Here is a 111,809-nt window from a genome sequence, read left to right as displayed (position 1 = left end):
CGGCTGCTGACCCGCATCCGCCGTCAGTGGTTCGCCAAGCGCAAGAGCATCGCGGCGATTCTGAAAGAGGTGATGACCAACGAGCAATCCGCGCTCGTGGACACCGACGCCGCCAACAAGGCGCTCGACGCCGACATGGCGTTGCAGGAACTCGGCGCGGACGTGGCGGGCATGGCCTACGTCACGGCCACCGTCACCGTTTGGGATACCGACCCGCGCATTGCCGACGAGAAGCTGCGCCTGGTCGAGAAGATCGTTCAGGGCCGCGACTTCACCGCCATGGCCGAGACGGTCAACGCGGTTGACGCATGGCTCGGCAGCCTTCCCGGACACGCTTACGCCAATGTCCGGCAGCCGCCCATCAGCACTTTGAATCTCGCCCACATGATCCCGCTATCGGCGGTGTGGGCGGGGCCGGAACGGGACGAGCATTTCGGCGACGCTCCATTGCTCTACGCCAGGACCGAAGGCTCAACCCCGTTCCGGTTTTCTTTGCATGTCGGCGACGTGGGCCACACCCTCGTCGTCGGCCCGACTGGCGCGGGCAAGTCCGTGCTGCTCGCGCTCATGACCTTGCAGTTCCGCCGCTACGCAGATGCCCAGGTCTTTGCCTTCGATTTCGGCGGCTCGATCCGGGCGGCCGCGCTCGCCATGGGCGGTGACTGGCACGACCTCGGCGGCGGACTGACCGAAGGGTCCGACGCTTCCGTCTCGCTCCAGCCGCTCGCTCGCATCCACGACACCTATGAACGCGCCTGGGCCGGCGACTGGATCGCCGCAATCCTCATGCGCGAAGGCGTCGCGATCACGCCCGAGGTGAAGGAACACATCTGGACGGCGCTGACTTCGCTTGCGTCCGCGCCAGTCGAGGAACGCACCATCACCGGCCTTGCGGTCCTGCTGCAATCCAACGATCTGAAACAGGCGCTCCGCCCGTTCTGCGTCGGCGGAGCCTATGGCCGCTTGCTCGACGCCGAGGCCGAACATCTCGGCTCAGCGGACGTTCAAGCCTTCGAGATCGAAGGGCTGGTCGGAACCGGCGCGGCCCCCGCCGTGCTGGCCTATCTGTTCCATCGCATCGGCGACCGGCTCGACGGGCGGCCGACCCTGCTCATCATCGACGAGGGCTGGCTTGCGCTCGACGACGAGGGTTTCGCCGGTCAGCTCCGCGAATGGCTGAAGACGCTCAGGAAGAAGAACGCCAGCGTCGTCTTCGCCACGCAGAGCCTGTCCGACATCGACGGCAGCAACATCGCACCCGCCATAATCGAGAGCTGCCCGACGCGGCTCTTGTTGCCGAACGAACGCGCCATCGAGCCGCAGATCACGGCCATCTATCGCCGCTTCGGCCTGAATGATCGCCAGATCGAAATCCTCGCGCGGGCGACGCCCAAGCGGGACTACTACTGCCAGTCGCGGCGCGGCAATCGCCTGTTCGAGCTGGGCCTGTCCGAAGTCGGCCTCGCGCTCTGCGCCGCATCCGCCAAATCCGACCAGACCCGCATCGCCGAACTCGTCGCCGAGCATGGCCGCGAGGGCTTCCTCGCCGCCTGGCTGCGCGAACGCGGCGTCGATTGGGCGGCCGACCTGATCCCCAACCTCACCAATCTCGCCGACCGGCCGGAATCCGCCGCGCCGGCCGTGCCGGATAGCCTCCAAACCAAGGAAACCCTTCCATGACCTACTGCAAGATCATTGGAGCTTCGGCCGTTGCGCTGACGCTCGCCGTTCCAGTCGCGCTTTCGCCCATGCTGGCGAGCCCAGCCCATGCGCAATGGGTCGTCTATGACCCGTCCAACTTCGCTCAGAACGTGCTCACGGCGGCGCGCACGCTGGAGCAGATCAATAACCAGATCACGTCGCTTCAGAATGAAGCGCAGATGCTCATCAATCAGGCCCGCAATCTTGCGAGCCTGCCGTATAGCTCGCTCCAGCAGATTCAACAGAGCGTCCAGCGCACGCAGCAGCTTCTCGGCCAGGCGCAGAACATCGCCTTCGACGTGCAGCGCATCGACCAGGCGTTCCAGCAGCAATATGGCAACGTGTCGCTTACGGCCACCGAACAGCAGCTAGTCGCCGATGCGCGCTCGCGCTGGGAGAACACGGTCGGCGGCTTGCAAGACGCCATGCGCGTGCAGGCGGGCGTCGTCGGCAACATCGACACCAACCGCGCCGAAATGTCCGCGCTCGTCGGCCAGAGCCAGGGCGCGACTGGCGCGCTGCAAGCCACGCAGGCCGGCAACCAGCTTCTCGCCCTCCAGTCGCAGCAGCTTTCCGACCTGATCGCGCTCATCTCGGCGAACGGCCGCGCGGAGGCGCTGACCGAGGCCGAGCGCGCCACGGCCGCAGAGCAAGGCCGCATCCAGCGCCAGCGGTTCCTGACGCCCGGCACCGGCTATCAGCCGGGCAACCCACAGATGTTCAACAGCGGCAACAACTGACGGGAGGGTCGCCATGGACGGCAAGATGCTGGCCCGGCTCGGGGCCGTGGTGTTCGTCGCCATCGCCGTCACGGCGACCGCAATCGACATGGCGCGGAAGGACGAACCTTCCGCGCCGCCCGCCGCGCCGGCCCTCCAGCCGCCGGCCGATCCGCTCCGCGAAAGCCTGCGCCGCTGCCAGCAGCTCGGCGAGACGGCGGCGAGCGACGCCGCCTGCCTCGCCGCCTGGGCTGAATCCCGCGACCGTTTCCTTGGCCGCACGCCTTCGTCCGCCGCGCCGCAATCCAGCGAAAGGCGGTGAGCGCATGGGAAACACGGGCGTCATCGACAATTTCCTCGGGGTCTTCACCTCCTACATCGACAGCGGGTTCGGCCTGCTTAGCGGCGAGGTGGCCTTTATCGCCACCACGCTGATCGTCATCGACGTGACGCTCGCCGCGCTGTTTTGGGCCTGGGGCGCGGATGACGACATCATCGCCCGGCTGGTGAAGAAGACCCTGTTCGTCGGCGTCTTCGCCTACATCATCTCCAACTGGAACAACCTCGCGCGCATCGTCTTCGAGAGTTTCGCAGGTCTCGGCCTCATGGCCTCGGGCACCAGCTTTTCCGTCGCCGATCTGTTGCGGCCGGGCCGCGTGGCGCAGACCGGCCTCGACGCCGGCCGTCCGCTGCTCGAATCCATTTCCGACCTCATGGGCTGGATCGCCTTCTTCGAGAATTTCATCCAGATCGCGTGCCTGTTGTTCGCATGGGCGCTGGTGGTGCTGGCTTTCTTCATCCTCGCCATCCAGCTTTTCGTGACGCTGATCGAGTTCAAGCTGACCACGCTCGCCGGCTTCGTGCTGATCCCCTTCGGCCTGTTCGGCAAGACCGCCTTCATGGCCGAGAAGGTCTTGGGCAACGTGGTGTCGTCCGGCGTCAAGGTCTTGGTGCTCGCCGTCATCATCGGCATCGGCAGCACCTTGTTTTCGCAATTCACGGCCGGCTTCGGCGGCCAGACACCCAGCATCGACGACGCCATGGCCATCGTGCTGGCCGCGCTCTCGCTGCTCGGCCTCGGCATCTTCGGCCCCGGCATCGCCAACGGCATCGTCTCCGGTGGTCCGCAACTCGGCGCGGGCGCGGCCGTTGGAACTGGCCTCGCGGTCGGCGGCGCGGCCGTCGCCGCTGGCGGCGCGACCATGCTCGCCGCGAAGGGCGGAGCCGCCGCGCTCTCCGGTGGAGCCGCGGCCGTTCGTGGAGGCGCAGCCACCGCGGGCGCAGCCACAGCCGCCTATAGCGTTGGCTCGCTCGGCCAGACCGGGGCGGCCGGTATTGCCTCCGGCCTCGGCGGCGTTGCACGCGCCGCAGGCTCCGCCGCCATCTCGCCCCTCAAACGCGCCGCCGCGCGTGCCAGCGAATCCGTCAAGTCCAGCTTCACTGATGGCGCACGCGCGAGCTTCGGCGCGACGGGCGGCACGTCCTCCATGGGCACGGTCGGCGGCGCAAGTCCCGACCCGGCAGCCGCAGCGTCGGTTTCCTCCGCCGGCCCCCCCGCCTGGGCGCAGCGGATGCGGCGTTCGCAGGCAATGAACCATGGCACCACCATGGCCGCCCATGCGGTGCGCTCCGGCGACAGCTACGGCTCCGGTTCCTCCGTCAACCTTTCCGAAAGAGACCGCTCATGACCATCTTCAAACGACCATCGACCCATTACGGCAAATCGCCGGAACCCGAGACGCCCTATCGGAAGGCCGCGCAGGCATGGGACGAGCGCATCGGCTCGGCCCGCGTGCAGGCGAAGAACTGGCGCTATATGGCGTTCGGCTCGCTGATCCTGTCGGCCGGCTTCGCGTCCGCGCTGGTCTGGCAGTCGGCACGCGGGACCGTAGTGCCCTGGGTGGTGCAGGTCGATAGTCTCGGCCAGGCGCAAACCGTCGCGCCGGCCGTCGCCGATTACCGCCCAACCGATCCGCAGATCGCATGGCATCTCGGCCGCTTCATCGAACAGGTCCGCGCGATCCCGGCCGACGCCATCATCGTCCGCCAGAACTGGCTTCGCGCCTATGAGTTCACGACCGACCGGGGCGCGGCTGCCTTGAACGATTACGCCCGCGCCAATGACCCGTTCACCCGCGTCGGCCGTCAGCAGATCGCCGTCGAGGTCTCGAGCGTCATCCGGGCCTCCCCCGACAGCTTTCGCGTGGCGTGGACCGAGCGGCACTATGAGAACGGCCAGCTTTCCACGACTGAGCGATGGACCGCGATCCTGACCATCGTGATCCAGACACCGCGCGACGCCGAGCGCCTGCGAGCCAATCCGCTCGGCATCTACGTCAACGCGATTTCCTGGTCGCGGGAGATGAGCCAATGAGGAAGATCACTCACACACCCGCCGTTGCGGCCGTGCTGCTTTCGGCCACCATGCTGGCCGGCTGCGCCACCAATCGCACTCAGCAATGGAGCTACGACGCCGAGGTGCCGCCGCTGCCAGTGGTGCAGGCGGCCACCACCGACGACACGCCCCGGCCGCTGCACACGCCACCGGCATGGACCGTGGCGCGCGGCGGCGAGTCAGCCGCAACCCCGACCGGCCGCGTCGAGAACGCCAATGCCGCCGCCCGCGTCGAGCCACGCCGCGAAGGCTACTACAACGCCATCCAGATATATCCGTGGAGCGAAGGCGCGCTCTATCAGGTCTATGCCGCAGTCGGGCAGATCACCACCATTGCGCTGGAGTCGGGCGAGAGCCTGACCGGCGCGGGGCCGATCGCGGCCGGGGACACCGCCCGCTGGATCATCGGCGACACCGAAAGCGGCAGCGGTGCGAACCGCCGCGTCCATATCCTCGTGAAGCCGACACGCGCGGACATTTCCACCAACCTTGTCGTCACCACCGACCGGCGCACCTACATGATCGAGCTGCGCGCGCGGGAATCGCTCTACATGCCCGCCGTGGCTTGGGCCTATCCCGCGCCGCCGGCAGGCCAGCGCCAGACCGTTCCGGCCGCGCCCGTCATCCCGGCCGAGGCCGCGCGCAACTATCGCTACGGCCTGACCGGAGACAGTCCGCCCTGGCGGCCCATCTCCGTCTTCGACGACGGCCGCCGCGTCTATGTCGTCTTCCCGCACGGCATAGTGCAGGGCGAGATGCCGCCGATCTTCGTGCTCGGCTCGAACGGCGAGCCGCAGATCGTCAACAGCCGCATCCACCAGAACATCCTGATCGTGGACCGCCTGTTCGGCGCGGCCGAGCTGCGCCTTGGCAGCGGCAATCGCCAGCAGACGGTCAGGATCGTCCGCACCAACCCCACGCAGGCCGCCGCCGCGCAGCCCGCCAGCGCGACCGGAGATTCCCCGTCATGACAGACGACACCATCACCGACACCGCCGCGCCGATGAGGCTTCGCGCCGAACCGCCCCGCGTCACCCGCCTGTCCCGCAGGATGCTGGCTGGCGTCGGCGCTGTCGCCTTGCTCGGCATCGGCGGGGCGCTGGTCTATGCCCTTCAGACCCGCGACGGCGGCGCGGGCGGCGAAGAACTCTATTCGACCGAGAACCGCCCCACGGCGGACGGCCTGTCGGGCCTGCCGAGCGATTATAGCGGGCCGGTGCTTGGCCCCGCGCTGCCGGGCGACCTCGGCCGCCCGATCCTCGACGCGCAGACAAGGGGACAGCCGGTCGCGCCCCCTGTCATGACGACGCCCGCCGTCGATCCCGAGGAAGAACGCCGCAGGGCCGAAGAAGAAGCCGCACGCTTGAGCAACGTCTTTTTCCAGTCCGGCCCACGCATGGGAGCGCCGGCAGGAACGGCCATGCCCAGCCTTGCCGGGCTTGGCCTCGGCGGGCAGTCCGCGACACAGGACCGCCACGCGGCGTTTCTCAACGGGCCGGTGGACCGGCAAACAGTCGCGCCGGATCGCGTCGCGCCGCCGGCATCGCCCTATATCCTTCAGGCCGGGGCCGTGATCCCGGCCGCGCTCATCACCGGCATCCGTTCCGATCTGCCCGGCCAGATCACCGCGCAGGTGACGGAGAACGTCTATGACAGCCCAACCGGCTCGCTGCTCCTGATCCCGCAGGGAACGCGCATCATCGGTCAATACGATGATGGCGTGACCTTCGGCCAGCGCCGCGTGTTGCTGGTGTGGAATCGCCTGATCCTGCCGGGCGGCCGTTCCATTGTTCTGGAGCGCCTGCCGGGCGCGGATGCCAGCGGCTATGCCGGGCTTGAGGATGGTGTCGATTATCATTGGTGGGATCTGATGAAGGCCGCAGGGCTATCCACGCTGCTCGCAGTCGGCACGGAACTGGCGACGAGCGACGAGGACCGGCTTGTTCGAGCTATCCGCGACGGGGCGCAGGATACCGTCAATCAGGCGGGCCAGCAGATCGTGCAACGCCAGTTGCAGGTTGCGCCGACGCTCACCATCCGGCCCGGCTTCCCGGTCAGGATCATCGTCACCCGCGACCTTGTATTCGAGCCGGCAGGAGGTTGACCATGACCAAGCTGAAACTCGGCCCGCTGCCCGACGACAAGCCCGTGAAGGTGACGGTGGAGCTACCCGCGCCGCTTCACCGTGATCTAACCGCCTATGCCGAGGTGCTGGCCCGTGAAACCGGCAAGCCCGTCACCGATCCCGTCAGGCTGATCGTGCCCATGCTGGAGCGGTTCATCGCCACGGATCGCGGTTTCGCCAAGGCGCGGCGAGCCGCAAGCTAGGTCCATCTTGGCGGTAGGGGTGCCGCCAGCGCACAGGCGCGAATGCGGCACGCTACAGACCGCCGATCCCCCTCCATGGTTCGCTTAATTCCGGGGCCTTGAGCGCCCCGGAATCCATCAGAACCAAGGAGGATTCCATGAGCGCGAAGCGCCGCCGTGCCCGCAAAGGACGACCGCGACAGCCGGTCCCCGAAGCACTTCCCGACGATTTGTTCGACTATGCCGACGAACCCACGCCAGACGGCCGGGAACGCCGCCGTTCGCCGCTTCGCATCGTCGATGTGGAAACGCTGCCGGTCTTCGACGACTGGCCCGAGAAGGTGCCGATCACCGAGGAAGAACTGCAAATCTTCGAGCGGTATTTCGGCGACGTGCTCGACCGCCTGTTCGGCCCCATAGAGGCCGATCCCGACAATCAGGGCTTGCCGCCGTTAACACCAGATGGTAATAGTAAGCCATGAGCGAGGATCGTGACCCGAGCCTCGACACGCTTCTGGACCTCGACGGACAGGTGCTCGTTGTCGATCCCGAGGGCGGCCATTGGGTGAAGTTCATCGTCACCCGCGTTCCGGTCTCGCCGGAAAAGCCGCACGGTCTCGATTACTCGCTCACGCTTCACGGGCCTTCGGGCGAACGGCTGGTCGGCTTCGATAACGCCCATCCGGTCGGCCGAGGCAGGAGGGGCGAGCCGATGGACCATCGGCACCGCCTCCAGACCGTGAAGCCATACGCCTACGAGGACGCGGCCACGCTGCTGGCCGACTTCTGGCAGGCGGTGGACGCGGTGTTGAAGGAGCGAGGCGTAACATGACCACCTTGAAAGTCGGGATTGCCGACTACGAAGAAATGAAGGCCCGCACCATGCGGATTGCCAAGGGCGAGGAAAAGCCCGCGCCCGGTGATCCGAAGGTGTGGTTCACATCCACCGAATCCTTCGCGCAAATCCTCTCCAGCGGAAACCGCGAGTTGCTGCGCGTCATCGACGAGCAGTCGCCCGGTTCGCTGGAGGAACTGTCGCGGATCACGGGACGGACCAAGCCGAGCCTGTCCCGAACCCTCAAGACGATGGCGAGCTACGGCCTGATCCGCATGGACCCCGGCGAGGGCCAGAAGCTCGTGCCGAAGGTGCTGCATGATCGCGTGGCGCTGGAATTGCCACTGATCGAGCGCCGCGCGGCGAAAGGAGACCGGCCATGAATATGCAAAGCCCCCATGTCGCCCTGCGCGCCGCCCTTTATCTGCGCGTCTCGACCGCCCGGCAGGCAGAGCATGACGTGTCGATCCCCGACCAGAAACGGCAGGGCGAAGCGTATTGCCAGGAACGCGGCTACCAGCTCGCAGAGACGTTCATCGAGCCGGGCGCGTCCGCCACCAACGACAAGCGCCCCGAGTTCCAGCGTATGATCGAGGCTGCCACGGCCAAGCCCGCACCATTCGATGTTGTCGTGGTGCATAGCTTCTCGCGCTTCTTCCGCGACGAGTTCGAGATGGAATTTTATTACCGGAAGCTGGCGAAGAACGGCGTGAAGCTGGTTTCGATCACGCAGGAGCTTGGTGACGATCCCATCCACGACATGATGCGGCGGATCATGTCGCTGTTCGACGAATACCAGTCGAAGGAGAACGCCAAGCACGTCCTGCGCGCCTTGAAGGAGAATGCCCGGCAAGGCTTCTGGAACGGCTCGCTTCCGCCCATCGGCTACCGCGTCATCGACGCCGAGCAGCGCGGCGCAAAGATGAAGAAGAAGCTGGAGATCGACCCGCTCCATGCCGACACCGTGCGGCTGATCTTCCGGCTTGCGCTGGAGGGCGACGGCACGTCCGGCCCCATGGGCGTCAAGAACATTGTCAGCCACCTCAACAGGAACCGCATGTTCACCCGCAGCGGCGGGCGTTGGGGCATCGGCCAGCTTCACCGTATCCTGACCCGCCGCACCTACATCGGCGAACATCGGTTCAATCGCCGCTCCAAAAAGGGCGAGGTGAAGCCGGAGGAAGAAGTCGTCACCGTCGCGGTGCCGCCGCTGATCGACCTTGAGATATTCGAGGCAGTGCAGAGGCGCTTGCAGGTCAACAATCCGAAGGTGACGCCGCCGCGCGTCGTCAGCGGTCCGAACCTGCTGACCGGCATTTGCCATTGCGGCAATTGCGGAGGCGCGATGACGCTGCGCACCGGCAAGAACGGCCGTTACCGCTACTATGCCTGCTCGATCCGGGCACGGCAGGGCGACACCGGCTGCAAGGGCCGTGCGATCCCAATGGACAAGCTCGACCGCATGGTGGTCAGCCATATCGAGGAAAGGCTGCTGGACCCCGAGCGGATCGAAGACGTGCTTGCCTCGCTGCTGGACCGCCGGCAGGAGAGCGTCGAGCGGCGCGGCCAACACATCGCCGAGTTGAACCACCGCGCGGCCGAGGCCGACATGCGCCTAAAGCGCCTCTACGATGCTATCGAGGCCGGCTCGCTCGACCCTGCCGAATCCGCCCTTGGCGAGCGCATCGCGGGCCTCACCGCGCTTCGGGACCAGGCGCGGGCCGACGCCGCAAGGATCGAGGCTATGTTGAAAAGCTCCGCCCACCAGGGCCTCACAGGCGCGGCCGTGCGGGAACTGGCGACCGAGGCCCGCACCCGGCTTCGGCTTGAAAAGGGCGGCTATCGGCGGGAACACGTCCGGGCCTTCGCACAGCGCGTCGAGGTTGCGGACGACGCGATCTACATCAAAGGGAGCAAAAGCACCCTGTTGAGGACGCTGGTGGCCGCAAAAGGAGGGAAATCGGCGGGAATCGGCGTTCCCGGTTTTATACCGAAGTGGCGGAGAGAGAGGGATTCGAACCCTCGAGACGGTTTCCCGCCTACACACTTTCCAGGCGTGCGCCTTCGACCACTCGGCCACCTCTCCGAAGGTGTCGCGGCGTTGATGGCCGGACACGGACGCCCATCTAGTCGATACGAGCCGGCTTGTGAAGTCCTTGCCGCCGCGAAAGAGCACCTCATCCGGATTCATTTTTGCGTGTGGCGATTGCGCCGGTCTCCGCCTTCACGTACCCAGTAGGATATCGACGCCGAATGGCCTCATAAACGCCGGCTGGACAATGGCTTTCCTGTTTCGCCTTTTCGCATCCATCTTCCTCGCTGTCGCCGTTATCGGCGCCGTCGTCGATGCGGCGCGTTCCATCGCCACCGGAGGCAGCGTGGTGTTGACGCCGCTCGCCGATGTCCTGCTTGCGCTCGGCGGCGACCCCTATGCGAGTCTCGTCGTCTTCGGGGCGGAAAGAGGCATCGACGGATTTTTCACGCCGTTGGTCGAAGCGACGTTGTCGGCACCCGCCATCCTGGTATTCGTCGGCCTCGCCCTCATATTCTATGCTCTGGGTTATCGGCGCAGGCGCGATCCGCACCACGCCCTTCATATTTGAGCGCAACGGATCGGCTCCCGTTCGGCTGCGACCCGATCGCGTTCATCACGCTGTCGGAAAGTCCAAAATTCCGCGTGAATTTTGCTCAGGCGCATGCCAGAGTGAAATGAGAGCGGGGGAACACCCCGCCGGGTCCGAGGCTGGCTGTTCAGCGCCATGCCCGGATATGCGAGACAACCGACAGGGTGTGGATCAAGATGAAGCGTATGGTTCTTGGCCTTTTGGCCGCAACAGCATTGACCGTTCCGGCCTTTGCACAGGAAGAGATAACTCCGGGTCTGCTTTTCGACCTCGGCGGCAAGTTCGACAAGTCGTTCAACGAAGCGTCCTATATGGGCGCCGAGGAGTTCAAGACCGAAACCGGCGTCGAATATGTCGAGTTCGAGGTCTCGAACGAGGCTCAGCGTGAACAGGCCCTGCGCCGCTTCGCGGAAGATGGTCGCAATCCGATCGTCATGGCCGGCTTCAACTGGGCGTCCGCCCTTGAAACAGTCGCCGACGAATATCCGGAAACCGATTTCGCGATCATCGACATGGTGGTCGAGAAGCCGAATGTTCGCTCGATCGTGTTCAAGGAGCAGGAAGGCTCCTATCTGGTCGGCATTCTGGCTGGCATGGCGAGCGAATCGAACACGGTCGGCTTCGTCGGTGGTATGCAGGTTCCGCTCATCGGCAAGTTCGAATGCGGCTATGTCGGCGGCGTCAAGGCGGCCAGCCCCGAGGCAACCGTCATCCGCAACTATACAGGCGATACGCCGGCCGCCTGGAACGATCCGACACGCGGCGGCGAAATCACCCGCAACCAGATCGATCAGGGCGCGGATGTCGTCTACCACGCGGCGGGCGGCACGGGTGTCGGCGTTCTCCAGGCTGCGGCTGATGCCGACATCCTCGGCATCGGCGTCGATTCCAACCAGAACGCGATGCATCCGGGCCATGTGCTCACCTCGATGGTCAAGCGCGTGGACGTCGCCGTCTACAACGCGTTCATGGATGCGCGGAACGGCAACTTCGAGTACGGCATCCAGAATCTCGGCCTCGCCGAAGACGGCGTCGGCTACGCGGTCGACGAGAACAACGAGGCTCTTTTGACAGAGGAAATGGTGGCCGCAGCCGAGCAGGCGAAGGCGGATATCATCTCCGGCGCGGTGGAAGTCCACGACTTCATGACAGACAATGCCTGCCCATACTGATCCTTGATCGTTCTTGATCGAACCGCCGGGCCTTGCCCGGCGGTTTCGTTTTGACTGGTGCCGTTTTGAAAACGACGTCCGACAGAGCGCTGCGCCTGACAACGATCGTGCTTCTGCTCGTGACAGGCGTCTTCACGGGCGCGCAACTCGCCAAGACCGCGCCGCTCATCGGCTGGTATGTCGACGAGATCGGGATGACGCTGGTGGAAGCCGGGTGGGTCACGGCGCTGATCGGCATCTTCGTCGCGCTGGCAGCCCTTCCGGTCGGGGTCGCAATCGCCCGGATGGGTCCGCATCGTTCCTTCGTCGTCGCGTCGGGGCTGATCGTGCCGGGCGGCTTCCTACTGGCGGCAGCAAGCGAACCGGGCATGATCTTCGGCGCACGGCTTCTGGAAGGGGCCGGCTACGTTCTCCTGTGCATTGGCCTGCCGTCGCTTCTGACAGTGATCTCGCCGCTTAATTGGCGTGGTCCGGTGCTTGCCATATGGAGCGGCTTCGTCCCGCTCGGCTATGCTGTCTCAGATGTTCTGGCCACATTCGTCGTGCCCGCCTTCGGCGCGCATGTCTATCTTCTGACGGTGACGCTGCTGTTCGCCGTGCTGGCGCTGGGGTCCAACCTCGCGCTACGCCGACTGTCGGGCGTTCCGGAGGAAACCGCCGTCCCGGCCGGCGTTGCATCCGGCGTCTTCAGTCTCGCCGTAATCGTCGTCGCAATCGCCTTCGGCATCTTCGTCCTTCAGTCGGTCGCGCTCTTCACCTTCATGCCAACCTTTGCCGCCGTGCCGGGAACCTTGTTGTTTGCGCCCGCTTTTGTCGCGCTGGCGACACCACTTGGAAACGCCATCGCCGGCATTCTCGTCGCGGGACGCGGGGTTGCGTTCATGATCGCGCTGGCGCTCGTCGCCTTCACCGTCACGGCGCTTGCCGCCTTCGTGGCGTTCGTGTCCGGCGGACCCTGGCCCGCAAGCATTGGTGCGGTTTTCGTTGCGATCGCAAGCGGTGTCGTCGCGTCCGTGCTTTTCGCCGTCATCCCGTTTCTGGTGACGCGCGCCGAGGCAGTCCCGGCCGCGATCGGACTTGTCAGTCAGGCGGGCGGCCTTGCAACTCTGGCCAGCCCGCCGCTTGCCGCTTTCATCATCGAGCGCAGCGGCTGGACCGGCTATGGCTGGTTCCTGACGCTTGCCGGGCTGGCCGGCGCGGCGGTTTTGGTTCCGCTTATCGCGGCGGCGAAACGGCGAGCCCCTTGACGAGGATCGGCCCGAGCGGCCGCCCTGCCGAAGAGCGCGGGGCGTCCTCCAGCGTGATTTCGTAAAGCTGCTGCGGCTGTGGTTCCGGAAGGTCCGGGCCGGTCAGCATCGCCTCGCGGGCGGACGCCATGGTGCCGAGCGAAACGGGACCGACGGCCTCGTCGTAGAGTGTCCACACTTCCAGCACCTTGCCGTCCGGCACGTCGAAATCCGTGAGCGGCACGATTCGCACGCGGTCATTGGCATAGGCCTCGACGAGTGCGCCGGGCACATCGTCCTCGCCCAACAGCACGACGACGACCTCCGGGTCGCGTGCGGTCACGGATGCCTGCCCGACGACATAACCGAACCCGCAGGCGGCGAGGATGCTGGCGGCGAGCGCCGTTCCGCGCGCACCGGTGAAAAGACGTGCCATCGGGCGTTTGAGCCCGAGATGGCCGTGACGGTCGGGTTGCCGGATTGGAACGCCGGCCGCAGCCAGATCGTCCTGTACCGCCTGTGTCCGCGTCATCTGTTCTATGCCGGAGATTTCGTCCGAGACCTTTTGCCAAAGGGCATCGCCCGGCGCTTCGACGGTCGCGTTGCCATCGAGGCTTTCCATCCGACCGGCAAACGACCAGACCGCATCGCGAAACTCGGGGTCGATGATCAGGTCGCGTTCGGCGCGGGTGCGGTCCGCGTCGTCCATCAGGCCGAGCACATAGTCGCCCGCGCGCATCTCGCGTTCCTCGCGGCTCATGACAGGCACTCCTTGAGCGACACCACGCCGCGCCTGATCCACGCTTTCACCGTACCGACAGGTGCGCCCAGATGCGCGGCGATCTCGCCATGCGAAAAGCCGACGACATAGGCCATCACGATCGAGCGTCGGCGTTCAGGATCGAGCTGGCTGAGGCAGCGCTTCAAATCCTCGCTCTCCGGCAGCGCGTCATAGGCGCTGTCGGCGTCGGCCGCACGATCACCGATCGCGGTAAGCTCGTCGGCGGCATGAAAGTCGAGGCGGCTGCCATCGCGGATCATGTTGAGCGCACGATGCCGCACGATCGTCGTCATCCACGCGCGCGCCGCGCCGCGCTCGTGATCGTAAACGGGCGCTTTTTTCCAGACCGTCACGAACGCTTCCTGCACGACTTCCTCGGCAAGCTCGCGCCGGCGCACGATCCGGTTGGCGATACCGATCAGCCGTCCTGCTTCGAGGTCGAACATCGTTGCGAATGCCTTTCGGTCCCCGCCGGCGACACGGCGCATCAGCCCGTCGCAATCATCCGTTCGTGCATCCAAGCTGAACTCTCCCAAGGTATTTCGATCACTTTACACGCCGGTAAGCCGTTCCGATGCGGGGGCGACAAAAAAACTTTCCGTGCCTGCATCCAAACGCTCACCTGCCGGGTAACGCCTTTGAGGACCTGCGTGGAACCGAACGGTCTGCGCCTCCCTCCAACGCTTTTTGAAACGTCATGAGGAGAAACTCAATGTCCATTCGTCTTACCAAGATTGCCCTTGCCGCAAGCGTCGCGACGCTCGGCTTCGCGTCGGCCGCTGCTGCCGCGCCCGTCGTCGGTCTCGTCGGCGACAAGACGCTCGTCTGGTTCGATACGGACGCGCCGGAAGTCACCAACACGGCAGAAGTCGAAGGCGTCGATCGCCTGCTCGGCATCGACGTGCGCCCGGCCGACAACATGCTCTACGGCGTCGCCGCCGATGGCACCATCGTCACGATCGACCTTGAATCGGGTGCAGCGACCGCTGGCGAGACGATGAGCGAGATGCTGCCGGACGGCGTCGATTCCATGGTCGACTTCAACCCGGTCGCCGACCGCATCCGCGTCATGGGCTCGGACGGCACCAATCTGCGCGTTCACCCCGACACGGGCGAGACGACCGTCGACGGTTCGCTGAACTTCGAAGCCGGTGACGCGAACGCTGATGCCACGCCGAATGTGGTCGCGACCGCCTACACCAACTCCGTCGGTACGCCCGAAGCCACGGCGATGTACGACATCGACGCCGACCTTGGTGCGCTCCTGCGCCAGACCGCGCCGAACGACGGCACGCTGGCGACGCTGGGCGAACTGGGCATCGACGGCGCGACGACCTACGCCTTTGACATCCAGGCGACCGAAGGTGGTGAGAACACCGCATGGCTCGTCGCAGCCGGCGGCCTTTACACGGTTGATCTGGAAACGGGCGCTACCGAGATGGTCGGTGAGATCACCGGCGCGGACGGCGACATCCGCGACATCTCCGTTCTGCCGGCGATGTAATCGCCCACGCGATGCGAAAGGAAAAGGCCGGGTTCGCCCGGCCTTTTTGCGTTCAGTAATGCGGCGGCTTGGTGATCGGCACGTCGGGAGCGGATTGCTCTTCGAGCGCGAGAAACCGATGCGTCAGAACGTCGAGCTTCTTTTGCATCTTCTCGATCACCTGCCATTGTCGTGCGACTTCCGCGGAAAGCTCCTCGATGGTGCGCTCCTGATTGGCGGCGAGCACTTCGAGCTGGACGAGCCGGGGATCGATCATGATGCGATGCTTTCAAGTTTCGCGCGCAGCGCGGCATTGAGCGGGGCAGGGCGGCGGGTTGCCGCATCGACATAGACGTGGACGAAGAAGCCTTCCGCCGCGGCTTGCGCGTCTTCGTTACGAAACAGCCCCACCTCGTAGCGGACCGAGGAGTTGCCGAGCTTCGCCACGCGGATACCCGCATGGACGGTGTCGGGAAAGGCCATTTCGGCGAAATATCGGCATCCCGTCTCGACCACGAGGCCGATCTGTTCGCCGTTGCGGATATCGAGCACGCCGTTTTCGATCAGCCAGCCATTCACGGCGGTGTCGAACAGGGAATAGTGGACCACATTGTTCATGTGCCCGTAGATGTCATTGTCCATCCAGCGCGTGGTGATGGTGTAAAAGGTGCGATAATCGGTGCGTGGGGAGCCTGTCATGGCGCGAGAGTGGCAAGACGCCCGCGCCTTGTCGAGGGTGGATGCGCGTTTGCAGGTGCGAAGCGCACATGCTAATTCCGACTTTTGACCACGCGTCCTGACGGAAATCCTGCATGGCCGAATCGGCGATCGAACTTGTCGGCATCAACAAGAGCTTCGGCTCCGTTCGTGCCAACAAGGATATCGACCTCAACATCAAGTCCGGCACCATCCACGGCATCGTTGGCGAGAACGGCGCGGGCAAATCCACCTTGATGTCGATCCTCTACGGCTTCTATCAGGCCGATTCCGGTGAAATCCGCGTCGGCGGCAAGAAGGTCGCGATCACCTCATCGAACGACGCGATCGCGCTCGGCATCGGCATGGTTCATCAGCATTTCATGCTGGTTCAGAATTTCACGGTTCTGGAAAACATCATCCTCGGCGCCGAAGGCGAGGCGCTTTTGAAGTCTTCGATTTCAAAAGCGCGCTCCGAATTGCGTCGCCTGGAAGCCGAATACGGCCTCAATGTCGATCCCGACGCCGTGGTAGAGGATCTGCCGGTCGGCCTCCAGCAGCGTGTGGAAATCCTGAAGGCGCTCTATCGCGGCGCGGATGTGCTGATCCTCGACGAACCGACGGGCGTCCTGACGCCGGCCGAGGCCGATCATCTCTTCCGTATCCTCGATCAGCTTCGCTCCGAGGGAAAGACCATCGTTCTGATCACGCACAAGCTGCGAGAGATCAAGGCGATCACAGACAATGTCTCGGTCATGCGACAGGGCACGATCGTCGACACCCGCAGGACCGACGAGGTGAGCGTCGAGGAACTGGCCGAACTGATGGTCGGTCGCCGTGTCCTGCTGCGCGTCGACAAGGGCGATATGCAGCCCGGCGAGGTGAAGCTGTCGGTGCGCAATCTGACGGTGGTGGATTCGCGCGGCGTGAAGGTCGTCGACGACGTTTCGTTCGACGTACGCGGCGGCGAGATCGTCGGCATCGCGGGCGTTGCGGGCAACGGCCAGTCGCAGCTTCTGGAGACCATTTCCGGTATCAGGCAGGCCATGTCCGGCACTGTCACGCTCGATGGAAAGCCGATCGACGTGACCGGCCTCGCCGATCCGGGCGATCTGCGCGACCGCGGCCTCGCCCATGTGCCGGAAGACCGTCACTATGTCGGTTTGGTCCTGCCGTTCGAGGAATATGAAAACTCGATCCTCGGCTATCACGACCGGCCCGAATATCTGAATGGTCCGTTCCTGAACATCGACGCGATACGGACCGATGCGAAAAAGAAGATCGAGCAATACGACGTTCGCCCGCGCAACGAACGCCTGAAGACCGCGAACTTTTCCGGCGGCAATCAGCAGAAGATCGTTCTGGCGCGCGAACTGGAGAAGGACCCGGGCGTCCTCGTCATCGGCCAGCCGACGCGCGGCGTCGATGTCGGCGCGATCGAATTCATCCACCGCCGTCTGATCGACATGCGCGATCAGGGCAGGGCGGTGCTGCTCGTCTCGGTCGAACTCGACGAAATCCGCTCGCTTTCGGACCGCATCCTCGTGATGTTCGACGGCAAGGTCGTCGGCGAACGCTCAGGCGAAGCGAGCGAAGGCGAACTCGGCCTCCTGATGGCCGGCATCGACGGCAAGGAGGCCGCCGAATGAGCGTACCTTATGCGAAATTGCCCGGCTGGGCCGATTACGGGCTGATCCCGCTGATCAACGTCATCGTCGCCTTCGCGGTGGCGGGGCTGGTTGTGATGATCGCAGGCGAAAGCCCGGTCGAGGCGTTCGAATATCTGATCGAGGGCGCGTTCGGGCGGGGGCAAAATATCGCCTATACGCTTTATTACGCGACGAGCTTCATCTTTACCGGCCTCGCAGTCGCGGTCGCCTTCCATGGCGGGCTTTTCAACATCGGCGGCGAGGGGCAGGCCTATGTCGGCGGGCTCGGCGTCGCGCTGGTCGTCCTGTCGCTCGACAGTGTTTTCCCGTGGTGGGTGAATTTCCCGCTCGCCATTTTGGGCGCGGCCTTGATGGGCGCGTTTTGGGCCTTCATTCCGGCTTATCTTCAGGCAAAACGTGGCAGCCATGTCGTCATCACGACGATCATGTTCAATTTCATTGCCGCCAGCCTGATGGTCTATCTCCTGACCACGGTGCTGAAGCCGCCGCAATCCATGTCGCCGCAGACGCGCAACTTCGCCGAGGGCGGGCAATTGCCCAAGCTCAATTTCGTCTTCGACTGGTTCGGCGCGACGGTGCGTTCCTCGCCGCTCAACATTTCTTTCCTGCTGGCGCTCGTTGCCGCCTTCCTCGTCTGGGTGCTGATCTGGCGCACGAAGCTCGGCTATGAAATCCGCACGCAGGGCTTCAGCCCGAAGGCCGCGCGCTATGCCGGCATCGGCGAGACGCGCATCATCCTTGTCACCATGATGATTTCCGGCGCGCTTGCCGGCATGATGGCGCTCAACCCGGTGATGGGCGATTCAGGCCGGCTCCAGCTCGATTTCGTGACCGGTGCGGGCTTCGTCGGCATCGCGGTCGCGCTGATGGGCCGCTCGCACCCGGCCGGCATCATTCCCGCCGCGATCCTCTTCGGCGTGCTCTATCAGGGCGGGGCGGAAATCGCCTTCATGATGCCGTCGATCAGCCGCGACATGATCATCATCATCCAGGGTCTGGTGATCCTTTTCGCCGGCGCTCTGGAACACATGTTCCGCCCGTCGCTTCAAGCCTTGTTCGCGTCGATTTCGCCGCGCGCGGGCGCTGGCGAGGCCGCCGGCCAGAAGGGAGCCTGAGATGGAGCATTCCTTCGTCGTCGCCGTCCAGATCCTCGATTCGACCATTCGCCTGTCGATCCCGCTGATGTTCGCCTGCCTCGCCGGCCTTTACTCGGAGCGGGCGGGCGTGTTCGACATCGGTCTTGAAGGCAAGATGCTCGCCGCCGCCTTTGCGGGCGCTGCGGGTGCTGCCGTCTACGGCTCGGCCTGGGTGGGCCTGTCCTTCGCTATCCTGGTCTCGGTCGTCCTCGCGCTTGTCCACGGGTTTGCCTCGATCACCAATCGCGGCAACCAGATCGTCTCCGGCGTGGCGATCAACTTCATTGCGGCGGGCACGACCGTGATCCTCGGACAGGCATGGTTCGCACAGGGTGGGCGCACGCCCTCTCTCGGCGGCGAACAGCGCTTTACCGGCGTCGTGCTGCCGTTTGCGGAAGCTGCCCGCGACATCCCGGTGGTCGGCTACATCTATGCCGAACTGATCTCGGGTCACTCGATCCTCGTCTATCTCGCCTTCGCCACCGTCGCCTTCACATGGTGGGTCCTGTTCCGCACGCGTTTCGGCCTGCGCCTGCGTGCGGTCGGCGAAAATCCGGCAGCGGTCGATACGGCCGGCATATCGGTGACGTGGCTTCGCTACCGTGCGGTGATCTGCACCGGCATATTGTGCGGCTTAGCGGGTGCGTATCTGTCGATGGCGATCGGTGCGGGCTTCGTGAAGGACATGACGGCGGGGCGCGGCTTCATCGCGCTTGCGGCGCTCATCTTCGCCAAGTGGAAGCCGGTGCCGGCGATGTTCGCGTGTCTGCTGTTCGGCTTCCTCGATGCGGTGTCGATCCGCCTTCAGGGCTCGCCCCTTCCAGTCATCGGTCCTGTGCCTACGCAGCTCATGCAGGCGCTGCCTTATGTGATGACGGTGATCCTGCTCGCAGGCTTCATCGGCAAGGCGATCCCGCCGCGCGCCGGCGGCGTGCCTTATGTGAAGGAACGGTGATGTCGAAGGATTTGTTCAGCGCCGCGCGCGAGGCGATGGCGCATGCTTATGCACCCTATTCGAAATTTCCGGTCGGCGCGGCGCTTCTGACGGAAGACGGGCGCGTCTTTTCGGGCGCAAATATCGAGGTCGCGTCCTATCCGGAAGGCTGGTGCGCCGAGACGACAGCGCTCGGCCATTACGTCATGGCCGGCGGCGGGCGGATCATGGAAATCTGCGTGGTCGCCGAGAAGATGGATCGCATCACGCCCTGCGGCGGCTGCCGCCAGCGTCTTGCTGAATTTACTGCGCCCGAAACGAAGCTGCATATGTGCGACCAGAACGGCTTCGTGGAAACGGTGACGATGGGCGACATCCTTCCCTTCGGATTCAAGGGAGACACGCTGAAATGAGCGATGCGACGGTTCGCCTGATCGAGCGCCTCGAAGGGCGCATGCCCAAGGTCGCGCTCGTTCTCGGCTCCGGTTTGGGCGGTCTTGTCGACGAGGTCGAGAACGCCGTACGCATCCCCTATGGCGATCTGCCGGGCTTTCCGCAAAGCGGCGTCACCGGCCATGCAGGGCAGATCGTGGCGGGCGATTTCGCCGGACGGCCCGTGCTGATGCTCGCCGGTCGCGCGCATTATTACGAGCACGGCAACGCCGCAGCGATGCGCCCTGCGCTTGAAGCGCTCGCCGGCATCGGCATCGAGAAACTTCTGCTCACCAATGCCGCCGGTTCGTTGCGCTCCGAGATGGGGCCAGGATCGGTGATGCTGATTACCGACCACATCAATTTCTCCGGCACCAATCCGCTGTTCGGAGAAGAGACGGATCGCCGTTTCGTCGGACTGACGGAAGCCTATGATGCCGGATTGCGCGCAGCGATCGAGCGCGCCGCCGATGAAAGCGGAACCGAACTCCACAAGGGTGTCTATATGTGGTTTTCAGGCCCGTCTTTCGAAACGCCCGCCGAAATCCGTATGGCGCGTACCTTCGGCGCGGACGCCGTCGGCATGTCGACCGTGCCGGAAGTCATTCTCGCTCGCTTTCTCGGGCTGCGCGTCGCCGCGTGTTCGGTCGTCACCAATCTCGCCGCCGGCATGACGGGCGACGAACTTTCCCATCAGGAGACCAAGGACATGGCTCCGCTCGGCGGCAAGCGTTTGGCCGCGATCTTCCGCGCGATGTTCGCGGGCGAGGCTTTGAACGGCTGATGCTCCCACAGGAGATCATTGCGAGAAAGCGCGACGGGGCGGCGCTTGACGCGAAAGAAATCGGCGCCTTCGTTGCCGGGCTGGTGGACGGTACGTTCTCCGAAGGCCAGGTCGCCGCGCTCGCCATGGCTGTCTTCCTCAACGGCATGAGCCGCGACGAGACGGTGGCGCTGACACGCGCAATGCGCGATTCGGGCCGCGTGCTCGACTGGTCGGACCTGCCCGGTCCCGTCACCGACAAGCACTCGACCGGCGGCGTCGGCGACAATGTCTCGCTGGTGCTGGCTCCGATCGTCGCGGCTTGCGGGGCCTATGTGCCGATGATTTCCGGCCGGGGGCTTGGCCATACCGGCGGCACGCTCGACAAGATGGATGCAATCCCCGGCTACCGGACCCAGCCGGACGAAGCGCGTTTTCGCCAGGCGGTGCGCGAGGCAGGCTGTGCGATCATCGGCCAGACGGCCGATCTGGCCCCCGCCGACAAACGCTTTTACGCGGTTCGCGATGTGACGGCCACGGTCGAGGCGCCCGCCCTCATCACCGCCTCGATCCTGTCGAAGAAGCTGGCCGCCGGGCTCGGTTCGCTGGTGCTCGACGTCAAGAGCGGCAATGGCGCCTTCATGGACGATCCCGAAAAGGCGCGCGAACTGGCGCAAGGGCTCGTCGAGGTCGCCAACGGCGCGGGCCTGCCGACCACGGCGCTGATCACTGACATGAACGAGCCGCTTGCCGCCTGCGCGGGAAACGCGGTCGAAATCGCGGAGGCGGTACATTTCCTGACGCGTAACGGGCGCGACACGCGCAACACGCGACTTGAGGAGGTGACGCTGGCGCTTGCCGCGGAGATGCTGATGTCGTCGTGCGTCGCGGCGACGACGCAGGAAGCGACCTCGCTCGCGCTGGACGCGCTGGGCAGCGGACAGGCGGCGGACCGCTTCGCAAGAATGGTCGCCGCACTCGGCGGGCCGACCGATTTTCTGGAAAAGATGGAAATGCACCTGCCGCCCGCGCGGCTGGTCCGGCCAGTCCTCGCCGGGACGGAAGGCTATATCGACAGGATCGACACCCGCGCGATCGGTCTTGCCGTTGTGGAACTGGGCGGCGGGCGACGCCATGCCGATGACCGGATCGATCATTCGGTCGGCATCACGCGCATCGTTCCGCTGGGCCTGAAAGTGGACAGGGATCAGCCGCTGGCCTTCGTTCATGGCCGCACCGAATTCGGGGCCGAGACGGCTGCCAACGCCTTGCGCGCGGCGATCCGCATTTCGGATCGAAAGCCGGCTGTCCCTGAAACGGTCTCGGAACGCATCGCGCTGAAGCGCTAATCACTGCTGCAGAAGCAGACGTCCGTTCTCGACCTGATAGCGCCGAAGTTTATTCAGGAAGCTCATGCCGATGAGCGTTCCCGACAACGCCGCGTCGTCGAGGACGACCGCTTGAACGTCGCGCGCGACGATGCCGCCGATTTCGAGCCGGTCGATACGGGCCGGTGCGGCATGCACGGTTCCGTTCGCCGTGTTGACGGGATGAACGAATTCGGAATTCGCGGGCGAGATGCCGATGCGCCGCGCCGTGGAGCGGTTGATCGCAACGACGCTCGCGCCTGTGTCGATCATGGCTTCGCTGGTGCGTCCGTTGAGACGGAACTCTCCGATGAAATGGCCGCGCCCGTCAGGCTCCATGAGAACGCTGCGGCCCGATGGCTGCGCCAGCGAAACCGACGATACGCTCGGAACCTGCCGCGCCTCTGCGACATCGTTTTCGACCTTGCCATCCAGCAGGCCCGGAACGATAAGCGCCGCGCTTGCGATGATGGCTCCACCGATAATGACAGTGCGCAGCATGAGCGCCTCCGACCCGCAACCGGAAGCGATTTTACACCCGTTTCGCAATGCGGCGCTTAACGCGCGGGCCTTTCGCGAAGCATCGTTAAAGCGGCGTTATTTGGTGCCGTACATGCGGTCGCCCGCATCTCCGAGGCCGGGAACGATGTAGCCCTTCTCGTTGAGCTTCTCGTCGATCGAGGCGGTGACGACGGGAACGTCCGGATGCGCCTTGGTGAAGCGGTCTATGCCTTCGGGTGCGGCGAGCAGGCACAGGAATATGAGGTTGGTCGCGCCCCGCTCCTTGAGCTTGTCGACGGCCATGATCGCGGAATTTGCCGTCGCCAGCATCGGGTCGACGACGATGACGAGACGGTCGCCGAGGTCGCCGGGCGCCTTGAAGAAATATTCGACGGCTTCGAGCGTTTCGTGGTCGCGGTAGAGGCCGACATGGGCGACGCGCGCAGCCGGCACGAGGTCGAGCATCCCGTCGAGCAAACCGTTGCCGGCCCGTAGCACGGAGGCGAAGACCAGCTTCTTGCCTTCCAGCGTCGGCGCTTCCATCGTCTGCATCGGAGTTTCGATGGTGCGGGTGGTCAGTTCCAGCCCACGTGTGACCTCATAGCAGAGCAGCAGAGAGATTTCGCGTAAGAGTCGGCGAAAGCTCGCCGTCGACGTTTCCTTGTCGCGCATGATGGTGAGCTTGTGCTGGACAAGCGGATGGTCGACGACGGTCACGCCCTGCATGATCTGGCTCCGAGCTTCAAATGAATGATGCGAGGACGCATAACGCCTGATGCGCGGGAGTCAAATGGTCAGTGCGTCGAACGCTTCGATGTCCGCTCGTAAAGCTCGCGCACGATGCGGCTCGCGGTCGTCTCGAACATGAAGGGCAGGAGGGCGTGAACCAGTGCCGCGCCCGCCGCGAGTGCAAGCCGCGAGGCGAACCATGCCGCGAACGCCATATGACCGAAATAGGTTTCGCCGACAGTCTGAGGATGGTGGATGAAAAGGCGTGCGATCATGTCCGTTCTCCATTGACGGTACATGATGCCCTGTAAACAGGCGCGATATATCCCAAACTGTCATTGAATTCGTGTGGATTTTGGGACAGTATCCCATTATGGCCTACGATATCGATACGATAGATCGGCGTATCATCGCCGCGCTTCAGGCGGACGCATCCCTGTCGATGGATGAACTGGCGAAGGTGACATACCTGTCGCGCAATGCATGCTGGCGCCGCGTGAAGCTGATGGAGGAGGAAGGGATCATCAGAGGCCGTGTCGCTTTGGTCGATGCGGAAAAGCTCGGCTACGGACTGTCGGTCATCATCCTCATCCGCACCTCGCATCATGAGCCGGACTGGCTGAAGAAATTTCGCGAGGCCGTCACGTCGATCCCCGAAATTCAGGGGGTTTATCGCATGTCTGGCGATCTCGATTACGTCCTGCGTGCCCGGGTGCCCGACGTGAAGGGTTATGACCGGCTTTACCAGCGCCTGATCGCCAAGGTGCCGCTGTCGGACGTCTCCGCCTCCTTCGTGATGGAGGAGATCAAGGAGACGCTGCAATTGCCGCCATTGATGCGCTGAGGCGATTGACGGCGACGCTTTGAAGGGGAATAGAAGCGCGCATGACCAGCCTCCAATCCCCTGTCATCGGATTTCAGCGCCTGCCGCACGGCGAAGAGATCGACCTTCCATCCTATGAGAGCGAAGGTGCCGCCGGAATGGACGTGCGCGCCGCCGTGCCGGCCGATCGCGAACTCATCTTGCTGCCCGGAAAGCGTGCGCTGGTGCCGACGGGTCTCGTCTTCGAAATACCCTCCGGCTACGAGGTGCAGGTACGCCCGCGTTCGGGACTGGCGTTCAAGCACGGCGTCACCTGCCTGAATACGCCGGGGACGATCGACAGCGACTATCGCGGCGAAGTGAAAATCCTGCTCGCCAACCTCGGCGACGAGGAATTCGCGATTACGCGCGGTATGCGCGTTGCCCAGCTTGTCGTCGCACCTGTGGTTCAGGCGCGCCTTGAGGAACGGTCCCATTTGGGCGCGACGGCGCGCTCTGCTGGCGGCTTCGGATCGACTGGCCTTTGAAACAATTCGTGTCGAATACACGGCGCGACGGGTGAACCAAATCCGGCTCTTCACGTTTGGAAGCAGCGTCCGTTGTGGATGCGCCAATCGGATGAAGGAGACGCGCCATGCCGGCAATCGGTCAATCGAAGATCATGATCCTCGCTACCGATGGCTTTGAGCAATCGGAGCTTGAAGTTCCGCTGAAGCAACTCAACGAAGCCGGCGCGAATGTCGAAGTCGTTTCGCTCGAATCCGGCGAAATCACGGGTTGGGACAAGGACGATTGGGGCCGCGCCATTCCGGTCGACAAGATTTTGGCGGATGTGTCGCCAGCCGATTACGACGCGCTTGTCCTGCCGGGCGGGCAGATCAATCCCGATCTTTTGCGCGTAGAAGAAAAAGCCGTCTCGTTCGTCAAGGATTTCGACCAGTCCGGCAAGCCGCTTGCCGCAATCTGCCATGCGCCTTGGCTTTTGATCGAGGCGGGGCTGGTGAAGGATCGCAAGGCGACATCGTACAAATCCATCAAGACGGACATGATCAATGCCGGGGCGCGCTGGGAAGACACAGCCATGGTGCGCGACGGCAATTTGATAACGTCCCGTAATCCCGGAGATCTGGACGCTTTCTGCGCCGCCATCATCGAGGCGGTGGAGGGAGGTTCGGCACAGCGTTCGGCTGCCGAGTAGCGGATCAGTCTCGCAGCCGGGCAAGCGGCGCTGGCGCCTTCAATGGCTGCCGCGCCGCTTCTTTTTTGGAGCATCTATCGAAATTCAGCGCGCAGCCATGTGATCGCCGCGCCGTGCGCAGGCGGGTCCGGGACCACGCATGTAATGCCGCTCCGGCCGATAGGTCGGAATGAGAAATTCGCGCATTGCGCGGATGGTGACGTTGATGCGAGCCCAGATACGCATGACCAAAATCCTGAACGGCGGCGTCCCTTGCCGATATGGCCCAATTTACCGAAATTTGATGAATGTCCGGTGAATCGGAAATTAATCCATGCGGCCAGTCTGCGTCGAAGAATGGCGGAAATGCGCGGCTTTCATGTCGCATTTGTGCGTGGCATCGGTCTGTGTTCGCGTGTTGCTCAAATGACACGCGGCCGACGCTGAAACATTTCGTTCACGATATCCGGCCGGTGGGAACGCGCTTGCGGCGATGGCGTTGGGCATCCATCGCGCATCGGCAATTCAGCCATTGCGGAAATGAGTGAAAGGACCGGATGATGGGTCTCTTTTCGAAAGACATCAAGACCATGGACGATCTCTTCGTCCACACGCTGCGTGACATCTATTACGCGGAAAACCAGATTCTCAAAAACCTGCCGAAAATGATCGACAAGGCCGACAGCCCGTTGGTTCGCCAGGGCTTCGAATCGCATTTGCGCGAGACGGAGGGCCATGTTGCCCGCCTGGAGCGCGTGTTCGATCTTTATGGCGTGAAGGCCAAGGGCGTTACCTGTCCCGCTATCGACGGCATCTTGAAGGAAGCCGACGAGATTGCCGGCGACATAGCGGACAAGCAGGTTCTCGATGCAGCCCTCGTCGCGGCGGCGCAGGCGGTCGAGCACTATGAAATGACCCGGTACGGCACGCTTATCGCATGGGCCGGAAAACTCGGTCGCAGCGACTGCGCCGAAATTCTGAAGGAAACCCTTGCTGAGGAAAAGGCGGCCGATGCGAAGCTGACCGAACTTGCCGAAGGCAGAGGCATCAACCTAGCCGCCGCCGAATAGCTTTAGACTCAGGCAGCAACCCTTTCGCCGCTTCCGGTATCCCGCATAGGATGCTTGGGCCGTCGCGGCACTGCCTCGTGCAGATCACCTTCTCCCTCGCCCCGGGCGGTCAGCGGGATAGCGGGGGCGGAATTATCGGACCCGGCGTCATCGGCGCCGGGTCTTGTCATTGAATGCGCCGGTTTTTAACAACGCTGATGGCTATCGAAACCGAACGAAAATTCCTGCTGCGATCCGAAGCATGGCGCGACTATGTCGCGTCCGTCACGCCGATGCGGCAAGGCTATATCGCCGCAGCGCCAGACCGTTCCGTACGCGTGCGGATTGCCGGTCCCGAGGCCTGGATTACTGCGAAGTTCGGCGGCGCGGGGCTGACGCGCGAGGAATATGAATACGCGATCCCGGTGCCGGATGCCGAGGCGATGCTCGCTCATGTCGAAAGCGAAGTGATCAAGGATCGTCATCTGGTGCCATGGGAAGGCGTCGTCTTCGAGATCGACGTCTTTCATGGACGTCTGACAGGCCTCATCCTTGCAGAACTCGAAATCGAGCCCGGCTTTTCGCCGGCGGCTTTGCCGGATTGGCTCGGCTGTGAGGTGACGGGTGATCCGCGTTACTACAATGCTGTTCTGGTACGGGACGGTCTGCCTAAAAACTGAACGGCGAGCACCGCAAACAGCATCCTTGACTTGCAAGGCCTGTGCGGCTTTCAGTAAGCGCAAGTTTACGTCTATTTTGTGCAGTGCAACTATGGAAACTGCGCTGCGAAGACAGGTGCTGCGCTTAACTAACATTTCAGTTACGTAGAGGTATTTTGAGTTCGGGCGCATTGGGGGATGCGCCGCCATTTTGCGCCTAGAAGGCGGAAAGGTGTGCACATTGGGGGTTAGCGGCGAGATGAAGCTATCGGAAATGTCCGAGCCGCTTGTGGCCGATCTCGGTGCGAATGTTCTTGCGCGGCTTCATCAGATGGAACTGGAGCCGCTGCCACGGAACTACGAGGTCATCTACGAGGCGCTGAGCGGTTCCAGTCCCGCGCTCGTGGAGGCGATCGCCGCACTGGGGTCGACACCGAGCCAGGACAGTTTCGACCGTATGGCGCAGACGAGCCTGGGGCGCGGGCGCGAAGAGCGCATGATCGAAAGTGCGCACGAGACCATGAGCGTCAAGCTCGACGAAATCCTCGATATCCTGAAATCCGAGCGGAACTCGCGGGAAAAATATGGCGAATTCCTCGGCGCGACCTCGCAGGGGCTGAGGGCGCGCGATGAGGTTTCGCGCGATTTCCTGCAGCGCGTTGTGACCGTGATGTCGAGCGCGACCAGCACGGCTTTGGATTCCACGCGCCGCGTTTCCTCGACCATGCAGGACAAGTCGCACGAACTCGAGGCGGTGAAAGCCGAGCTTGAGGAGTACAAGAAGCTGTCCGAGACGGACGCCTTGACGGGGCTGGCCAATCGGCGCGCATTCGACCGGTCCATGGAGGCGGTTTACGCGGACAGGCGCGATACCATGTTCGGCGCTCTGGTGCTGGCCGATATCGACCGCTTCAAGCTGGTCAATGACAAGCACGGCCACCCGATCGGCGATCGCATCTTGCAGATCGTCGCGTCCATCCTCAAAGCGTCGATGACCTCGAACGTGTTTGCTGCAAGGACGGGCGGCGAGGAGTTCGGGCTGATCGTCACCGGCTTGAGCGAAAGATCGGTCGTCGAATTGGCCGAAGAGATCCGCCTCGCCATCGAGCAAACGCCGTTCGTCAACGCTGGTACCGGGACGGATTACGGCCCGGTCACGCTCTCCTTCGGCGTGTGCATGGCCTCCGAGGCCAAGGGACCGGACGAACTCTATCGCAAGGCCGACCGCGCGCTCTACGCGTCCAAGACCGCCGGCCGCAACAAGGTAACGGCCCATTCCGCCATGCAGGACGGCACATTCACCAAGAGTTGGAAGCTTTACAGCGGCGATTGATCAGGCCGAAGCCTCTTGCAAGGGTTCGATGGGCACGAGCGGGGCGGGAATGTCGGTCGTCTTTTCGGCCGACTTGCAGATGTCCGCGATGACGCAGGCCGGGCAGTCGGGTTTGCGCGCCTTGCAGACATAGCGCCCATGCAGGATCAGCCAGTGATGGGCATGGCGCATATATTCGTCCGGAATGACGCGCACCAGAATGTCCTCGACCTCGTCGGGCGTCTTGCCCGGCGCAAGGCCGATCCGGTTGCCGATGCGAAGGATGTGCGTGTCGACCGCCATGGTCGGCTGGCCGAACGCCATGTTGAGAACGACGTTCGCGGTCTTCCGGCCGACGCCCGGCAGTTTGACGAGATCGTCGCGGTTGCCCGGAACTTCACCGCCATAGTCGCGAATAAGCGCCTCGCAAAGCGCGATGACGTTCTTCGCCTTGTTACGCCACAGGCCGATCGTCTTGATGGTATCGCCGACCTTATCCACGCCGAGCGCCAGCATCTTTTGCGGCGTATCGGCGATCTTGAAAAGCGGCCGCGTCGCCTTGTTGACGCCGGCATCGGTCGCCTGCGCCGAAAGGACCACCGCGACGAGCAGCGTGAACGCATTCACATGTTCCAGTTCGCCTTGCGGCTCCGGACGCTGGACATGGAAGCGGCGAAAGATCTCGGCTATCTCCGCACGGCTGTAGCGCGTGCGCCTTGCCGGCTTCGTCGCGGCGCGTTTCGGCCTGTCGCGCAGATTTGATGTCTTTGCCTTGCTGGCGGACGACGTTGCGGCACTTTTGGGCTTTGGCTTCTCCATCCCGCCTCTATAGAATGGGCGCATGGCCGAGACAAACGCTCATGACGAGCCGATTTTCCGCGCGCTCCTGACGCCCTATCGTTCGCTTGGGCGGCAGGGCTTCATCATCCTTATGGGCGTTCTGGTCGGCATCTGGATTTTTATGGGCGGGCTGTTTTTGTCGATGGGGGCGTGGCCGGTTTTCGGCTTTTTCGGCCTAGACATCCTGCTCGTATGGCTGGCTTTCCGCGCCAGCTACCGGGCAGGCCGTCAGCGCGAGGAGGTGGCCGTGTCGCGCACCCGGCTCGATATCCGCAAGATCGCACCGTCCGGCCGCACCGAGGCGCATTCCTTCAATCCGTTCTGGACGCGGTTTCGCATCGCGCGCCACGACGAAATCGGCATCACCGACATGGCGGTGGAGGGCGAGGGACGACGCGTGACGATCGGATCGTTTCTCAATCCGAAGGACCGCGAAAGCTTCGCAACGGCGTTCGGCCAAGCACTGGCGACCGCGAAGGGGCGGTGAACGACAGAACTTGTCAAGAATCGGGTGGCGAAGGCGAGCCAGCGGCGCGATATTCGGTGCGATCAGGAGATGATTGCGATGAACGCTCACACCGCCGTCCTTCAAAAGGACATTACGCCCGAAGGCTCCGACTACGAGATCGTGCGTCGGGCCATCGAGAAGATCAGCCTCGACTATCGCGACCAGCCCTCGCTGGAGGAACTTGCCGCCGATGTCGGCGAGACGCCGCTCGGGCTGCAGAAGCTCTTCACCCGTTGGGCCGGCCTGTCGCCGAAAGCCTTTTTGCAGGCCGTCACGCTCAATCATGCCCGCAGGCTGCTCGACGAAGGGCTGCCGCTGCTCGATGCCTCCCATGAGGTCGGCATGTCCGGCCCGGGACGCCTGCACGATTTGTTCGTCACGCATGAGGCGATGTCGCCGGGCGACTACAAGACACGCGGCGCGGGGCTGACGATCCGCTATGGCTGGCACATCTCGCCCTTCGGCGTGGCGCTGATCATGGTGACGGATCGGGGGCTGGCGGGCCTTTCGTTCAACGATGCCGGGCAGGAGCAGGAAGCCTTCGCTGACATGTCGGGCCGCTGGCCGAACGCCGATTTCGTCGAGGACATGGCCGCGACCGCCCCATACGCCGCGCGCATCTTCGATCCAGCCCGCTGGCACGCGGATGAGCCCTTGCACGTCGTGCTGATCGGTACTGATTTTCAGGTCCGCGTCTGGGATGCGCTGCTCAAAATCCCGATGAACAGGGCAAAGACCTATTCGCAGATCGCCGGCGAGATCGGCAATCCGAAGGCGAGCCGTGCGGTGGGTGCTGCAATCGGGGCCAATCCGGTCTCCTTCGTCGTGCCGTGCCATCGCGCCCTTGGAAAATCCGGCGCACTGACCGGCTACCACTGGGGCCTGACGCGCAAGCGCGCGATCCTCGGCTGGGAGGCGGGGCAGCAGCCGGCGGCGTAACGATTTTTGCTGCCATGGAACCGGGAAGCCGCTAGAGCCTTTGAACGATAAGGGACGCGTTCAAGGGCATGGCGATTTCATGATTATGGTGTTGGGTTCGATCAATCTCGACCTCGTGGCGAATGTCGCCACATTGCCGAAGCCGGGTGAGACGGTGCCCGGCACGAGCTTCAAGACGACACCGGGCGGCAAGGGCGCCAATCAGGCGCTGGCCGCAAGACGCGCGGGCGCAGAGGTGCATCTGGTCGGCGCGGTCGGCGACGACCCGTTTGCGAAAGAAGCGCTGGAGTGCCTGCGCGAAGGGCGCGTGGACCTTTCGGGTGTTCGCGAATCTCACGCAACGACCGGCACGGCGACGATCCTCGTCGGCGGCGACGGTGAGAACATGATCGCCGTGGTTCCGGGAGCCAACGGCACGCTGGTGCCGGGCGACGTCAAGAACGTTCATCTGGAAAAGGGCGATCACCTTCTGCTCCAGCACGAAATCCCCATGCGCACGGTCGAGGCGGCGCTGAAGGAGGCGAAAGCGGTCGGGGCGATCTCAATCCTCAACACCGCGCCGTTTCGCGAGGAGGCGGCCGGTTTCCTGCGTATGGCCGATTACGTCGTCGCGAATGAATACGAGTTCGACGCCTATGCGAAATTGAATGGCCTTGAAGGCGTCGACCGTGAGGCGGCCATGCGCAAGATGGCGGACGAGACCGGCTCCACGATCATCGTCACGCTCGGCGCCGAAGGCGTGGTCGCGGCGGTACAGGGCGGCATGCTGCGGGCGAACGGCTTGAAGATCGAGCCGGTCGACACGGTCGGCGCGGGCGACACGTTCTGCGGCTATCTCGCAGCCGCGCTCGCCGACGGAGTGAAGCTGGAGGACGCGTTGCGCCGCGCTGCGGTCGCCGGTTCGCTCGCCTGTCTGAAGCCCGGTGCGCAGCCGTCGATCCCGCATGGAAAGGACGTGGACGAAGCGTTGGACTAGCGCTTTTCCCGCTGTCTTGCTAGAAGCGCGGCCAACCGAACGAGATTCCTGACATGGCCGAGAAAATCGAAGAGGCGGTCGCCCGCCGCCGCACCTTTGCGATCATCGCGCACCCCGACGCCGGCAAGACGACGCTGACGGAAAAGCTGCTGCTTTTCGGTGGCGCGATCCAGCTTGCCGGTGAGGTCAAGGCAAAGAAGGACAAGATCCAGACCCGCTCGGACTGGATGAAGATCGAGCGCGAACGCGGCATTTCGGTCGTCACCTCGGTGATGACGTTCGAATATGGCGATCACGTCTTCAACCTCCTCGACACGCCCGGCCACGAGGATTTCGCGGACGACACCTACCGCACGCTTTCGGCCGTCGACAGCGCCGTCATGGTCATCGACGCGGCCAAGGGCATCGAGCCGCGAACGTTGAAGCTGTTCGAGGTCTGCCGCCTGCGCGACATCCCGATCGTCACCTTCGTCAACAAGATGGACCGTGAGGCGCGCGACACGTTCGAAATTCTCGACGAGATCGAGGAAAAGCTGGCGCTCGACACCGCGCCGATCACCTGGCCGATCGGCAGCGGCAAGAACTTTGCCGGCACCTACCACCTTGCGGAAAACGCCGTGCGCCATGGCGATGGCGACCTCGAATGGGCAAAGGTCAACGGACCTGATTCCAATCGTGTTGCCGGCAAACTGCCGGAGAACGAGCGCGAAGCCTTCATCGAGGAACTCGATCTTGCTCGCGAGGCCTGCCGCCCGTTCGATGAAAAGGCGTTTCGCGAAGGCCATCTGACGCCGGTCTTCTTTGGTTCGGCGCTGCGCAATTTCGGCGTGCGCGATCTGATCGAGGCGCTGGGTGCATGGGCACCTCAGCCGCGCGCGCAGGAGGCGGATTCGCGCCGCGTCGATGCTACGGAGCCGAAGATGACGTCCTTCGTCTTCAAGATACAGGCGAACATGGACCCGAACCACCGCGACCGCATCGCCTTCGTGCGCGTGTGCTCGGGCACGCTGGAGCGCGGCATGAAGGCCAAGCTCGTGCGCACGGGCAAGCAGATGAGCCTGTCGGCCCCGCAATTCTTCTTCGCCAAGAGCCGCATCACCGCCGACGAGGCGTTCGCGGGCGACGTGGTCGGCATCCCGAACCACGGCACGCTTCGCATCGGCGATACGCTGACGGAAGGCGAGGAAATTCTGTTCCGCGGTGTGCCGAACTTCGCACCGGAAATCCTGCGCCGCGTGCGTCTGGGCGATCCGATGAAGGCGAAGAAGCTGAAAGAGGCGTTGCAGCAGATGGCCGAGGAGGGCGTCGTCCAGCTGTTCCTGCCTGAGGATGGCTCGCCCGCCATGGTCGGCGTCGTCGGCGCGCTCCAACTCGACGTGTTGAAGGAGCGCCTGTCGGCCGAATACCAGTTGCCGGTCGATTTCGAGATGGCGCGCTTTACCGTCTGCCGCTGGATCACGGCGGACAAGGCGGAGCTTCAGCGCTTCATGGATGCCCATAAGGGCGACATCGCGCGCGATCTCGACGGCGATCCGGTCTTCCTCGCCCCGCACGAGTTCGGGCTGAACTACGAGGCCGATCGCTGGAAAGCCATCACCTTCGCGGCAGTGAAAGATTATCAGGTCCGCGACAAGGCGGCCTGACACGCTTCAAATTACCTTAGGCAACCATTCGTGACGTTTTGCGTTGGCGATATGCTGTAGTTTGCAGCCTGTCGCAGCCGGGGGATTTCGGCTGAACCGAAACCCTGTGCAATGTGAGTGAGTTACCGAGTGAGACGTCTCGACATCATTGATGGAATGCGAGGCTATTTCCTCGTTTTTATGCTCATAAATCATCTGGTTTTTGTCGGCGGCTATTGGCTCGTCGAGATCAATCACCGTCAGTTGGCTTTCGTGGAAGACGCGCAGGGTTTCGTCTTCCTGTCCGGTCTGCTGATCGGGCTGGTCTATGCCCGCAAGATGCTGAAATACGGCCGCTGGGAAGGGTCGAAGAAGGTCTATTCGCGCGCCTTCGAACTCTATCGCTATGCGATGGGGCTGGTCATTGCCGTTCTTCTGGCCCGCATGATGCTGCCCGGCGGCTATGAAGCTTGGTGGAACTGGCTGGGCGACTCCAGCTTCGCCGATCCGACGCGTCTTCTCGCCATCGCGACATTCGTCTTCCAACCCACCTTCATGGATATCCTGCCGCAATACACGGTCTACATGCTGATCGCGCCGCTGGTCATCTGGCTGGTGATACAGGGCAAGTGGGCGACGGTTCTGATCGCCTCCTTCATTGCGTGGATGGCGGCCCAGCTCGGCTTGCAGCAGATCGTCACGGAACCGCTCAACCAGCTTTTCATGGGCACGGACGATCAGGGCGTGCGCGTTTCCTTCAACATGCTCGGCTGGCAGGTCATCTTCTTTTCAGCCATCGTGCTGGGCACCTTGACCGCGCAGGACAAGATCGACTGGGACTACTGGCTGTCGCCGAAGCGCCGGCTGCTCCCGAAGGCGGCGCTTGCCTTCGTCATCTTCTTCGTGCCGCTGCGTATCGCTACCGCATGGGGCCTGATGCCCGATGTCATGCTCGGCAAGTTCGCCACGATGGAAATCCGTGCGGATTTCGGCCCGGTCTATCTGGTCAACTTTCTTGCCGTCGCCTATGGCGTCGCCTGGCTCGTCGTTGCGGCCCCCGCGCACGAAAATCGCGCCGTTCGCGCAGTTGGAAATGTGTTCAACTGGGTTTTCACGCTGCGCTTCCTGCAGCTTCTCGGCCGCCATTCGCTGCACGTGTATGTCTGGCATGTCGTGATCGTCTACGCGGTCTATTATGTCGATCAGCGTACGCCGGAACTCTCGCAACTGTCGAAGACGGCCATCGCGCTTGTGTCGATCGCGTTGCTTGCCTTGCCGGCGATCTGGCGCGAGCGCGAGCGCTTCGTTGGCGAGGGCATGTTGCTGGGCTGGTTCGCGCGCTGACGTCTTCGCTATCATCCCGACTGGACGAACCGTGTCCATAGATGGCAAGAATGCCCGAAAGATCGGGTCGAGGCGAAAACGTGCAGAGGGTCGTTTCTGAAAGGCTGATGCGGATGGGGCGGTCCTTCTGCTCCGTTGGTGTGCTGATCGGCACGCTGCTGTTCGCCTTTTCGCTGACGCCGAGCCTCCTGCCGCGCTCCTATCAGTTGCAGGGCCTGCTCTCGGGCTGCTCCTTCGCGGCCGGGTACGGCATCGGTGTCTTCCTGCGCTGGCTGTGGTTCTATATGGGGCTGCCGCCTTTTTCCCGTGGCGTGGAACGGCTGACGACATGGTCGGCCGCAACGATCTGCGGCGTCGTCGTTGCGATCTTCCTGTGGAAGGCGTCGGAGTGGCAGAATTCGATCCGCCTGCCGATGGGGCTGGAGCCGGTGGAAACGGGCCGTCCGATCGAGGTTGGTGGGATTGCGTTCGCGGTCTTCATCGTGATCCTCATGATCGCCCGGTTTTTCGCGCTCATACGCACGGTCTCGTCCGGCCGTATGAAGCGCCATATCCCGCCGCGCATCGCCAATGTGCTCGGTGTGATCGTTGCGGGCATACTCTTCTGGTCTATCGTCGACGGTGTCGTCTTTCGCTACGGCCTTCGCGCTGCGGACACGTCGTTCCGCCAGCTCGATGCTCTGATCCAGCCCGATGTCGCTCGTCCCGCCGATCCTTTGAAGACGGGCAGCGAAGCCTCGCTCGTCGCCTGGGATGAACTGGGGCGCATGGGGCGTCGCTTTGTCGGGCAAGGTCCGACCGCCGCGCAGATCGCCGACTTCACCGAGCGGCCGGCGCGTGAGCCGCTACGCATTTATGTCGGGCTGAATTCTGCCGAGGAACATACGCAGCGCGCGCGGCTGGCGCTGGACGAGATGATCCGCGTCGGCGCTTTCGAGCGCGAAATTGTCGTCCTCGTCACGCCGACCGGCACGGGCTGGATTGATCCGGCAGCGATGGACACGATCGAATATCTCCACGATGGCGACGTCGCGTCGGTCGCTGTGCAATATTCGTATCTTACGAGTTGGCTTTCGCTTTTGATCGAGCCGGGATACGGCGCGGAGACGGCGCGTGCGATCTTTTCGGAAGTCTATCGCTACTTGAGTTCGCTGCCTGCCGAGACGCGCCCGCGCCTTTATTTGCATGGCCTCAGCCTTGGCGCGCTGAATTCCGACCTCTCCGTCGATCTTTTCGACATCGTAGGAGACCCGTTTCAAGGCGCGCTTTGGAGCGGCCCGCCCTATTCGACGCCCAAGTGGCGGCGCGCGATCGACGATCGCCAGCCCGGATCACCGGCCTGGCTGCCGCGTTTCGGAGATGGCTCGGTCATTCGCTTCACCAATCAGGCCGACCACCTGAATGACGGCTTTGCCCCGTGGGGGCCGATGCGCATCGTCTATCTGCAATATGGCAGTGACCCGGTGACCTTCTTCCAGCCATCCTCCATCTATCGCGAGCCGGACTGGATGAGCGGCGAGCGCGCGCCCGATGTTTCAGCCTCCTTGCGCTGGACGCCGGTCGTCACGCTTTTGCAGCTCGGGCTCGACATGGCGCTGGCGACGACAACGCCGATCGGTTTCGGTCATGTCTATGCGCCCGAAGATTATATCGACGCCTGGATATCGCTGACCGACCCGCAAGGATGGCAGGAGAACGATATTGCGCGATTGAAGGATCATTTCGCCGATCGCCCGCGTCCGGAAGGCGCGGATTAAAAAATCTATCCTTGCCGTAGGCGGGTCCGCTTCTCATATTTCCTCCAACAGAAAATGAAGGGAGTGTTCCATGAGCCTGCGCATCAACCAGACCGCCCCGGACTTCACGGCCGAGACGACGCAAGGCACCATCAATTTTCACGAATGGATCGGCGACGGCTGGGCCGTGCTGTTCTCGCACCCCAAGAATTTCACGCCCGTCTGCACGACCGAACTCGGCACCATGGCCGGTATCGCGCCCGAATTCGAAAAGCGCGGCGTTAAGATCATCGGCATTTCGGTCGATCCGGTTTCCGACCACGGCAAGTGGAAGGAAGACATCAAGCTCGCGACAGGCCACTCGGTCGATTATCCGCTGATCGGCGACAAGGACCTCAAGGTAGCCAAGCTCTACGACATGCTGCCGGACGATGCGGGTGACAGTGCGGATGGTCGCACGCCCGCCGACAACGCCACCGTGCGCTCGGTCTATGTCGTCGGACCGGACAAGAAGATCAAGCTGATCCTCACCTATCCGATGACGACCGGCCGCAACTTCGACGAGATCCTGCGCGCGATCGATTCCATGCAGCTGACGGCGAAGCATCAGGTCGCTACTCCGGCCAACTGGAAGCAGGGCGAGGACGTCATTATCACCGCCGCCGTTTCCAATGAGGACGCAAAGAAGCGCTTCGGCGACTACGAGACGGTGTTGCCCTATCTCAGGAAAACGAAGCAGCCCGGCGCCTGAAGGCGCGCAGGTTGCAGCGAACAAAGGCCGGCAGTGATGCCGGCCTTTTTGTTTTCGCGCTAGTGCATCATTATTAAACCATTCGGTTGACAATAATTGCGCGCCCCGATAATAAACCATATGGTTCAACATCAGCACGCCCATCTCGACACCGTCTTTCACGCTCTGGCCGACACCACCCGTCGCGCGATGGTCGAGCGTCTGGCCTCCGGCCCTCACACGATCGGCGATCTGGCCGCGCCTTTCGACATGTCGCTTGCCGGTGCGTCGAAGCATATCCGTGTGCTGGAAGGGGCTGGTCTCGTCAGGCGCGAGGTTCAGGGGCGCACCCATAAATGCAGCCTCAATCCCGCTCGCCTGCGCGACGCGCGCGACTGGATCGCCCGCTATGAGAAATTCTGGAACGAACGGCTCGATGCGCTGGAGGCGCTTCTCGCTGCCGATGCCGATAAAGGAGGAAAATCCCATGAGTGAGGTTCGAAGCCTGGTGGTATCCCGCAAGTTCGATGCCGCGCCCGAGCGTGTCTTCGATGCTTGGGTCGATCCGCAAATGGCACGCAAATGGCTGTTCACCATTCCAGGCGGCGGGATCGTGGTGGCGGAAAACGACCCGTGCGTCGGCGGAACTTTCACCTTCGTGGACAGGCGCGGCGACGATGAAATCCGCCATGTCGGCGAGTATCTCGAAATCGACCGCCCGCGCCGTCTGGTCTTCACCTTCGCAGTGCCTCAGTTTTCGCCGGCTTACGACCGCGTCACGATCGAGATCGAACGTCAGGGAGAGGGCTGCGAACTTACCCTGACGCATGAGATGGCGGCGCAAGTCTTCGCCGAATGGGGCGAGCCGAGCCGGCAGGGTTGGACGACGATGCTCGGCGCGCTGGACGCGCAGCTCCACCGCCGCTCAGACGAGGGCAATGGCATGATCGTCGATCCGAATGCGGTGCGCATCGAACGCGTCCTGCCCGGCCCGGTCGAACGCGTCTGGGACTATCTGACGGATTCGCAAAAGCGCCGCCAGTGGCTTGCTGAAGGCCTGATGGAACCGCGCAGGGGTGGACGTGTCGAACACATCTTCCGCAATGGCGAACTCTCGCATGAGACGACGCCGGACCGCTTCCGCCACACCGACGGCCCCACCGTGCGCGTTGGGGAGGTCATCGAATTCGAGCCGCCGCAGCGTCTGACCTATGTCTGGCCCGGCGACGAAAAAGATGCGCCGCGCAGCGAAGTCACCTTCGAATTGTTTGCGCAAGGCGAGGGCACCCGCCTCGTGGTCACCCATCGCAAGCTGGCCGACCCCGAAGGTATGGTCAGTGTCGCCAGCGGCTGGGATTCCCATCTCGGCGTTCTGATCGACATCCTGTCGAATGATACGCCGCGCGGCTTCTGGTCGACGGTCGGCGCGCTCGAAACTGTCTATCGTCAAAAGTTCGGTGTGCCGGAGGAAAAAGCATGATCCGCATCAACATCTCGTCCATCGTCGTCAACGATCAGGAGAAGGCCGAGCGATTTTATTGCGACGTGCTCGGATTCAAAAAGAAGCGCGACATACCCTTCGACGGTGCGCGCTGGCTGACGGTGGAAAACCCGGACGGCTCAGGCGTCGAACTGTCGCTCGAACCCGCCGGCTTCGATTTCGCGAAGACCTACCAGAAGGCGCTTTATGAAAACGGCGTGCCGGTCACGTCTTTCGGCTCGGACGACATCGACGCCGACTACGAGCGCCTGAGCAAGGCAGGGGTTGTCTTTCGCGGTAAGCCTGCCGGCGAGCCCGTCACGAATGTCCGCATAGCGATTCTGGAGGACGGTTGCGGCAATCTCGTCATGTTGACGCAGGAAACCGCTTAGCCCGCGAGCCGCTCCGCGATCAGGTGGGCCAGCCGCTCGGCGACCTCGTCCTTGGTGAGTTCGGGCCAGTCATCGGCACCGTCTGGCGACAGGATCGTCACGCGGTTCTTCGACCCGCCCATGATGCCGCCGGCGCTCGTCGCGCCCGAGACCGAGACGTCGTTGGCGACGATCAGATCTGCGCCCTTCTTTTGAAGCTTCGCGCGCGCATGGTCGAGGACGCTCTGCGTTTCCGCGGCGAAGCCGATGACGAGCCTCGGGCGTTGTGCGTGACGACCGATGGTCGCCAGAATGTCGGGGTTCTCCGCCATCTTCAGAATTGGAGCGCCTTCGCCCGCAACCTTCTTGATCTTCTCGGATGTCTCCGCATCCACCCGCCAGTCGGCGACAGCGGCGACGAAGATGCCTGCATCGGCGGGCAGAGCGGCTTCCACGGCTTCCTTCATTTGCCGCGCGGTCTCGACATGAACCGTCTCGACGCCGGCAGGATCGGGGATGGAGACCGGGCCGGAAACCAGCGTGACCGACGCGCCGAGGCGCGCCAGCGCGGCGGCGATCGCATGCCCCTGTTTGCCGGACGAGCGGTTGGCAATGTAGCGCACCGGGTCGATCGGTTCATGCGTCGGGCCGGAGGTGACGATGATGCGCTTGCCTGCCAGCGGCGCGCCGCTCGCTGAAAAATGGCGATCGATCGCCGCGACGATTTCCAGCGGTTCGGCCATGCGTCCGTCGCCCGCCTCGCCGCTTTCGGCCATCTCGCCGCGTGTTGGGCCGACGAACGCGATGCCGTCGGCTTCGAGTGTTGCGCGATTGCGCTGCGTGGCGGGATGCGCCCACATTTTCGGGTTCATGGCCGGCGCAACGATCACCTTCTTGTCTGTGGCGAGAAGCACGGTCGAGGCGAGGTCGTCGGCAAGCCCATTCGCCATTTTGGCCAGAAGGTCTGCGGTCGCCGGTGCGACGACGATCAGGTCCGCCTCGCGCGACAGGCGGATATGACCGACATCGTGTTCGTCCTGCCGGTCGAACAGTTCGGTGAAGACGTGGTCGGCCGAAAGCGCGCCGACGACAAGCGGCGTGACGAACTCCTGCGCGCCCTTCGTCATCACGCATCGGACCTTCGCGCCCCGCTCGCGCAGCCGCCGGATTAGGTCGAGCGATTTATAGGCGGCGATGCCACCTGCGATGATCAGGAGAATGCGCTTGCCGGAAAGGGTCATTCGTCTGGCGATCCTGCAACGATGCTTCTTGCTTGATAGATCAGCTTGGCCTTCACGTCACCTGCCACGCAATAAACACCGCCGCCGCCGCAATCACCCACAGCGCGATCCGACCCGAACGCGTATGCCGTGCCTCGGCCTTGCCGATCTTCCGTGCCGTCTCGTCGTCGAAGCGTAGACCGTTTTCAGCCATGGCGTCGATCTCGCGCGTCAGCCGTTCCGTACGGGCGGCAAGTTCCGGCGCCTGCCGCGCAAGCGCGAGCAATGCGCCCGCACCGTCGCGTGCATCCTCCAGAATGCCGCGCGGCCCAAGGTTGCCGCGTATCCAGTCGCCGACGACCGGTTCGGCTGTTTTCCACATGTTGAACGCCGGATCGAGCGTGCGCGCGACGCCCTCCACCACAACCATGGTCTTTTGCAAAAGCAGAAGCTCGGGCCGCGTCTCCATGTCGAAGAGTTCGGTCACTTCGAACAGAAGCGTCAATAGCCGGGCCATGGAGATCGTCTCGGCCGGCTGCCCGTGGATCGGCTCGCCGATAGCGCGGATCGCTTGCGCGAAGGCGCGGACATCATGGGTGCGCGGAACGTAACCGGCCTCGAAATGCACTTCGGCGACACGCACATAGTCGCGCACGATGAAGCCGTAGAGGATTTCGGCGAGGAACCGCCGCTCCTTCTTGCCGAGCCGCCCTGCGATCCCGAGATCGACCGCGACGATGGTGCCATCGGCCTCTACGAAGAGATTGCCGGGATGCATGTCAGCGTGGAAGAAGCCGTCGCGCAGCGTGTGGCGCAGGAAAGACTGGATGAGCACGGCGGCCAGATGCGGCAGATCGTGCCCGGCGGCGCGCATGCCCTCGATATCGGACATCTTGACGCCGTCGATCCACTCCATGGTGATGACGTCGCGGCCTGTCCGCTCCCAGTCGACCCACGGCACGCGAAAGCCTGGATCGTTGACGGTGTTCTCGCCCAGTTCTGAAAGGGCGGCCGCTTCCAGCCGAAGATCCATCTCGATCTTGGTGGTCTGGGCGAGCGTCTGCGCGACCTCGACTGGCTTTAGCCGCCGCGAGGAGGGGATGAACCGCTCCTGCATATGCGCGGCGAGGAAGAAACCTTCCAGATCATGCGCGAAACGCGTCCGAACGCCGGGGCGGATCACCTTGACGGCGACCTTCGTGTCGACGCCGTCGCGCATCACGCGCCCCGGATGGACCTGCGCGATGGAGGCGGCCGCGATCGGCTCGTCCAGCTCCAGATAAAGGTCTTCGACCGAGCGACCGAGAGATTCCGCGATCTCCGCGCGCGCCAAAGCGGTCGGAAAGGTCGACATGCGATCCTGCAAGAGCGCAAGCTGCGTCGCCACATCCGCGCCGACGACGTCGGGCCGCGTGGCAAGGAACTGCCCGAGCTTCACATAGGATGGGCCGAGCCGGTCGACCGCGTTCGACATACGGTCGGCGGCATCGCGCTTGCGCGAGCGCGGCCGCGCCAGCCAGCGCGCGACATTCCACGCCATGCGTGGCGGTCCGTCGAGCTGGTCGCCGGGCAGCGCCGCGATCACGCCTTCGCGCGCGAGAATCCAGCCGGCCCGTGCGAGCCGGATATAGGCGGCAGGTGTCGTCATTTCGCAGCCGGCCTCACAGTTTCCAGGCCGAATGTAGCGCGGCGATCCCGCCCGAATAATTGCGCCAAGTCACGCGATCGAATCCGGCCGTGCGGATCATGGCAGCGAAGTTGGTCTGGTTCGGAAACTTGGCGATGGACTCCACCAGATAGCGATAGGGCTCGCCGTCGCCGGCCACCATCTTGCCGATCTGTGGGATGGCGTTGAACGACCACGCTTCGTAGGCTTTATCGAGGATCGGCATTTCGACATCGGAAAATTCAAGGCACAGGAAACGTCCGCCCGGCTTCAGCACGCGATAGGCTTCCGAAAGGGCCTTATCGATGCGCGGCACGTTTCGGATGCCGAATGCGATCGTATAGGCGTCGAATGTCGCATTTTCGAACGGCAGTTCCTCGGCATTGGCCTCGACGAATGTGAGATAGGGATCGAGCTTGCGCTTTACCGCCCTGTCCTGGCCGACGGCCAGCATCGAGCCGTTGATGTCGAGCACGGTGGCGCGCGCGTTACGGTCTGACGCCTCGACGATGCGGAATGCGATGTCGCCGGTGCCGCCTGCGACGTCGAGAACCTTCCAGCCTTCGCGGCGCGGCGGGTTCAGCCACGTCACCATCGCGTTTTTCCACACGCGGTGAAGGCCGGCCGACATCAGGTCGTTCATGACGTCGTAGCGATCGGCGACCTTGTGGAACACGTCGTTGACGAGCGGCTGCTTCTCACCCTCGGCCACGTTGCGGAAACCGTAGGAGGTTTCCATCCCGCCTTGCGCGGTGGTGCGTGTGTCCGACATCGAATTCACCTGTGCCTGCCTGAAAATCGCCGCGACCATAGCCGATCGCCTGACGGGGCGCTATCTTTCCAAGCGCGATGAAGTAGCGCGCCGGCAACGCAGTTAAGAAAGGCGACAATGGTTCTCAAGGCCGAACTCCACTGTCACATCGAAGGCGCAGCCGCGCCCGAACTCGTCGAGGCTCAGGCGCGCAAATACGGCAAGGACGTCTCTCATTTCATCAAGGACGGATCGTTCGTCTGGACCGATTTCTCGACGTTCCTGAAGGCATATGACGAGGCCGCTGACCTCTTCCGCTCGGAGGACGACTATGCGCGCCTTGCCGAACATTATCTGACCTCGCTTGCCCGTGACGGCGCGATCTATTCGGAAGTCTTCACCTCGCCCGATCACGCCGAGGCCGCTGGCCTGTCCCCGAAAGCCTATACAGACGCGCTCGGCGCAGGCATGGAGCGCGCAAAGGCGAAGACCGGCATCGAAGGGCGTATGATCGTCACGGGCGTGCGCCATGTCGGCGTGGAATCGATCGAGAAAGCGGCGCGCTTCGCGGCGAAATGCGGCCATCCGCTTGTCACCGGCTTCGGCGTTGCCGGCGACGAGCGAGTCGGCCAGATGGAGGACTATGTCCGCGCCTTCGAGATCGCACGCGAGGCCGGTCTCGGCATCACGGTTCACGCTGGCGAGTTCGGCGGCCCTGAAAGCCTCCGGGACGCGCTCGACCACATCCGCCCGGCGCGCATTGGCCACGGCGTTCGCGCCATCGAGGATGCCGATCTCGTCAAACGCATCGCCGACAGTGGCGTCGTGCTGGAAGTCTGCCCGGTGTCCAACATCGAATTGAAGGTCTACCCGTCCTTCGCCGAGCATCCGTTTTCGAAGCTGCGTGCCGCTGGTTGCAAGGTCACTCTCAACTCCGACGATCCGCCCTATTTCTGGACTTCGCTGAAGCGCGAATACGAGATCGGGCGCGACGAATTCGGCCTGTCCGACAAGGACCTCACCGCCATCACCCGCACCGCCATCGAAGCCGCCTTTTGTGACCGCAGGACGAAGCAGGCATTGCTGGCGAAATTGGACGGACAACCAAGGCGCTGATCGCCGATTAGGCAGGCGCTGCGGCATCGCCCAAAATGCCGCAGCGCGACACGCTGCCTCTGCGACAGCCGCGCGCTTTGCCGTATCGGGTCGGTTGCTCTATCTTGTCAGCCAAGATCATTTGAAGGGGCCCGTGCGTCATGGATCCGCTCATCCTTTCCCGGATGCAGTTTGCCGCGAACATCTCGTTCCACATCCTGTTCCCGACGATTACCATTGCACTCGGCTGGGTCCTTCTTTTCTTCAAGCTGCAGTTCAACCGCACCGGTGACCACGCCTGGATGAAGGCGTATTTCTTCTGGGTGAAGGTATTCGCGCTGTCCTTCGCGCTCGGCGTCGTATCCGGCGTGACGATGAGCTTCCAGTTCGGCACCAACTGGCCGGGCTTCATGGAAACGGTCGGCAACATCGCCGGGCCGCTGCTCGCTTACGAGGTGCTGACCGCGTTCTTCCTCGAGGCTGTATTCCTCGGCATCATGCTGTTCGGGTTCCGGCGCGTTTCCAACCGCGTCCACACACTCGCGACCTTCCTCGTCGCCTTCGGAACCACCATGTCGGCGGTCTGGATTCTGGCGCTGAACTCGTGGATGCAAACGCCCGCCGGCTTCGAGATGCGCGACGGCGTTGCCCATGCGACCGACTGGTTCGCGATCGTTCTCAATCCGTCCTTCCCCTATCGTCTTTCGCATATGCTGATCGCGTCGGGGCTGACGGTGGCCTTCCTGGTCGCCGGTCTTTCGGCCCTGCGCTACATCAGGGGGGATCGCGCGCCGTCGATGTTCAAGGCGCTCAAGACCGGCGTCTACATGGGCGCGATCCTAATTCCGGTGCAGATTTTCGTCGGCGACATGCACGGCCTCAACACGCTGGAGAATCAGCCGCAGAAGATCGCGGCGATGGAAGCGAACTGGGAGACGCGCCCGAACGTGCCGCTGGTGCTGTTCGCCTGGCCGGATGAAGACGCGCGCGAAAACCGGTTCGAGATCGCGATCCCGAACGGTGCAAGCCTGATCCTGAGGCATTCGCTTGACGGCGTTGTGCCGGGCCTCAACGATTTCGAAGGCGAGCATCCGCCGGTCGCGCCGGTCTTTTTCGGCTTCCGCATCATGGTAGGCATCGGTATGCTGATGCTGGCAAGCTCATGGGTCGGCAGCTACTATCTCATTCGGCGCGGCAGGCTGCCGATGCCGATGGCCTATGTCTTTGCCGGCATGGCGTTTTCGGGCTGGGTGGCGACGCTCGCCGGTTGGTACACGACCGAGATCGGCCGCCAGCCATGGCTGGTCTCCGGCGTGCTGACAACGGCCGATGCGGTGGCCCGCGACGTTCCCGGAAGCCATGTTGCGCTGACTTTGACGATCTATGTGCTGCTCTACCTCACCTTGATGATCGTCTATCTGGGCGTTCTCACCCATCTGGCGCTCAAGGCCGGCAAGGAAGGCGACGACGAGCCCGATCCAGCCGTCGAGGACGAACCGTTGACGCAGCCGGTTGCGGGGGAATGAAATGATGAACATCGACTGGCACGTCGCGATGCCCCTGATCTTCGCTGGCCTGATGGGGCTGTCGATCCTGATCTACGTCATCCTTGACGGTTTCGATCTGGGCATCGGCATTCTCTTCGCCGTCGCGACGGATGACGAGCGAGACACGATGATCAACTCGATTGGCCCATTCTGGGATGCGAACGAGACGTGGCTGGTGCTGGCGGTCGGCCTGCTGCTGGTCGCGTTCCCCGTCGCGCACGGCATCATCCTCACCTCGCTTTACCTGCCTGTTTTCGTCCTGCTCCTCGGCCTCATCATTCGCGGCGTGGCGTTCGATTTTCGTGCCAAGGTGCCGGTGCATCGCAAGCGCCGCTGGAACTTCCTGTTCTTCGCCGGCTCGCTCACGGCCTCGCTTGCGCAAGGCTATATGCTCGGCGTCTATGTGCTCGGCCTCGACCGCGATCTGGCAGCTTTCGGCTTTGGCGCGCTGGTGGCACTGTGCCTTGCCGCATCTTATGCGGCAATGGGTGCTGCATGGCTGATCTACAAGACCGAAGGCGAGTTGCAGCGCAAGGCGGTGAAGTTCCTGCGCTTGGCCCTTGCATTCACCATGGTCGGCATGATCGCCGTATCGCTTGCGACCCCCTTCGCTTCGACGCGCATTTTCGAAAAATGGTTCACCTGGCCGGAAATCATGTGGCTTGCGCCATTGCCGATCGTCACCGGCGCGATGTTCCTGTGGCTGTGGTTCCTGACGTTCCGTCTGCCGCACAAGGAAGACGCGCATTCGATCACGCCGTTCCTGACGCTCGCGGCCATTTTCGCGCTCGGCTTTGCGGGGCTGGCCTACTCGTTCTACCCCTATGTTGTGCCCGAGCGCATAACGATCTGGGAAGCGGCTTCGGCACCCGAGAGCCTCGCGATCATCCTCGTCGGCACGGCGTTCGTGCTGCCGACCATCATCGGTTATTCGATCTATGCCTACCGGGTGTTCGGCGGCAAAGCGACCGACCTGACTTACGATTGATGCCGGCTAACGCGGGAACCATCACCGTTTTGACACATTAGTCCCCGGTGGCGCGGCCTGTGGAGGGCAGGGCGCGCCTGATTGCAACTTCGCATCGGGGCGTTTCCCCGGGGGACAATTTTCATATGGCAGACAAGGTCGTGACCGGCCGGCTGGGGCCTTTTCCCCATGTCAGCATTCCGGTCTTTTCCATATCGGCACTTCTAATCGTCGGGTTCATCGTATTCGGAGCCGCCTTCCCGGAAACGGCAGGCGCGATATTCTCGGGCGCTCAGACGGGCATCGCCGATAATTTCGGCTGGTTCCTGATCATCGTCACCAATATGGCGGTAATCCTGAGCCTTTATCTGGCGCTCGGGCCTTATGGCTCGATCCGCCTTGGCGCACAGACGGAAAAAGCGCAATACGGCCTGTTTTCGTGGATCGCGATGATGTTTTCGGCCGGCATCGGCATCGGCCTCATCTATTGGGGCGTTGCCGAACCGCTGACGCATTTCTACGCAGCGCCGCTGCAGGAAAACGAAAGCGTCGCCGCAGCCGAACAGGCCATGGTGCTGACCTTCCTGCATTGGGGTTTCCATGGCTGGGCGATCTATTGCGTCGTCGGCTGCTCGCTCGCCTATTTCCACTACCGCAAGGGCTTGCCGCTTTCGATCCGCTCCGCGCTCTATCCGCTGATTGGCGAGCGCATCTATGGTCCGTGGGGGCATGCGGTCGATATTCTGGCCGTCTTCGGCACGATGTTCGGCGTCGTCACCTCGCTCGGGCTCGGCGTCATGCAGATCAATTCGGGCCTTACCACATTGTTCGGCATCGCCGACAACGTCTTTATCCAGATCGGATTGATCGCCTTCATCACCCTGCTGGCGACGATTTCGGTGCTGCTCGGCCTCGACGGCGGCATCAAGCGGCTTTCGAACATCAATATCCAGCTTTCCTTCGCGCTTCTGGCGTTCATGGTGATCCTCGGCCCGACCCTGTTCATCTTCGACTCCTTCGTCGAGAACATGGGGAACTACATCAACGAGTTCGTCTATTTCTCATTCTGGTCGGAGGCCTATTCGGGTACCAACTGGCAGGTGGACTGGACGATCTTCTATTGGGCCTGGTGGATTTCCTGGTCGCCCTTCGTCGGCATCTTCATCGCGCGTATTTCGCGCGGCCGAACGGTCCGAGAATTCGCGCTCGGTGTCCTGTTCGTGCCGGCAACGATCATGTTCTTCTGGTTCACGGCCTTTGGCGGTGTGGCGATCGACATGGAACTGACGGGCAATCCCGGCCTGATCGAAGCGGCGCGCGAAGCCTACGGCAACGCGATCTTCCGCATGATGGACTTCTATCCGCTCACCAATGTCATCACGGGTCTGCTGATCGTCATGATCGTGATGTGGTTCGTGACGTCGTCCGACAGCGCCAGCTTCGTTATCGACATGCTGACGGCCGGCGGTGAGGCCGATCCGCCGAAGATCCAGCGTGTCTTCTGGGCCGTCAGCGAAGGTGCCATCGCAGCGGTGCTGCTTCTGGCCGGCGGTCTGTCGGCCTTGCAAGCGGCGGCCGTCGTCGCGGGCTTCCCGTTCGCCTTCGTCATTCTGGTGATGATGTACGGTCTCCTGCGCGGTCTGTCGCGCGACCATTTGGTGCTCTACCGCTACGAGCAGTGGTACCAGACCGAAAAAGAAGCCGAGGCTAACCTGCCGAAAGCCTATCGCGACGAGGATGCGCTGGGCGGACCGCCGGCGGTTGCAAAGGGCACCTGAGCCTCGCGCTCATCGAAGAAACGGATGGCGGGTCGCAAGGCCCGCCATCTTTCATTGGTTTACGCGGCCAGCCTCTCACGCTCGCGGGTGCGGAACGAGCCATCCGGCAGCGCCACGATATGCCCGAACCGGGCGAGCGCGCCCAAAAGCTGCTCCACTTTCGGTTCGATGCGCTTGCCGCCGCGCTTGAACGCGCGTGCGATTTCGCCTGCCCGCATCGGCGCTCCGCTTGATGCGAGAACGTCGGCCACGGCAAGGATTTGTTCCTCGCGCTTTGTGGGAAACGACGGCAGGGCACGGTCGATGGCGACGACGCTCGCCGGCAACTGAAGTTCTTCGGTGCGTTCGACCTTCGCCTTGCCGAAGCGCGGTTCCTGATAGTCCGGCCGAAGCCAGCGCACATGCCCGCGAGCTTCCTCCTTTGCCCGCTCTGCATTGAGCGCAACGAGGCGGGCAAGGATTTCGCCATCCTCCAGATTCGCCGGCCAGTCATAGGCTTCGGCCGTCAGCCGGTCGATTGTCTCGTGAAGTTCCTTCAGGATCAGAACCAGTCCGCGCGTCTTGACGTCGTCCTCCTTGTCCGAAAGCGCATCTCCCGCTTTGACCTTTTCGAGAACGTTATAGAGCCCGGTCATGGTCAGGTCGGGATGGTCTTCGAGCACCTGCTTGCGCGTAGCGTCGAGTTCCTCGCCGACCGCGCGAAGCTGGTCGCGAAGGGCAGGGGACGGATCAGGAAAGGGGAAGGGGTCGAAACATTCGGAATGATTGTAGGTATGGTCATTGCCAACACCCAGCCATCCACCGGTGTTTCCGGCCCATATCTTATGTATGCGGGATGACAGCAGCGCTAAACACCAAGCGTCCGATGAAGCCACGACTATCAGTTTTGCGTCGGCGACAACTTTTTTATCGACAAAAAGGAATGTCCGGTGACGAGCAGTTCGTGCGGATACAATATATCGCGGGATGTCTTGGATAGCGGAACGCACAGAATGGACATTTTCTCCAAATTGCCACCAGCGCTGCCTGTAGCTAGCTCTGTTGTTCAAAGCTCGCTGTGGCTTTACGTGTTCCAAGAGGTGCTGAAAGGCTTCTGGATATTCTCGCCGAGCAAAATCTTCGGGCACTTCAAAGAAATCAATAACGTGCGCCTCCCGAGACCGAGCAGCCACATCGCGGCCGTTGAGATATGGCTTGATATGGCTTTCAAGGCCCGGACGCGACCCAATACCTAGTCGCTGTAAGTGATTACGCTTTACTATAAAACCTTCACCGATAAGCTGGACGCCACGCCCGCCCAGGCCTCTATTCGCTGTAAGCTTAACTGCCGAGCCGACGTTCACGCCGATCTGTATTGCAGCGCTGATGGCACCACGTTGGACCTTGAGCCCAATTATTGGCTCATCGGTATCCAGCCCACTCTCAGTAACCGTCTCCAGCAACACGCCTTCGCGCTTGCCAGCCTCGCAAACCGTCATCGCAATCCGCACCGCCGCGCTGTCCTTCGTCGCTTTCGTCCATGGGTGATCGGGGATCGCGTAGATCAGGCTGATCGGCTTTTTCGCCGACAGATGCCGCTCGATCGTCCGACGCTGAAAGACCTGACTGATCGAATTGGTCGTTACCAACCCGAACCGACGCAGTACCGTGCCTTTTCGAGTCAAAAGCTCCGCCGCACGATCCCACCAATACATGACAAAATCGGCGCTTTCGTTCATATGCCGGTGTGCTTTCCATAGCACTTCTGCGTAGTCCGACCCCAACCGCGCTCGCAAATCCTTGCCGCCGATAAACGGCGGGTTGCCGACGATGAATTCGGCTTCCGGCCAGTCGGGTCGGCGCGGGTTGTCGAACATGCGCTCTTCCCGCTGCCCAACACGACGGTCCTCATCCTGAGGTGCCGACGCAGGCGGCCTCGAAGGACGCATTTCATCCCAAGCCAGCACCGCGTCATACCCATCCTTCAGCCCGAAATTGATGTTTTTGAACGCGCGCAGGATCGGCTCGCCGGGATGTCCGCTATGCGTGCGATAGTGCTCCTGCAGGAAGCCGATCCAGATGACGAGTTCAGCGATGGCGGCCGCGCGTGGGTTGAGTTCCAGCCCGAGGAACTGTCGCGGCCCGACCGTCTCCGCATCGAGGCCGAGCAGTCCGGTCTCGCCGTGGTCGGCCAGCGCCTCCAGCACTTCCCCCTCCAGCGTCTTCATCAGTTGCAGGCACACATAGAGAAAATTTGCGGTCCCGCATGCCGGATCGAGCACGCGTGTCGTGCAAAGCTTGTGATGAAACGCGCGCAGGATCGCCGCCGCGCCGCGCTCGTTGCCAGCGTCCTTTTCGCCGTCGGCCTGTTTCAGCGCGCGCCGCCAGTCGGCCCGCAAAGGCTCCATAACCGTCGCCTCCACGAGCCGCACGACATAGGCGCGTGGTGTATAATGCGCACCGAGTTTGCGCCGTTCGGATGGTTCTAGCGCCTGTTCCAGAAGCGTGCCGAAGATCGCGGGGTCGACCTCGGTCCATTTGTGCTTGGCCGCCGCAACGAGTTCGCCGATTTCTTCAGCTTCCAGCGGAAAGGCGCGGGCGTTACGATAGAGATTGCCGTTGAAATGACGAAGGTGGGTGCCGAAATACGAAAAGAACCGCTGTTTTTCGTCTGGCTGATCCATCTTGGACCAGAGCTCTTCCAGTTGCGGCACCAGCGCTTTGGGTGATTTCGTGCAGTCCTCTAGAAGTCGCGTGAACTCGCCCTTCGGCAGCAAGTCGACATCCTCGGCGAACATGCAAAAGATGCAGCGCATGACGAAGAGCGCCACGTCCTGCGGCGCGTAGCTTTTCTCCAGAGACCGGCTGACTTCGGCAAGCCGTCCGGCGATGGCGCGGGTCACGCGGGCGCTCTCACGCGCCGGGTCGAGGCTGGCCGGGTTCTCCCAGATATCCGCCAGCAGCGCGCGCGTTTCCGCGTTACGCAAATCCTCCAGATAGATGCGAAATCCCTTACGGCCGCGAAACTGCGAATACGCCCGGCCCGTGCCGGTGAAGTCGGCATAGATTTCAAAGGCGTGCCCCACATCGCAGGTGATGAGAAACGGCGGCGCGGGATGGCTGGCGTCGAGCAGGAAGACATAGTCCTCCGCCTGCTTGCGCGCCGCCGCCATCATCGCGTCCCAGTTGCGTCCTGCATCTCGCCGGCCCGTGGCTTCGCGCTCCATTTGCGGCAGGGAGAGTTGCGCGGGCAGGGCGTTCTTGGCGCCCGGCAGACGCGACTGCTTGGCTTCGAGAATGAAGCAGCCCTTCTTGTAGAGATCGATCCGCAGCGAGGAATTGACCGGATCGCTCTCGCGCCGGCGCACGGCCCGCTCGAAGACGTAATCGTTGCGCTCGCGCTCCGCGCCGGCAGGTTCGGGCCGCGAAACGCCGATCACGTCGCAAAGCTCGGCCAGAAACATCTGGTAGTTCGCCCGTTCCGCCCCGCCTTCGCGCGCGCTCCACCGCGCAATGAATACGTCCGCCTCCATGCCAAAGCCCCCTCAGGCTGTGGACGCGCGAAAGCCTTCGGACGCGGCGTTACCGCCGCCCGTGCCTGCACGTCAGGTTGCATAAATTTCAAACACAACCTAAGCGAGCAAATCCTTTCGATTTCCTTTCATCGTATTTTAGATATATCTAAATATATATTTGAGTCTGCGGCTTCACGTCCCGTGAAATCCGGTTTCCGTTTTCCCCGCGAATGCTCTATACGCGCAGCCCATGAGCACACCCCTGTCCAAAATCCGCAATTTCTCCATCGTCGCCCATATCGATCACGGCAAGTCGACTTTGGCCGACCGCCTGATCCAGATGACCGGCTCTCTCGAGGACCGGGAGATGAAGGAGCAGGTGCTCGACGCCATGGATATCGAGCGTGAGCGCGGCATCACCATCAAGGCGAACACCGTCCGCCTCGAATATGATGCGAAGGACGGCGAGCACTACGTCCTGAACCTGATCGACACGCCCGGACATGTCGACTTCGCCTATGAGGTCTCGCGCTCGCTTGCGGCCTGCGAGGGCTCGCTTCTGGTGGTCGACGCGTCTCAGGGCGTCGAGGCGCAGACGCTCGCCAACGTCTATCAGGCGATCGACAACGACCACGAGATCGTCGTCGTCCTGAACAAGGTCGATTTGCCCGCCGCCGAGCCGGAGCGCGTCAAGGAACAGGTTGAGGAGGTCATCGGCCTGGATGCGTCCGACGCGGTGATGATCTCGGCCAAGACGGGCCTTGGCATTGGCGACGTACTCGAAGCGATCGTCACGAAGCTGCCCGCCCCGAAGGAGGGCGACGCCAACGCCCCGCTCAAGGCGATGCTGGTCGATAGCTGGTACGACAGCTATCTCGGCGTCATCGTTCTCGTGCGCATCATCGACGGCCGCCTGAAGAAGGGCCAGCAGGTCCGCATGATGGGCACGAACGCGAAATACACGGTCGACCGCGTCGGCGTTATCACGCCCAAGATGGTCATGGTCGAGGATCTCGGCCCCGGCGAGCTCGGCTTCATCACCGCCTCGATCAAGGAAGTGGCCGACACGCGCGTCGGCGACACCATCACCGACGATCGCAAGCCCACTGCGAAGGCCCTGCCGGGCTTCAAGCCGGCGCAGCCGGTCGTCTTCTGCGGCCTCTTCCCGGTCGACGCGGCCGATTTCGAGGATCTGCGCGCTGCGATGGGCAAGCTGCGCCTGAACGACGCGTCGTTCTCGTTCGAAATGGAAACATCGGCCGCGCTCGGCTTCGGCTTTCGCTGCGGCTTCCTCGGCCTGCTGCACCTCGAAATCATTCAGGAGCGGCTGGAGCGCGAGTTCGACCTCGACCTGATCGCGACCGCCCCGTCGGTCGTCTACAAGCTCAACATGAATGACGGGTCGGTGATCGAGCTACACAACCCGGCTGACATGCCGGACGTGGTCAAGATCGACACGATCGAGGAGCCGTGGATCAGGGCGACCATCCTGACGCCCGACGATTATCTCGGCTCGATCCTGAAACTGTGCCAGGAACGGCGCGGGCTTCAGGTCGATCTTTCCTATGTCGGCAAGCGCGCGATGGTCGTTTACGACCTGCCGCTGAACGAGGTCGTGTTCGACTTCTACGACCGTCTGAAATCCATCTCGAAGGGCTACGCCTCCTTCGATTATCAGTTGACCGAATATCGCGAGGGCGACCTCGTCAAAATGTCGATCCTGGTCAATGACGAGCCGGTCGACGCCCTGTCGATGCTCGTCCACCGCCAGGCTGCCGAAAAGCGCGGCCGCGCCATGTGCGAAAAGCTGAAGGAACTGATCCCCAAGCACATGTTTAAGATCCCGATTCAGGCAGCGATCGGCGGCAAGGTCATCGCGCGCGAGACGATCTCGGCGCTACGCAAGGACGTGACGGCCAAGTGCTATGGCGGCGACGTGACGCGTAAGCGCAAACTTCTGGAAAAGCAGAAGGAAGGCAAAAAGCGCATGCGCCAGTTCGGCAAGGTCGAAATCCCACAAGCCGCGTTTATCGAGGCGTTGAAAATGGGGGATGGGTGAGCCTGCCTTCGGTCTGGCGCATCGACTTATCGGGTCTGTGCGCCCGAAAATCCGGGTGAGAGTTGCTGAAGGCAATGGCCCCATCCTGGGCGCACTTTCGAAGAAGCACGGCGAGCCTCTCTTCGCGCCCTGCTTTAAGGGGGTAGGACGCAACCTGAAACGGAGAGCGAGGGCGTTCTAGCCACCTCAACCCGCGTGATCTTTTCTTGAAGCTGCCCAGCAGGACAGGACGCTAACTTATCGAACCGTGTTCAGAACTTGCTAGAATCTTGCCACTCGATCGGAGAATATCTCGAGGACAATGGTGAGAAGCTCTTCAGTGCGACGTGAATGTTCAACCAAGTTCGCTTCTTCGAGTTCCGGTTCGTCTCCATGGGCAACCTGATGACGCCACTTAACGAGTTCATGAATGATGAAGTTTTGGTGACGTAGCAGCCGCGTATCATCAATGTCCAAGGCATCTAAACTGCTTCGCAGCCTGTTAAAGTCAAGATTCGATGCTGCTTTCAAGATGGATGTTCCTTTTGTAATCTCCTTGCATCCGTTAATACTAAAGACTTTACGAGCAAAATCTGGTCTGGCGTCAATACGAAAATTTCGGTCTTTCAGGGACATTAGGTGTGGTTCAATTTCGCAAGCAAGCAGTGCGGGGTTCAATTGGACGATTTCTTTCCCGGCGCGGTTGATCGCTTGCACATACAAATCAACGCAAAAATTGAAAAATCCTTCCCAGTGCGCATAACACATGACGATAAGCGACTGCGCTGCGACCTGTTCGAGTGCTTCCGCAGAGTTTACATATAGAGAGCGAGAGTTTGACAGGCTTCTGGCGCGCCTTGCTCGCTCGTTTGAGGCTACGCTTTCAAAGTCGATCATACCTTGTCCGGGTCAAACCACTTGACGCCAAGAGGAACCGTCTGGCGGATGCGATCCGATGCGGACATTCCTGACGAAGTGTAAACCTTCATTTCGTCGGAATTCCAAAATTCTTCTATCCGTTTTGCTACGAACCCAGTTGGGTCAGGGAGAATTTTGATTGCCATGTAATTTCTACAAACTCCGACGATGATCGTTTCTAATCCCTGGAGTGTAAATACCTTTCTCCTGGATTGTTTCGGTATAAGTGCATCATCACCAGTACTATATATCATCTCGATGCTCTTAAAGTAGCATTCCTTGAGATAATCGACGTCTGCATCGTCGATTATCTCAAAGACGGATCTATCGAGGAATTCGTTGAGGTCATCTCGAACGCGAAGGTCTTTATATGTGTGGCAAATTATTCGGGTAGCATACTCGACGTCCTTCTGTTTCTTGACGTCCTCTTCAGAGAGCCTGCAAAGAGTTTGCATCTCTTCAGATGCAGAAAGTTCCGCTAGCAATTGGGCAAATTCAGGTGACTTCATTACAACTAAGCAGGTGCGGATTTCTTGATCGTTGGCTGTGGAGCCTCCTCTGTTTAGTCGCTGAAAAAGGTCGAACTTCGTATCATTGCTGCTTGGCTGTTTCAGAACTTCAACGTTGATCCGGCATCGTTTCAGAAACAATTGTTGAGCGCCATCAAGTTCAATTTGATCTTCCATAGGAACATCTTGGATCATGCTGCTTTTCTGCCAGACGACATTGTTCAAATCGGGCAGATACTCGGTCGCATTTAAGATAGATGGCGGCTGTAGTTCATCAGTTTCCGCCACCTTTAGTTTTCCAAAAAACTTTATGATAGTTGATGACCGCTGAAGACCATCAATCAGCTCCCAAGTGCCATCAGTATTTTCGTACACAAATACCGGAGGTAGAGGGACACCAATCAGCAACGATTCAATAAGATTCGATTGTTGATCTGGCCCCCAACGAAAGGTTCTTTGAAACGCGGGGTTAATGTTTATTTCACCGCTTTCGTACATTCCGATGAACTCATTTATCGAGAACGAAAGTGAGTCTGTATTAACAGTCCGTTTAGCGCTATTGACCTGGTCCTGAAGGCTCATTATTTATTCCTCTTGTTATGCACACGGATAGATGAATTCACGGCATGTCTCAAGCGTGGTCGAACGCTAAGGTCGCTTTGTTATTCATTCTCCTTAAGAAGGCAGAGTTCGTAGGTGCCATAGTTTCTTGCCTAAATTGGCCAATTCAGCTAACATCTCCTCATGAAATCCTTCTCCGCCTCCGACGCCAAGAACCGTTTTGGCCAGCTCATCGATATGGCGCAGGCCGAGCCTGTGCGCGTGCAGCGTCAGGGCCGCGACGTCGCTATCGTGCTTTCACCCGACGAGTTTCGCCGTATGGCCGATGCCGCGCGCGGCAAGGTCAATCCGGCCGTCGAGCGGCTTCATGCTGACAGTGCCAGACGCTGGGCGAGCGTGTACGAGGCGTTGGCGAAGTAGGTGGACTACCTCACGCTGGACGATGCGCTCTATATCCATGGCGAGCAGTTGCGGCTGTTTAGCGGCGTACAGGGCGTTAGCGACCATGGACTGATCGAGTCCGCGTTGCTGCGCCCGCAGACCGGCTACTACGCCGATCTCCTCGAGCAGGCGGCTGCGTTATGGGAGAGTCTGGCGATGAATAATGGTTTCATCGACGGCAACAAGCGCGTCGCCTTCGCCTGCATGGACATTTTTCTCGGGCTGAACAATGCGCGGATGGAGGCTGAGCCCGACGCCGTCATAAGGTTCATATACGGTCATCTGGAGGCGGGCACGTTTCGCAAGCCGGTGATTGAAGAATGGCTACGCGTGCATGTCGTTACCCACAGCGGTGGCTAGGCAACGACTACCCCACAAACCCACAAAACTTATCCCCCTCCCCAAAACCTCCCCCATACTCCTCCGCGTCCCCGTCTTCGGGAACGCCTGTCGCGACGGTGTCATGCGGGCGGGGATCGGCGCCTCCGCCGTGCGGCCAACGTAGCTGCGTGTCCGGGGAGGGCGCGCCGAGGTCTCCCTCCGGCCAATACGGGCCGGATGTGCCTGTGGGGCACGCAATCCGCATCAAGTCTGGCCACAAATGGCCGGACGACAGGCGGGGCAGAGAGGCAGGCGCGCACCTTCAAGAACGTCGAGCGGACGGCTGCGGGATCGCAGTCAAACTATCAGATGAGCGATGCCGCAGCCGCCCGTCTTCCCGAACCTTTATCCACCCGCGCGGCGAGCGCGGGAGCGATTTCCCGTATGCGGCGAAAAGGAGATGGTCGTGGCGAAGCGAAAGTCGAAATGGCGCGAGCCGGAACTGCCGCCGCCCTTGCCGGTGATTTATCCGGACCGCGAGCATTTCAGCGAGGATGCGCATTACGAGGCCGCCTGTCGCTTCGCCGAGGAACGCGCGCAGATCGATGCCGTTCTCCAGCGCAACACGCGCATGGCCGCCGAAGCGCTCGGTCGTCCGGCCGTGTGCCGGCGGCGCGCGTGCCGACGTGCACGAGGATGCGTCGCGCCGCTCGGCCCGAACCACCCGCTCGCCCATCTCGGCCGTATTTTACCGCCTTGCTGCGACACGCCCGAACGCGCCGAGGAAGCGCGTTTGCTGGTGCGCCGATGGCTGAACGGATAAGGCTGCGTCATGGTCATATCCCCGCCGCACTTGAAAGGCTGATGCGCCGCATGCTTCGCCTCCTTGCCCTTTTCGCGCCCGCCGCGCTTGCCGCCTGCACCAGTGTCGGCACCTCGCCGCAGCCGGTTCCGCGCGCTGAAATCATCGTCGAGCAGGCGCCCGTGCCGGCCGATATCCGACCGCTGACGGAGGACCAGCGCGCCATGCTCGACGGGTGACGCCGTTCATCGAGCGTTACGCTTGGTGATTGGGAAAAGGGGAACGCGGCGCACGGTCACGCATTTTTGAGCCCGAGGGACGTCATTGAACGGTGAAGCGCGCGAGCCCTGGAAAAGGAAGCGCGCGCCATACCCAAGGAGTACCAGAACATGCGTAAGTTTCTTCTTGCGACCGCCGCCATCGCCGCTCTCGGCGTCAGCGCGGCACAGGCCCAGACAAATGACGAGGCGCGCGGTTTCGGCGCGGCTGCGGGCGGCACGACCGGCGCGATCGCCGGTGCTGCGGTCGGAGGCCCGATCGGTGCGCTTGTCGGCGGTTTTGCAGGCACCGTGATCGGCGCGGAAACGGCTGTTCCCGACGAGGTCGTCGGCTATGTCGTGGAAAATCCGGTGCCGACCGTCACCTATGAAGGCGAGATCGACGCTGGCGTCATGATCCCGGCGGAGGTCGAGGTGATGCAGGTGCCCGACTATCCCGAATATGGCTATGTCTATGTGAACGGCCGTCCGGTTCTCGTCGAATATGAAAGCCGTGAGGTCGTCTATTCGCCGGGTTACGTCGTGCCGGAGAGCACCGTCACCTATGTGACCGAGCACCCGGGCGATACGGTCGTCATCGATGGTGGCGTGACCACGGGCGCGATCCTGCCGTCCGATGTCGAGGTGATCGAGGTGCCGGAAGACCCGTATTACGGCTACGTCTACACTGACACGGGACCGGTTCTGGTAGAGCGCGGCACGCGCGAGGTCATCTGGGTCGAGTGACGACCTTTTCCAACCACGTCGACCGGGTTAAGGAGATCGCCTGACACTGGGCGATCTCCATGACCGGCAAAGACGACACGCCGCTTTATCTCGGTTTCGATACGGGCGGCACATACACCGACGCCGTGCTCTTTTCGGAAGGGCGCGGCGTCGTCGCGAAAGCCAAGGCGCTGACGACGCGGCACGACCTTTCGGTCGGGATAGCTGAGGCCGCCGACCGGGCGATCGCCGCGGCGGGTATCGCGCCCTCCGCGATCGGCCTCGTTTCCATGTCGACCACGCTCGCCACCAACGCGCTGGTCGAGGGGCAGGGCGGGCGCGTCGGACTGGTGATGATCGGTTTTTCGCCTGTGGATCTTGAACGCGACGGGCTGAAAGCGGCGCTCGGTTCTGATCCGGTGGTATTCCTGCCCGGCGGCCACGACGTTCATGGCAACGAGACGCGGCTCGACCTGTCCGCTCTGGAAGCTGCCCTGCCTGATCTGTCGGGGAGTGTTTCGGCATTTGCGGTCTGCGGTTACTTTTCCACCCGCAATCCGGCCCATGAGATACTGGCGCGCGATCTCATAAGAAGGGTCACTGGTCTGCCGGTCACATCAAGCCACGAACTGTCATCCAAACTCGGCGGCCCCCGCCGTGCATTGACGACGCTGCTCAATGCGCGGCTCGTCGCCATGATCGACCGGCTGATCGTCGCGACCGAAGGCTTTCTGGCAGGCCACGGCATCGACGCGCCATTGATGGTGGTGCGCGGCGACGGCGCGCTGGTCTCTGCCGATTTCGCGCGGACACGCCCGATCGAGACGATCCTGTCGGGACCGGCGGCGAGCCTCGTCGGCGCGCGCTATCTGACCGGCCTCGACGATGCGCTGGTGTCGGACATCGGCGGAACGACGACCGACATCGCGATCCTCGACAAGGGGGTGCCGCGCATCGATCCGGATGGCGCAACGGTGGGCAGTATGCGCACCATGGTCGAGGCGGTGGCGATACGTACCTTCGGGCTTGGCGGGGATTCGGAGGTATCGCTATCCGAAGATGGCCTTAACCCGAAAATCTTGCTCGGCCCGCGCCGCCTCGTTCCGCTGTCGCTTGCAGCGCATCTGCATGGTTCTGCGATCCTCGACGAACTGGAACGGCAGCTTCGAAGCGCCAATCCGGGCCGTCTCGACGGACGCTTCGCGGTGCGAACCGGCGTTCCGGATCAGATGGCGGCGGGGCTGACGGGCGCTGAGGAGAGGCTCTACGCGGCGCTGACCCTCTCGCCGCAGCCGCTCGACCGCCTGTTGGTGTCCACTGCGCAGGTGGCGACGCTCCATCGCCTTGTCGCGAGGGGACTTGCCCATGTGTGCGGTTTTACACCGTCCGACGCGGCCCATGTCCTCGGCAGGCAGGATAACTGGAACGTCGAGGCCGCAAGGCTTGGCGCGCTGCTCTTCGCGCGGCGGCGCGACGGGCACGGGCAGCCGATCGCGGCGGATGCGCGGGAGATTTCACACCGCTTGCTGGCGGCGGTCACCCGCCGTTCCAGCGAACTCATGCTCGAAACCGCCTTCGCGCAGGACGGGTATGACGGCGCGGCTCTGGTGGCTGGACCGCTCGTGCAGGCCGCGCTTGATGGGCAGGGCGGGACAGCGCGCCTTTCCGTTTCGCTCGACCGCAACGTGATCGGGCTCGGCGCATCGGCGGGGCTTCACTACGCCGAACTGCCGCGTCTCGTCGGGCAGGATTGCGTCGTGCCCAAGCATGCGGACGTCGCCAATGCGGTCGGCGCGGTGGTCGGTCAGGTGCGCGTCAGCGTGGAAGGCACGGTAACGCAACCGGTCGAAGGCGTCTTCCGCGCAAGTGTCGGAGCGTCCATTTCCGATCATCACGCCGAGGACGACGCGCTTGAAGCTGCACGCGTCCGGTTGCGCGAAAACGCGGCAAACGCCGCGCGCGAAGCTGGCAGCGACGGAGCCGAGATTGCCGTGACCACGGATTTGCGCGTTGCGACCATCGAGGGCAGGCGCACCTTCATCGAAGCGTCGCTGCGCGCGACGGCTGTCGGAAGACCGCGCGTGACGGAGAGGGTTTTGGCGGTTTCGGCATGACACTCTTTCGCCTTTTGCAGAATTGACCACGCCCGCCGCGCGTGATGAAAGCAAACAGAAGCATCGAGGAGGCTATGCATGACTGACCGGATCGACATCGACGGATTGAAGATCGACCGCGCGCTCTATGACTTCGTCGCGAACGAGGCCGTCGCGGGAACGGGCGTCGATGCCGAAAGATTCTGGTCGGAATTTGCCGCAATCGTTGTCGACCTCGCGCCGAAAAACCGTGCGCTTTTGCAAAAGCGCGATGCGATTCAGGAAAAGATCGACGCGTGGCACCGCGAAAACGGCGCGCCGACCGACCTTCCCGCCTATGAGAATTTCCTGCGCTCCATCGACTACATCGTTCCCGAAGGTGCCGATTTTTCGGTGACGACGCAGAACGTCGATGACGAGATCGCGAAGATCGCCGGTCCCCAGCTTGTCGTGCCGGTGATGAACGCGCGCTACGCGCTCAACGCTGCCAATGCGCGTTGGGGTTCGCTCTACGATGCGCTCTACGGCACCGACGCCATTTCCGAGGCGGACGGCGCGGAAAAGGGCAAGGGCTATAATCCCAAGCGAGGCGAGAAGGTCGTGGCATGGGCCCGCGCCTTCCTCGACGACGCCGTGCCATTGGCGGCGGGAAGCTGGACGAACGTCACGAAACTCGCTGTCGAAAATGGTGCGCTTCGCGTGACGAGCGACGCAGGCGAAACGGGCCTGAAGGACGCTTCGCAATTCGCCGGATATCTCAAGGACGATCTGTGCGATCTGCAGATTCTGCTGCGCCACAACAACCTTCTTCTCGAAATTCTCGTCGATACGAAAAGCGAGATTGGCAAGGCCGATCCGGCCGGCATTTCGGACGTATTCGTCGAATCGGCGATCACCACCATCATGGATTGCGAGGATTCGGTCGCGGCCGTCGATGCCGAGGACAAGGTCGTCGTCTACCGTAACTGGCTCGGCCTCATGAAGGGCGATCTGACCGAGGAAGTCGCCAAGGGCGGCAAGACCTTTACACGCAAGCTCAATCCCGATGCCGAATATGATTTGCCGGATGGTTCGGGCAAATTGCCGGTGCGTTGCCGCTCATTGATGCTGATCAGGAATGTCGGTCACCTGATGACCAATCCGGCGATCCTCGACGCCGAAGGCAACGAGGTGCCGGAAGGCATCATGGACGCGATGGTGACGGCACTGATCGCGCTGCACGACATTGGCGAAAACGGCCGTCGCGCCAATTCGCCCGCCGGCTCGATGTATGTCGTCAAGCCCAAGATGCACGGACCCGAAGAGGTCGCCTTCGCGTCGGAGCTTTTCGGGCGCGTGGAAAAGGCGCTCGGCATGACGGCGAACACGATCAAGATGGGCATCATGGACGAGGAGCGCCGCACGACGGTGAACCTCAAAGAATGCATCCGCGCTGCGTCCGAGCGCGTCGTCTTCATCAATACCGGCTTTCTCGACCGAACCGGCGACGAGATCCACACCTCGATGGAAGCCGGCCCGATGATCCGCAAGGGCGACATGAAGCAGTCGACCTGGATCGCCGCCTACGAGCAGTGGAATGTCGATATCGGGCTTGAATGCGGGCTCTCCGGCCATGCGCAGATCGGCAAGGGCATGTGGGCGATGCCGGACCTGATGGCAGCGATGCTGGAGCAGAAGATCGGCCACCCGAAGGCGGGCGCGAACACGGCCTGGGTGCCGTCGCCGACGGCCGCCACGCTCCACGCCACGCATTATCACAAGGTCGACGTCGCCAAGGTGCAGGGCGAACTGAAGTCCCGCAAGCGGGCGAAGCTCGCCGACATTCTTTCCGTTCCCGTCGCCACGCGGCCGAACTGGTCGCCGGAAGACATCCAGCACGAACTCGATAACAACGCTCAAGGGATTCTGGGGTATGTCGTGCGCTGGGTCGATCAGGGCGTCGGTTGCTCCAAAGTGCCGGACATCAACGACGTCGGCCTGATGGAAGACCGTGCCACCTTGCGCATTTCCGCGCAGCACATGGCGAACTGGCTGCATCATTCGGTCGTCTCGCGCGATCAGGTCATGGAGACGATGAAGCGCATGGCGACGGTCGTCGACCGGCAAAACGACGGCGATCCGCTTTATACGCCGATGGCGCCCGACTTCGACAATTCCATCGCGTTTCTGGCGGCCTGCGATCTCGTCTTCAAGGGGCGTGAGCAGCCGTCCGGCTACACCGAGCCGGTGCTTCATGCACGCCGCCTGGAACTGAAGGCGAAACGCGTGTCGTGATCATTCTCGCCATCGATACATCCGCCAATCTGTGCGCGGCCTGCGTTTATGACACGGCCGAACGCGGGCGCGCGGTGCGTGATCTGGGCAAGGGTCATGCCGAACATTTGATGGCGGTAATCGACGAGGCGCTGGACAAGGCAGGCGTGACGTTTGCCGATCTCGGTGCCGTCGCCGTTTGCGTCGGACCTGGTTCGTTCACCGGCATTCGCGTCGGCGTTTCGGCCGCGCGTGGGCTGGCATTGGCACTCGGCATTCCCGCCATCGGCGTTACGACGCTGGAAGCGCTCGCCTTCGAGGCACGCGGTCGATTTTCCGGCCGCGCCGTTCTGGCTGCGCTCGACGGTGGACGCGGCGAAATCCATGCCGCGCTTTATGATGCTGAAGGGCGGGAACTGGCCGAACCAGCCGCGCTGGATGCAGGCGCGGCTTTGGCGCTTGCGTGCGAGTACAAGGCCGTCGTGACGGGCTCGGCCGCCGACGCCCTTCAAGCATTGGCCCTGGAAGCGCTCGACGTCGCATCGCGCGCTGCAACGGCGGATATCGCCGCCTATGCCGCGCTCGCTGCGAAGAAGCCCCTTGATGGGTCGCGGCCCGCGCCGCTTTACCTGCGCGGTGCCGATGCCAAGGTGCAGGAGGGTTTCGCCGTTGCACGCAAGGCGGCTTCATGAAGCTGCCCTTCTTCGCCGCCCCGCGCGAATTCGTCATTGAGATGCTGGAGCTTGACGATGCGGCCGGGTTGCCACGTATCCATGAGGAGGATTTCGTTCGCCCATGGAGCGAGGATGAGTTTTCCGAGCTTCTGGCGCAATCTAACGTCTTTGGCTTCGTTGCCCGCGAAGTCGGCAACCGGGGCATAGGCCCGCTCGGCTTCGTTCTGGCGCGTCAGGCGGCGGACGAGGCCGAAATTCTCACCATCGCCGTATCGCGCGCGGCGCGGCGTCTCGGCCTTGGGCGCGGCCTGATGGATGCGGTTCTGCGCGCGCTCCATGCCGACCGCACCGCTTCGCTCTTTCTCGAAGTGGACGAGACCAACGCGCCGGCCATCACGCTTTATCGGCGGCTGGGCTTCATTCAGGTCGGCAAGCGGCCGGATTATTATGAGCGACCGGGCGGCGAGCGGACGGGCGCGATCGTCATGCGGCGCGATCTTAGCTGACATGATCGGCAAGCTGCGTCTCGTTCTGGCGCTTGCCGGTTTCATACCCGGAACGATCGCGTTGGTGATCTGGCAACTGGCGATGAAGGCGAGCGGGCTTGGCGATCCGCGCCGCCCGGCGCTTTTTTGGCATAGGATGGTCTTGAGGCTGCTCGGCATCTCCGTGCGCGTGCACGGTGAATTGTCGCAAAAGCGTCCGCTTTTGATCGCGGCCAACCACGTGTCGTGGACCGACATCATGGTTCTGGGATCGATCGCGCCGGTCAATTTCATCGCCAAGGCCGAGGTTGCGCGTTGGCCGGTGCTGGGGCGGTTGTTCCGTTCGCAAAACTCGATCTTCGTGGAGCGCGAGACGCGGCATCGCGCGGCCGACCAGACCCGCGAGGTGGCGGAAAAGCTGAAATCGGGCGATCCGCTGGTTCTGTTCGCCGAAGGCACGACGGGGTGCGGCAATCGCCTGTTGCCGTTCAAATCGACGCTGTTTGGCGCGGCCGCACAGCTTGCGGAGGGCACGGACAGCTTTGCCGTGCAGCCGGCGGCGATCTTTTATTCGCGCCTTTATGGCGTGGCGATGGGGCGGCGGCACCGGGCGCGTTTTTCATGGATCGGCGACGAAGACCTTATCCCGCATCTCGTCAGGCTGGTGACGAGCGGACCGATAGTCGTCGATGTCCTCTTGGGCGAGACGATCGGCTTCGACGGCGCGAACCGCAAGCAGGTCGCATCGCGCGCAGAAGGGTCGGTTCGCGAGACGCTGCACCATGCGCGGCGGCAAAAGGTGTTGTGAACGCCGCCCGTCTCGATTTCGGCCGCGAAAAGCGCTAGAGCGTGGCGCATGGATTTGAACGACACGCTCACCCGCCCCGTAGACACAGCCGAAGCGAAGACCAGGAAGGTCTTCGTCAAGACCTATGGCTGCCAGATGAACGTCTACGATTCACAGCGCATGTCCGATGCGCTGGCCGCCGACGGCTACCAGCCGACCGACGCGATCGAGGACGCCGATCTGGTGCTGCTCAACACGTGCCACATCCGTGAGCGAGCCGCTGAGAAGGTTTATTCCGAACTCGGACGCATCCGCGATCTGAAGCGCGAGCGCGCTGAGCAGGGCCATGAGATGGTGATCGGCGTGACGGGCTGCGTCGCGCAGGCCGAAGGCGACGAGATATTGCGCCGCGCTCCGGTCGTCGATCTGGTCGTCGGTCCGCAGACCTATCACCGCCTGCCGGCAGTGGTGAGAAAGGCTCGCGCGGGCGAGAAGGTCGTCGAGACCGACTACGCGCTCGAAGACAAGTTCGAGCATCTGCCACAACCGCAGAAGAAGGCCGTGCGCAATCGTGGCGTTACGGCTTTTCTCACCGTGCAGGAAGGCTGCGACAAGTTCTGCACCTTCTGCGTGGTGCCCTATACGCGCGGTTCGGAGATTTCGCGGCCGGTCGCGCAGATCGTGACGGAAGCCGAAAGACTGGTCGATGGCGGCGTGCGCGAGATCACGCTGCTCGGCCAGAACGTCAATGCCTGGCATGGAGAGGGTGTAGTCCAAGGGGGATCGACTCGCGAATGGGGCCTCGGTGAACTCCTCTTTCGGCTGGCCGAAATCCCCGGTCTAGCGCGCCTGCGTTATACGACGAGCCACCCGCGCGACATGGATGACGCGCTGATCGCCGCCCATCGCGATCTGCCGGCACTGATGCCTTACCTGCATCTGCCGGTTCAATCGGGGTCGGACCGCATTTTGAAAGCGATGAACCGCAAGCACACCGCGGACGACTATCTGCGGCTGATCGATCGCATCCGCAACGTGCGACCCGACATCGCGATGTCCGGCGATTTCATTGTCGGCTTCCCCGGCGAGAGCGACGCGGACCATCAGGCGACCATGAAGCTGGTACGCGAGGTGGGTTATGCACAGGCTTTCTCGTTCAAATATTCGCCTCGTCCGGGAACACCTGGGGCCGACATGAAGTTTCACGTCGAGGAGCGTGTGAAGGACGAAAGGCTTCAGGAATTGCAGGCTTTGCTGACAAATCAGCTCGAAGCCTTCACGCAAAGCCGTGTCGCAATGGAGATGGACGTGCTGATCGAGAAGCCGGGCCGCCAACTCGCACAGATCGTCGGACGCTCGCCATGGCTTCAGCCGGTGATTCTTGATGAAAGCGTCGGGCGAATCGGCGACATTGTGCGTGTGAAGGTCTTGAGTGCCGGCCGCAACTCCCTATTTGCGGAGCCGGTTTGACGAAGGGTTCGAATGAGGAGAGCCGTTTGAGCGTCGTACCCGAAGTAAAGCCCGCGCCCCAGGGGGCGTCGGACATGGCGCATATCGTTCTTACCTTCGACGACAACAGGCTTGCATCCGCGCTTTACGGCCAGTTCGACGAGAATCTGGCGCGTATCGAGCAGAAGCTCGGCCTCGACATTCGTTCCAAGGGCAACCAGTTGTCGATCCGCGGGGAGCCGACGGCCGCCGAGCAGGCGCGGCGCGCGCTCGATTATCTCTATGGTCTCGTCCAGAAGGGACATGACGTCTCGCCGTCCGAGGTGGATGGGGCGATCCGCATTTCCGTCGCGGCCGACGATCAGTTGACGCTGCCGACGCTGGAGAAGAAGGGCAAGATGGCCGCCGCGCAGATAGCGACGCGCAAGCGCACGATCTATGCGCGTTCGGTCAATCAGGACGCCTATATGCGCGCGCTGGAGCGCTCCGAACTCGTCTTCGGCATCGGCCCGGCCGGCACCGGCAAGACCTATCTGGCGGTCGCTCATGCAGCGATGCTTCTGGAGCGCGGCGCGGTCGAGCGCATCATCCTGTCGCGCCCGGCGGTGGAGGCGGGCGAACGGCTCGGCTTCCTGCCCGGCGACATGAAGGAAAAGGTCGATCCCTATCTGCGCCCGCTTTACGACGCGCTTTACGACATGATGCCGTCCGACAAGGTCGAGCGGGCCATCGCGGCCGAAGTGATCGAGATCGCACCGCTGGCCTTCATGCGCGGTCGCACCTTGCGCAATGCCGCGATCATTCTTGATGAGGCGCAAAATACGACGCCGATGCAGATGAAGATGTTCCTGACCCGTCTGGGCGAGGGCGGGCGCATGATCGTGACGGGCGACCCGAGCCAGATCGACCTTCCGCCGAATACCAAGTCCGGTCTGGTCGAGGCGCTGCGCGTGCTCGACGGCGTGCCGGGCATCGTGACCTGCCGCTTCAACGATGTCGACGTCGTGCGCCATCCGCTCGTCGCCGAGATCGTTCGTGCCTATGATCGCGAGGGTGCGGGCTCGCCCGGTAAGGGCGGCATTCAGGTCTGATATGGGACTTGAAATCGACATTACGGTCGAGGCCGGTGGCTGGCCGGCCGAGGATATTCTTGCAGGGTTGGCCGAACGCGCTTCGGAAGCGACGTTCGCCGAACTTTGCATCGCGCACCCCGAATCCGAACTCAGCCTCGTCTTTGTCGACGATGCGTCGATCCGCACGCTCAACCGCGACTGGCGCGGCAAGGACAAGGCGACCAACGTCCTGTCCTTCCCCGCTTTCGAGATAGCGCCAGGCGATGCCTTGCCACCGATGCTGGGTGATGTCATTCTTGCGCACGAGACGGTTTCTCGCGAGGCGGCACTGGAAGACAAGCCTTTCGAGCACCATCTTGCTCACTTGCTCGTCCACGGGCTGCTGCATCTTCTGGGTTACGACCACGAAAATGACGCGGATGCGGACGAGATGGAGGGTCTGGAACGAAAGATACTCGAACGACTTTCTATTCCCGACCCATATGGCTAACTGGTAAGGCCGAACGGCCTCAAGGACGATGACCGAACAATCACAGATGGATGCTCCGCCGCTCGGCGCCGAAGCGAAACCGTCCGACGAAAGCGCAGACGCGCAAAGTAGGACCGCCGGCACGGCCGGCAAACCTTCAAATTTCCTGCAACTGATTTCCAGCCTGTTCCGCGCGAAGAACGGGTCCTCCATTCGCGAGGATCTGGCCGACGCGCTTCACGAGGATTCCCTCGACTCGGCGAATTTTTCGCCGGGCGAGCGTGCCATGCTGCGCAATATCCTGCGGCTGCGCGAGTTGCGCGTCGACGACGTGATGGTCCCGCGCGCCGATATCGAGGCGGTCGAGACGACCACGCTTTTGGGCGCGCTTATGGTCCGCTTCGAGGAACTTGGCCATTCGCGCATGCCGGTCTATGGCGAAAATCTCGACGATCCGCGCGGCATGGTGCATATCCGCGATATTCTCGCGCATATCACACGGACGGCCCGCAGCGATCGCGATCCGTCCGAAGGTCCCGCAAATCTCGACCTGTCCGATGTGGATCTCACGAAAAGCATCGAGGAACTGGGGCTGGTGCGAAAGCTGCTCTTCGTCCCGCCTTCGATGCTGGCGACGGATTTGATGGCACAGATGCAAGCCGAGCGCGTGCAGATGGCACTCGTCATCGACGAATATGGCGGCACGGACGGTCTGGTTTCGCTGGAGGACATCGTCGAAATGGTCGTCGGCGACATCGAGGACGAGCACGATGACGACGAGGCGATGATCGTCCGCAATGCCGACGGCACGTTTGTCGTGGACGCCAAAGCCGAGATCGACGACGTTGTCGAAGAGATCGGACCGGCTTTTGCCGCCGGTGAGCATGGTGAAAACGTCGACACGATTGGCGGGCTGATCTTCAACGCGCTCGGTCGTGTGCCGGCGCGCGGTGAGGTTGTCGAAGCCATACCGGGCTTCCAGTTCCACGTTCTCGACGCCGACCCGCGCCGCGTCAAACGCCTTCGCATCGTCGATGTCGAGGGTGCGAAGCTGCGCCGCGTCTCCAACTGACCGATCGCAATTGGAAAAGACCCTGTGCCTTTGATAGAAGGGTGCGGGGTTGATTCTGGCGACGGACGGGTGAATGGAGCGCCTTGCGGGCAAGATAATTCTCCTGTCGGGCGCGGGTAGGTCGTTCCTTGCCTTCGTCGCAGGTGCGGTCGCCAGCCTTGCGCAGGCTCCTTTCGACTTTCCGCTGGCGGCCTTTGTCGCGTTTCCCCTGCTTGTGTGGATGCTCGATGGTGCCGTCGCCGCGCCTGAACGCCGTGGCATAAGGCGGCTCGCGCCGGCCTTCGGCATCGGCTGGCTGTTTGGTTTCGGCTATTTTCTGGCCGGTCTTTGGTGGACCGGCAACGCGCTTCTCGTCGAGGCCGATCTTTTCGCCTGGGCGCTGCCGCTCGCGGTGATAGGACTGCCAGCGGTACTGGCCGTCTTCTACGCGGTTGCCTGCGCTCTGGCGCGGATCGTCTGGAGCGACGATATCGGGCGCATCTGTGCGCTCGCCGTCGCTTTCGCGCTTGCCGAATGGCTGCGCGCGACGCTCTTTACCGGTTTTCCCTGGAATGCGATCGGCTACGCGGCAATGCCCGTGCCGCTTGCGATGCAGTCGTCGGTCGTCGTCGGGTTCACGGGGATGAACGCACTCGCCGTCTTCGTCTTCTCGCTGCCGGCGCTGCTCGCCGGGCGCGTTCATCTCAAGGCTGGCCTCGCGATTGGCGTGGCGCTCGTTGCGCTTCATCTGGGCTATGGCGCGGCGCGGCTTGCGCTGGCGGAAGACACCGCAGGCGCAGAAACGCTTGCCGTTCGGATCATCCAGCCGTCGATCCTGCAGAGCCAGAAATGGGACATGGCCGAGCGAGACCGCATCTTCGAGGCGCATCTGGAGTTGAGCCGGCGACCGGTTGAGGAGGGCGCTGCGCGTCCGGATGTCATCTTGTGGCCGGAAACGTCTGTCCCGTTCCTGTTCAACGACCGTCCCGACGCCCTTGCCGCTCTTGGCGATACGATCGAAGAGGGACAGCGCCTGCTCGCCGGTATCGTGCGCGCCGAGGCAGGCGGGGGCGGGTCTGCCGCCTATTACAATTCGATCGTCGTGATCGATTCATCTGGCGAAATCGTCGATGCCTTCGACAAGGTGCATCTGGTGCCGTTCGGCGAGTATCTGCCGTTTCAGGGCGTTTTGTCCCGCTTCGGTCTGAGGCAGCTTGCGCAAAATGTCGGTGGGTTTTCAGCCGGAACGACGCGGCGGCCGCTCGATCTGGGCAACGGTATCGGCGGCCTGCCCTTCATCTGCTACGAGGTCATCTTTCCAGGCGTAGCTGCGCGCGGCGAAACGAGCGCGCGCATCATCGTCAACGTCACGAACGACGCATGGTTCGGCGACACGCCCGGTCCCTACCAGCATTTCCGGCAGGCACAATTTCGTGCCATCGAGGCGGGGCTGCCGCTTGTTCGCGCGGCCAACAATGGAATTTCGGCGGCCGTGGATGGATATGGCCGTGTGATAGACGGTCTGGCGCTCGATGCGGTTGGAGTCCTCGACGTAGAGATTCCTTTTGTTCAGGCAAATACCCTGATTCCACCCGTATCCGTCCGCATTTCGGCAGGATTCGTCGTTTTTGTATTGATAGGGGGCGCAATCGTCTGCCACCGCAGGTCCCGTGCCCCGTAAATTCACTAAGCATATTTAAAGATGCGTATTGGCCGTTCCGACGGCCTCAGATAAGCAGTGCTTTCATGCTCGCCCGTGTGGCGGTGAAGGCGGCAGCCAATAGAAAAGGGCCTGTCTCGATAGGCTTACAAAGATGACCCCCAATAAAAAGAAGCCCAATCCGATCGACATTCATGTCGGGAGCCGGATCAGGTTGCGCCGTAACATGCTGGCGATGAGCCAGGAAAAGCTCGGCGAGATGCTGGGCATTACCTTCCAGCAAATCCAGAAATACGAAAAGGGCACCAATCGCGTCGGCGCGAGCCGGCTTCAGGCGATCTCGTCCCATCTGAACGTGCCGGTCGCCTATTTCTTCGAAGATGCGCCCGGCCAGGATGCGACTACCGGTGGTTTCGCGGAAGATGACGGGCCGTCTTACGTCTCCGATTTTCTGAGCAGCTCCGAAGGGGTCCAGCTCACCCGCTCCTTCCTGAAGATCAAGGATCAGAAGGTACGCCGCCGCATCATCGACCTCGTCAAGACGCTGGCGTCCGAGGAAGAAGAGCCAAGCTAGCTGCGTTTCGGCGGATTCGGAATCCTTTCGCATTATCCATGACAGGTTGATGCAGCTTGACCGGTGGTTGCCGGCTTGGCTACACGTCTGTGGCCTGCAGCTTCCCAGTCAGGCATTTCCAGAGGGGACACCCGATCTTGCGCCAGAACTACATCTTCACTTCCGAATCCGTTTCCGAAGGCCATCCCGACAAAGTCTGCGACCGTATATCCGATGAGATCGTCGATCTCGTCTATAAGGAAGCTAGGAAAGCCGGAATGGACCCATGGCATGTCCGTGTCGCCTGCGAGACGCTGACGACCACCAATCGCGTGGTCATTGCCGGCGAAGTACGCGTTCCAGACTCGCTCCTCAAGAAGGACAAGGATGGAAACATCCTGAAGGAAGCCAACGGCAACCCGCTGATCAACCCGTCGAAGTTCCGCTCAGCCGCGCGCCGTGCCATCCGTGCCATCGGCTACGAGCAGGACGGTTTTCACTGGAAGACGGCGAAGATCGACGTTCTGCTGCACGGCCAGTCGGCCGACATCGCGCAAGGCGTCGACAACGCGTCCGACAAGCAGGGCGAGGAAGGTGCCGGCGACCAGGGCATCATGTTCGGCTATGCCTGCTCGGAAACACCGGATTTGATGCCGGCGCCGCTCTATTACAGCCACAAGATTCTTGAGCTTCTGGCGGCCGCCCGTCACAAGGGTGACGGCGATGCCGGCAAGCTCGGCCCGGACGCCAAGAGCCAGGTCACCGTTCGATATGTCGACGGCAAGCCGAGCGAGGCGACGCAGATCGTTCTGTCGACGCAGCACATCGACGCAAGCTGGGACAACAAGAAGGTCCGCAAGGTCGTCGAGCCTTTTATTCGCGAGGCTCTTTCCTCCGGTGGGTTGTCCATCGCCGAAGACTGCAATTGGTACATCAACCCGACCGGCAAGTTCGTGATCGGTGGACCGGACGGTGACGCGGGCCTTACCGGCCGCAAGATCATCGTCGACACCTATGGCGGCGCGGCCCCGCATGGCGGCGGCGCGTTCTCCGGCAAGGACACCACGAAGGTCGATCGCTCCGCAGCCTATGCGGCGCGCTATCTGGCAAAGAACGTCGTGGCGGCCAAGCTTGCCGAACGCTGCACGATCCAGTTGTCCTACGCCATCGGCGTCGCACAGCCGCTTTCGGTTTATGTCGACCTGCACGGCACCGGCAAGGTCACCGAGGATTCGGTCGAGAAAGCCGTGCGCGAGGTCATGGACCTCTCACCTTCGGGTATCCGCCGTCATCTCGATCTCAACAAGCCGATCTACGCGCGCACGGCAGCCTATGGCCATTTTGGCCGCAAGGCGGGTCGCGACGGATCGTTCTCGTGGGAGAGGACGGATCTCGTCAAGGCGCTGAAAGAAGCCATCGCAGCCTGACCGTCATGAAGCACGAATGGGGAGAGCGGGCGACCGAAGCCTTTTTCGGTCGCCGTCACGGCAAGACGTTGAGCCCGGCGCAGGCCGAGCGCATGGAAGCGCGCCTGCCGGCGCTCAAGCTCGATCTTCAGAAGCCTGCACCTTCGGACCTGCGAACGCTTTTCGAGGCGGACGTGGATCGGGTGCGGCTCGAAATCGGCTTCGGCGGCGGAGAACATTTCCACCACGAGGCCGGGCGGTTTCCCGGCACCGGTTTCATCGGCGTCGAGCCCTTCGTCAACGGCATGGCGAAGTTCGCGTCGCAGTTCGATGCCGCGCCGCTCGAAAATGTGCGCGTTCACGATGACGATGCGACGGAATTGCTTGACTGGCTGCCCGAAGATTCGTTGTCGGGCATCGATCTTCTTTACCCCGACCCGTGGACGAAACGGCGGCACTGGAAACGGCGGTTTGTGAGCCCGGTCAATCTCGACCGGTTTGCGCGCGTTCTGAGGCCGGGAGCGCGCTTTCGCTTCGCGTCCGACATCGATCATTACGTCAACTGGACACTTCTTCACTGCCGCGCGCATGGCGCGTTCGACTGGCGCGCGAATGGTCCGGACGACTGGCGGCTTGCCTATGACGGCTGGCCGGGTACGCGATATGAGGCAAAGGCAATTCGCGAAGGGCGGGTGCCGGCCTATCTGACGTTCATCCGCAAATAGCTGTCATCACTACGCGCTTTGCAGCACACAAACAAAAGCCCCGCTTGCGCGGGGCTGCGATCATTGCCTGTCAGGCGTGGATCAGACGCCTTGAGCGCGTCTTACCAGTGCTTGATCGAACGGTATTGCGTCGGGTCGATGCCAAGGCGTTCGAGATCGGCATCGCGCGGAGCCTGACGGCTGCGAGCTGCGGACGAAACGGCGATCGCGCTTCCCATGACCGAGAAGAATTCGCTGAAACCGTGTCTGAAACCATGCTTCTTCATGAGTGTTCTCCTGTTCTTGTGCATTGCAACAAATGTAATAATTCATGCTGCAATGCGGTAGTGGCGATTCCCTCAAGGCAGCCATGCGCCAGGTGCATGGAAGCGGCTATGTGGAGTGCATCTTGATCCGGCGCGTCCGATGGTCTATATCGGCGTCAAATTCTTGGTCGGTATGGCAAGAGTGGGTCCACCCGGTCCCGCTCTTTTTTGTTAGCCCGACCGACGCCATGAACCGGGAAGGCCGCATTGAACGACACGACAATCGAAACGTCCCAAGGCGACGATCGCATCATTCGCGAGTCAGGCATCGATGCGCGAATCGCGCAGATCATCGAGCCGGTCATGCGGCAGATGGGCTATCGAATCGTGCGGGTACGCCTGTCGGGCCAGAACGGCCTGACGCTTCAGGTCATGGCCGAGCGCTTCGATGGAACGATGACGGTCGAGGATTGCGAGGACGTCAGCCGCGCGATCTCGCCGGCCCTGGATGTCGATGATCCGATCGAAAAGGCGTATCATCTCGAAGTGTCGTCGGCTGGCATCGACCGGCCCTTGGTACGCAAGTCCGATTTCGTTCAGGCGAAAGGGCATCTGGCGAAGATAGAGACGGATATGATCGTGGCCGGCCGTAAGCGGTTCAAGGGCAAGATCGTTGAAGCCGATGAGGACGGCATCGTCATCGAGAGCGACCAGCTAAGCTACGGCGAAGAACCCACCGCGCGCATCCCTTACGACTCGTTGGCGGATGCAAAGCTGATCCTGACCGACGATCTGATCCGCGACACGCTGAAGCGCGACAAGGCGGCCAAGAAGGCACGCGCGCTCAAGGATGACGACTTCGACGGCGAAACCGAAATCGAGGGCGATAGCCCCGACGCCGATAACGACAATTGATTTTGGCACCCCGGATCGCATCCGGGAGAGAATTGCCCAGGGAGACGACTATGGCAGTCAGTGCAAACAGGCTCGAACTTCTCCAGATCGCCGATGCGGTCGCCCGCGAGAAGTCGATCGACAAGGAAATCGTGATCGCCGCGATGGCGGACGCGATTCAGAAGGCCGCGCGTTCGCGTTACGGTCAGGAGACCAACATCCGCGCCGACATCAACCCGAATACGGGTGAGATGAAGCTGCAGCGTCTTCTCGAAGTCGTCGAACAGCCGGAAGAATATGCGCGCGAGATCGCGCTCGAAGATGCGCGTCACCGCAATCCGGATGCGCAGGTCGGCGACTTCATCGCCGAGCAGCTTCCGCCGATGGATTTCGGCCGCATCGCCGCCCAGTCTGCCAAGCAGGTCATCGTGCAGAAGGTGCGCGAAGCCGAGCGTGACCGCCAGTACGACGAATACAAGGATCGCGTAGGCGAGATCGTCAACGGTTCGGTCAAGCGCGTCGAATACGGCAACGTCATCGTGGACCTCGGACGCGGCGAGGCGATTATCCGCCGCGACGAACTGATCCCGCGCGAGAACTACAAATACGGCGACCGCGTGCGCGCCTATGTCTATGACGTGCGCCGCGAACAGCGCGGCCCGCAGATCTTCCTGTCGCGCACCCATCCGCAGTTCATGGCCAAGCTCTTCACCATGGAAGTGCCGGAAATCTACGACGGCATCATCGAGATCAAATCGGTCGCCCGTGATCCCGGCTCCCGCGCCAAGATCGCGGTCATCTCGCGCGATTCCTCGATCGATCCTGTCGGCGCGTGCGTCGGTATGCGCGGCTCGCGCGTTCAGGCCGTCGTCGGCGAGCTACAGGGCGAGAAGATCGACATCATCCCGTGGAGCCAGGACGCCGCCGCGTTCATCGTCAACGCGCTGCAGCCGGCCGAAGTCGCCAAGGTGGTTCTGGACGAAGATGCCGAGCGCATCGAGGTGGTGGTGCCGGACGACCAGCTTTCGCTGGCCATCGGTCGTCGCGGCCAGAACGTGCGCCTTGCCTCGCAGCTCACCGGCTGGGATATCGACATCCTGACCGAGGAGGAGGAATCCTCCCGCCGCCAGAAGGAATTCGTCGAGCGTTCCAACCTGTTCATGGACGCGCTCAACGTCGACGAGATGGTCGGTCAGGTGCTGGCGTCGGAAGGCTTCACCTCGGTCGAGGAAGTCGCCTATGTCGAAGCCGACGAGATTTCCTCCATCGATGGGTTCGACGAGGACACCGCCTCCGAAATTCAGGAGCGCGCTCGCGAGCATCTGGAGCGAATCGAATCCGAGCATGATGCCAAGCGCCGCGAACTGGGCGTCGAGGACGAGCTTCGCGAAATCCCCGGCATGACGACCGCCATGCTGGTCGCCGTTGGCGAGGATGGCGTCAAGAATATCGAGGACTTCGCCGGCTACGCGGTCGACGATCTGACCGGCTGGAAAGAGCGCAAGGACGGCGAGACCAAGATGTTCGACGGCGTTCTCTCGCCGTTCGGCGTCAGCCGCGCCGATGCCGAGCAGATGGTCGTCGCCGCGCGCCTCAAGGCCGGCTGGATCAGTGAAGAGGATCTTGCCTCCGACGAGGAAGGTGGCGAACTCGAAGACGAGACGCAGGGCGCCTGATCGGGCACGAAAGGACCGGGACACACTTGAACGCGCCAAGCGAACGCACATGTATAGTGACGAGAAAAGGCGGATCGCCCGACGATCTGATCCGTTTCGTCGCCGGACCCGACATGGGCGTCGTTCCCGATCTGAAGCGTAACCTGCCCGGCCGTGGCTGCTGGGTGACCGGCGAGCGCGCGATAGTCGACAAGGCGACGGCGAAGAACCTCTTCGCCCGTGCCTTGAAGGAAAAGGTGGTCGTTTCGCCTGACCTTGGTGAGCTTGTCGACCGGCTTCTGGCGAGGCAGGCGCTCGGCGCGATCGGATTGGCGCGCAAGGCGGGACGATTGGTTCTGGGTGCTGCGAAGGTCGATGCGGCGGTTCGCAGCGGCAAGGCGATGCTGGTCCTTCATGCATACGAGGCGTCTGAAGACGGCGTCAGGAAGATTACCCAGGCGCGGCGCTCCGTCGTGCATCTGGGAGGCCCCGATATCCCCGCCTACAAACTCTTTTCGCAGGCCGAATTGGGTTTGGCATTGGGGGGGGCAAATGTGATACATGCTGCCGTGCTTGGCGCGGATGCGGGCAAGGCGGCGGCAAAGCGCGTGGGTGCGCTTGACCGATATCGGGGCGGAACCCCGGACGAGCGGAACGCGAATGCGGCGGTCGCTGACCATCTAGAGGCCGCAGAGGATACGGAATGAGTGATACGAAATCGGGTGACGACAAGACGTTGAGCGTCAACACCAAGAAGACCTTGACGCTGAAGCGCCCCGGCGTGGAGCAGGGCACCGTGCGCCAGAATTTCTCGCACGGCCGTACCAAATCCGTCGTCGTCGAGACCAAGAAGCGCAAATTCTCCATGCCCGGCGAAAAGCCGGAGGCGGCTCCTGCTGCCCCGGTTTCTGCCGCGCCTGCCGCTGCTGCGCCGGTCGCGCCGAAGCCGGCTCCCGCTGCGCCGGCCGCGCCAGTGCAGGTGATCCAGCCCGTCGAGCGTCCCGCGCAGCCGTCTCGCCCCGCCCCGCGTGTTCAGCAACCCTCGCGTCCGGCTCCGCGCCCGTCCGGCAATCGCGGTTCGGGCATGGTGCTGAACGAGCTTTCGTCCGGTGAGATGGATGCCCGCCGCCGTGCGCTCGAAGGCGCACGCGTTCGCGAGCAGGAAGAGCGCGTTCGCGCAGTTGAGGATGCCAAGCGCCGCGCCGAGGAAGATGCTCGCCGCGCCAAGGAGCGCGAAGAATCCGCGCGCCGTCAGGCCGACGAGGAGGCACGTCTTCAAAGCGAGGCCGAATCCCGCCGTCGCGCAGAAGAAGAAGCACGCCGCCGTGCGCCGGCAACTGTCGCGGATGCGCCGGACAGTGAAGCCGCCGACGCTCGTTCCAAGAGCCGCCCGATGGTTGCTGCCAAGCGTGGTCCGGTCAAGCCGGAAGTTGCTGCGCCGCGTCCGGCCAAGCCGAAGGGTGAGGACGATCGCCGACGCGGCAAGCTGACGCTTTCCTCCGCGACATCGGAAGACGATGCGCGTGGCCGCTCGCTGTCGTCGATGCGCCGCCGTCAGGAAAAGTTCAAGCGCTCGCAGATGAACGAGCCGCGCGAAAAGATTTCGCGCGAGGTCGTCCTTCCCGAGACGATCACGATCCAGGAGCTCGCCCAGCGTATGGCCGAGCGCGCCGTCGACGTGGTCAAGTTCTTCATGAAGCAGGGCCAGATGATGAAGCCCGGCGACATCATCGATGCCGACACGGCCGAGCTGATTGCCGGCGAGTTCGGGCATACGGTGCGCCGCGTCGCGGAATCCGACGTCGAAACCGGTATGTTCGATATCGAGGACAAGTCCGAGAATCTGAAGTCGCGTCCGCCGGTCGTGACCATCATGGGCCACGTCGATCACGGCAAGACCTCGCTTCTCGACGCGATCCGCAAGGCGAACGTCGTTTCGGGCGAGGCCGGCGGCATCACGCAGCACATCGGCGCCTATCAGGTGGAGCAGGACGGTCAGACGATCACCTTCATCGATACGCCCGGCCACGCCGCGTTCACGGCGATGCGTGCCCGTGGCGCGCAGGCGACCGATATCGCCATTCTGGTGGTTGCGGCTGACGACAGCGTCATGCCGCAGACGATCGAGTCCATCAATCACGCCAAGGCGGCGGGCGTCCCGATCATCGTGGCGATCAACAAGATCGACAAGCCGGAGGCTGACGCACAGAAGGTGCGCACCCAGCTTCTCCAGCATGAGGTCTTCGTCGAATCGATGGGCGGTGAAGTGCTCGACGTCGAGGTTTCGGCAAAGGCCGGCACCAATCTCGACAAGCTTCTCGAAGCGATCCTGCTGCAGGCCGAAATTCTCGACTTGAAAGCGAACCCGGACCGCACGGCCGAGGGTGTCGTCATCGAAGCCAAGCTCGACAAGGGTCGTGGTTCGGTCGCGACCGTCCTCATCCAGGCCGGCACGCTTAAGACGGGCGACATTCTCGTCGCGGGCAACGAGTGGGGCCGCGTGCGCGCCATCGTCAATGACAAGGGCGGCCAGCTCAAGGAAGCCGGTCCGGCCATGCCGGTCGAGGTTCTGGGTCTTCAGGGCACGCCGCAGGCCGGCGACCGCTTCGCGGTGGTCGAGAACGAAGCCAAGGCACGTGAGATCGCTGATTACCGCCAGCGTCTGGCCCGCGAAAAGGCGGTTGCCCGTCAGGCAGGCCAGCGTGGCTCGCTCGAACAGATGATGTCACAGCTCCAGACGAGCGGCCTGAAAGAGTTCCCGCTGCTCATCAAGGGCGACGTGCAGGGCTCGATCGAGGCGATCATCGCCTCGCTCGACAAACTCGGCACCGACGAGGTTCGCGCACGCATCGTCCATTCGGGTGCCGGAGCGATTACTGAGAGCGACGTGTCGCTAGCCGAAACGTCGGGTGCAGCCATCATCGGCTTCAACGTGCGTGCAAACAAGCAGGCGCGCGAAGCCTCCGAGCAGGCCGGCATCGAGATCCGCTACTACAACATCATCTACGACCTCGTGGATGACATCAAAGCGGCCATGTCCGGCCTCCTGTCGCCCGAACGCCGCGAGACCTTCCTCGGCAATGCCGAGATTCTCGAAGTGTTCAACATCACCAAGGTCGGCAAGGTTGCGGGTTGCCGGGTCACGGAAGGCAAGATGGAGCGCGGCGCAGGTGTCCGCCTCATCCGCGACAACGTCGTCATCCACGAAGGCAAGCTCAAGACGCTCAAGCGCTTCAAGGACGAAGTTGCCGAAGTGCCGGTCGGTCAGGAATGCGGCATGGCTTTCGAGAACTACGAGGACATCCGCGCTGGCGACACGATCGAAGCGTACCGCGTCGAGATGATCACCCGCACGCTTTGATGACAGGCTGAACGACGAACGGCGGTCCGAATGGACCGCCGTCTCTTTCGCTAGACGGGTCGGTGCAGGTTCGAACCCTGTGCCGCCGCACGGAGATATTCATGCCCAAATTCGCTTCGGATGGTCCGTCCCAGCGCCAGCTTCGCGTCGGCGAGCAGGTTCGCCATGCGCTATCCGACGTTATCGCGCGTGGCGAGGTTCGCGACGACGTGATCGAGGGGACGGTGATCTCCGTCTCGGAAGTGCGTATGTCGCCCGACCTGAAGATCGCGACGGCCTTCGTCTCGCCGCTTGGCGCAAAGGACGACAACGCCGTTATCAAAGCGCTGGCGAAAAACGCGAAATTCATACGCGGCCGCGTATCCGGCGCGCTGCGGCAGATGAAATACATGCCGGAATTCCGCTTTCGGCTCGACACCAGTTTCGACAACATGGCCCGCATCGATGCGTTGCTGCGCTCTCCGGAAGTCGCGCGCGATCTCGATGACGAGGACGAAGACAGGAAAGACGGCTGAGAATGGCGCGGCGTGGAAAGAAGAAGGGCCGTCCGGTCTCGGGCTGGCTGATCCTCGACAAGCCGGTGGGCATGGGCTCCACCGATGCGGTCTCGAAGGTCAAATGGCTCTTCAACGCCGACAAGGCCGGCCATGCTGGGACGCTCGATCCGCTTGCCTCCGGCATGCTGCCGATTGCGCTCGGCGAGGCGACGAAGACCGTGCCTTATGTTCAAGATGGCGCGAAAGTCTACCGCTTCACCGTAACATGGGGCGAGGAGCGCACGACGGACGACCTCGAAGGCACGGTGGCGAAAAACTCCGATGCGCGGCCGTCCGAAGCCGATATCCGCGCGATCATGCCGAATTATACGGGCGTCATCATGCAGATCCCGCCGCAATTCTCGGCGATCAAGATCGCGGGCGAGCGCGCATACGATCTGGCGCGCGATGGCGAAATGGTCGACATTCCGGCTCGTGAGGTCGAGATCGGGCGGTTCGACCTCATCGAAACCACGGTGGACGCAACGGTCTTCGAGATCGAATGCGGGAAGGGCACCTATGTGCGCTCGCTCGCCCGCGACATGGGCCGGGACCTGGGCTGCTACGGGCATATTTCGACATTGCGCCGCACCGAGGTCGACCCGTTCGTTGGTGACGATCTCGTTACGATGGCGATGATCGAAGAGGTGGTGGCTGCGCATGCGCCGCAGATCGCGGAAGACGAAAAGCCGGGTCGTCCCGAGGGCGAGCAACTGAAAGCGCTCGACGGTTTGCTCGTGGATACCGGTGCCGCGCTCGAATCCCTGCCTCAGGTCGTGCTGACCGAAGATGCCGCGGCCCGCATCCGTCTCGGCAATCCGGTCATCATCCGGGGGCGGGATGCACCGGTAGAGGCCGACGAGGCTTGCGCGACCGCGCGTGGCAAGCTGGTCGCGATCGGCATGATCGAAGCCGGCATGTTCAAGCCGAAGCGCGTTTTCGCCGGTTGAAGACTGGCGGCAACCACCTTGCTGCCGCATTGCCATTTTAGCGATCCGTGAAAAATCGGCCGATTCGCGATTGACTGCGTCGGCCTGTCGTCATTTGTTAACGCGGGTCTGCCGGATCGTGCGATAGAATGCCGGACGCAATTCGTCCTTGCGTGCGTGTTGGGGGTCAATTTGAGCGACAGGGAAAATGCCGCGGGGGAGGACGCCGAGAGCGTCAGGCGGCGTCGGCCAATGCCGGTCGCGACCCTTCTTGCGGCGCTGGTCGCCGTTGCGTTGATCCCGACGCTTCTGTTCATCGCGGTTCTGCTGGAGCGCAACAACCGTTCGCAGCAGGACATATTGACGACGCTCGCCGAAGCGACGGCAGGGTCGATCTCCGAAACCGTCGACCGCGAGCTCGTGGGAATGGTGACGACGCTGCGCGTACTTTCAACGGCGCGTTCTCTCCATCTCGACAATCGAAACGAGTTCTACGAACGGGCGTCCGTCGCCCTTGAGGAAACGAATTCCTATTTCATACTCCTCGACGAAAATCTCGATCAGCTTTTCAACACCCGTGTTCCATTCGGAACGGAACTTGGCCCGACCTCCGATCCGGAGCCGGTCCGCCACGCCCTTGCCACGGGCAACACCGTCGTCTCGAATGCATTTTTCGGCCAGACTGCACAAAAATGGGTGGTCAACGTCATCGTACCGTGGACCGATGGTATCATGCGCCGCGCGCTGGTTCTCGCGCAAAATGCCGAGGACCTCACGAGTGTCATTGCGGGGCAGAACCTGCGTGGCGGATGGAACGCTTCGGTCGTTGACGGGAACGGCATCGTCATTGCGACCACGTTCATGTCGTCCGAAATCGGCAAGCCCTTCTTCCTGTGGCCGAACGGCCGTCCCGATGGCCCGCCCTCGCGCACGACCGTGTCCGTTCAGGGCGAGGATTACGAGACGATCGCGGTCAATTCGAAGCTGAGTGGCTGGCAGGTCGTGGTCTGGTCGCCGTCGGATATCGTCGCGGGCCCGCAGACGCGGGCGTTGCAGGCATTCGCGTTCGGCGGCATCCTGCTCGCGCTTTTGAGCGCGCTCGCCGCGTGGATACTCGGCCGCCAGCTTTCACGGCCCGTTCGCGAACTCGAAGCCGACGCGCGCCGTCTGGGGAGCGGCGAGCCAGTGGTGGCAAAGCCTTACGGCGTTGCCGAAATCGCTTCGATATCCGCCGCGCTGGCCGAAGCCTCGCGCGACCGGCAGAAGGCGGAAAACGAAATCCGCTTCCTGATGCGCGAAGTCGCGCACCGCTCCAAGAACCAGTTGACCGTCGTTTCCTCGATCGCCAAGCAGACGGCGCGGCATGCAACGGATTTCGCCGCCTTTCAGGACTCGTTTCAAAAACGCGTGCAGGGACTGGCGCGCTCGACCGATCTTTTGATCGCGGGCGGTGCGGGAGGGGTCGAATTGCGGGAACTTCTTGAAGCGCAAATCGAAGTCTTCCGGCCCGACGACGAAACGCGACTTTCCATGGAAGGTCCGCGCGTTCGCCTGTCCCATCAAGCCGCCCAGACGATTGGCCTTGCGGTGCACGAACTCGCGACCAATGCGGCCAAATACGGTGCTTTCACTACGGCGAACGGCCATCTGGCCATCGCCTGGACGGTCGACGACGACCAGTTGGCTATCGACTGGCGGGAGACGGTGCCGGGTTTCGTTGCGCAGGAGGAAGGCCGTGGTTTCGGTTCCGAGGTCATCGAACGCATGCTGGGCGGCACGCTCGATGCGCAGATCGAACGAACGATCGGGCCGAAGGGTCTTATCTGCCGCTTTGTCATGCCGATCGAGAAATTGCGGCCGGAACCGGATGCGGCAATAGGCGAGCGCAAGACCGGCTGACGCGGCTCGGCCGCCTGCGGCTAGCGTGCGGGCGCAAAGACGGAATTCTCTGGCTTTTGTCGCACAACTCCATTATATGCGCGCCATCGCCGCAGATTTTGCCGCGACCATTGGCCCCCGCTGGACGACATCCCGGCCGTGGGCGACCCCGTTCCTCCATTTCGAAAGGAAGCACTCGATGTCGATTACCGCTGAACGCAAGCAGGAACTGCTCACTGAATTCGGGACCAAGAAGGGCGATACCGGTTCTCCGGAAGTCCAGGTCGCGCTGCTCTCCGAGCGGATCAAGAACCTGACCGAGCACTTCAAGGACCACAAGAAGGACAACCATTCCCGACGTGGTCTTCTGGCTCTCGTCTCACAGCGCCGTCACCTCCTTGACTACCTCAAGGGCAAGGATGAAGGCCGCTACCAGACGCTGATCGGCAAGCTCGGCCTGCGCCGCTAACAGTTTTTCCGGCGGGATCGCTTGCGACCCCGCCGGTTTTCGCATTCGGGCATGAGGCCCGACCGCCCTCGATGAGGGGCGCTCCATGGGATCGGTCATGGGGCAGGATTGCAGGATGCTCGCGCCGACGGCGCTTTTGAAGAGCCTCCCGTTGTCTTGCCCGTGGCTCATCCCGCCAGACAAGGGGCCGTGATACGGCGGGCAAAGGTCCGCCCGCACGGTCCACGAAAGGACAAGACATGTTCAATCACCACCGCGTCGAAATCGAGTGGGGCGGTCGCCCGCTCGTTCTGGAAACGGGCAAGGTCGCCCGCCAGGCCGACGGCGCCGTCGTCGCCACCTATGGCGAGACCGTCGTTCTGGCCACCGTCGTTTCGGCCAAGGAGCCGAAGCCGGGCTTCGACTTCTTCCCGCTGACCGTGAACTACCAGGAAAAGACCTATGCGGCCGGCAAGATCCCCGGCGGCTTCTTCAAGCGCGAAGGCCGTCCGAGCGAAAAGGAAACGCTGGTTTCCCGCCTGATCGATCGTCCGATCCGCCCGCTCTTCGCAGACGGCTACAAGAACGACACGCAGGTCGTCGTCACCGTCATGCAGCATGACCTCGAAAACGATCCGGACATTCTGGCGATCGTCGCGACTTCGGCCGCGCTGACGCTTTCGGGCGTTCCGTTCATGGGCCCGATCGGCGGCGCACGCGTCGGCTACATCAACGGCGAATACGTTCTCAACCCGCATCTCGATGAGATGCCCGAATCCAAGCTCGACCTCGTCGTCGCCGGCACGTCCGACGCCGTCCTCATGGTCGAGTCGGAAGCGCAGGAACTCGACGAAGAGACGATGCTCGGCGCCGTCATGTTCGGCCACCGCGCGTTCCAGCCTGTCATCGACGCGGTCATCAAGCTCGCTGAAGTCGCCGCCAAGGAGCCGCGCGACTTCGTTCCGGCCGATCATTCCGCCCTTGAAGGTGAAATGCTCAAGCTGGTCGAAGGCGAACTGCGCGACGCCTACAAGAACACTGACAAGCAGAAGCGTTACGCTGCCGTCGACGCCGTCAAGGCGAAGGTGAAGGCGCATTTCACGCCGGCCGACGGCGAAGAAGCCAAGTACACCTCCGAAGTCATCGGCACGGTGTTCAAGTCGCTTCAGGCAAAGATCGTTCGCTGGAACATCCTCGACACCAAGAGCCGCATCGACGGCCGCGACCTTTCGACGGTCCGTCCGATCGTGTCGGAAGTCGGCATCCTGCCGCGCACGCACGGCTCGGCACTGTTCACCCGCGGCGAGACGCAGGCGATCGTGGTCGCCACGCTCGGCACCGGCGAAGACGAGCAGTTCATCGACGCGCTGACCGGCACGTACAAGGAACGCTTCCTGCTCCACTACAATTTCCCGCCCTATTCGGTCGGTGAAACAGGCCGCATGGGTTCGCCCGGCCGCCGCGAGATCGGTCACGGTAAGCTCGCATGGCGCGCGGTCCGTCCGATGCTTCCGGCTGCCGAACAGTTCCCCTATACGCTGCGTCTCGTATCCGAGATCACCGAATCCAACGGCTCGTCCTCGATGGCGACCGTTTGCGGCGCTTCGCTGGCGCTGATGGATGCGGGCGTTCCGCTGACCAAGCCGATCGCGGGCATCGCCATGGGCCTGATCAAGGAAGACGAGCGCTTCGCGGTTCTGTCCGACATTCTCGGCGACGAGGATCACCTCGGCGACATGGACTTCAAGGTGGCCGGTACGCAGGACGGCATCACGTCGCTTCAGATGGACATCAAGATCGAAGGCATCACCGAGGAGATCATGAAGATCGCTCTCGGCCAGGCAAAGGACGGTCGCGTCCACATCCTCGGTGAAATGGCCAACGCCATCACCGAAGGCCGTTCGGAACTCGGCGAGTTCGCCCCGCGCATCGAGGTCATGAACATCCCGACCGACAAGATCCGCGACGTGATCGGCTCGGGCGGCAAGGTCATCCGCGAAATCGTGGAAAAGACCGGCGCCAAGATCAACATCGAAGACGACGGCACGGTGAAGATCGCCTCGTCGAACGCGAAGGAGATCGAGGCGGCAAAGAAGTGGATCCACACCATCGTGGCTGAGCCGGAGGTCGGCGAAATCTACGAAGGCACGGTCGTCAAGACCGCCGACTTCGGCGCTTTCGTGAACTTCTTCGGTCCGAAGGACGGTCTGGTTCACATCTCGCAGCTCGCTTCCGACCGCGTCGCCAAGACGACCGATGTCGTCAAGGAAGGCCAGAAGGTTTGGGTCAAGTTGCTCGGCTTCGACGAGCGCGGCAAGGTTCGCCTGTCGATGAAGGTCGTCGATCAGGAGACCGGCCAGGAAATCGCTCGCGAGAAGAAGTCCGCAGATGCCGAAGAGGCCGACGCGTAAATCTCGCGAAACACACTAGGAAACGGGCGCGATCTTCGCGCCCGTTTTTCTTTGCCCGCTTTTCTCCGGACCAGACCATGACCGACGCCAGCCAGACCTTGCTGCATCCTTTCGAAACGGGTTCGCTCGACCTGCCGGGCGAGGGGGCCGTACTCTTCTTGAACGCAACAGAAAATGCGGCAAGGGGATTGCGCGGGCAGGACATGACGGCCGTTCAGGATTTTCGGCCTGAATTCCTGCGCCTCGACCGTGCCGGCGTCAGGCCGGTGCAGGAACCGGACGGAAGCGACTACGCGATGGCGCTTGTTCTATGCGGCAAGCACCGCGCGCTGAACGAGCATTGGGTCGCCGAAGCCAATGCGCGCACGCGCCTCGGCGCTCAAATCGTGGTAGCGGGCCTCAAGACCGACGGCATCGATAGTCTGAAGAAGCGCATCGGCGCTTCCACGGAGATTTTGGGGCAGGCGTCGAAGCATCACGGCAAGGTTTTCTGGTTTGCCGGTAACGGGTCGATTGTTGCGCCGCTCTCAACGGTCGAGGTCGAAGGTGGGTTCGTGACGACACCTGGCCTGTTTTCACATGACCGGATCGATGCCGGATCGAAACTTTTGGTCGAGCATCTGCCAGACGATCTTTTCGGTGCGGTCGCCGACATCGGCGCCGGCTGGGGCTATCTCGCGGTCAACGTGGCGCAGCGATGCCGCAAGGTGAAGCGCATCGATCTTTTCGAGGCAGGGTTCGCTGCCTCTCGCGCGGCCGAAGCCAACATGAAGGCGCTCGCGCCTGATATGGAAAGCCGCACGCGTTGGTTCGATGTGACGAGTGAAGACCCCAGGGCGCTCTACGACGCCGTCGTCATGAACCCGCCCTTCCATACCGTTCGCAAGGGCGATCCGGATGTCGGCATTGCGATGATCGAGGCGGCACGACGGTTTTTGAAGCCCGGCGGGCGTCTCTTCATGGTCGCCAACAGCCATCTGCCCTATGAAGCGGCGCTCAAGGCGTTCTCTCAAGTTCGCGAATTGGTGCGTACCAGCGGCTTCAAGGTGATTGCCGCGCGCAGATAGTCAGGAAACCGCGCGCAGATGCGATTTCGCCGCCGCAGTATCGGTGGCGAGGGGGGCGGGCTTTCCGTAATAATAGCCCTGGACGATGTTGCAGCCGGCAGCTTTGAGAAGCGTCGCCTGATGCTCGGTTTCCACGCCCTCTGCTATGGTGTGGACGCCGAGTGCGCGCGACAGACCGACGATCGTCGAGACGATCGCACCCGTATTGCTGTCGCTGTTGATGCGCTGGATGAAAGATTGGTCGATCTTGAGCTTGTGGAACGAGAAATCGATCAGGTAGCTCAAATTGGAATAGCCGGTGCCGAAATCGTCGACGGCCACCGTCAGCCCCATCGCCGTGAGTTGTTTCAAGATCGCCGCGGCCCGCTCGCGGTCCTGCATCATCGCCGTCTCGGTGATCTCCAGTTCCAGACGTGACGGCGCAATGCCGGTTTCGGCGATGACGGCTGCAACGTCGGCGACGAAGTCGCGCTTCATGAACTGTACCGGCGAAATATTGACGGCAACGAAACAGTCGGACGGCAGTCGTCTGGCGTCGAGGCAGGCCTGACGCAGCGCCCATGCCCCGATCTGCGTGATGAGACCAGTTTCTTCAGCGATCGGGATGAACTCGTCCGGCGGGATCGTGCCGTGCAGCGCGTGGTTCCAGCGTATCAGCGCCTCGTAGCCGACGATCCGGCCGGTCGAAAGGTCGTGCTGCGGCTGATAGTGAAGCGCGAAGCCGCCGCGTTCGAAAGCTCCCTGCAATTCGGATTCGATCCACTGTCGATAATCGGCGACTTCGCCCATTTCGGGATGATAGACGGCCCAGCCGCCGATGCCGGATGTGCGCGCATGCTGGATGGCAAGGTTGGATCGGCGCAGCAGGAGTTCGGGCTCAAAGCCGTCCTTGGGGAGTGAAACGATGCCGATGGACAGGCTGACCGACTGGAGATGGGAGGCGAGCCGATAGGGCTTTGCCATGCGATCAAGAAGGTGGTCGACCATCAGGTCGATGCGTTCGCCGCCATCATCGTCGATCAAAAGGGCGAATTCGCCCGCCGCGATGCGGCCTATACGAGTGCCGGCTGGAACGGATTGCTGAAGGCGTTCGGCGAAGAACCGGACGAGTTCATCACCATTCGAATAGCCGATTGCGTCATTGATCGATTTGAAGCGATTGATCTCGATATCGACGAGAAAGATTGGCTTTCCGGTCGTCCGGGTTTGCTCTGCCGCCGCTGCGATCGTCGTCATCGTGGCCTTGCGGCCGGGCATCCCGGTCAACTTGTCATGCGTCGTCTCGTAATGGACGTACTGCACGGATTCGTCCACGCCTGCGAAAAAGGATGCGGCAGAGCTGGCGGCTGCAAGCGCGCAAAGAGCAGCCATGATCAGCCCCACCACCGCCGCCGGGAAAAATTCGACGCCACCGGACGTGCCAAACCGCGCCGCCGCAAGACCGATGGCGAAACTGCCCATGGTGCAGGTACCGATCGTTATAAACCGGAAGGCTCGGGATCTGATCGGATTGCGATAGGGCATGCAGCGGCAACCTTGGTTCGCCAAGGTAATATCGCACACATGTTAAAAACTCATTTTCCGGTAAAAACGGCTATTCGCCGTCGCCGACGACCTTCTCGGTAGACTTCAACTCGCCAAGCGTCGGCATCGAGGTGATGTGGTATCCCGAATCCACATAGTGGATTTCGCCGGTAACGCCGGATGAAAGGCCTGAAAGCAGGTAAAGAGCCGATCCGCCCACCTCGTCAATGGTGACGGTGCGGCGCAGGGGTGAGTTGCGCTGCTGGTAGGTGAACATGAGCCGCGCATCCGAAATGCCCGCACCAGCGAGGGTCCGAACAGGACCGGCGGAGATTGCGTTGACGCGAATGTCCTTCGGCCCGTAATCGTCGGCCAGATAGCGCACGGAAGCCTCGAGAGCCGCCTTGGCGACGCCCATGACGTTGTAGTTCGGCATGACGCGCACGGAGCCTGCATAGGTCAGCGTCAGCATCGAGCCGCCGGGATTCATGATCTCGGCCGCCTTGCGGGCGATTTCCGTGAAAGAATAACACGAGATGACCATCGTGCGCGTGAAGTTGTCCTTCGTCGTATTCGCGTAAAGGCCCTTCAACTCGTTCTTGTCGGAAAAGCCGATCGCATGCACGACGAAATCGATCGTGCCCCATTCTTCCCTGAGCGCATCGAAGACGCTGTCGATGGAGGCGGAATCTTCCACGTCGCAGGAAAGAACCAGTTTCGCGCCGACCTTTTCCGCCAGCGGCTTCACGCGGCGGCCGAATGCGTCGCCCTGATAGGTGAAGGCGAGTTCAGCGCCGTGTTCGGCAAGCTTCTGCGCGATGCCCCACGCGATCGAGTGATCGTTCGCGACGCCCATGACGAGGCCGCGTTTTCCTTTCATCAAACCGTCCATGCGCTCAATCCTGGTAGCGCTGGAAGACCAGCGTCGCGTTGGTGCCGCCGAAGCCAAACGAATTCGACAGTGCGATGTCGAACTTGGCATCGTCTATGCGCTTGCGAACAACCGGCATGCCTTCGAATTCGGGATCGAGCGTTTCGATATGGGCGCTTTCGCCGATGAAACCGGACTGCATCATCAAAAGCGAATAGATCGATTCCTGAACGCCCGCAGCGCCAAGCGAATGGCCGGTCAGCGACTTGGTGGACTGGATGTGCGGAATCTTGTCGCCGAACACGTCGCGGATCGCGCCCATTTCCTTGGAATCGCCGACCGGCGTCGAGGTGCCGTGGGTGTTGATGTAATCGACATCGCCCTTAACGGTAGAGAGCGCCTGACGCATGCAGCGCACCGCGCCTTCGCCGGAAGGGGCGACCATGTCGTGACCGTCCGACGTCGCGCCGTAGCCGACGATCTCGGCGTAGATTTTCGCGCCGCGCGCCTTGGCCGCTTCCAGTTCCTCGACGACGAGAACGCCTGCGCCACCCGCGATGACGAAGCCGTCGCGGCCCTCGTCATAGGCGCGCGAGGCGACTTCCGGCGTCTCATTGTATTTCGACGACATCGCGCCCATCGCATCGAAGAGGTTCGACATCGTCCAGTCGAGATCCTCGTGGCCGCCCGCGAAGACGCGGTCCTGCTTGCCCCACTGGATGAGCTCGTAGGCGTTTCCGATGCAATGCGCCGAGGTCGAGCAGGCCGACGAAATCGAATAGTTGACGCCGTGAATCTTGAACCATGTTGCAAGCGTGGCAGACGCGGTGGAGGACATGGCCTTCGGCACGGCGAACGGCCCGATGCGCTTTGGGCTGCCCTTTTCGCGCACGATGTCGGCCGCGTCGACGATCTGGCGTGTGGACGGCCCGCCCGAACCCATGATGATGCCGGTGCGCTCATTGGTGATCTCGGCTTCGCCGAGGCCCGCATCCTTGATCGCCTGTTCCATGGCGACGTGGTTCCACGCGCCGCCCTTCGACAGGAAGCGCATCGCGCGCCGGTCGACCAGTTCGGAGGCGTCCAGCTCCGGCTTGCCCCAGACCTGGCATTTGAAGCCGTGCTCGGCAAAATCCGGCGAGAACGAAATGCCCGAGCGCGCATCGCGCAGCGAGGCCGTGACTTCTTCGGCATTGCTGCCGATCGAGGATACGATCCCCAGTCCCGAAATGACGACGCGTCTCATGTCGCGCTCCACTGGTTGCGGGTCGAACGACCCTGAATTCGCGAAAAAGCTCAGGCAGCTTCCTGCTTGGAAAGTCCGACCTTGAGGTCGGTTGCCTTATAGATCTGCTCGCCATCGGCCTTCAGCCAGCCATCGGCGATGCCGAGAACGAGGCGGCCGCGCATGACACGCTTGAAGTCGACGCCGTATTCGACCTTTTTGACCGAAGGCGTGACCATGCCCTTGAACTTCACCTCGCCGGTGGAAAGGGCCATGCCTTTTCCTTCCTCGCCCAGCCAGCCGAGGAAAAATCCGGTCAACTGCCACATGGCGTCGAGGCCGAGGCAGCCGGGCATCACGGGATTGCCGATGAAATGGCAGGGGAAGAACCACAGGTCCGGCTTGATGTCGAATTCGGCACGGATATAGCCCTTGCCGAATTCGCCGCCCGTTTCGCTGATGTCGGTGATGCGGTCGAACATGAGCATCGGCGGCGCGGGAAGCTGTGCGTTGCCGGGGCCGAAGAGATCGCCGCGCGCGCAGGCAAGAAGATCTTCGTATCCGTAGCTCGATTTCTGTTCAGCCATATTGCTCCGTCCCGTTGACGCGGCCGGTTGGCCGTTTGCGATGTCCCTAGCATAGTCTGTTTGACGCTGGAAACCGCGTTCGCGCTTATATCGACCGCAAGACGGGGTCAATGCGTCGCTATTGATCGCAAGGCGGCTTGCGAATATATCTGGGCGCAATGGGTTGCTCATGGCCCGAAACGAGAATTGGTATCAACCGGCGAGCGCATGGCCACAGGCAGCGATTTTCCCGCAGAAGAGATTGAAACACGTGTCAGGAGCGCGGGTCTGCGCCCGACGCGTCAGCGCGTTGCGCTGGCTGATCTTCTCTTTGCCAAGGGCGATAGGCATTTGTCTGCCGAGGAGCTTCACGAGGAAGCCGTGATCGCCGGCGTCGCCGTGTCGCTTGCGACCGTCTACAACACGCTTCACCAATTCACGGATGCCGGGCTTCTGCGCATTCTGGCGGTGGAGGGTGCGCGGACCTATTTCGACACCAACACGTCAGACCACCATCATTTCTTCGTCGAAGGCGAAAACCGTGTGATGGATATCGATCACGGCCCGGTCAGCGTCACCAACCTGCCGGAGCCGCCCGAGGGCATGGAAATCGCCAATGTCGATGTGATCATCCGGCTGCGACCCAAGGCAAGCTGATCAATCCTGATAGGTCTCGCCGGGGTAGACGCCCCAGAGTTGAGCCTGCTCGACCCAGCCGCGGTGACCGCCGGCATCCACTTCGCACCATTGCCCGTTGCAGGCGCGGACCGACGCAATCACGCCCGGTTCCAAAATTGCGCGTAGCGGCGATGCGCTGTTGGCCTCGCGATGAAGCTTGACCTCGAATTCCTTGCCCTTGTGCCACGGAGCGGCCACGACCGTTCGGTTGCCGGAAAGCAGTGACTGGTTGATCCAGCCTTCGGCACCCTCGGCGTCCCGCACGCGCCGCCAATTGTCGTATTCCTGGATGATCTCCATCGGGACGCCCGACTTCGTGTACATCCACTCGACCGCGTAATTGGTGCCGGGACCGACGCGAAGATTGACGCGGTTGGCGCGCAGGCTGACATAGCGCGGCAGTGGCAGGCCGCTGGGGCCGACCTGTTGTGCGACCGCGACCGATCCTGCGGGCAACACGCCTTCCGCCACGACCCCTGTTGCCGCCAGCGCCACTGCGAAGGTGGTCAGGATCAAGCGGCGAAGTGCGGGACGAAAGGGCAGATGGGACTTCATATATGTCGAGACCTTGGAAAGGTTTTTCGGCTATAGCGGCGAGGGACCGTTCCCATGGCTGCAATGCCGGTGATTCCGGTTTTAAGTATCGGCGTTCTTGGTTAAAGAGGTCTCAACGTGTCAGGAGCCGAGGAAGCCATGACAGGCCGAAAGAAGCCGCAGGTCGTCATCACCCGCAAATTGCCCGATCAGGTCGAGACGCGCATGCGCGAACTTTTCGACGCGCGGCTGAACATGGACGACCGGCCAATGGCGCAGCCCGAACTGGTGGCGGCCGTGCGCGAGGCGGACGTGCTCGTTCCCACCGTGACTGACAGGATCGATTCGGCACTGATCGAGCAGGCCGGTCCGAGCTTGAAGCTCATCGCAAATTACGGCAACGGCGTCGACAATATCGATGTTGCGGCCGCCGCGAAAAAGGGCATCACGGTCACCAACACGCCGAACGTTCTGAACGAAGACACCGCAGACATGACGATGGCGCTGATGCTCGCCGTGCCGCGCCGTCTGGTGGAAGGGGCTGCTGTTCTCACCGAAACCGGAAAATGGGACGGATGGTCGCCGACATGGATGCTGGGGCGGCGCGTGCGGGGTAAGCGCCTTGGCATCATCGGCATGGGACGCATCGGAACGGCCGTCGCGCGGCGGGCCAAGGCGTTCGGCCTGTCGATCCATTATCACAACCGCAACCGCGTCGCGCCGCAGATCGAGGACGAGTTGGAGGCGACCTACTGGGAAAGCCTCGACCAGATGCTGGCCCGCATGGACATCATTTCGGTGAACTGCCCCTCGACGCCGGCAACGTTCCATCTTCTGTCCGCCCGCCGGCTGGCGCTGATGCAGCCCTCGGCCTATCTCGTGAATATCGCGCGCGGGGACATCATCGATGAGGACGCGCTGATAAAGATGCTCCAAACGGAAAAGCTGGGTGGCGCGGGCCTTGACGTTTTCGAGCACGAACCGGCGGTCAATCCAAAGCTGCGCAAGCTGGCCGAAAAGGGCAAGGTGGTGATCCTGCCGCATATGGGGTCGGCGACGATCGAGGGCCGCATCGACATGGGCGAGAAGGTCATCATCAACATCCGCACCTTTTTCGACGGGCACCGCCCACCCGATCGCGTGCTGCCGAACAGGGTGTGATCGGTCGCGTGACCAGGCTCGATCAGGTCGGAAGCCGCATCATCAAGGCGCGCATTATCATTGTCCCTTGGGAATGTTCGCTATGAATTTTTGCGGGGATGTGTCCATCCAAAGCCGGGATCGGGCTTCGCCACCACTCGATCTCGTGCTCCGGCACGACCCAGCTCAAGATGATGGCGAAATCTTCATCGATCAAATCCACCAGCGCTGACTTTTTCTCGTCGTCGAGGCGCTCCCACTCGGGACGGAACACGTCTACAAATCTGTTCCAGTCTTCGTCACCGGAATATGCGTCAAGCAGACAATCGATTTCGTTCATCTTGAGCCGCTGATAGCCTTGTATCTGACCACGTCGAAGCGAGCGCCAAGCCCGTCGTAAAGCAGGAGCCTGCCGATCAGCGGTTCGCCCGCCCCGGTGATCAGCTTGATGACTTCCATCGCCTGTAACGTGCCGATGACGCCGACAAGCGCGCCGACGACGCCCGCTTCCGCGCAGCTCGGCACGAGGCCATCGGGCGGTGGTTCGGGAAAAAGATCCCGGTAGGTCGGGTTGAGGCGATCATCGGCTCCGGTCTCGAACGGCTTCAGCACCGTCACCGACCCGTCGAAACGCCCGACCGCGCCGGTCACGAGCGTGATCTTTGCCATCGCACAGGCGTCGGCAAGGGCATAGCGCGTAGAAAAATTGTCAGATCCGTCGACCGCAATGTCGTAACCGGCGAGAATGTCGGCTGCGTTGTCGGCAGTGAGGCGCAGCGGATGGGTGACGACTTTGACATGCGGATTGATGCGCCCGATCGCTTCGGCCGCGCTCGTTGCCTTCGCCTTTTCGATGTCGCCGGTCGCATGGATGATTTGCCGTTGCAGGTTTGACAGGGAAACGGCGTCGTCGTCGACGATGCCGAGCGTCCCGACGCCGGCCGCGGCAAGATAGAGCAAAACCGGAGCACCGAGTCCGCCTGCGCCGACCACAAGCACCCGCGCGCCTTTCAGCTTCTGCTGCCCCGCGCCGCCGATCTCCGGCAGCACGATGTGGCGCGCGTAACGTTCGATCTCTTCATCGGAAAGGGCAGGGGGCTGGGTCATGGTGCGATGGTAGGCTTTGGGCGCGCGATTGTCACCGCAGGGTAACGGTGCCGGAGCGGACGTCGAAAAACTGCGCGCGGCCATCGAGGCTGGAGAACAGGCTCGCATCCGTTCCCGTCATGAAAGCCTGGCAGTCAAGGTCGAGCAGGATATCGAAAAGCGCAGCGCGGCGGCCCGGATCGAGATGGGCAGCGATTTCGTCGAGAAGGAGGATCGGCGTGGAACCCGTCATCTCGGCGACGAGTCGCGCCTGTGATAAGATAATGCCCGTCAAAAGCGCTTTTTGTTCGCCGGTAGAGCACAGCGCGGCGGGCATGTCCTTCGGTCGGTGTCTGACGGTGAGGTCGGAGCGGTGCGGGCCTTCAAGCGTGCGGCCGGCGGCACGGTCGCGATAGCGATGCTCCGACAGGCGCGCCGCAAAGGCCGTTTCGATGTCGACCGCCGGCATTGTGCCGACCATGCCTTCCACAAACCCTTCGAGCGCGATGTCGGATTTTGGGAACGGGCCGTCATCCGGCAGCTTCTCGATCATCGCGCCGAGGAAGCCGACGAGCTCCATACGCGCCGAGGCGATTGCGACGCCGGTTTCGGCCATCTGTGTCTCGATCGCCTCGAACCAGCCTTCGTCGCGGCTGTTCTCGGAAAACAGCCGGTTGCGTCCGCGCATCGCCTTTTCATAGTCGAGCGCGCGCTTGCCGTGTTGCGGATCGATAGCGAGAACGAGGCGGTCGAGGAAGCGACGGCGATCACCGGCTGGCCCGTTGAAAAGCGCATCCATCGCCGGCACCAGCCAGATGACGCGCAGCCACTCGAGCAGTTCGTCCGCAGATTTCGCCGGCACGCCGTTGATGCGCACCTTACGGGCGGGCTCGATCTGGCCTGGCTGATCGGAAAGCGTGCCAGTGCCGAGCGAAGCCTCGCCGAACGCACCTTCGATCCGCGCATTGATGGCAAAGCCGGCCTCGGCCGCGACGCGGGTCACGTCCTCATGCGCCGCACGGCGAAGGCCACGTCCGGGCGTCAGAAAGGAAACGGCTTCCAGAAGATTGGTCTTGCCCGCACCATTGTCGCCGGTCAGGACGACCAGCCCGCGCTCGATGGTCAGGGAAAGCTGGCCGTAATTCCGGAAATTCGTAAGCGTGAACTTACGGATTGCGGTCTGTTCGGCCAAAGCTTCGGTCCGGCGATCAGACGCGCATCGGCATCAGGACGTAGAGCGTGTCCGCATCCGTGCCGTCCTGAATGAGCGTCGGCGAGCCGGCATCGGCCAGCATGAACTGCGCTTCCTCGCCCGAAAGCTGTGCGGCGACGTCGAGCAAATATTTGGCGTTGAAGCCGATTTCGAGCGGGTCGGCCGCGTAGTCGGCTGCGACCTCTTCCGTTGCGCTGCCCGAATCCGGATTGTTGACCACGAGCGTGACCATACCGTCGCCGATCGACAACTTCACCGCGCGCCCACGTTCCGACGAGACGGTCGATACGCGGTCGACTGCCTGCGCAAAGGTCTGCCGGTCGATGACCAGACGCTTGTCGTTGCCGGTTGGGATGACGCGCTGATAGTCCGGGAATGTGCCGTCGATCAGCTTAGAGGTCAGGACGATGGAACCGATCGTGAAGCGGATCTTGGTGTCGGAAAGCTCAATCGCGATTTCGAGATCTGGCTGGTCGACGAGCTTTTGCAGTTCCGACACGGTCTTGCGTGGAATGATGATACCCGGCATGCCTTCCGAGCCGTGCGGGGCTTCATTTTCGGCGCGGGCCAGGCGGTGTCCGTCCGTCGCGACCGAGCGCAGCCGCAACCGGCCGTCCGCTTCGATGGTGTGCAGATAGATGCCGTTCAGATAGTAGCGGGTCTCTTCGGTCGAGATCGCGAATTGCGTCTTGTCGATGAGGCGCTTCACGCCATCGGCCGGCATTTTGAATTGGTGGGTGAAAGACCCGGCCGTCAGTTCGGGGAAATCGGCCTGAGGCAGGCACTGGAGGCGGAAGGACGAGCGGCCCGAGACGACCGACATCGCGTTTCCGCTCTCGTCGAGCTTGAGCATGACTTCCGAGCCGTCCGAAAGCTTGCGGACGATATCGTAGAGAAGATGGGCGGGCACTGTCGTCGCGCCGGCCTGCTCGACGCGGGCGGGCGTCGCTTCGGTGATTTCGAGGTCGAGATCGGTCGCCTTCAGCGACAGGCTTTCCCCATCCGCGCTCAGAAGCACGTTGGACAGGATCGGGATCGTGTTTCGCCGTTCGACGACCCGGTGAACGTGGTTAAGCGATTTGAGAAGGTTCGACCGTTCGAGGATGACGCGCATGACCGATGAAACTCGCGAAAGACTTGAATTTCCAAGCTCGCCGGAGCCGGCAAGCGGGTGCGCAAACTGACAGCAAAACCAAAGGAAACGCAAGGGCGGGCCGCTTCTAACGGCCCGCAATGGTGGATAAGGCGTGGATAGCTGTGCTTATGCCTGATCTGAGATCAGCCGCTTCAGGAGTTCGAGTTCCTGCGCCATCTTGGTGTCGCCGCCCGAAAGGTCTTCGATCTTGCGCACCGCATGCAAAACCGTCGTGTGATCGCGTCCGCCAAAACGTCGTCCGATCTCCGGCAGCGAGCGCGGCGTCATGATCTTTGCCAGATACATGGCGATCTGGCGCGGCTTGACGATGGTCCGGGTGCGCCGGTTCGACAAAAGCTCGGTCTTCGACACATTGTAGTGCCGCGCGACGATGCGCTGGATGTCCTCGATGCGAACACGTTTCGGCTCGCCCGAGCGATACATATGGCCGAGAATCTCGTCGATGCGGTCGACCGTGAGCTGCGGTTCGAAGGACTGGCGGAACAGTAGCTGGTTGAACGCTCCTTCGAGCTCGCGGCCCGATCCGGTGACAGTCTGTGCAATGTGCTCCAGAACGCCGTCGGCAATCGCGGTCGACGGGTCTTCGGCCGTCGCAGTGGCCAGCCGCTGCTGAAGCATGGACAGGCGCATCGAGAAGTCGGGCGTCGCCATTTCCAGCGCAACGCCGCCATTGAGGCGCGAGCGCACGCGCGGCTCCAGCGATTCCAGTTCTGACGGTGGGCGGTCGGCAGCCACGACGACCTGACGTGCGCTGTCGAGCAGCGTGTTGATCAGGTGGCAGAACTCATGCTGGATCGACTTGCCCTGCAAGAACTGCATGTCGTCGATGATCAAAAGGTCGATGTCGCGCAGCTGCTCCTTGAAGGTGAGGGCATTGTTGTCGCGGATCGCGGTGGCGAAGCGCCACATGAAATATTCAGCCGTCAGATAGACAACGCGCGATTGGGGGCGCCGCTGCAGCGCTTCGGCGGCAATCGCCTGCAACAGATGTGTCTTGCCGAGCCCGACCGAGGCATGAAGGAAAAGCGGGTTGAACCGGACGGCGCTCGACGCGCTCTCGGCGACCGCGCGGGCGGCGGCGAAGGCGACACGGTTGGAGGGGCCGTCGACGAAGGATTCGAACGTGTAGCGGCTGTCGAGTGGAGAGCCGAGGACCGACTGGCGCTGAGCCATCGGTTCGCTGGCTGCACGCAAGGGGGAGGGCGCAGCCGATGCGTTGCGCAGCGGCATGACCGTCACGTTCCCACCTGCCGGCTGACGCTGGCGGCCTGCCTGGACGTCATCGTCTTCGGCGCTCTTGACCGGGCGCGTGGCGCTACGCACCACGATCTCGACCTTCAGGACGGACGGATCGGACTGCTTCCAAAGATCCGCGATGAGATCGCGGTAATGGCCGTTGATCCACTGGCGCAGGAACGCGGTCGGCACCGAAAGGCGGACGATGCCGCGCGAGGCTTCCGCAATCTGCATGCGTCCAAACCAGCTGGAATAAACGTCATTGCCGAGCCTTGCCTTCAACTGCGCGGTGACACGTTCGAAAACCGTATTCACCTCCGGCGTGGCCGCACTCTCCATTCCCTGTCCCTCGATCTGCCCGTCCGCAATACGAGCATCTGCCCGTACACCCGCCTCGACACCACTTTGCATTCTCTCAAGCGCCCCTGTTGTGCGTGCTGCAGGATCGGTCGCCTTTTTGTTGCGCATCGAAACCGGCCTCAACTGGCCGGCCCCGTCTCGATGCGCTCTGGCGTACTCGTCCGCTGACATCCATTTTCTCCAAGGCTTCGGCTGTTTGCCAAAACCTCGCCTTCATTCTTCCCGTCCAACTCCGATTTACGCTGCGCACAAAACGCTATTGCTCCGACCAGTGGCCGGCACGGAAGCACACCGTCGCGCGGACGGCGAAGACTGATACATTGGCGTTGACAGCGGACAAGCCGACAGCGTGCACAGACGACGTCTGCGTTGCGCGACTGGCCAGATTTTTCTTAAATCTGCAGGCGTTTTGCCTGCCCCTCTCAATGACCCGACATTACAAAAGGCTGCGGTGTACAGGCAAGGCCGACATAACGGATTCTTCATCTGTGAAGTCTCAATGCGGCTCCCGACGTGGTCCGCAAAATCGTCTGTCGGCGCATAAACCTTTTTGATTCAAAACCTTTTGCTGCGGCCGCCGATTTCGTTGTGGGGCGCAAAAAAAGAATCACAAAACCGGCTTGACTCTTTTGCCCCAACAAGGGGTGCAGCCTTTGCTGGGCGGCCCTGAAAGCACCCCGAGTAACATGTTGAAAATAAAGAGAAAAACATGCCGCCTCCGAAGGTGAGGTTGACGTAACGCCAAAGCATGCCGGCTACCGATACGTAATGTATGATTCGGTTGCTGGTTCTGGCGTATATGGTCAAAATCCGTGCCGAATAACGGGATATGAGACACAAAAAACCCGGCTCGAGGCCGGGTTTTTCCAAAAGTCGTGCGCAGTATGCCGCGATCAGGCCTCAAGCGCCTTGACGCGGTTTGCGAGGCGCGAAACCTTCCGCGAGGCGGTGTTCTTGTGGAACACGCCCTTCGAGGCGGCGCGCATCAGCTCGGGCTGGGCCGCGCGGAATGCTTCCTGGGCGGCTGCCTTGTCGCCGGATAGCAGCGCTTCCTCGACCTTGCGAAGGAAGGTACGAACGCGCGAGCGGCGGTTCTTGTTAACAGCCGTGCGGGCAGCGATCTTGCGCGTAGCCTTTTTGGCCGAAGACGTATTGGCCATCGAATGCCTCTCTTCAGTGTCTCTTTGTGTGGATGCGCCGAACGGATCGAGACCGGGCACAAAAACAAGTGGGGCAGCCCGTAAGCTGCCTCAGTCGTGAGGGCTTATACTGGAGGCGCCCCCTTGCGTCAACGCTCATCACATCACTGATTGCGGAAATTCGCAGAGCGCTTTTCCGAGAAGGCCGCCATGCCTTCCTTCTGGTCCTCCAGCGAGAACATCGCATGGAAGACGCGGCGTTCGAAGCGAAGCCCCTCGGTCAGCGTGGTCTCGTAGGAGCGGTTGACGGCTTCCTTGGTCATCATGACGGCGGGCAGCGAAAGGTCTGCGATCTTCGTGGCGGCCTTGATGGCCTCCTCGATCAGTTCGCCCGCCGGTACGACGCGCGAGACGAGGCCGGAGCGTTCGGCTTCGGCCGCATCCATCATGCGACCGGTAAGGCACATGTCCATCGCCTTGGACTTGCCGACGAAGCGGGTGAGGCGCTGCGAGCCACCCATGCCCGGCATGACGCCGAGCGTGATCTCGGGCTGGCCGAACTTGGCGTTGTCGCCCGCAATGATGAAGTCGCACATCATGGCAAGCTCGCATCCGCCGCCGAGCGCATAGCCGGAGACGGCGGCGATGATGGGCTTGCGGATACGCACCAGCGCATCCCAGCCCGAAAAGAAGTCCGACATATACATGTCGATATAGGATTTGGGATGCATCTCCTTGATGTCGGCGCCGGCCGCGAAGGCCTTTTCGGAGCCGGTCAGGACGATGCAGCCGATTGCGGGGTCGGCCTCGAAAGCTTCTGCGGCCGCGACGACGTCGACCAGAACCTGCGAGTTGAGCGCGTTGAGCGCCTTGGGGCGGTTGAGCGTGATCAGACCGACCTTGCCGCGCGTTTCGACCAGAATGGTTTCGTAGGTCACGTATTTTCCTCCTGACAGCCGGGTGGGGCGTTACCTTCGGAATAGCTAACGCTGGCAGGCGGAGCAATAGAAGGTCGAGCGTCCCGACTGCACAACCCGTTTGATCGTACCCATGCAGCCCGCGCGGCGACAGGGCTCGCCCTCGCGGTCGTAGACGTTGAAGGAATGCTGGAAATAACCGAGCGAGCCGTCCGTTAATTGGTGGTCGCGCAAGGTCGATCCGCCCGCTGCGATGGCGTCGGCAATGACGGCGCGCACGGCATCGGCAAGACGGGCCGCGCGTTTGCCCGTGATCGTCCCGGCCATTCGGCGCGGAGAAAGGCCGGCGCGCCACAGCGCCTCGCACACATAGATATTGCCGAGACCGGCGATCAGGCGCTGGTCGAGAAGAGCAGCCTTCAGCGGCGCGCGCCTTCCGGCAAGCAGGGCGGAAAGGACGGTTCCGTCGAGTGCGTTGCCGGTCGGCTCGATGCCGAGTCCGGCGAGAAAAGGATGCTCGTCGAGCGCGGCTTCTTCGGCGAATGCCATGAAGCCGAAACGTCGCGGGTCGTTATAGACGACGCGATATTTTCGTTCGGCATTGTCGAGATGGAAAACGACGTGGTCGTGTGCGGCAAGCTTGGAGCGCTCGTGATGGAATGCGCCCGGCGTCGTCGCGCCGTCATCGTCATAGACGCGGAACGATCCCGACATGCCAAGATGCGCGATCAGAACCGGGTCGGCGTCGAGATGGATGACGAGGAACTTCGCCCGCCGTCCGACCGAAACGATGCGCCGCCCCGTCAACCGCTCGGTAAAATGCGCGGGAAACGGAAAGCGCAGATCCGGCCGGCGCTGCTCGACACAGACGATGCGCGCGCCTTCCATGACGGGCGCAAGTCCGCGCCGGACGGTTTCGACTTCGGGCAGTTCAGGCATCGGCGCTGATGAGGTTGTAGAAGGACTTTCCGTACGGGCCGGGCGCAAGGCGCAGATGCTCGGCGATGGTCTCGCCGATATCGGCGTAGGTCGAGCGCACGCCGATCGGTCCTGGCTTGAGGTCTGGTCCCGATCCGATGATCGGCACCTGTTCGCGCGTGTGATCGGTGCCGCGGAAAGTCGGATCGCAGCCATGGTCTGCAGTGAGGATGAGGAGATCGCCCGGCCGCAAAGCCGCGAAAGCCTCCGGCAGCCGGGCATCGAACGCCTCCAGTGCGGCCGCATAGCCAGCGACATCGCGCGTGTGGCCGAAAAGCGTGTCGAAATCGACGAAATTGGCGAAGACAAAATCGCCGTCCTTCGCCTCAGTGATGGCCTCAAGCGCGGCGTCGAACATCGCCATATTGTCGGGCGCCTTGCGCAGATGCGTGACGCCGCGATGGGCGAAGATGTCCCCGATCTTGCCGACGGCGAGCGACCGGCGGCCTGCCGCAACGACGCGGTCCATCAGCGTCGGCTCTGGCGGCGGCACGGCGAAATCGCGCCTGTTGGCGGTACGCTTGAAGGTAGCAGTGCCTTCGCCGACGAATGGACGCGCAATCACACGGCCCACATTGAGCGGATCGACGAGTTTGCGCACGATCCGGCACAGATCGTAAAGCCGCTCCAGCCCGAAATGTTCTTCGTGCGCGGCGATCTGGAAGACGCTGTCGACGGATGTGTAGCAAATCGGCTTGCCCGAGCGCACATGCTCCTCGCCGAGACGGGATATGATTTCGGTGCCCGATGCGTGGCAGTTGCCCAAGATGCCGGGCAGGCTGGCCTCGCGGATGATCGCCGTGACGAGACCGTCCGGAAAGGCCGGGACGGTACCGGGAAAATAGCCCCAATCGAACGTGACCGGCACGCCGGCCATTTCCCAATGGCCAGACGGCGTGTCCTTGCCGCTTGAGATTTCCTGTGCCGATCCGAAGAATCCGCCGCTTGTCGCCTCGTCCGAAAAAGGTTGCTCTGCGGCGAGCGCAGCGGCATTCGAAAGACCGAGCCAGTTCATGTTCGGCAGTTTCAATGGTCCGCTACGCAGGCCCTCGCGGTCGCCGCCGCCCGCCGCACATCGCGCCTTGATGTGGCCGAACGTGTCGGCTCCTGCGTCGCCGAAGCGTTCGGCGTCGGGCGCATGGCCGATCCCGAAGGAATCGAGCACGAAAAGAAAAGCGCGGCGCGTTTGCATGTGTCCCATCGGTCGCTGACGTTGCGGTCAGATAGGGTCGGCACGTTATCGTTGCAAATGCGCAGAAGCCATCAGCATCTTTCGCACCGTATCTCGCCGCCGTTTCGTGGCCGGAGATAGGAAAGTTCGGACATGGAGATATTGTCGAATGCGGAGGCAAGGCCGAGTGCGGTCTTCTGCTCGGTCGTCCAGGCAATGACAGGGCGATAGTTCAGCTTCGTCGTTACGCGAACGAGATAACGTCCGCGCTCCATCAGCTCTTCAGGCACCATGACTTCGGTGTTCTGGCTGATGCCGGGCTTCTTCGTCGATCCGTCGAGCTGTCTCGACCATTTGATGAACGCCTTGGTCGGGTTCGCCTTGTCCTCGACCTGAATATGCTCGATCAGGATCGTGGGGCGCGAGCGCCCGTAGGGCTGGATGATGGCGGCGCCAATATCCAGTATGCCGTCGATCTCGCCGGGTGAAATGGGGTTCTGCTGGGCGACGAGATCGCCGACCATGCTGGAAATGCGCCCGATTTTCTTGTTGGTCTCGATCGCCTGCGAGACTTCCATGGTCATGAAGTAGAGGATGAAAAGGATCGGCGCGACGAAGGCGAATTCGATGGCCGCGACACCGCGCCTGTCTCGCCAGTGCGATTGGATCAGCCTGGAAAACGAAAGCATGGGTCTGACCTCAATCCGGATAGGGTTCGTTCTGCCAGGTCACCATCGCAAAATGCAGCACCTTGCCGCCGCTGAGATTGGACATGGAAAGGCGCATCAGATCGGTGATGATCGGCCATTTGTAATAGACGCGCAGTGTGTTCTTCGAACCCGCCCCGCCCGCCATCGATCCGAAACTGTTGGTGTCGAGGTCACCGTCCCTGATCGGCGTGCCGCTCGAACTGGCGTCCGCGAAATTGTTGAAGGTCTGCAGATCGACCGAAAGGCCGGGGCAGCCTGCGCTCACCATGATCTGCATGCGCTCGCACACCATCTCACGCAGCCGGACGGCTTCTGCCGACGACTGGTTCGGATCGGAAGGAGACCGTTCCTGTCCCGTGCGGTAAAGCCGTGCGACATCGTCGGCCGCATTGGTCATGACCTGCTGGGCGGCGAACGAAATGCAGCTTTCCAAAATGGCGAAGACGAGCAGCACGAAGGGGATGACGAGTATGGAGAATTCGATCGCCGTCGAGCCGTCCTGCCGGCGCACGAACCGGCGCAGCAGCGGCAACCCGGCGCGTCTGCGCGTTCTCAAGATGCTGGATGACATTGCCCGACCCGCCTGTTGAACCCCGGTGCACCCTAGCGAAGCCACGTTGAATTCCCGTTGTAGCGATCGCGATAATTCGTGGTGCCGTGTTAACCGGTGATTCAGGGCGTGCCGACCGCATTGTCGGAAGCGGATTCGGCCGACGTCACATAGGCCGCTTCGCAAACGGGTGTGCAGGACAGCGTCTGGACGTTGGCGCGGCGATAGACGCGAACCGAATTGACCGACTGACGCGAAACGGTGATCTGCTCGTCGACGATGGTGCTGCCGTTCTGGTCGATCACGACGAGGTTCGTCACGCCGAAGCCCTTGCCGGTCAGGATCAGCGTCGAAGCGTCCTGAACGGAGGCATCCGCGATTTCGGGATTGCCGACGATGATCGTGTCGGCGTTTCCCGAAAGCTTGACGATCTTCGCCTGGTTGACGAGCACGGAAATGCCCTCGGCGAAGGCGCTCGAAGCGGAAACGGCGGCGGTGCCGGCGATCACAAGGCCGGCGAGCATGCGAAAGGAACGATCGGACAGCGACATGCGGGGCCTCAATGCAGGAATGTTCATGTCAAGATGAACGGGATTGGTGAATTCGCGGTTAATCGGCGTCAGTGCGACTTGCGAGCCAGACAAAATGTCGGCTTTCACTTCATCAATGCTTAAGCGTGAAGCGCTATGCTGCCTATCGTTGAAGAGGAACCAGCATGGTCGAAGCACTCGTTCTTGTCGTCTTTCCGTTCTGCATGGCCTATGCGGCCATCTCCGACATGATCACGATGACCATCGCCAACCGGGTTTCGCTGCTTCTCGTCGCGGCCTTCCTTATTGTCGCGCTGCTTGCCGGCATGCCATTGGGGCTGATTGGCTTTCATCTTCTTGCAGGCGTCATCGTCCTTGGCGTGACGTTCATTCTGTTTGCGCTCGGAACCATGGGCGGCGGCGACGCCAAGCTTCTCGCCGCAACGGCGGTGTGGATGGGGCTTGGAATTTCGCTCGCCGAATATGTGGTGATCGGGGCCGTCTTCGGCGGTGTGCTGACGCTATTGATCCTCATCTACCGCAATTCGCCCATTTCGGACGTGACGGGCAATTTTATTCTTCTTCGCAAGTTCTCAGACCGCCGCGTCGGTATTCCCTACGGCGTCGCACTCGGGCTTGCGGGACTGGTGGTTTTCCCCACTTCGCCCATGGGCGTTTGGGCGATCGAATCGCTCGCGCGCTGACGGGTCTCGACACCAAGTCGGAACGACCCGGTCAACGGACTGTTAAGTATAGATTTAAGTCCACCGTTAACCTTAATTTGACGATTGCTGTGTGAATGTCCGCCCTGACTGAAAAGCAATTCGCCGGGCTAGGGGGCGCGGGACATGGCTCCATCGAGGATCATCATTCTTGGCGTCGCGGTCGTCGCCGCGGCCGGTGCCGGGCTCATCGCCCGGAACCTCGCCTCGCAACCGCCTGAACAGGTCTTTCTGGAGGCGGCAGCGCCAGAGCCGGCCATCCGGCTCACCGAAGTTCTGGTCATGAACGGCGACGTGCCGATGGGCGCGGAACTCGGTTCGCAGCTTTCCTGGCAGTCCTGGCCGTCGAGCAACGTCTATGACTACTTCATCCGCAGGGATGAAGAGCCGGATGCGCTGGAAGACCTCTCACGCTCGATTGCCCGCGTGCCGATCTATGCTGGCGAGCCGCTGCGCCGCTCCAAGCTGATCGGCGAGGGGCAGAGCTTCATGTCCTCGATCCTGCCGAGCGGCAAGCGCGCCATCGCCACCCGCATTTCAGCCGACACGTCCGCCGGCGGCTTCATTCTGCCCAACGATTATGTCGATGTCATCATGACACGCCGTCAGGCCGACAGCACCGGTGCGGAGGGCTATGCGACCGAGACGATCCTGCGCAACATCCGCGTCCTCGCCATTGATCAGGCGATCCAGGAGGACGAGGAGGGCCGCCGGGTCAAGGTCGGCGAAACGGCAACGCTGGAACTGACGCCCGAGCAATCGGAAATCATCACCGTCGCGCAGCAGATGGCCGACAGGCTGAGCCTTGCGCTGCGCTCGGTCGTCGATGCGCAGGAGCAGGTGACCGAACAGGCAGATCACCTTTTGTCGGGCAGCGGCCGGCGCGGTTCCATACGCATGATCAAGTCTGGCCAGGTTTCCGAAGTGGGAGCACCTCAATGATCGCATCCGTCAAATCATTGCTGATCGGGACGGCTCTCGCGCTCGCCATCGGTCTGCCGCTGGGAGGTGCCGGCCTGCTGGCCTCGGCCGGAAGCGCACAGGCGCAGATCAACGTCGCCTCCAAGGGCGCGACCAGCCAGCGCGTCAAGCTCGGCCTCAACAAGTCGGTCGTGATCGACCTGCCCTCCGACGCCTATGACATTCTGGTCGCCAACCCCTCCGTTGCGGATGCGGTGACGCGCACATCGCGTCGCATCTATCTCTTCGGCAAGCAGGTCGGCGAGACGAACATCTTCGTCTTCGGCGCCAATGGCGAGCAGATCGTCTCGATCGACCTTTCGATCGAGCGTGACGTGGCCGGCCTCGAAGACCATCTGCGGCGTTTTCTGCCGAACTCCAACATCCGTGTCGAACTGATCAACGACAACGTGGTTCTGACGGGAACGGCCGAAACGCCGCTCGATGCCAAGCGCGCAGAGGAAATCGCGACGCTGTTCGTTTCGGGCGGCGAGGCGACGACCGGGCAATATGCGCAGACAGCGGCCGGCGGATCGTCGACCGGAGGCGTCGACATCAACAATCCCGATGGCCAGCGCCGCTCCAGCCGGATCGTCAACATGATCCAGATCGTCGGCGAGGATCAGGTGACCCTGAAAGTCACCGTCGCAGAGGTCTCGCGCAACGTGATGCGCCAGCTCGGCGTCAATCTGATCGGCCAGATCGACGGTATGTCGTTCAACACGCTCGGTTACCCGGCCAACCCGCTGGAAATCGCAAGCGGCCTGTCGAATGCTGCGGTCGGCATCGGCGGCGGGTCGAGCCAGCTGGCCGGCTATCTGCGGGCGATGGAGCAATCGGGCGTTCTGCGCACGCTGGCCGAACCGACCTTGAGCGCGGTTTCCGGCGAAATGGCGCAGTTCCGCGTCGGCGGCGACTTCAACCTCATCACGACCGAAGTCATCGACGGCGTGAGGCAGCAGACGCTGACGCCGATCGAATACGGCATCGGGCTCGAATTCCAGCCGACCGTCCTGTCGCCGGGCCGGATCAGCCTCAAGGTTCGCACCGCCGTTTCGGAACTGACGACGGAAGGCGCGGTCCAGTTTCAGGACACCGTCATTCCCGGCGTTCGCAAGCGTCTTGCCGACACCACGGTCGAACTGCCGTCTGGCGGTTCCATGATGATCGCCGGCCTCGTTTCCGACAATATCCGCCAGCAGCACACCGCGTTTCCGGGGCTGTCCAAGGTTCCGGTTCTGGGCGCGCTCTTCCGCTCGCGCGAATTCGTCCGCAACGAAACCGAACTCGTCATCCTCGTGACGCCTTATCTGGCGCGGCCCGTCGCACGCAACGAACTGGCTCGCCCGGACGACAATTTCAACCCGGCATCCGAAGGTGCAGGCACGTTCCTCGGCCGCGTCAACCGGGTCTACGGGACCATGAAAACCGATCGGCCCGCCGGCCGCTACCACGGCGTGGTCGGGTTCATCTACAAGTGAGCGGGGACCGAACGATGTCTTTGATGCAATTCTCCCCAACCTCGCGGTCGATGCGCGCCATCCTTCTGGCCGGTGTCGCCACGATGCTGGCTGCCTGCGCCCAGACCGACAGCGTCCATGTCGGCTCGATCCCCGACGACTACCGGACCAACCACCCGATCGTCATCCAGGAAAAGCAGGAAACGATCGACGTTCCGGTCGGCGTCAACGATTACGACGCCACCAGCATCCAGCGCGCGGCGCTGACCGGGTTCATGGCAAGATACGACACGGACGCCGCACCCATGGTGCAAATCCTCGTGCCGTATGGCTCAGCCAATTCGGCGGCAGCGGGGCGCATTGCATCGCAATTCGCCTCCCAGATAAAGAGAAACGGCGTTCCGCAAAACCGCGTGGTGACCCAGCATTATCAGGCACCGCCGGAAGCCGTCGCGCCGATCCGCCTGAGCTACGCCAATATGCGTGCGCAGGTCGCATCGGATTGCGGCCGCTGGCCCGAAGACATGAACGCGCGCGTCGACAACAAGAACTGGACGAATTTCGGCTGCTCCTACCAGAACAATCTGGCAGCGCAGATCGCCAATCCGGCCGACCTCATCACGCCGCGCGCCCGTACGCCGATCGATGCGGAAAACCGGTCGAACGCGATCGATCAGTACCGCAGCCGTCAGGTCTCGCCGACGTTCCGCGGCGCATCCGAACTCGAATACCAAAGGTAAGGGTGGACGACGTCATGACCAATTTGGCTTACACCACCGACCCGAGCGAGGCGATCGTTTCCGACGAGACGCAGATGCGGGATCTGCGGCCCGTACCGCGCATTTCGGTTCAGGCGTTCTGCGAAACGGAAGCCGTCGCGCGTCCGATCGAACGCGCCGCCGAAGACCGGCGCATGGCGAAAGCGCATGTGAAGGTTCACATGGGCGGTCTGCCGACGGCCATCGAGTTCTATCACACTGCGCCGACGCCCAATCTGATCATTATCGAGACCCGCGACGAGCCGCGCTCGCTGATGGCGAAGCTGGAGCAGCTCGCCGCCGTCTGCGATCCTGCGAGCAAGGTTGTCGTCATCGGCCATCACAACGATGTCGCGCTCTACCGCGAACTGATCCGCTTCGGCATCTCCGAATATGTTGTCGCGCCGATCTCCATGGCCGACATCGTCAACGACATCTCCAAGATTTTCATCGATCCGGAAGCCGAGCCGATCGGGCGGTCGATCGCTTTCATCGGTGCTAAGGGCGGCGTCGGTTCATCGACCATCGCGCACAACATGGCCTGGACCATGTCGAAGCTGTTCCAGTCCGAAGTGGTCGTCGCCGACATGGACCTTGCCTTCGGAACCGCGAACATCAACTTCGATCAGGACCCGGCACAGGGCATCGCGGAAGCCGTCTTCTCGCCCGAGCGGGTCGATGAAGTCTATCTCGACAGGCTCCTGTCCCAATGCGCCGAGCGGTTGTCGTTGCTGGCGGCTCCATCGACGCTGGACCGCGTCTACGATTTCGACGCCGACGCGTTCAAATCGATCATCGAGACCGCGCAGCGCAGCGCGCCGACTGTGGTGCTTGACGTTCCGCATGTCTGGACAGGCTGGACGCGCCAGACGCTCGCACAGGCCGACGAGATCGTCGTTACCGCGACGCCGGAACTGGCGAATTTGCGCAACACGAAGAACCTGATCGACATGTTGCGCAAGCTGCGGCCGAACGATCCGCTGCCCAAGCTCGTGATCAATCAGGCGGGCGTCGCCAAACGCCCCGAGATTTCTGTCGACGATTTCGCCGAACCGCTTGGCGTCGTCCCGCTCGCCGTCATTCCTTTCGAGCCGCAGCTTTTCGGAAACGCGGCCAATAATGGCCGGATGCTCGGCGAGACGGATGCGCAGCATCAGGTCGTCCAGATCATGAACGACATCGCTTACGTCCTGACGGGGCGCAGCGAGATGAAGACGAAGAAAAAAGCCGGTCTGACTGGTCTCATCGACAAGTTGAAGCGCAAGAAGGCCAGCGCGTAGCCGCGCGGCCGATCGGGAACATTTTCGGCCTGTGAAAACAGAGCCAGAGGCAGGCGGGCGACTTTATGTTTGGCAAGCGCGGAAATGATGGCGGAAGCCGCACGATCCCCGAATTTCGCGAAGCACCGGCGAAGGCCGCGCCCGCTGCCGAATCGTTGACGCTCGACGAGCGGCCTGCCGACAACGCACCTGCACGCCGGCAAGTCGATCCCGCGCCGCCGCTGGCGCCTGAGCCAAAGCGCACGGCAGCGTCCGCGCGTCCGCGTTCGGACAATTACTACGACACCAAGAGCCAGGTCTTCTCGGCGCTGATCGACACGATCGACCTTTCGCAACTCGCCAAGCTCGAACCCGACGCCGCGCGCGAGGAAATCCGCGACATCGTCAACGACATCATCGCGATCAAGAATTTCGCCATGTCGATCTCCGAGCAGGAGGAACTGCTCGAGGATATCTGCAACGACGTGCTCGGCTATGGCCCGCTGGAACCGCTTCTAGCACGCGACGATATCGCCGATATCATGGTCAACGGCGCCACGCAGGTCTTCATCGAAGTCGCGGGACGGGTCGAGCAGACGTCGATACGCTTTCGCGACAATTTGCAGCTTTTGAATATCTGCCAGCGCATCGTCAGCCAGGTCGGCCGACGTGTCGACGAATCCTCGCCGATTTGCGACGCGCGCCTGCCGGACGGCAGCCGTGTGAACGTCATCGCACCGCCGCTCGCCATCGACGGCGCTGCCTTGACGATCCGAAAGTTCAAGAAGGACAAGCTGACACTCGACCAACTCGTGCGCTTCGGGTCGATCTCGCCCGAGGGTGCGGAGCTTCTCAAGGTGATCGGCCGGGTGCGCTGCAACGTCATCATCTCGGGCGGCACCGGCTCGGGCAAGACGACGCTGCTCAACTGCCTGACCAATTACGTCGACCGCGACGAGCGCGTCATCACCTGCGAGGACTCCGCCGAGCTTCAGCTTCAGCAACCGCACGTCGTGCGCCTCGAAACCCGCCCTGCCAATCTTGAGGGCGAGGGTGAGATCACCATGCGCGACCTCGTCAAGAATTGCCTGCGCATGCGTCCCGAACGCATCATCGTCGGCGAGGTGCGCGGACCCGAAGTGTTCGATCTGTTGCAGGCGATGAACACAGGCCATGACGGCTCGATGGGCACGATCCACGCCAACAACCCGCGCGAATGCCTGAACCGCATGGAATCGATGATCGCGATGGGCGGCTTCACGCTGCCGCAAAAGACAGTGCGCGAAATCATCGTCGGTTCGATCGACATCATCATCCAGGCAGCGCGCCTGCGCGACGGATCGCGCCGGATCACGCATGTCACCGAGGTGATCGGCATGGAAGGCGACGTCATCATTACCCAGGACCTGATGACCTACGAGATCAGGGGTGAGGACGCCAACGGGCGGCTGATCGGCTCGCATGTCTCGTCCGGCGTCGGACGACCGGCATTTTGGGACCGCGCCCGCTACTACGGCGAGGAAGCGCGCGTGGCCGCGGCCCTCGAAGCGATGGAAGCAAGCCAGTGACCGGGATTCGGGGAGCGCGCAGATGGATAGCAGCCTGATCCTTTTCGTGGTGCTTGCAACGGTGAGCGCTGGTGCGCTCGCTTACGGGCTCTTGTTTTCGAAGGTGCAGAACGAACGCCAGGCCGGGCGCAGATTCGAAACCGTGCGCAACGCCGAGACCGACCGCAACGTCGTCCGTGCCTCGCGCGACCGGATGGCGGAAGCGACAAAGCGCAGAAAGTCGGTTCAGGACACGCTCAAGGATCTTGAGGAAAAGCAGAAGGCGCGCGGGCAGGGCAAGCACAAGCCGCCGCTGAAGGTGCAGATCCGGCAGGCCGGCCTCACCATGTCGATGCAGAAATTCTACGTGATTTCGGCCTTCACCGGCATCGGGCTCTTCCTCGTCTTCATCATTCTCGGAGCCCCCATCCTTTTGTCGCTCGGCGCGATGATCGCCGGCGGTATGGGTTTGCCGCGCTGGTTCGTCACCTTTATGCGCGCGCGGCGCGTCAAGGCGTTCCTGAACGAGTTTCCCAACGCGCTCGACGTCATCGTGCGCGCCGTGAAATCCGGTCTTCCGCTGAACGACGCCGTGCGCATGATCGCAAGTGAATCGCCTGAGCCGGTCCGCAGCGAGTTCAAGCGCGTCGTCGAGCATCAGCAATTGGGCCTCTCGCTGCCTGATGCGGTGCTGAAGATGCCGGAAACGATGCCGGCTGCCGAAGCAAGCTTCTTCGGTATCGTGATCCAGATTCAAAGCCAGGCAGGCGGCAATCTTTCGGAAGCGATCGGCAATCTGTCGAAGGTGCTGCGCGACCGCAAGAAAATGAAGGCCAAGATTCAGGCCCTTTCCATGGAAGCCAAGGCGTCCGCGTGGATCATCGGCGCGTTGCCCTTCATCGTCGCCGTGCTCGTCTACCTGTCGAGCCCCGGCTACATCATGCCTCTCTTCACGACCAGCACCGGACATCTGATCCTTCTGGTTTCGGGCGTCTGGATGTCGATGGGGCTTTTGATGATGCGCAAGATGATCAATTTCGATTTCTAAAGGTGGCGTCGTGACCGGATCAGTCGTCAGTGTCGTTACGGACCCCAGCTTTCTGCTGGCGGTTCTTGTATCGGTCGCGGTGTTCGCCACGCTGTTCACCGCGCTGCCGGCGTTGAGCGGAAACCCGCTCAAGGCGCGGATGAAGGCCGTTGCGCTGGAGCGCGACCAGTTGCGCGCCCAGCAAAAGGCGCGCCTAGCCAGCGAGGCCGAACGTCGCCGCAAGGGTTTGCGCGAAAAGGAA

113 protein-coding genes, 1 tRNA gene and 3 pseudogenes (2 of these 117 only partly in view) are annotated in these 111,809 nt (G+C 62.3%); 82 read left to right on the top strand and 35 right to left on the bottom strand.

All coding sequences use genetic code 11. The annotated features are described in order from the left end of the window. The 12 genes and pseudogenes from trbE to ACX82Z_RS16065 all read left to right on the top strand — a co-directional run. Positions 1–1,680: the 3' portion of a conjugal transfer protein TrbE gene (gene trbE / locus ACX82Z_RS16120; protein WP_459590085.1), read on the top strand. The gene continues 813 nt to the left of window position 1, outside the view; only the last 1,680 of its 2,493 coding nucleotides appear in the window; its start codon lies off the left edge, out of view; it ends in the stop codon at positions 1,678–1,680. Beyond that, the gene (gene trbJ, locus ACX82Z_RS16115) at positions 1,677–2,441 is read left to right on the top strand and encodes a P-type conjugative transfer protein TrbJ (RefSeq protein WP_058899652.1); all 765 of its coding nucleotides are present in this window, start codon (positions 1,677–1,679) and stop codon (positions 2,439–2,441) included. Before trbE ends, trbJ begins: the two co-directional genes overlap by 4 nt. 13 nt (positions 2,442–2,454) lie before the next feature. After that, positions 2,455–2,742 (top strand): putative entry exclusion protein TrbK-alt, encoded by a 288-nt coding sequence (gene trbK-alt, locus ACX82Z_RS16110; protein WP_058899653.1) that lies wholly within the window; start codon positions 2,455–2,457, stop codon positions 2,740–2,742. Between the two features lie 4 nt (positions 2,743–2,746). Then, the gene (gene trbL / locus ACX82Z_RS16105) at positions 2,747–4,108 is read left to right on the top strand and encodes a P-type conjugative transfer protein TrbL (RefSeq protein WP_058899654.1); all 1,362 of its coding nucleotides are present in this window, start codon (positions 2,747–2,749) and stop codon (positions 4,106–4,108) included. Continuing rightward, a complete protein-coding gene (gene trbF, locus ACX82Z_RS16100; RefSeq protein ID WP_058899655.1) occupies positions 4,105–4,794 on the top strand; it encodes a conjugal transfer protein TrbF in 690 nt (229 codons plus the stop codon). Before trbL ends, trbF begins: the two co-directional genes overlap by 4 nt. Then, the gene (gene trbG / locus ACX82Z_RS16095; RefSeq protein WP_058899656.1) at positions 4,791–5,786 is read left to right on the top strand and encodes a P-type conjugative transfer protein TrbG; all 996 of its coding nucleotides are present in this window, start codon (positions 4,791–4,793) and stop codon (positions 5,784–5,786) included. Before trbF ends, trbG begins: the two co-directional genes overlap by 4 nt. 32 nt (positions 5,787–5,818) lie before the next feature. Beyond that, complete coding sequence (locus ACX82Z_RS16090; protein WP_432643939.1) at positions 5,819–6,919, top strand: TraB/TrbI/VirB10 family type IV secretion system protein; 1,101 nt, start codon at positions 5,819–5,821, stop codon at positions 6,917–6,919. A gap of 2 nt (positions 6,920–6,921) precedes the next feature. Then, positions 6,922–7,143: a DUF2274 domain-containing protein gene (locus ACX82Z_RS16085; protein WP_058899658.1), complete on the top strand. Its 222-nt coding sequence runs from the start codon at positions 6,922–6,924 to the stop codon at positions 7,141–7,143. 137 nt (positions 7,144–7,280) lie between these two features. After that, positions 7,281–7,604 (top strand): hypothetical protein, encoded by a 324-nt coding sequence (locus ACX82Z_RS16080; protein WP_099052112.1) that lies wholly within the window; start codon positions 7,281–7,283, stop codon positions 7,602–7,604. After that, the gene (locus ACX82Z_RS16075; RefSeq protein WP_058899659.1) at positions 7,601–7,954 is read left to right on the top strand and encodes a toxin-antitoxin system TumE family protein; all 354 of its coding nucleotides are present in this window, start codon (positions 7,601–7,603) and stop codon (positions 7,952–7,954) included. The genes ACX82Z_RS16080 and ACX82Z_RS16075 overlap by 4 nt, the downstream gene beginning before the upstream one ends. Then, the gene (locus ACX82Z_RS16070; protein ID WP_058899660.1) at positions 7,951–8,340 is read left to right on the top strand and encodes an HVO_A0114 family putative DNA-binding protein; all 390 of its coding nucleotides are present in this window, start codon (positions 7,951–7,953) and stop codon (positions 8,338–8,340) included. The genes ACX82Z_RS16075 and ACX82Z_RS16070 overlap by 4 nt, the downstream gene beginning before the upstream one ends. Then, a pseudogene (locus ACX82Z_RS16065) lies at positions 8,337–9,377 on the top strand (recombinase family protein); the annotation flags it as partial. The gene ACX82Z_RS16070 and the pseudogene ACX82Z_RS16065, both read left to right, overlap by 4 nt. Before the next feature lie 195 nt (positions 9,378–9,572). Here the strand turns inward: ACX82Z_RS16065 and ACX82Z_RS16060 are convergent. Then, entirely contained in the window at positions 9,573–9,812 is a 240-nt protein-coding gene (locus tag ACX82Z_RS16060) for a hypothetical protein (RefSeq protein ID WP_058899662.1), read from the bottom strand. 141 nt (positions 9,813–9,953) lie between these two features. Beyond that, positions 9,954–10,043 (bottom strand) — tRNA-Ser (locus tag ACX82Z_RS16055). A gap of 193 nt (positions 10,044–10,236) precedes the next feature. Between ACX82Z_RS16055 and ACX82Z_RS16050 the strand changes: the two genes are divergently transcribed. The 3 genes from ACX82Z_RS16050 to ACX82Z_RS16040 all read left to right on the top strand — a co-directional run bounded on the left by ACX82Z_RS16050 (position 10,237) and on the right by ACX82Z_RS16040 (position 13,000). Continuing rightward, a complete protein-coding gene (locus tag ACX82Z_RS16050) occupies positions 10,237–10,560 on the top strand; it encodes a hypothetical protein (RefSeq protein ID WP_459590084.1) in 324 nt (107 codons plus the stop codon). Positions 10,561–10,757: 197 nt separating this feature from the next. After that, positions 10,758–11,753 (top strand): BMP family lipoprotein, encoded by a 996-nt coding sequence (locus ACX82Z_RS16045; protein ID WP_459590083.1) that lies wholly within the window; start codon positions 10,758–10,760, stop codon positions 11,751–11,753. 65 nt (positions 11,754–11,818) lie between these two features. Further along, a complete protein-coding gene (locus ACX82Z_RS16040) occupies positions 11,819–13,000 on the top strand; it encodes an MFS transporter (protein ID WP_459590082.1) in 1,182 nt (393 codons plus the stop codon). Here the strand turns inward: ACX82Z_RS16040 and ACX82Z_RS16035 are convergent. Continuing rightward, positions 12,969–13,739 (bottom strand): anti-sigma factor, encoded by a 771-nt coding sequence (locus tag ACX82Z_RS16035; RefSeq protein ID WP_459590081.1) that lies wholly within the window; start codon positions 13,737–13,739, stop codon positions 12,969–12,971. The two genes, ACX82Z_RS16040 and ACX82Z_RS16035, sit on opposite strands and share 32 nt — an antisense overlap. Further along, complete coding sequence (locus ACX82Z_RS16030) at positions 13,736–14,281, bottom strand: sigma-70 family RNA polymerase sigma factor (RefSeq protein WP_459590080.1); 546 nt, start codon at positions 14,279–14,281, stop codon at positions 13,736–13,738. The genes ACX82Z_RS16035 and ACX82Z_RS16030 overlap by 4 nt, the downstream gene beginning before the upstream one ends. Positions 14,282–14,472: 191 nt before the next feature. Between ACX82Z_RS16030 and ACX82Z_RS16025 the strand changes: the two genes are divergently transcribed. Next, positions 14,473–15,264: a DUF4394 domain-containing protein gene (locus tag ACX82Z_RS16025; protein WP_459590079.1), complete on the top strand. Its 792-nt coding sequence runs from the start codon at positions 14,473–14,475 to the stop codon at positions 15,262–15,264. 52 nt (positions 15,265–15,316) lie between these two features. Here the strand turns inward: ACX82Z_RS16025 and ACX82Z_RS16020 are convergent, their stop codons facing one another. Together ACX82Z_RS16020 and ACX82Z_RS16015 are read right to left on the bottom strand one after the other, a co-directional pair. After that, positions 15,317–15,520: a SlyX family protein gene (locus tag ACX82Z_RS16020; protein WP_459590078.1), complete on the bottom strand. Its 204-nt coding sequence runs from the start codon at positions 15,518–15,520 to the stop codon at positions 15,317–15,319. Further along, positions 15,517–15,942 carry an acyl-CoA thioesterase gene (locus tag ACX82Z_RS16015; protein ID WP_459590077.1) on the bottom strand — a complete coding sequence of 142 codons (426 nt, stop codon included), beginning with the start codon at positions 15,940–15,942 and terminating at the stop codon, positions 15,517–15,519. The genes ACX82Z_RS16020 and ACX82Z_RS16015 overlap by 4 nt, the downstream gene beginning before the upstream one ends. A gap of 113 nt (positions 15,943–16,055) precedes the next feature. On the opposite strand from ACX82Z_RS16015, the gene ACX82Z_RS16010 reads away from it, so the two are divergent. The 6 genes from ACX82Z_RS16010 to deoA are packed head-to-tail and all read left to right on the top strand — an operon-like array spanning position 16,056 to position 22,223. Next, positions 16,056–17,588, top strand: coding sequence for an ABC transporter ATP-binding protein (locus ACX82Z_RS16010; protein WP_459590076.1), 1,533 nt, complete (start codon positions 16,056–16,058; stop codon positions 17,586–17,588). Then, positions 17,585–18,724, top strand: coding sequence for an ABC transporter permease (locus ACX82Z_RS16005; RefSeq protein ID WP_459590075.1), 1,140 nt, complete (start codon positions 17,585–17,587; stop codon positions 18,722–18,724). The genes ACX82Z_RS16010 and ACX82Z_RS16005 overlap by 4 nt, the downstream gene beginning before the upstream one ends. 1 nt (position 18,725) lies before the next feature. Further along, positions 18,726–19,700 carry an ABC transporter permease gene (locus tag ACX82Z_RS16000; protein WP_459590074.1) on the top strand — a complete coding sequence of 325 codons (975 nt, stop codon included), beginning with the start codon at positions 18,726–18,728 and terminating at the stop codon, positions 19,698–19,700. Next, positions 19,700–20,092, top strand: coding sequence for a cytidine deaminase (gene cdd / locus ACX82Z_RS15995; RefSeq protein ID WP_459590072.1), 393 nt, complete (start codon positions 19,700–19,702; stop codon positions 20,090–20,092). Before ACX82Z_RS16000 ends, cdd begins: the two co-directional genes overlap by 1 nt. Beyond that, positions 20,089–20,895, top strand: coding sequence for a purine-nucleoside phosphorylase (locus tag ACX82Z_RS15990; protein ID WP_459590071.1), 807 nt, complete (start codon positions 20,089–20,091; stop codon positions 20,893–20,895). Before cdd ends, ACX82Z_RS15990 begins: the two co-directional genes overlap by 4 nt. Then, positions 20,895–22,223 (top strand): thymidine phosphorylase, encoded by a 1,329-nt coding sequence (gene deoA, locus ACX82Z_RS15985; protein ID WP_459590070.1) that lies wholly within the window; start codon positions 20,895–20,897, stop codon positions 22,221–22,223. Before ACX82Z_RS15990 ends, deoA begins: the two co-directional genes overlap by 1 nt. On the opposite strand, the gene ACX82Z_RS15980 is transcribed toward deoA, so the two are convergent. The 3 genes from ACX82Z_RS15980 to ACX82Z_RS15970 all read right to left on the bottom strand — a co-directional run bounded on the left by ACX82Z_RS15980 (position 22,224) and on the right by ACX82Z_RS15970 (position 23,770). Then, the gene (locus tag ACX82Z_RS15980; protein ID WP_459590069.1) at positions 22,224–22,742 is read right to left on the bottom strand and encodes a TIGR02281 family clan AA aspartic protease; all 519 of its coding nucleotides are present in this window, start codon (positions 22,740–22,742) and stop codon (positions 22,224–22,226) included. It lies immediately after the preceding gene. 96 nt (positions 22,743–22,838) lie between these two features. Beyond that, complete coding sequence (gene upp / locus ACX82Z_RS15975) at positions 22,839–23,468, bottom strand: uracil phosphoribosyltransferase (RefSeq protein ID WP_459590068.1); 630 nt, start codon at positions 23,466–23,468, stop codon at positions 22,839–22,841. A 68-nt stretch (positions 23,469–23,536) separates the two neighbouring features. Further along, positions 23,537–23,770 (bottom strand): DUF6356 family protein, encoded by a 234-nt coding sequence (locus ACX82Z_RS15970; protein WP_459590067.1) that lies wholly within the window; start codon positions 23,768–23,770, stop codon positions 23,537–23,539. Between the two features lie 74 nt (positions 23,771–23,844). On the opposite strand from ACX82Z_RS15970, the gene ACX82Z_RS15965 reads away from it, so the two are divergent. From ACX82Z_RS15965 to ACX82Z_RS15955, 3 genes are all read left to right on the top strand, one after another. Further along, positions 23,845–24,315, top strand: a complete 471-nt coding sequence (locus ACX82Z_RS15965) for an Lrp/AsnC family transcriptional regulator (RefSeq protein WP_459590066.1) — start codon at positions 23,845–23,847, stop codon at positions 24,313–24,315. A gap of 41 nt (positions 24,316–24,356) precedes the next feature. Then, positions 24,357–24,821 (top strand): dUTP diphosphatase, encoded by a 465-nt coding sequence (gene dut / locus ACX82Z_RS15960; RefSeq protein WP_459590065.1) that lies wholly within the window; start codon positions 24,357–24,359, stop codon positions 24,819–24,821. Between the two features lie 107 nt (positions 24,822–24,928). Further along, complete coding sequence (locus ACX82Z_RS15955) at positions 24,929–25,492, top strand: type 1 glutamine amidotransferase domain-containing protein (RefSeq protein ID WP_459590064.1); 564 nt, start codon at positions 24,929–24,931, stop codon at positions 25,490–25,492. An 84-nt stretch (positions 25,493–25,576) separates the two neighbouring features. On the opposite strand, the gene ACX82Z_RS15950 is transcribed toward ACX82Z_RS15955, so the two are convergent. Next, positions 25,577–25,717: a hypothetical protein gene (locus tag ACX82Z_RS15950; protein WP_459590063.1), complete on the bottom strand. Its 141-nt coding sequence runs from the start codon at positions 25,715–25,717 to the stop codon at positions 25,577–25,579. A gap of 314 nt (positions 25,718–26,031) precedes the next feature. Here ACX82Z_RS15950 and ACX82Z_RS15945 point away from each other — a divergent pair, with 314 nt between their 5' ends. From ACX82Z_RS15945 to ACX82Z_RS15935, 3 genes are all read left to right on the top strand, one after another. Further along, entirely contained in the window at positions 26,032–26,541 is a 510-nt protein-coding gene (locus ACX82Z_RS15945; protein WP_459590062.1) for a YciE/YciF ferroxidase family protein, read from the top strand. Between the two features lie 197 nt (positions 26,542–26,738). Continuing rightward, positions 26,739–27,200 (top strand): CYTH domain-containing protein, encoded by a 462-nt coding sequence (locus tag ACX82Z_RS15940; protein ID WP_459590061.1) that lies wholly within the window; start codon positions 26,739–26,741, stop codon positions 27,198–27,200. Between the two features lie 253 nt (positions 27,201–27,453). Further along, positions 27,454–28,512, top strand: a complete 1,059-nt coding sequence (locus ACX82Z_RS15935) for a GGDEF domain-containing protein (protein ID WP_459590060.1) — start codon at positions 27,454–27,456, stop codon at positions 28,510–28,512. On the opposite strand, the gene nth is transcribed toward ACX82Z_RS15935, so the two are convergent. Continuing rightward, positions 28,513–29,310: an endonuclease III gene (nth, locus tag ACX82Z_RS15930; RefSeq protein WP_459590059.1), complete on the bottom strand. Its 798-nt coding sequence runs from the start codon at positions 29,308–29,310 to the stop codon at positions 28,513–28,515. It lies immediately after the preceding gene. Positions 29,311–29,332: 22 nt separating this feature from the next. Between nth and ACX82Z_RS15925 the strand changes: the two genes are divergently transcribed. The 10 genes from ACX82Z_RS15925 (at position 29,333) to ACX82Z_RS15880 (ending at position 39,058) form a co-directional block, all read left to right on the top strand. Further along, positions 29,333–29,818 (top strand): DUF2244 domain-containing protein, encoded by a 486-nt coding sequence (locus ACX82Z_RS15925; protein WP_459590058.1) that lies wholly within the window; start codon positions 29,333–29,335, stop codon positions 29,816–29,818. A 78-nt stretch (positions 29,819–29,896) separates the two neighbouring features. Beyond that, the gene (locus ACX82Z_RS15920) at positions 29,897–30,778 is read left to right on the top strand and encodes a methylated-DNA--[protein]-cysteine S-methyltransferase (protein ID WP_459590057.1); all 882 of its coding nucleotides are present in this window, start codon (positions 29,897–29,899) and stop codon (positions 30,776–30,778) included. A 79-nt stretch (positions 30,779–30,857) separates the two neighbouring features. After that, positions 30,858–31,754, top strand: coding sequence for a ribokinase (locus ACX82Z_RS15915; protein ID WP_459590056.1), 897 nt, complete (start codon positions 30,858–30,860; stop codon positions 31,752–31,754). 53 nt (positions 31,755–31,807) lie between these two features. Continuing rightward, positions 31,808–33,397 carry a peptide chain release factor 3 gene (locus tag ACX82Z_RS15910; RefSeq protein ID WP_459590055.1) on the top strand — a complete coding sequence of 530 codons (1,590 nt, stop codon included), beginning with the start codon at positions 31,808–31,810 and terminating at the stop codon, positions 33,395–33,397. A 129-nt stretch (positions 33,398–33,526) separates the two neighbouring features. Next, positions 33,527–34,720: an OpgC family protein gene (locus ACX82Z_RS15905; protein ID WP_459590054.1), complete on the top strand. Its 1,194-nt coding sequence runs from the start codon at positions 33,527–33,529 to the stop codon at positions 34,718–34,720. A 50-nt stretch (positions 34,721–34,770) separates the two neighbouring features. After that, entirely contained in the window at positions 34,771–36,477 is a 1,707-nt protein-coding gene (locus ACX82Z_RS15900; RefSeq protein WP_459590053.1) for an alpha/beta hydrolase, read from the top strand. A gap of 70 nt (positions 36,478–36,547) precedes the next feature. Next, positions 36,548–37,207, top strand: coding sequence for a peroxiredoxin (locus ACX82Z_RS15895; protein WP_459590052.1), 660 nt, complete (start codon positions 36,548–36,550; stop codon positions 37,205–37,207). A 120-nt stretch (positions 37,208–37,327) separates the two neighbouring features. Beyond that, positions 37,328–37,681, top strand: coding sequence for an ArsR/SmtB family transcription factor (locus ACX82Z_RS15890; RefSeq protein ID WP_459590051.1), 354 nt, complete (start codon positions 37,328–37,330; stop codon positions 37,679–37,681). Then, complete coding sequence (locus tag ACX82Z_RS15885) at positions 37,674–38,666, top strand: SRPBCC domain-containing protein (RefSeq protein WP_459590050.1); 993 nt, start codon at positions 37,674–37,676, stop codon at positions 38,664–38,666. The genes ACX82Z_RS15890 and ACX82Z_RS15885 overlap by 8 nt, the downstream gene beginning before the upstream one ends. Continuing rightward, entirely contained in the window at positions 38,663–39,058 is a 396-nt protein-coding gene (locus ACX82Z_RS15880) for a VOC family protein (protein ID WP_459590049.1), read from the top strand. The genes ACX82Z_RS15885 and ACX82Z_RS15880 overlap by 4 nt, the downstream gene beginning before the upstream one ends. On the opposite strand, the gene coaBC is transcribed toward ACX82Z_RS15880, so the two are convergent. Genes coaBC through ubiE form a run of 3 tightly spaced genes read right to left on the bottom strand, consistent with a single transcriptional unit; the run spans position 39,055 to position 42,695 of the window. Next, entirely contained in the window at positions 39,055–40,278 is a 1,224-nt protein-coding gene (gene coaBC / locus ACX82Z_RS15875) for a bifunctional phosphopantothenoylcysteine decarboxylase/phosphopantothenate--cysteine ligase CoaBC (RefSeq protein WP_459590048.1), read from the bottom strand. The genes ACX82Z_RS15880 and coaBC overlap by 4 nt on opposite strands. A gap of 52 nt (positions 40,279–40,330) precedes the next feature. Further along, positions 40,331–41,905 carry a 2-polyprenylphenol 6-hydroxylase gene (gene ubiB / locus ACX82Z_RS15870; protein ID WP_459590047.1) on the bottom strand — a complete coding sequence of 525 codons (1,575 nt, stop codon included), beginning with the start codon at positions 41,903–41,905 and terminating at the stop codon, positions 40,331–40,333. 13 nt (positions 41,906–41,918) lie between these two features. Then, positions 41,919–42,695 (bottom strand): bifunctional demethylmenaquinone methyltransferase/2-methoxy-6-polyprenyl-1,4-benzoquinol methylase UbiE, encoded by a 777-nt coding sequence (gene ubiE / locus ACX82Z_RS15865; protein WP_459590046.1) that lies wholly within the window; start codon positions 42,693–42,695, stop codon positions 41,919–41,921. A gap of 117 nt (positions 42,696–42,812) precedes the next feature. On the opposite strand from ubiE, the gene ACX82Z_RS15860 reads away from it, so the two are divergent. From ACX82Z_RS15860 to ACX82Z_RS15845, 4 genes are all read left to right on the top strand, one after another. Further along, complete coding sequence (locus ACX82Z_RS15860) at positions 42,813–43,790, top strand: adenosine deaminase (protein WP_459590045.1); 978 nt, start codon at positions 42,813–42,815, stop codon at positions 43,788–43,790. A gap of 140 nt (positions 43,791–43,930) precedes the next feature. Beyond that, entirely contained in the window at positions 43,931–45,295 is a 1,365-nt protein-coding gene (locus tag ACX82Z_RS15855) for a cytochrome ubiquinol oxidase subunit I (RefSeq protein ID WP_459590044.1), read from the top strand. A gap of 4 nt (positions 45,296–45,299) precedes the next feature. Further along, positions 45,300–46,304 (top strand): cytochrome d ubiquinol oxidase subunit II, encoded by a 1,005-nt coding sequence (locus tag ACX82Z_RS15850; protein WP_459911832.1) that lies wholly within the window; start codon positions 45,300–45,302, stop codon positions 46,302–46,304. A gap of 125 nt (positions 46,305–46,429) precedes the next feature. Then, positions 46,430–48,061 carry a BCCT family transporter gene (locus ACX82Z_RS15845; protein ID WP_459590043.1) on the top strand — a complete coding sequence of 544 codons (1,632 nt, stop codon included), beginning with the start codon at positions 46,430–46,432 and terminating at the stop codon, positions 48,059–48,061. Between the two features lie 59 nt (positions 48,062–48,120). Here the strand turns inward: ACX82Z_RS15845 and ACX82Z_RS15840 are convergent, their stop codons facing one another. Next, the gene (locus ACX82Z_RS15840; RefSeq protein ID WP_459590042.1) at positions 48,121–51,573 is read right to left on the bottom strand and encodes a class I SAM-dependent DNA methyltransferase; all 3,453 of its coding nucleotides are present in this window, start codon (positions 51,571–51,573) and stop codon (positions 48,121–48,123) included. Between the two features lie 232 nt (positions 51,574–51,805). Here ACX82Z_RS15840 and lepA point away from each other — a divergent pair, with 232 nt between their 5' ends. Continuing rightward, the gene (lepA, locus tag ACX82Z_RS15835; protein ID WP_459590041.1) at positions 51,806–53,614 is read left to right on the top strand and encodes a translation elongation factor 4; all 1,809 of its coding nucleotides are present in this window, start codon (positions 51,806–51,808) and stop codon (positions 53,612–53,614) included. Positions 53,615–53,875: 261 nt separating this feature from the next. Here lepA and ACX82Z_RS15830 read toward each other — a convergent pair whose 3' ends face one another. Beyond that, positions 53,876–54,490 carry an MAE_28990/MAE_18760 family HEPN-like nuclease gene (locus ACX82Z_RS15830; RefSeq protein ID WP_459590040.1) on the bottom strand — a complete coding sequence of 205 codons (615 nt, stop codon included), beginning with the start codon at positions 54,488–54,490 and terminating at the stop codon, positions 53,876–53,878. Continuing rightward, a complete protein-coding gene (locus ACX82Z_RS15825) occupies positions 54,487–55,602 on the bottom strand; it encodes a GmrSD restriction endonuclease domain-containing protein (RefSeq protein ID WP_459590039.1) in 1,116 nt (371 codons plus the stop codon). The genes ACX82Z_RS15830 and ACX82Z_RS15825 overlap by 4 nt, the downstream gene beginning before the upstream one ends. A gap of 162 nt (positions 55,603–55,764) precedes the next feature. On the opposite strand from ACX82Z_RS15825, the gene ACX82Z_RS15820 reads away from it, so the two are divergent. The 18 genes from ACX82Z_RS15820 to trmB all read left to right on the top strand — a co-directional run bounded on the left by ACX82Z_RS15820 (position 55,765) and on the right by trmB (position 72,806). Then, positions 55,765–56,001: a type II toxin-antitoxin system Phd/YefM family antitoxin gene (locus ACX82Z_RS15820; protein WP_459590038.1), complete on the top strand. Its 237-nt coding sequence runs from the start codon at positions 55,765–55,767 to the stop codon at positions 55,999–56,001. Beyond that, positions 56,002–56,382 (top strand): type II toxin-antitoxin system death-on-curing family toxin, encoded by a 381-nt coding sequence (locus ACX82Z_RS15815; protein WP_459590037.1) that lies wholly within the window; start codon positions 56,002–56,004, stop codon positions 56,380–56,382. 427 nt (positions 56,383–56,809) lie between these two features. Then, on the top strand, positions 56,810–57,166 hold the full coding sequence (locus tag ACX82Z_RS15810) for a hypothetical protein (protein ID WP_459590036.1): 357 nt from the start codon (positions 56,810–56,812) through the stop codon (positions 57,164–57,166). Next, entirely contained in the window at positions 57,151–57,384 is a 234-nt protein-coding gene (locus ACX82Z_RS15805) for a hypothetical protein (RefSeq protein ID WP_459590035.1), read from the top strand. The genes ACX82Z_RS15810 and ACX82Z_RS15805 overlap by 16 nt, the downstream gene beginning before the upstream one ends. Positions 57,385–57,534: 150 nt before the next feature. Further along, on the top strand, positions 57,535–58,149 hold the full coding sequence (locus tag ACX82Z_RS15800; protein ID WP_459590034.1) for a DUF1236 domain-containing protein: 615 nt from the start codon (positions 57,535–57,537) through the stop codon (positions 58,147–58,149). Between the two features lie 59 nt (positions 58,150–58,208). Beyond that, positions 58,209–60,242, top strand: coding sequence for a hydantoinase/oxoprolinase N-terminal domain-containing protein (locus ACX82Z_RS15795; protein ID WP_459590033.1), 2,034 nt, complete (start codon positions 58,209–58,211; stop codon positions 60,240–60,242). A gap of 78 nt (positions 60,243–60,320) precedes the next feature. Continuing rightward, positions 60,321–62,495 carry a malate synthase G gene (locus ACX82Z_RS15790; protein ID WP_459590032.1) on the top strand — a complete coding sequence of 725 codons (2,175 nt, stop codon included), beginning with the start codon at positions 60,321–60,323 and terminating at the stop codon, positions 62,493–62,495. Further along, the gene (tsaB, locus tag ACX82Z_RS15785; protein ID WP_459590031.1) at positions 62,492–63,166 is read left to right on the top strand and encodes a tRNA (adenosine(37)-N6)-threonylcarbamoyltransferase complex dimerization subunit type 1 TsaB; all 675 of its coding nucleotides are present in this window, start codon (positions 62,492–62,494) and stop codon (positions 63,164–63,166) included. Before ACX82Z_RS15790 ends, tsaB begins: the two co-directional genes overlap by 4 nt. Further along, positions 63,163–63,654: a GNAT family N-acetyltransferase gene (locus ACX82Z_RS15780; RefSeq protein WP_459590029.1), complete on the top strand. Its 492-nt coding sequence runs from the start codon at positions 63,163–63,165 to the stop codon at positions 63,652–63,654. Before tsaB ends, ACX82Z_RS15780 begins: the two co-directional genes overlap by 4 nt. A gap of 1 nt (position 63,655) precedes the next feature. Continuing rightward, entirely contained in the window at positions 63,656–64,441 is a 786-nt protein-coding gene (locus ACX82Z_RS15775; RefSeq protein WP_459590028.1) for a lysophospholipid acyltransferase family protein, read from the top strand. A 48-nt stretch (positions 64,442–64,489) separates the two neighbouring features. Next, positions 64,490–65,890: a tRNA (N6-isopentenyl adenosine(37)-C2)-methylthiotransferase MiaB gene (gene miaB, locus ACX82Z_RS15770; protein ID WP_459590027.1), complete on the top strand. Its 1,401-nt coding sequence runs from the start codon at positions 64,490–64,492 to the stop codon at positions 65,888–65,890. Between the two features lie 74 nt (positions 65,891–65,964). Beyond that, on the top strand, positions 65,965–66,960 hold the full coding sequence (locus tag ACX82Z_RS15765) for a PhoH family protein (RefSeq protein WP_459911830.1): 996 nt from the start codon (positions 65,965–65,967) through the stop codon (positions 66,958–66,960). 1 nt (position 66,961) lies between these two features. Next, on the top strand, positions 66,962–67,432 hold the full coding sequence (gene ybeY, locus ACX82Z_RS15760; protein ID WP_459590026.1) for an rRNA maturation RNase YbeY: 471 nt from the start codon (positions 66,962–66,964) through the stop codon (positions 67,430–67,432). 28 nt (positions 67,433–67,460) lie between these two features. Next, on the top strand, positions 67,461–68,483 hold the full coding sequence (locus ACX82Z_RS15755) for a hemolysin family protein (protein WP_459590025.1): 1,023 nt from the start codon (positions 67,461–67,463) through the stop codon (positions 68,481–68,483). A gap of 73 nt (positions 68,484–68,556) precedes the next feature. Then, on the top strand, positions 68,557–70,143 hold the full coding sequence (gene lnt / locus ACX82Z_RS15750; RefSeq protein WP_459590024.1) for an apolipoprotein N-acyltransferase: 1,587 nt from the start codon (positions 68,557–68,559) through the stop codon (positions 70,141–70,143). Positions 70,144–70,276: 133 nt separating this feature from the next. Next, positions 70,277–70,696 carry a helix-turn-helix domain-containing protein gene (locus ACX82Z_RS15745; protein WP_459590023.1) on the top strand — a complete coding sequence of 140 codons (420 nt, stop codon included), beginning with the start codon at positions 70,277–70,279 and terminating at the stop codon, positions 70,694–70,696. Between the two features lie 137 nt (positions 70,697–70,833). Beyond that, on the top strand, positions 70,834–72,102 hold the full coding sequence (gene metK, locus ACX82Z_RS15740) for a methionine adenosyltransferase (protein ID WP_459590022.1): 1,269 nt from the start codon (positions 70,834–70,836) through the stop codon (positions 72,100–72,102). Between the two features lie 5 nt (positions 72,103–72,107). Continuing rightward, entirely contained in the window at positions 72,108–72,806 is a 699-nt protein-coding gene (gene trmB / locus ACX82Z_RS15735) for a tRNA (guanine(46)-N(7))-methyltransferase TrmB (protein WP_459590021.1), read from the top strand. Between the two features lie 101 nt (positions 72,807–72,907). Here trmB and ACX82Z_RS15730 read toward each other — a convergent pair whose 3' ends face one another. After that, complete coding sequence (locus tag ACX82Z_RS15730) at positions 72,908–73,072, bottom strand: hypothetical protein (RefSeq protein WP_459590020.1); 165 nt, start codon at positions 73,070–73,072, stop codon at positions 72,908–72,910. Positions 73,073–73,318: 246 nt separating this feature from the next. Here ACX82Z_RS15730 and rimP point away from each other — a divergent pair, with 246 nt between their 5' ends. From rimP to ACX82Z_RS15675, 11 genes and pseudogenes are all read left to right on the top strand, one after another. Then, positions 73,319–73,966, top strand: a complete 648-nt coding sequence (gene rimP, locus ACX82Z_RS15725; RefSeq protein ID WP_459590019.1) for a ribosome maturation factor RimP — start codon at positions 73,319–73,321, stop codon at positions 73,964–73,966. A 50-nt stretch (positions 73,967–74,016) separates the two neighbouring features. Next, entirely contained in the window at positions 74,017–75,621 is a 1,605-nt protein-coding gene (gene nusA / locus ACX82Z_RS15720) for a transcription termination factor NusA (RefSeq protein ID WP_459590018.1), read from the top strand. Positions 75,622–75,647: 26 nt separating this feature from the next. Beyond that, complete coding sequence (locus ACX82Z_RS15715; RefSeq protein ID WP_459590017.1) at positions 75,648–76,307, top strand: RNA-binding protein; 660 nt, start codon at positions 75,648–75,650, stop codon at positions 76,305–76,307. After that, positions 76,304–78,961 (top strand): translation initiation factor IF-2, encoded by a 2,658-nt coding sequence (gene infB / locus ACX82Z_RS15710; protein ID WP_459590016.1) that lies wholly within the window; start codon positions 76,304–76,306, stop codon positions 78,959–78,961. The genes ACX82Z_RS15715 and infB overlap by 4 nt, the downstream gene beginning before the upstream one ends. A 101-nt stretch (positions 78,962–79,062) precedes the next feature. Beyond that, positions 79,063–79,476 (top strand): 30S ribosome-binding factor RbfA, encoded by a 414-nt coding sequence (gene rbfA, locus ACX82Z_RS15705; protein ID WP_459590015.1) that lies wholly within the window; start codon positions 79,063–79,065, stop codon positions 79,474–79,476. 2 nt (positions 79,477–79,478) lie between these two features. Then, positions 79,479–80,177: pseudogene (gene truB / locus ACX82Z_RS15700) on the top strand (tRNA pseudouridine(55) synthase TruB); the annotation flags it as partial. Positions 80,178–80,216: 39 nt separating this feature from the next. Beyond that, positions 80,217–80,447, top strand: a pseudogene (locus ACX82Z_RS15695) (tRNA pseudouridine(55) synthase TruB); the annotation flags it as partial. A gap of 231 nt (positions 80,448–80,678) precedes the next feature. Next, on the top strand, positions 80,679–82,325 hold the full coding sequence (locus ACX82Z_RS15690; RefSeq protein ID WP_459590014.1) for a sensor histidine kinase: 1,647 nt from the start codon (positions 80,679–80,681) through the stop codon (positions 82,323–82,325). 76 nt (positions 82,326–82,401) lie between these two features. Further along, positions 82,402–82,773, top strand: a complete 372-nt coding sequence (rpsO, locus tag ACX82Z_RS15685) for a 30S ribosomal protein S15 (protein WP_459590012.1) — start codon at positions 82,402–82,404, stop codon at positions 82,771–82,773. Between the two features lie 239 nt (positions 82,774–83,012). Continuing rightward, a complete protein-coding gene (gene pnp / locus ACX82Z_RS15680) occupies positions 83,013–85,163 on the top strand; it encodes a polyribonucleotide nucleotidyltransferase (RefSeq protein ID WP_459590011.1) in 2,151 nt (716 codons plus the stop codon). Between the two features lie 77 nt (positions 85,164–85,240). Then, positions 85,241–86,230 (top strand): class I SAM-dependent methyltransferase, encoded by a 990-nt coding sequence (locus ACX82Z_RS15675; RefSeq protein ID WP_459590010.1) that lies wholly within the window; start codon positions 85,241–85,243, stop codon positions 86,228–86,230. Here the strand turns inward: ACX82Z_RS15675 and ACX82Z_RS15670 are convergent, their stop codons facing one another. The 4 genes from ACX82Z_RS15670 to fabA all read right to left on the bottom strand — a co-directional run bounded on the left by ACX82Z_RS15670 (position 86,231) and on the right by fabA (position 90,437). Continuing rightward, entirely contained in the window at positions 86,231–87,691 is a 1,461-nt protein-coding gene (locus ACX82Z_RS15670) for a putative bifunctional diguanylate cyclase/phosphodiesterase (protein WP_459590009.1), read from the bottom strand. A gap of 133 nt (positions 87,692–87,824) precedes the next feature. Further along, positions 87,825–88,646: an enoyl-ACP reductase FabI gene (gene fabI, locus ACX82Z_RS15665; protein ID WP_459590008.1), complete on the bottom strand. Its 822-nt coding sequence runs from the start codon at positions 88,644–88,646 to the stop codon at positions 87,825–87,827. Between the two features lie 4 nt (positions 88,647–88,650). Beyond that, entirely contained in the window at positions 88,651–89,871 is a 1,221-nt protein-coding gene (fabB, locus tag ACX82Z_RS15660; RefSeq protein WP_459590007.1) for a beta-ketoacyl-ACP synthase I, read from the bottom strand. A 50-nt stretch (positions 89,872–89,921) separates the two neighbouring features. Beyond that, entirely contained in the window at positions 89,922–90,437 is a 516-nt protein-coding gene (gene fabA / locus ACX82Z_RS15655; protein WP_459590006.1) for a 3-hydroxyacyl-[acyl-carrier-protein] dehydratase FabA, read from the bottom strand. 207 nt (positions 90,438–90,644) lie between these two features. Between fabA and irrA the strand changes: the two genes are divergently transcribed. Beyond that, the gene (gene irrA, locus ACX82Z_RS15650; protein ID WP_459590005.1) at positions 90,645–91,073 is read left to right on the top strand and encodes an iron response transcriptional regulator IrrA; all 429 of its coding nucleotides are present in this window, start codon (positions 90,645–90,647) and stop codon (positions 91,071–91,073) included. Here the strand turns inward: irrA and ACX82Z_RS15645 are convergent, their stop codons facing one another. Next, positions 91,074–91,649 (bottom strand): SH3 domain-containing protein, encoded by a 576-nt coding sequence (locus ACX82Z_RS15645; protein ID WP_459590003.1) that lies wholly within the window; start codon positions 91,647–91,649, stop codon positions 91,074–91,076. It abuts the gene before it with no gap. 138 nt (positions 91,650–91,787) lie between these two features. On the opposite strand from ACX82Z_RS15645, the gene ACX82Z_RS15640 reads away from it, so the two are divergent. Beyond that, positions 91,788–92,789 (top strand): 2-hydroxyacid dehydrogenase, encoded by a 1,002-nt coding sequence (locus ACX82Z_RS15640; RefSeq protein WP_459590002.1) that lies wholly within the window; start codon positions 91,788–91,790, stop codon positions 92,787–92,789. A gap of 22 nt (positions 92,790–92,811) precedes the next feature. Here ACX82Z_RS15640 and ACX82Z_RS15635 read toward each other — a convergent pair whose 3' ends face one another. The 12 genes from ACX82Z_RS15635 to ACX82Z_RS15580 all read right to left on the bottom strand — a co-directional run bounded on the left by ACX82Z_RS15635 (position 92,812) and on the right by ACX82Z_RS15580 (position 103,835). Beyond that, positions 92,812–93,108 carry a hypothetical protein gene (locus tag ACX82Z_RS15635; RefSeq protein ID WP_459590001.1) on the bottom strand — a complete coding sequence of 99 codons (297 nt, stop codon included), beginning with the start codon at positions 93,106–93,108 and terminating at the stop codon, positions 92,812–92,814. Next, a complete protein-coding gene (locus ACX82Z_RS15630; RefSeq protein ID WP_459590000.1) occupies positions 93,105–93,875 on the bottom strand; it encodes a molybdopterin-synthase adenylyltransferase MoeB in 771 nt (256 codons plus the stop codon). The genes ACX82Z_RS15635 and ACX82Z_RS15630 overlap by 4 nt, the downstream gene beginning before the upstream one ends. 31 nt (positions 93,876–93,906) lie before the next feature. Beyond that, positions 93,907–95,046, bottom strand: a complete 1,140-nt coding sequence (gene recF, locus ACX82Z_RS15625; RefSeq protein ID WP_459589999.1) for a DNA replication/repair protein RecF — start codon at positions 95,044–95,046, stop codon at positions 93,907–93,909. Between the two features lie 16 nt (positions 95,047–95,062). Continuing rightward, entirely contained in the window at positions 95,063–96,181 is a 1,119-nt protein-coding gene (gene dnaN / locus ACX82Z_RS15620; protein WP_459589998.1) for a DNA polymerase III subunit beta, read from the bottom strand. 147 nt (positions 96,182–96,328) lie between these two features. Then, positions 96,329–97,927, bottom strand: coding sequence for a chromosomal replication initiator protein DnaA (dnaA, locus tag ACX82Z_RS15615; RefSeq protein ID WP_459911828.1), 1,599 nt, complete (start codon positions 97,925–97,927; stop codon positions 96,329–96,331). A 785-nt stretch (positions 97,928–98,712) separates the two neighbouring features. Continuing rightward, positions 98,713–98,979 carry a 30S ribosomal protein S20 gene (rpsT, locus tag ACX82Z_RS15610; RefSeq protein WP_252925997.1) on the bottom strand — a complete coding sequence of 89 codons (267 nt, stop codon included), beginning with the start codon at positions 98,977–98,979 and terminating at the stop codon, positions 98,713–98,715. Positions 98,980–99,122: 143 nt separating this feature from the next. After that, positions 99,123–99,896: an enoyl-CoA hydratase gene (locus ACX82Z_RS15605; RefSeq protein ID WP_459589997.1), complete on the bottom strand. Its 774-nt coding sequence runs from the start codon at positions 99,894–99,896 to the stop codon at positions 99,123–99,125. 45 nt (positions 99,897–99,941) lie between these two features. Further along, the gene (gene mutM / locus ACX82Z_RS15600; protein ID WP_459589996.1) at positions 99,942–100,814 is read right to left on the bottom strand and encodes a bifunctional DNA-formamidopyrimidine glycosylase/DNA-(apurinic or apyrimidinic site) lyase; all 873 of its coding nucleotides are present in this window, start codon (positions 100,812–100,814) and stop codon (positions 99,942–99,944) included. Beyond that, positions 100,807–102,045 (bottom strand): phosphopentomutase, encoded by a 1,239-nt coding sequence (locus ACX82Z_RS15595; RefSeq protein ID WP_459589995.1) that lies wholly within the window; start codon positions 102,043–102,045, stop codon positions 100,807–100,809. The genes mutM and ACX82Z_RS15595 overlap by 8 nt, the downstream gene beginning before the upstream one ends. A 71-nt stretch (positions 102,046–102,116) precedes the next feature. Beyond that, positions 102,117–102,713, bottom strand: a complete 597-nt coding sequence (locus ACX82Z_RS15590) for a TadE/TadG family type IV pilus assembly protein (protein ID WP_459589994.1) — start codon at positions 102,711–102,713, stop codon at positions 102,117–102,119. A 10-nt stretch (positions 102,714–102,723) separates the two neighbouring features. Beyond that, a complete protein-coding gene (locus tag ACX82Z_RS15585; RefSeq protein WP_459589993.1) occupies positions 102,724–103,305 on the bottom strand; it encodes a TadE/TadG family type IV pilus assembly protein in 582 nt (193 codons plus the stop codon). 101 nt (positions 103,306–103,406) lie between these two features. Next, positions 103,407–103,835, bottom strand: a complete 429-nt coding sequence (locus tag ACX82Z_RS15580; RefSeq protein ID WP_459589992.1) for a pilus assembly protein N-terminal domain-containing protein — start codon at positions 103,833–103,835, stop codon at positions 103,407–103,409. 164 nt (positions 103,836–103,999) lie between these two features. On the opposite strand from ACX82Z_RS15580, the gene ACX82Z_RS15575 reads away from it, so the two are divergent. The 8 genes from ACX82Z_RS15575 to ACX82Z_RS15540 all read left to right on the top strand — a co-directional run. Continuing rightward, a complete protein-coding gene (locus ACX82Z_RS15575; protein ID WP_459589991.1) occupies positions 104,000–104,518 on the top strand; it encodes an A24 family peptidase in 519 nt (172 codons plus the stop codon). 144 nt (positions 104,519–104,662) lie between these two features. Then, the gene (gene cpaB, locus ACX82Z_RS15570) at positions 104,663–105,478 is read left to right on the top strand and encodes a Flp pilus assembly protein CpaB (protein WP_459589989.1); all 816 of its coding nucleotides are present in this window, start codon (positions 104,663–104,665) and stop codon (positions 105,476–105,478) included. After that, the gene (locus tag ACX82Z_RS15565; protein WP_459589988.1) at positions 105,475–106,977 is read left to right on the top strand and encodes a type II and III secretion system protein family protein; all 1,503 of its coding nucleotides are present in this window, start codon (positions 105,475–105,477) and stop codon (positions 106,975–106,977) included. The genes cpaB and ACX82Z_RS15565 overlap by 4 nt, the downstream gene beginning before the upstream one ends. Before the next feature lie 14 nt (positions 106,978–106,991). Then, the gene (locus tag ACX82Z_RS15560; RefSeq protein ID WP_459589987.1) at positions 106,992–107,696 is read left to right on the top strand and encodes a CpaD family pilus assembly protein; all 705 of its coding nucleotides are present in this window, start codon (positions 106,992–106,994) and stop codon (positions 107,694–107,696) included. 14 nt (positions 107,697–107,710) lie between these two features. Next, on the top strand, positions 107,711–108,994 hold the full coding sequence (locus tag ACX82Z_RS15555) for an AAA family ATPase (RefSeq protein WP_459589986.1): 1,284 nt from the start codon (positions 107,711–107,713) through the stop codon (positions 108,992–108,994). 65 nt (positions 108,995–109,059) lie between these two features. Continuing rightward, positions 109,060–110,541: a CpaF family protein gene (locus ACX82Z_RS15550; protein WP_459589985.1), complete on the top strand. Its 1,482-nt coding sequence runs from the start codon at positions 109,060–109,062 to the stop codon at positions 110,539–110,541. Positions 110,542–110,563: 22 nt separating this feature from the next. Beyond that, a complete protein-coding gene (locus ACX82Z_RS15545) occupies positions 110,564–111,568 on the top strand; it encodes a type II secretion system F family protein (protein ID WP_459589983.1) in 1,005 nt (334 codons plus the stop codon). Positions 111,569–111,578: 10 nt separating this feature from the next. Next, positions 111,579–111,809 carry the 5' portion of a type II secretion system F family protein gene (locus ACX82Z_RS15540; RefSeq protein WP_459589982.1) on the top strand. 759 nt of this gene lie beyond the right edge of the window, so the window shows 231 of its 990 coding nt (coding positions 1–231); its start codon is at positions 111,579–111,581; the stop codon falls past the right edge of the window.

This window comes from Aliihoeflea sp. PC F10.4 (assembly GCF_054612275.1).
This window is presented reverse-complemented; position numbering and strand designations above follow the sequence as displayed.

Bases quoted from the DNA above. Each gene is read 5' to 3' on its own strand.
- ACX82Z_RS16045 (WP_459590083.1), top strand. From the start codon at position 10,758: ATGAAGCGTATGGTTCTTGGCCTTTTGGCCGCAACAGCATTGACCGTT.
- ACX82Z_RS16000 (WP_459590074.1), top strand. From the start codon at position 18,726: ATGGAGCATTCCTTCGTCGTCGCCGTCCAGATCCTCGATTCGACCATT.
- ubiE (WP_459590046.1), bottom strand. From the start codon at position 42,695: ATGTCGGACACACGCACCACCGCGCAAGGCGGGATGGAAACCTCCTAC.
- miaB (WP_459590027.1), top strand. From the start codon at position 64,490: ATGGATTTGAACGACACGCTCACCCGCCCCGTAGACACAGCCGAAGCG.
- ACX82Z_RS15670 (WP_459590009.1), bottom strand. From the start codon at position 87,691: ATGGGCAGTTTCGCCATCGGTCTTGCGGCGGCGCGGTTTGGCACGTCC.
- ACX82Z_RS15955 (WP_459590064.1), top strand. From the start codon at position 24,929: ATGCCGGCAATCGGTCAATCGAAGATCATGATCCTCGCTACCGATGGC.
- ACX82Z_RS15915 (WP_459590056.1), top strand. From the start codon at position 30,858: ATGATTATGGTGTTGGGTTCGATCAATCTCGACCTCGTGGCGAATGTC.
- ACX82Z_RS16085 (WP_058899658.1), top strand. From the start codon at position 6,922: ATGACCAAGCTGAAACTCGGCCCGCTGCCCGACGACAAGCCCGTGAAG.
- cpaB (WP_459589989.1), top strand. From the start codon at position 104,663: ATGGCTCCATCGAGGATCATCATTCTTGGCGTCGCGGTCGTCGCCGCG.
- ACX82Z_RS15925 (WP_459590058.1), top strand. From the start codon at position 29,333: ATGGCCGAGACAAACGCTCATGACGAGCCGATTTTCCGCGCGCTCCTG.
- ACX82Z_RS16020 (WP_459590078.1), bottom strand. From the start codon at position 15,520: ATGATCGATCCCCGGCTCGTCCAGCTCGAAGTGCTCGCCGCCAATCAG.
- ACX82Z_RS16090 (WP_432643939.1), top strand. From the start codon at position 5,819: ATGAGGCTTCGCGCCGAACCGCCCCGCGTCACCCGCCTGTCCCGCAGG.
- upp (WP_459590068.1), bottom strand. From the start codon at position 23,468: ATGCAGGGCGTGACCGTCGTCGACCATCCGCTTGTCCAGCACAAGCTC.
- fabA (WP_459590006.1), bottom strand. From the start codon at position 90,437: ATGGCTGAACAGAAATCGAGCTACGGATACGAAGATCTTCTTGCCTGC.
- ACX82Z_RS15855 (WP_459590044.1), top strand. From the start codon at position 43,931: ATGGATCCGCTCATCCTTTCCCGGATGCAGTTTGCCGCGAACATCTCG.
- ACX82Z_RS15690 (WP_459590014.1), top strand. From the start codon at position 80,679: ATGCCGGTCGCGACCCTTCTTGCGGCGCTGGTCGCCGTTGCGTTGATC.
- ACX82Z_RS16015 (WP_459590077.1), bottom strand. From the start codon at position 15,942: ATGACAGGCTCCCCACGCACCGATTATCGCACCTTTTACACCATCACC.
- ACX82Z_RS16080 (WP_099052112.1), top strand. From the start codon at position 7,281: ATGAGCGCGAAGCGCCGCCGTGCCCGCAAAGGACGACCGCGACAGCCG.
- ACX82Z_RS15945 (WP_459590062.1), top strand. From the start codon at position 26,032: ATGGGTCTCTTTTCGAAAGACATCAAGACCATGGACGATCTCTTCGTC.
- ACX82Z_RS15980 (WP_459590069.1), bottom strand. From the start codon at position 22,742: ATGCTGCGCACTGTCATTATCGGTGGAGCCATCATCGCAAGCGCGGCG.
- ACX82Z_RS15640 (WP_459590002.1), top strand. From the start codon at position 91,788: ATGACAGGCCGAAAGAAGCCGCAGGTCGTCATCACCCGCAAATTGCCC.
- ACX82Z_RS16005 (WP_459590075.1), top strand. From the start codon at position 17,585: ATGAGCGTACCTTATGCGAAATTGCCCGGCTGGGCCGATTACGGGCTG.
- ACX82Z_RS15560 (WP_459589987.1), top strand. From the start codon at position 106,992: ATGTCTTTGATGCAATTCTCCCCAACCTCGCGGTCGATGCGCGCCATC.
- ACX82Z_RS15805 (WP_459590035.1), top strand. From the start codon at position 57,151: ATGGCTGAACGGATAAGGCTGCGTCATGGTCATATCCCCGCCGCACTT.
- trbF (WP_058899655.1), top strand. From the start codon at position 4,105: ATGACCATCTTCAAACGACCATCGACCCATTACGGCAAATCGCCGGAA.
- ACX82Z_RS15765 (WP_459911830.1), top strand. From the start codon at position 65,965: ATGGCGCATATCGTTCTTACCTTCGACGACAACAGGCTTGCATCCGCG.
- dnaA (WP_459911828.1), bottom strand. From the start codon at position 97,927: ATGCGCAACAAAAAGGCGACCGATCCTGCAGCACGCACAACAGGGGCG.
- ACX82Z_RS15935 (WP_459590060.1), top strand. From the start codon at position 27,454: ATGTCCGAGCCGCTTGTGGCCGATCTCGGTGCGAATGTTCTTGCGCGG.
- rbfA (WP_459590015.1), top strand. From the start codon at position 79,063: ATGCCCAAATTCGCTTCGGATGGTCCGTCCCAGCGCCAGCTTCGCGTC.
- ACX82Z_RS15840 (WP_459590042.1), bottom strand. From the start codon at position 51,573: ATGGAGGCGGACGTATTCATTGCGCGGTGGAGCGCGCGCGAAGGCGGG.
- ACX82Z_RS15645 (WP_459590003.1), bottom strand. From the start codon at position 91,649: ATGAAGTCCCATCTGCCCTTTCGTCCCGCACTTCGCCGCTTGATCCTG.
- ACX82Z_RS15885 (WP_459590050.1), top strand. From the start codon at position 37,674: ATGAGTGAGGTTCGAAGCCTGGTGGTATCCCGCAAGTTCGATGCCGCG.
- irrA (WP_459590005.1), top strand. From the start codon at position 90,645: ATGGCCACAGGCAGCGATTTTCCCGCAGAAGAGATTGAAACACGTGTC.
- nth (WP_459590059.1), bottom strand. From the start codon at position 29,310: ATGGAGAAGCCAAAGCCCAAAAGTGCCGCAACGTCGTCCGCCAGCAAG.
- ACX82Z_RS15675 (WP_459590010.1), top strand. From the start codon at position 85,241: ATGACCGACGCCAGCCAGACCTTGCTGCATCCTTTCGAAACGGGTTCG.
- ACX82Z_RS15845 (WP_459590043.1), top strand. From the start codon at position 46,430: ATGGCAGACAAGGTCGTGACCGGCCGGCTGGGGCCTTTTCCCCATGTC.
- ACX82Z_RS15795 (WP_459590033.1), top strand. From the start codon at position 58,209: ATGACCGGCAAAGACGACACGCCGCTTTATCTCGGTTTCGATACGGGC.
- ubiB (WP_459590047.1), bottom strand. From the start codon at position 41,905: ATGACGACACCTGCCGCCTATATCCGGCTCGCACGGGCCGGCTGGATT.
- ACX82Z_RS15550 (WP_459589985.1), top strand. From the start codon at position 109,060: ATGTTTGGCAAGCGCGGAAATGATGGCGGAAGCCGCACGATCCCCGAA.
- ACX82Z_RS15630 (WP_459590000.1), bottom strand. From the start codon at position 93,875: ATGACCCAGCCCCCTGCCCTTTCCGATGAAGAGATCGAACGTTACGCG.
- ACX82Z_RS16070 (WP_058899660.1), top strand. From the start codon at position 7,951: ATGACCACCTTGAAAGTCGGGATTGCCGACTACGAAGAAATGAAGGCC.
- mutM (WP_459589996.1), bottom strand. From the start codon at position 100,814: ATGCCTGAACTGCCCGAAGTCGAAACCGTCCGGCGCGGACTTGCGCCC.
- ACX82Z_RS15940 (WP_459590061.1), top strand. From the start codon at position 26,739: ATGGCTATCGAAACCGAACGAAAATTCCTGCTGCGATCCGAAGCATGG.
- rpsO (WP_459590012.1), top strand. From the start codon at position 82,402: ATGCGCGCCATCGCCGCAGATTTTGCCGCGACCATTGGCCCCCGCTGG.
- ACX82Z_RS15745 (WP_459590023.1), top strand. From the start codon at position 70,277: ATGACCCCCAATAAAAAGAAGCCCAATCCGATCGACATTCATGTCGGG.
- fabI (WP_459590008.1), bottom strand. From the start codon at position 88,646: ATGGACGGTTTGATGAAAGGAAAACGCGGCCTCGTCATGGGCGTCGCG.
- ACX82Z_RS15965 (WP_459590066.1), top strand. From the start codon at position 23,845: ATGGCCTACGATATCGATACGATAGATCGGCGTATCATCGCCGCGCTT.
- lepA (WP_459590041.1), top strand. From the start codon at position 51,806: ATGAGCACACCCCTGTCCAAAATCCGCAATTTCTCCATCGTCGCCCAT.
- ACX82Z_RS15910 (WP_459590055.1), top strand. From the start codon at position 31,808: ATGGCCGAGAAAATCGAAGAGGCGGTCGCCCGCCGCCGCACCTTTGCG.
- ACX82Z_RS15790 (WP_459590032.1), top strand. From the start codon at position 60,321: ATGACTGACCGGATCGACATCGACGGATTGAAGATCGACCGCGCGCTC.
- ACX82Z_RS15780 (WP_459590029.1), top strand. From the start codon at position 63,163: ATGAAGCTGCCCTTCTTCGCCGCCCCGCGCGAATTCGTCATTGAGATG.
- ACX82Z_RS15990 (WP_459590071.1), top strand. From the start codon at position 20,089: ATGAGCGATGCGACGGTTCGCCTGATCGAGCGCCTCGAAGGGCGCATG.
- ACX82Z_RS16025 (WP_459590079.1), top strand. From the start codon at position 14,473: ATGTCCATTCGTCTTACCAAGATTGCCCTTGCCGCAAGCGTCGCGACG.
- ACX82Z_RS16035 (WP_459590081.1), bottom strand. From the start codon at position 13,739: ATGAGCCGCGAGGAACGCGAGATGCGCGCGGGCGACTATGTGCTCGGC.
- cdd (WP_459590072.1), top strand. From the start codon at position 19,700: ATGTCGAAGGATTTGTTCAGCGCCGCGCGCGAGGCGATGGCGCATGCT.
- ACX82Z_RS16075 (WP_058899659.1), top strand. From the start codon at position 7,601: ATGAGCGAGGATCGTGACCCGAGCCTCGACACGCTTCTGGACCTCGAC.
- infB (WP_459590016.1), top strand. From the start codon at position 76,304: ATGAGTGATACGAAATCGGGTGACGACAAGACGTTGAGCGTCAACACC.
- ybeY (WP_459590026.1), top strand. From the start codon at position 66,962: ATGGGACTTGAAATCGACATTACGGTCGAGGCCGGTGGCTGGCCGGCC.
- ACX82Z_RS15755 (WP_459590025.1), top strand. From the start codon at position 67,461: ATGACCGAACAATCACAGATGGATGCTCCGCCGCTCGGCGCCGAAGCG.
- ACX82Z_RS15970 (WP_459590067.1), bottom strand. From the start codon at position 23,770: ATGTACCGTCAATGGAGAACGGACATGATCGCACGCCTTTTCATCCAC.
- ACX82Z_RS15555 (WP_459589986.1), top strand. From the start codon at position 107,711: ATGACCAATTTGGCTTACACCACCGACCCGAGCGAGGCGATCGTTTCC.
- ACX82Z_RS15890 (WP_459590051.1), top strand. From the start codon at position 37,328: ATGGTTCAACATCAGCACGCCCATCTCGACACCGTCTTTCACGCTCTG.
- ACX82Z_RS16010 (WP_459590076.1), top strand. From the start codon at position 16,056: ATGGCCGAATCGGCGATCGAACTTGTCGGCATCAACAAGAGCTTCGGC.
- ACX82Z_RS15850 (WP_459911832.1), top strand. From the start codon at position 45,300: ATGAACATCGACTGGCACGTCGCGATGCCCCTGATCTTCGCTGGCCTG.
- ACX82Z_RS15635 (WP_459590001.1), bottom strand. From the start codon at position 93,108: ATGAACGAAATCGATTGTCTGCTTGACGCATATTCCGGTGACGAAGAC.
- lnt (WP_459590024.1), top strand. From the start codon at position 68,557: ATGGAGCGCCTTGCGGGCAAGATAATTCTCCTGTCGGGCGCGGGTAGG.
- ACX82Z_RS15580 (WP_459589992.1), bottom strand. From the start codon at position 103,835: ATGTCGCTGTCCGATCGTTCCTTTCGCATGCTCGCCGGCCTTGTGATC.
- trbG (WP_058899656.1), top strand. From the start codon at position 4,791: ATGAGGAAGATCACTCACACACCCGCCGTTGCGGCCGTGCTGCTTTCG.
- nusA (WP_459590018.1), top strand. From the start codon at position 74,017: ATGGCAGTCAGTGCAAACAGGCTCGAACTTCTCCAGATCGCCGATGCG.
- fabB (WP_459590007.1), bottom strand. From the start codon at position 89,871: ATGAGACGCGTCGTCATTTCGGGACTGGGGATCGTATCCTCGATCGGC.
- ACX82Z_RS15545 (WP_459589983.1), top strand. From the start codon at position 110,564: ATGGATAGCAGCCTGATCCTTTTCGTGGTGCTTGCAACGGTGAGCGCT.
- dnaN (WP_459589998.1), bottom strand. From the start codon at position 96,181: ATGCGCGTCATCCTCGAACGGTCGAACCTTCTCAAATCGCTTAACCAC.
- ACX82Z_RS15895 (WP_459590052.1), top strand. From the start codon at position 36,548: ATGAGCCTGCGCATCAACCAGACCGCCCCGGACTTCACGGCCGAGACG.
- pnp (WP_459590011.1), top strand. From the start codon at position 83,013: ATGTTCAATCACCACCGCGTCGAAATCGAGTGGGGCGGTCGCCCGCTC.
- ACX82Z_RS15775 (WP_459590028.1), top strand. From the start codon at position 63,656: ATGATCGGCAAGCTGCGTCTCGTTCTGGCGCTTGCCGGTTTCATACCC.
- ACX82Z_RS15900 (WP_459590053.1), top strand. From the start codon at position 34,771: ATGCCCGAAAGATCGGGTCGAGGCGAAAACGTGCAGAGGGTCGTTTCT.
- ACX82Z_RS15730 (WP_459590020.1), bottom strand. From the start codon at position 73,072: ATGAAGAAGCATGGTTTCAGACACGGTTTCAGCGAATTCTTCTCGGTC.
- trbJ (WP_058899652.1), top strand. From the start codon at position 1,677: ATGACCTACTGCAAGATCATTGGAGCTTCGGCCGTTGCGCTGACGCTC.
- ACX82Z_RS15880 (WP_459590049.1), top strand. From the start codon at position 38,663: ATGATCCGCATCAACATCTCGTCCATCGTCGTCAACGATCAGGAGAAG.
- trbL (WP_058899654.1), top strand. From the start codon at position 2,747: ATGGGAAACACGGGCGTCATCGACAATTTCCTCGGGGTCTTCACCTCC.
- ACX82Z_RS15920 (WP_459590057.1), top strand. From the start codon at position 29,897: ATGAACGCTCACACCGCCGTCCTTCAAAAGGACATTACGCCCGAAGGC.
- deoA (WP_459590070.1), top strand. From the start codon at position 20,895: ATGCTCCCACAGGAGATCATTGCGAGAAAGCGCGACGGGGCGGCGCTT.
- ACX82Z_RS15830 (WP_459590040.1), bottom strand. From the start codon at position 54,490: ATGATCGACTTTGAAAGCGTAGCCTCAAACGAGCGAGCAAGGCGCGCC.
- coaBC (WP_459590048.1), bottom strand. From the start codon at position 40,278: ATGACCCTTTCCGGCAAGCGCATTCTCCTGATCATCGCAGGTGGCATC.
- rpsT (WP_252925997.1), bottom strand. From the start codon at position 98,979: ATGGCCAATACGTCTTCGGCCAAAAAGGCTACGCGCAAGATCGCTGCC.
- ACX82Z_RS16050 (WP_459590084.1), top strand. From the start codon at position 10,237: ATGGCTTTCCTGTTTCGCCTTTTCGCATCCATCTTCCTCGCTGTCGCC.
- ACX82Z_RS15575 (WP_459589991.1), top strand. From the start codon at position 104,000: ATGGTCGAAGCACTCGTTCTTGTCGTCTTTCCGTTCTGCATGGCCTAT.
- ACX82Z_RS15860 (WP_459590045.1), top strand. From the start codon at position 42,813: ATGGTTCTCAAGGCCGAACTCCACTGTCACATCGAAGGCGCAGCCGCG.
- ACX82Z_RS15595 (WP_459589995.1), bottom strand. From the start codon at position 102,045: ATGCAAACGCGCCGCGCTTTTCTTTTCGTGCTCGATTCCTTCGGGATC.
- ACX82Z_RS15565 (WP_459589988.1), top strand. From the start codon at position 105,475: ATGATCGCATCCGTCAAATCATTGCTGATCGGGACGGCTCTCGCGCTC.
- ACX82Z_RS15590 (WP_459589994.1), bottom strand. From the start codon at position 102,713: ATGCTTTCGTTTTCCAGGCTGATCCAATCGCACTGGCGAGACAGGCGC.
- ACX82Z_RS15800 (WP_459590034.1), top strand. From the start codon at position 57,535: ATGCGTAAGTTTCTTCTTGCGACCGCCGCCATCGCCGCTCTCGGCGTC.
- trmB (WP_459590021.1), top strand. From the start codon at position 72,108: ATGAAGCACGAATGGGGAGAGCGGGCGACCGAAGCCTTTTTCGGTCGC.
- ACX82Z_RS15585 (WP_459589993.1), bottom strand. From the start codon at position 103,305: ATGTCATCCAGCATCTTGAGAACGCGCAGACGCGCCGGGTTGCCGCTG.
- trbK-alt (WP_058899653.1), top strand. From the start codon at position 2,455: ATGGACGGCAAGATGCTGGCCCGGCTCGGGGCCGTGGTGTTCGTCGCC.
- ACX82Z_RS15820 (WP_459590038.1), top strand. From the start codon at position 55,765: ATGAAATCCTTCTCCGCCTCCGACGCCAAGAACCGTTTTGGCCAGCTC.
- dut (WP_459590065.1), top strand. From the start codon at position 24,357: ATGACCAGCCTCCAATCCCCTGTCATCGGATTTCAGCGCCTGCCGCAC.
- ACX82Z_RS15950 (WP_459590063.1), bottom strand. From the start codon at position 25,717: ATGCGTATCTGGGCTCGCATCAACGTCACCATCCGCGCAATGCGCGAA.
- ACX82Z_RS15825 (WP_459590039.1), bottom strand. From the start codon at position 55,602: ATGAGCCTTCAGGACCAGGTCAATAGCGCTAAACGGACTGTTAATACA.